At 35.1% G+C, this 115343-nt stretch carries 104 protein-coding genes, 2 tRNA genes, 11 pseudogenes and 1 riboswitch (2 of these 118 cut by a window edge); of the genes and pseudogenes, 47 read left to right on the forward strand and 70 right to left on the reverse strand.

Features of this window, described 5'->3' with window-relative positions:
* Positions 1 to 283, reverse strand: partial view of a pyruvate dehydrogenase (acetyl-transferring) E1 component subunit alpha gene (gene pdhA, locus OPR46_RS03630; RefSeq protein WP_265042770.1) — the 5' portion only. 698 nt of this gene lie to the left of the window's left edge; the window shows 283 of its 981 coding nt (coding positions 1-283); the start codon lies at positions 281 to 283; the stop codon falls past the left edge of the window.
* A gap of 55 nt (positions 284 to 338) precedes the next feature.
* Between pdhA and hemJ the strand changes: the two genes are divergently transcribed.
* Positions 339 to 767: a protoporphyrinogen oxidase HemJ gene (hemJ, locus tag OPR46_RS03635; protein ID WP_010082641.1), complete on the forward strand. Its 429-nt coding sequence runs from the start codon at positions 339 to 341 to the stop codon at positions 765 to 767.
* Between the two features lie 165 nt (positions 768 to 932).
* On the opposite strand, the pseudogene OPR46_RS07000 reads toward hemJ, so the two are convergent.
* Positions 933 to 1857 (reverse strand): annotated as a pseudogene (locus OPR46_RS07000) (IS5 family transposase).
* 74 nt (positions 1858 to 1931) lie between these two features.
* Here OPR46_RS07000 and OPR46_RS03650 point away from each other — a divergent pair.
* The 3 genes and pseudogenes from OPR46_RS03650 to OPR46_RS03660 form a co-directional block, all read left to right on the forward strand.
* Positions 1932 to 2150: a hypothetical protein gene (locus tag OPR46_RS03650; RefSeq protein ID WP_265042774.1), complete on the forward strand. Its 219-nt coding sequence runs from the start codon at positions 1932 to 1934 to the stop codon at positions 2148 to 2150.
* Between the two features lie 585 nt (positions 2151 to 2735).
* Positions 2736 to 3854 (forward strand): annotated as a pseudogene (gene miaB / locus OPR46_RS03655) (tRNA (N6-isopentenyl adenosine(37)-C2)-methylthiotransferase MiaB); the annotation flags it as partial.
* A 104-nt stretch (positions 3855 to 3958) separates the two neighbouring features.
* A pseudogene (locus tag OPR46_RS03660) lies at positions 3959 to 4159 on the forward strand (TRAM domain-containing protein); the annotation flags it as partial.
* Positions 4160 to 4298: 139 nt separating this feature from the next.
* Here the strand turns inward: OPR46_RS03660 and OPR46_RS03665 are convergent.
* Positions 4299 to 5765 (reverse strand): peptide MFS transporter, encoded by a 1467-nt coding sequence (locus OPR46_RS03665; RefSeq protein WP_265042776.1) that lies wholly within the window; start codon positions 5763 to 5765, stop codon positions 4299 to 4301.
* A gap of 176 nt (positions 5766 to 5941) precedes the next feature.
* Here OPR46_RS03665 and OPR46_RS03670 point away from each other — a divergent pair, with 176 nt between their 5' ends.
* Complete coding sequence (locus tag OPR46_RS03670; protein ID WP_265042777.1) at positions 5942 to 9283, forward strand: isoleucine--tRNA ligase; 3342 nt, start codon at positions 5942 to 5944, stop codon at positions 9281 to 9283.
* Positions 9284 to 9341: 58 nt separating this feature from the next.
* Positions 9342 to 12176, forward strand: a complete 2835-nt coding sequence (locus OPR46_RS03675; protein ID WP_265042778.1) for a coiled-coil domain-containing protein — start codon at positions 9342 to 9344, stop codon at positions 12174 to 12176.
* Here OPR46_RS03675 and pheT read toward each other — a convergent pair.
* Positions 12080 to 14419 carry a phenylalanine--tRNA ligase subunit beta gene (pheT, locus tag OPR46_RS03680; RefSeq protein WP_265042780.1) on the reverse strand — a complete coding sequence of 780 codons (2340 nt, stop codon included), beginning with the start codon at positions 14417 to 14419 and terminating at the stop codon, positions 12080 to 12082. The two genes, OPR46_RS03675 and pheT, sit on opposite strands and share 97 nt — an antisense overlap.
* Positions 14420 to 14539: 120 nt before the next feature.
* Entirely contained in the window at positions 14540 to 14827 is a 288-nt protein-coding gene (locus OPR46_RS03685; protein ID WP_265042782.1) for a hypothetical protein, read from the reverse strand.
* A 229-nt stretch (positions 14828 to 15056) separates the two neighbouring features.
* On the opposite strand from OPR46_RS03685, the gene OPR46_RS03690 reads away from it, so the two are divergent.
* From OPR46_RS03690 to OPR46_RS03715, 6 genes are read left to right on the forward strand one after another with little or no spacing between them, the layout of a single operon-like run.
* Positions 15057 to 15782: a F0F1 ATP synthase subunit A gene (locus OPR46_RS03690; RefSeq protein ID WP_265042784.1), complete on the forward strand. Its 726-nt coding sequence runs from the start codon at positions 15057 to 15059 to the stop codon at positions 15780 to 15782.
* Positions 15783 to 15841: 59 nt separating this feature from the next.
* A complete protein-coding gene (locus tag OPR46_RS03695) occupies positions 15842 to 16069 on the forward strand; it encodes a F0F1 ATP synthase subunit C (RefSeq protein WP_006014985.1) in 228 nt (75 codons plus the stop codon).
* Between the two features lie 3 nt (positions 16070 to 16072).
* Positions 16073 to 16552: a F0F1 ATP synthase subunit B family protein gene (locus tag OPR46_RS03700; protein ID WP_065094794.1), complete on the forward strand. Its 480-nt coding sequence runs from the start codon at positions 16073 to 16075 to the stop codon at positions 16550 to 16552.
* 8 nt (positions 16553 to 16560) lie between these two features.
* On the forward strand, positions 16561 to 17037 hold the full coding sequence (locus OPR46_RS03705) for a F0F1 ATP synthase subunit B family protein (RefSeq protein WP_265042786.1): 477 nt from the start codon (positions 16561 to 16563) through the stop codon (positions 17035 to 17037).
* Positions 17038 to 17051: 14 nt separating this feature from the next.
* Entirely contained in the window at positions 17052 to 18650 is a 1599-nt protein-coding gene (locus OPR46_RS03710) for a glycosyltransferase family 2 protein (protein ID WP_320109365.1), read from the forward strand.
* Entirely contained in the window at positions 18608 to 19882 is a 1275-nt protein-coding gene (locus tag OPR46_RS03715; RefSeq protein WP_265042791.1) for a COX15/CtaA family protein, read from the forward strand. Before OPR46_RS03710 ends, OPR46_RS03715 begins: the two co-directional genes overlap by 43 nt.
* Here OPR46_RS03715 and OPR46_RS03720 read toward each other — a convergent pair.
* Entirely contained in the window at positions 19831 to 21972 is a 2142-nt protein-coding gene (locus tag OPR46_RS03720; RefSeq protein ID WP_265042793.1) for an acetyl-CoA carboxylase biotin carboxylase subunit, read from the reverse strand. The genes OPR46_RS03715 and OPR46_RS03720 overlap by 52 nt on opposite strands.
* A gap of 72 nt (positions 21973 to 22044) precedes the next feature.
* On the reverse strand, positions 22045 to 22812 hold the full coding sequence (locus OPR46_RS03725) for an ankyrin repeat domain-containing protein (protein WP_265042795.1): 768 nt from the start codon (positions 22810 to 22812) through the stop codon (positions 22045 to 22047).
* 150 nt (positions 22813 to 22962) lie between these two features.
* Here OPR46_RS03725 and gltX point away from each other — a divergent pair, with 150 nt between their 5' ends.
* Both gltX and sdhA read left to right on the forward strand, forming a co-directional pair.
* The gene (gene gltX, locus OPR46_RS03730; RefSeq protein ID WP_265042797.1) at positions 22963 to 24384 is read left to right on the forward strand and encodes a glutamate--tRNA ligase; all 1422 of its coding nucleotides are present in this window, start codon (positions 22963 to 22965) and stop codon (positions 24382 to 24384) included.
* Between the two features lie 859 nt (positions 24385 to 25243).
* Positions 25244 to 27043 (forward strand): succinate dehydrogenase flavoprotein subunit, encoded by a 1800-nt coding sequence (gene sdhA, locus OPR46_RS03735; protein ID WP_044471210.1) that lies wholly within the window; start codon positions 25244 to 25246, stop codon positions 27041 to 27043.
* Here sdhA and OPR46_RS03740 read toward each other — a convergent pair whose 3' ends face one another.
* The 5 genes from OPR46_RS03740 to ychF all read right to left on the reverse strand — a co-directional run bounded on the left by OPR46_RS03740 (position 27044) and on the right by ychF (position 34458).
* The gene (locus OPR46_RS03740) at positions 27044 to 29395 is read right to left on the reverse strand and encodes an ankyrin repeat domain-containing protein (protein ID WP_265042799.1); all 2352 of its coding nucleotides are present in this window, start codon (positions 29393 to 29395) and stop codon (positions 27044 to 27046) included. It lies immediately after the preceding gene.
* 282 nt (positions 29396 to 29677) lie between these two features.
* Positions 29678 to 30286, reverse strand: a complete 609-nt coding sequence (gene gmk / locus OPR46_RS03745) for a guanylate kinase (protein ID WP_265044076.1) — start codon at positions 30284 to 30286, stop codon at positions 29678 to 29680.
* The gene (locus OPR46_RS03750) at positions 30270 to 32075 is read right to left on the reverse strand and encodes a pentapeptide repeat-containing protein (RefSeq protein ID WP_265042801.1); all 1806 of its coding nucleotides are present in this window, start codon (positions 32073 to 32075) and stop codon (positions 30270 to 30272) included. Before OPR46_RS03750 ends, gmk begins: the two co-directional genes overlap by 17 nt.
* The gene (locus OPR46_RS03755; RefSeq protein WP_265042803.1) at positions 32068 to 33261 is read right to left on the reverse strand and encodes an ankyrin repeat domain-containing protein; all 1194 of its coding nucleotides are present in this window, start codon (positions 33259 to 33261) and stop codon (positions 32068 to 32070) included. The genes OPR46_RS03750 and OPR46_RS03755 overlap by 8 nt, the downstream gene beginning before the upstream one ends.
* 102 nt (positions 33262 to 33363) lie before the next feature.
* A complete protein-coding gene (ychF, locus tag OPR46_RS03760; RefSeq protein WP_265042806.1) occupies positions 33364 to 34458 on the reverse strand; it encodes a redox-regulated ATPase YchF in 1095 nt (364 codons plus the stop codon).
* A gap of 117 nt (positions 34459 to 34575) precedes the next feature.
* On the opposite strand from ychF, the gene OPR46_RS03765 reads away from it, so the two are divergent.
* Both OPR46_RS03765 and OPR46_RS03770 read left to right on the forward strand, forming a co-directional pair.
* Positions 34576 to 35508, forward strand: a complete 933-nt coding sequence (locus tag OPR46_RS03765; RefSeq protein ID WP_265042808.1) for an OTU domain-containing protein — start codon at positions 34576 to 34578, stop codon at positions 35506 to 35508.
* 75 nt (positions 35509 to 35583) lie between these two features.
* Positions 35584 to 36756, forward strand: coding sequence for a CCA tRNA nucleotidyltransferase (locus OPR46_RS03770; protein WP_265042809.1), 1173 nt, complete (start codon positions 35584 to 35586; stop codon positions 36754 to 36756).
* 105 nt (positions 36757 to 36861) lie between these two features.
* Here OPR46_RS03770 and OPR46_RS03775 read toward each other — a convergent pair whose 3' ends face one another.
* From OPR46_RS03775 to OPR46_RS03790, 4 genes are all read right to left on the reverse strand, one after another.
* Positions 36862 to 37005 carry a hypothetical protein gene (locus OPR46_RS03775; RefSeq protein WP_265042810.1) on the reverse strand — a complete coding sequence of 48 codons (144 nt, stop codon included), beginning with the start codon at positions 37003 to 37005 and terminating at the stop codon, positions 36862 to 36864.
* A gap of 32 nt (positions 37006 to 37037) precedes the next feature.
* A complete protein-coding gene (locus OPR46_RS03780) occupies positions 37038 to 38087 on the reverse strand; it encodes a hypothetical protein (RefSeq protein WP_265042811.1) in 1050 nt (349 codons plus the stop codon).
* Positions 38088 to 38239: 152 nt separating this feature from the next.
* Positions 38240 to 38614 (reverse strand): hypothetical protein, encoded by a 375-nt coding sequence (locus tag OPR46_RS03785; protein WP_265042812.1) that lies wholly within the window; start codon positions 38612 to 38614, stop codon positions 38240 to 38242.
* Positions 38615 to 38749: 135 nt separating this feature from the next.
* Positions 38750 to 39283: an HK97 family phage prohead protease gene (locus OPR46_RS03790; RefSeq protein ID WP_265042813.1), complete on the reverse strand. Its 534-nt coding sequence runs from the start codon at positions 39281 to 39283 to the stop codon at positions 38750 to 38752.
* A 567-nt stretch (positions 39284 to 39850) separates the two neighbouring features.
* On the opposite strand from OPR46_RS03790, the pseudogene OPR46_RS07005 reads away from it, so the two are divergent.
* The 3 genes and pseudogenes from OPR46_RS07005 to tatC all read left to right on the forward strand — a co-directional run.
* Positions 39851 to 39931, forward strand: a pseudogene (locus OPR46_RS07005) (WPE palindromic element domain-containing protein); the annotation flags it as partial.
* 603 nt (positions 39932 to 40534) lie between these two features.
* Positions 40535 to 41632, forward strand: a complete 1098-nt coding sequence (locus OPR46_RS03800) for a type I glyceraldehyde-3-phosphate dehydrogenase (protein WP_265044079.1) — start codon at positions 40535 to 40537, stop codon at positions 41630 to 41632.
* A complete protein-coding gene (gene tatC, locus OPR46_RS03805) occupies positions 41629 to 42390 on the forward strand; it encodes a twin-arginine translocase subunit TatC (RefSeq protein ID WP_265042814.1) in 762 nt (253 codons plus the stop codon). The genes OPR46_RS03800 and tatC overlap by 4 nt, the downstream gene beginning before the upstream one ends.
* A gap of 53 nt (positions 42391 to 42443) precedes the next feature.
* Here tatC and OPR46_RS03810 read toward each other — a convergent pair whose 3' ends face one another.
* Positions 42444 to 42899, reverse strand: a complete 456-nt coding sequence (locus OPR46_RS03810) for an arginine repressor (protein ID WP_265042815.1) — start codon at positions 42897 to 42899, stop codon at positions 42444 to 42446.
* A gap of 125 nt (positions 42900 to 43024) precedes the next feature.
* Here OPR46_RS03810 and OPR46_RS03815 point away from each other — a divergent pair, with 125 nt between their 5' ends.
* Genes OPR46_RS03815 through OPR46_RS03825 form a run of 3 tightly spaced genes read left to right on the forward strand, consistent with a single transcriptional unit; the run spans position 43025 to position 45031 of the window.
* On the forward strand, positions 43025 to 43759 hold the full coding sequence (locus tag OPR46_RS03815) for a substrate-binding periplasmic protein (RefSeq protein ID WP_265042817.1): 735 nt from the start codon (positions 43025 to 43027) through the stop codon (positions 43757 to 43759).
* The gene (locus OPR46_RS03820; RefSeq protein ID WP_265042818.1) at positions 43759 to 44406 is read left to right on the forward strand and encodes an amino acid ABC transporter permease; all 648 of its coding nucleotides are present in this window, start codon (positions 43759 to 43761) and stop codon (positions 44404 to 44406) included. Before OPR46_RS03815 ends, OPR46_RS03820 begins: the two co-directional genes overlap by 1 nt.
* Entirely contained in the window at positions 44390 to 45031 is a 642-nt protein-coding gene (locus OPR46_RS03825; RefSeq protein WP_265042820.1) for an amino acid ABC transporter ATP-binding protein, read from the forward strand. The genes OPR46_RS03820 and OPR46_RS03825 overlap by 17 nt, the downstream gene beginning before the upstream one ends.
* Positions 45032 to 45421: 390 nt before the next feature.
* On the opposite strand, the gene OPR46_RS03830 is transcribed toward OPR46_RS03825, so the two are convergent.
* Positions 45422 to 45814: a phage major capsid protein gene (locus OPR46_RS03830; protein WP_320109351.1), complete on the reverse strand. Its 393-nt coding sequence runs from the start codon at positions 45812 to 45814 to the stop codon at positions 45422 to 45424.
* Between the two features lie 86 nt (positions 45815 to 45900).
* Between OPR46_RS03830 and OPR46_RS03835 the strand changes: the two genes are divergently transcribed.
* The gene (locus OPR46_RS03835) at positions 45901 to 46122 is read left to right on the forward strand and encodes a hypothetical protein (RefSeq protein WP_265042822.1); all 222 of its coding nucleotides are present in this window, start codon (positions 45901 to 45903) and stop codon (positions 46120 to 46122) included.
* Positions 46123 to 46352: 230 nt separating this feature from the next.
* Here OPR46_RS03835 and OPR46_RS03840 read toward each other — a convergent pair whose 3' ends face one another.
* The 8 genes and pseudogenes from OPR46_RS03840 to OPR46_RS03880 all read right to left on the reverse strand — a co-directional run bounded on the left by OPR46_RS03840 (position 46353) and on the right by OPR46_RS03880 (position 54806).
* Positions 46353 to 46523, reverse strand: a complete 171-nt coding sequence (locus OPR46_RS03840; RefSeq protein WP_265042823.1) for a hypothetical protein — start codon at positions 46521 to 46523, stop codon at positions 46353 to 46355.
* Between the two features lie 209 nt (positions 46524 to 46732).
* Positions 46733 to 46891 (reverse strand): hypothetical protein, encoded by a 159-nt coding sequence (locus tag OPR46_RS03845; RefSeq protein WP_265042825.1) that lies wholly within the window; start codon positions 46889 to 46891, stop codon positions 46733 to 46735.
* Between the two features lie 38 nt (positions 46892 to 46929).
* The gene (locus OPR46_RS03850; RefSeq protein ID WP_265042826.1) at positions 46930 to 47211 is read right to left on the reverse strand and encodes a hypothetical protein; all 282 of its coding nucleotides are present in this window, start codon (positions 47209 to 47211) and stop codon (positions 46930 to 46932) included.
* 49 nt (positions 47212 to 47260) lie between these two features.
* Positions 47261 to 47935: an orotidine-5'-phosphate decarboxylase gene (gene pyrF, locus OPR46_RS03855; protein WP_265042827.1), complete on the reverse strand. Its 675-nt coding sequence runs from the start codon at positions 47933 to 47935 to the stop codon at positions 47261 to 47263.
* A gap of 30 nt (positions 47936 to 47965) precedes the next feature.
* A pseudogene (locus OPR46_RS03860) lies at positions 47966 to 49287 on the reverse strand (hypothetical protein).
* A 159-nt stretch (positions 49288 to 49446) separates the two neighbouring features.
* The gene (locus OPR46_RS03870) at positions 49447 to 50601 is read right to left on the reverse strand and encodes a coiled-coil domain-containing protein (protein ID WP_265042834.1); all 1155 of its coding nucleotides are present in this window, start codon (positions 50599 to 50601) and stop codon (positions 49447 to 49449) included.
* 111 nt (positions 50602 to 50712) lie between these two features.
* A complete protein-coding gene (locus OPR46_RS03875) occupies positions 50713 to 52116 on the reverse strand; it encodes an AAA family ATPase (RefSeq protein ID WP_265042835.1) in 1404 nt (467 codons plus the stop codon).
* A gap of 137 nt (positions 52117 to 52253) precedes the next feature.
* Positions 52254 to 54806, reverse strand: coding sequence for a valine--tRNA ligase (locus tag OPR46_RS03880; RefSeq protein WP_265042836.1), 2553 nt, complete (start codon positions 54804 to 54806; stop codon positions 52254 to 52256).
* Between the two features lie 264 nt (positions 54807 to 55070).
* Here OPR46_RS03880 and OPR46_RS03885 point away from each other — a divergent pair, with 264 nt between their 5' ends.
* Positions 55071 to 55817, forward strand: coding sequence for a hypothetical protein (locus OPR46_RS03885; RefSeq protein WP_265042837.1), 747 nt, complete (start codon positions 55071 to 55073; stop codon positions 55815 to 55817).
* Positions 55818 to 55857: 40 nt separating this feature from the next.
* Here the strand turns inward: OPR46_RS03885 and OPR46_RS03890 are convergent, their stop codons facing one another.
* Positions 55858 to 56373, reverse strand: coding sequence for a gamma carbonic anhydrase family protein (locus tag OPR46_RS03890; protein WP_265042838.1), 516 nt, complete (start codon positions 56371 to 56373; stop codon positions 55858 to 55860).
* Positions 56374 to 56517: 144 nt separating this feature from the next.
* Between OPR46_RS03890 and secG the strand changes: the two genes are divergently transcribed.
* Genes secG through OPR46_RS03905 form a run of 3 tightly spaced genes read left to right on the forward strand, consistent with a single transcriptional unit; the run spans position 56518 to position 58875 of the window.
* Complete coding sequence (gene secG / locus OPR46_RS03895; protein ID WP_265042839.1) at positions 56518 to 56838, forward strand: preprotein translocase subunit SecG; 321 nt, start codon at positions 56518 to 56520, stop codon at positions 56836 to 56838.
* Complete coding sequence (locus OPR46_RS03900; RefSeq protein ID WP_265042840.1) at positions 56838 to 58442, forward strand: CTP synthase; 1605 nt, start codon at positions 56838 to 56840, stop codon at positions 58440 to 58442. The genes secG and OPR46_RS03900 overlap by 1 nt, the downstream gene beginning before the upstream one ends.
* A gap of 25 nt (positions 58443 to 58467) precedes the next feature.
* Complete coding sequence (locus tag OPR46_RS03905; RefSeq protein ID WP_209472967.1) at positions 58468 to 58875, forward strand: nucleoside deaminase; 408 nt, start codon at positions 58468 to 58470, stop codon at positions 58873 to 58875.
* Between the two features lie 70 nt (positions 58876 to 58945).
* Here OPR46_RS03905 and OPR46_RS03910 read toward each other — a convergent pair whose 3' ends face one another.
* The 7 genes from OPR46_RS03910 to OPR46_RS03940 all read right to left on the reverse strand — a co-directional run bounded on the left by OPR46_RS03910 (position 58946) and on the right by OPR46_RS03940 (position 63807).
* Positions 58946 to 59149 carry a hypothetical protein gene (locus tag OPR46_RS03910; RefSeq protein ID WP_265042841.1) on the reverse strand — a complete coding sequence of 68 codons (204 nt, stop codon included), beginning with the start codon at positions 59147 to 59149 and terminating at the stop codon, positions 58946 to 58948.
* Between the two features lie 32 nt (positions 59150 to 59181).
* Entirely contained in the window at positions 59182 to 59448 is a 267-nt protein-coding gene (locus OPR46_RS03915) for a hypothetical protein (RefSeq protein WP_265042842.1), read from the reverse strand.
* 51 nt (positions 59449 to 59499) lie between these two features.
* Positions 59500 to 60264 carry a hypothetical protein gene (locus OPR46_RS03920; protein ID WP_265042843.1) on the reverse strand — a complete coding sequence of 255 codons (765 nt, stop codon included), beginning with the start codon at positions 60262 to 60264 and terminating at the stop codon, positions 59500 to 59502.
* On the reverse strand, positions 60252 to 61205 hold the full coding sequence (locus OPR46_RS03925) for an ankyrin repeat domain-containing protein (RefSeq protein WP_265042844.1): 954 nt from the start codon (positions 61203 to 61205) through the stop codon (positions 60252 to 60254). Before OPR46_RS03925 ends, OPR46_RS03920 begins: the two co-directional genes overlap by 13 nt.
* Positions 61184 to 61909 carry an ankyrin repeat domain-containing protein gene (locus OPR46_RS03930; RefSeq protein WP_265042845.1) on the reverse strand — a complete coding sequence of 242 codons (726 nt, stop codon included), beginning with the start codon at positions 61907 to 61909 and terminating at the stop codon, positions 61184 to 61186. Before OPR46_RS03930 ends, OPR46_RS03925 begins: the two co-directional genes overlap by 22 nt.
* 249 nt (positions 61910 to 62158) lie before the next feature.
* Complete coding sequence (locus tag OPR46_RS03935) at positions 62159 to 63424, reverse strand: MFS transporter (protein ID WP_406833334.1); 1266 nt, start codon at positions 63422 to 63424, stop codon at positions 62159 to 62161.
* Positions 63425 to 63630: 206 nt separating this feature from the next.
* On the reverse strand, positions 63631 to 63807 hold the full coding sequence (locus OPR46_RS03940; protein WP_174930852.1) for a hypothetical protein: 177 nt from the start codon (positions 63805 to 63807) through the stop codon (positions 63631 to 63633).
* Between the two features lie 718 nt (positions 63808 to 64525).
* Here OPR46_RS03940 and OPR46_RS03945 point away from each other — a divergent pair.
* Entirely contained in the window at positions 64526 to 65626 is a 1101-nt protein-coding gene (locus tag OPR46_RS03945) for an ATP-binding protein (protein ID WP_265042849.1), read from the forward strand.
* A gap of 547 nt (positions 65627 to 66173) precedes the next feature.
* Positions 66174 to 67172 carry a pyruvate dehydrogenase complex E1 component subunit beta gene (locus tag OPR46_RS03950; protein WP_265042851.1) on the forward strand — a complete coding sequence of 333 codons (999 nt, stop codon included), beginning with the start codon at positions 66174 to 66176 and terminating at the stop codon, positions 67170 to 67172.
* On the opposite strand, the pseudogene OPR46_RS06735 reads toward OPR46_RS03950, so the two are convergent.
* The 4 genes and pseudogenes from OPR46_RS06735 to OPR46_RS03975 form a co-directional block, all read right to left on the reverse strand.
* Positions 67148 to 67626 (reverse strand): annotated as a pseudogene (locus OPR46_RS06735) (TrbC/VirB2 family protein). The gene OPR46_RS03950 and the pseudogene OPR46_RS06735 overlap by 25 nt on opposite strands.
* 149 nt (positions 67627 to 67775) lie before the next feature.
* Positions 67776 to 68030: a hypothetical protein gene (locus OPR46_RS03965; RefSeq protein WP_265042855.1), complete on the reverse strand. Its 255-nt coding sequence runs from the start codon at positions 68028 to 68030 to the stop codon at positions 67776 to 67778.
* A 401-nt stretch (positions 68031 to 68431) separates the two neighbouring features.
* Entirely contained in the window at positions 68432 to 70228 is a 1797-nt protein-coding gene (gene lepA / locus OPR46_RS03970; protein ID WP_265042857.1) for a translation elongation factor 4, read from the reverse strand.
* Positions 70229 to 70303: 75 nt separating this feature from the next.
* Positions 70304 to 71707: a malonyl-CoA decarboxylase gene (locus tag OPR46_RS03975; RefSeq protein WP_007549284.1), complete on the reverse strand. Its 1404-nt coding sequence runs from the start codon at positions 71705 to 71707 to the stop codon at positions 70304 to 70306.
* Between the two features lie 699 nt (positions 71708 to 72406).
* On the opposite strand from OPR46_RS03975, the gene OPR46_RS03980 reads away from it, so the two are divergent.
* The gene (locus OPR46_RS03980; RefSeq protein ID WP_265042860.1) at positions 72407 to 72706 is read left to right on the forward strand and encodes a hypothetical protein; all 300 of its coding nucleotides are present in this window, start codon (positions 72407 to 72409) and stop codon (positions 72704 to 72706) included.
* A 93-nt stretch (positions 72707 to 72799) separates the two neighbouring features.
* Positions 72800 to 73084 (forward strand): annotated as a pseudogene (locus OPR46_RS03985) (ABC transporter ATP-binding protein); the annotation flags it as partial.
* Positions 73085 to 73154: 70 nt separating this feature from the next.
* Here the strand turns inward: OPR46_RS03985 and OPR46_RS03990 are convergent.
* The 9 genes and pseudogenes from OPR46_RS03990 to pgsA all read right to left on the reverse strand — a co-directional run bounded on the left by OPR46_RS03990 (position 73155) and on the right by pgsA (position 79259).
* Positions 73155 to 73787, reverse strand: a complete 633-nt coding sequence (locus OPR46_RS03990) for a thiamine diphosphokinase (protein WP_265042863.1) — start codon at positions 73785 to 73787, stop codon at positions 73155 to 73157.
* The gene (locus tag OPR46_RS03995) at positions 73768 to 74043 is read right to left on the reverse strand and encodes a SemiSWEET family sugar transporter (protein ID WP_265042865.1); all 276 of its coding nucleotides are present in this window, start codon (positions 74041 to 74043) and stop codon (positions 73768 to 73770) included. The genes OPR46_RS03990 and OPR46_RS03995 overlap by 20 nt, the downstream gene beginning before the upstream one ends.
* A riboswitch (TPP riboswitch) is annotated at positions 74032 to 74134 on the reverse strand. Its footprint overlaps the gene before it by 12 nt.
* Before the next feature lie 76 nt (positions 74135 to 74210).
* Positions 74211 to 75055 (reverse strand): annotated as a pseudogene (locus OPR46_RS04000) (SPFH domain-containing protein).
* Positions 75056 to 75062: 7 nt separating this feature from the next.
* Positions 75063 to 76001 (reverse strand): M23 family metallopeptidase, encoded by a 939-nt coding sequence (locus OPR46_RS04005; protein ID WP_265042868.1) that lies wholly within the window; start codon positions 75999 to 76001, stop codon positions 75063 to 75065.
* Positions 75998 to 76732, reverse strand: coding sequence for a YebC/PmpR family DNA-binding transcriptional regulator (locus OPR46_RS04010; protein WP_265042870.1), 735 nt, complete (start codon positions 76730 to 76732; stop codon positions 75998 to 76000). Before OPR46_RS04010 ends, OPR46_RS04005 begins: the two co-directional genes overlap by 4 nt.
* 60 nt (positions 76733 to 76792) lie before the next feature.
* Positions 76793 to 77500, reverse strand: coding sequence for an outer membrane protein assembly factor BamD (locus OPR46_RS04015; protein ID WP_265042871.1), 708 nt, complete (start codon positions 77498 to 77500; stop codon positions 76793 to 76795).
* A gap of 60 nt (positions 77501 to 77560) precedes the next feature.
* Positions 77561 to 78277 carry a hypothetical protein gene (locus tag OPR46_RS04020; protein ID WP_265042874.1) on the reverse strand — a complete coding sequence of 239 codons (717 nt, stop codon included), beginning with the start codon at positions 78275 to 78277 and terminating at the stop codon, positions 77561 to 77563.
* A gap of 237 nt (positions 78278 to 78514) precedes the next feature.
* Entirely contained in the window at positions 78515 to 78646 is a 132-nt protein-coding gene (locus tag OPR46_RS04025) for a hypothetical protein (RefSeq protein ID WP_265042876.1), read from the reverse strand.
* 70 nt (positions 78647 to 78716) lie between these two features.
* The gene (gene pgsA / locus OPR46_RS04030; RefSeq protein WP_155968529.1) at positions 78717 to 79259 is read right to left on the reverse strand and encodes a CDP-diacylglycerol--glycerol-3-phosphate 3-phosphatidyltransferase; all 543 of its coding nucleotides are present in this window, start codon (positions 79257 to 79259) and stop codon (positions 78717 to 78719) included.
* Between the two features lie 134 nt (positions 79260 to 79393).
* On the opposite strand from pgsA, the gene OPR46_RS04035 reads away from it, so the two are divergent.
* Positions 79394 to 80716, forward strand: coding sequence for a malic enzyme-like NAD(P)-binding protein (locus OPR46_RS04035; protein ID WP_265042878.1), 1323 nt, complete (start codon positions 79394 to 79396; stop codon positions 80714 to 80716).
* On the opposite strand, the gene OPR46_RS04040 is transcribed toward OPR46_RS04035, so the two are convergent.
* On the reverse strand, positions 80705 to 80857 hold the full coding sequence (locus OPR46_RS04040; RefSeq protein ID WP_265042880.1) for a hypothetical protein: 153 nt from the start codon (positions 80855 to 80857) through the stop codon (positions 80705 to 80707). The genes OPR46_RS04035 and OPR46_RS04040 overlap by 12 nt on opposite strands.
* Positions 80802 to 81707, reverse strand: coding sequence for a P44/Msp2 family outer membrane protein (locus tag OPR46_RS04045; RefSeq protein WP_265042881.1), 906 nt, complete (start codon positions 81705 to 81707; stop codon positions 80802 to 80804). Before OPR46_RS04045 ends, OPR46_RS04040 begins: the two co-directional genes overlap by 56 nt.
* A gap of 164 nt (positions 81708 to 81871) precedes the next feature.
* On the opposite strand from OPR46_RS04045, the gene OPR46_RS04050 reads away from it, so the two are divergent.
* Together OPR46_RS04050 and grxD are read left to right on the forward strand one after the other, a co-directional pair.
* Entirely contained in the window at positions 81872 to 82090 is a 219-nt protein-coding gene (locus OPR46_RS04050; protein WP_006280012.1) for a BolA/IbaG family iron-sulfur metabolism protein, read from the forward strand.
* A gap of 15 nt (positions 82091 to 82105) precedes the next feature.
* A complete protein-coding gene (gene grxD, locus OPR46_RS04055; RefSeq protein WP_265042883.1) occupies positions 82106 to 82471 on the forward strand; it encodes a Grx4 family monothiol glutaredoxin in 366 nt (121 codons plus the stop codon).
* Between the two features lie 255 nt (positions 82472 to 82726).
* On the opposite strand, the gene fumC is transcribed toward grxD, so the two are convergent.
* From fumC to murC, 5 genes are all read right to left on the reverse strand, one after another.
* Positions 82727 to 84121: a class II fumarate hydratase gene (fumC, locus tag OPR46_RS04060; protein WP_265021313.1), complete on the reverse strand. Its 1395-nt coding sequence runs from the start codon at positions 84119 to 84121 to the stop codon at positions 82727 to 82729.
* Between the two features lie 71 nt (positions 84122 to 84192).
* Positions 84193 to 84384, reverse strand: coding sequence for a hypothetical protein (locus tag OPR46_RS04065; RefSeq protein WP_265042885.1), 192 nt, complete (start codon positions 84382 to 84384; stop codon positions 84193 to 84195).
* A gap of 224 nt (positions 84385 to 84608) precedes the next feature.
* Positions 84609 to 85631, reverse strand: a complete 1023-nt coding sequence (cgtA, locus tag OPR46_RS04070; protein WP_265042886.1) for an Obg family GTPase CgtA — start codon at positions 85629 to 85631, stop codon at positions 84609 to 84611.
* Positions 85619 to 86893 carry a phosphopyruvate hydratase gene (gene eno, locus OPR46_RS04075; RefSeq protein WP_265042888.1) on the reverse strand — a complete coding sequence of 425 codons (1275 nt, stop codon included), beginning with the start codon at positions 86891 to 86893 and terminating at the stop codon, positions 85619 to 85621. The genes cgtA and eno overlap by 13 nt, the downstream gene beginning before the upstream one ends.
* A 4-nt stretch (positions 86894 to 86897) precedes the next feature.
* Complete coding sequence (gene murC, locus OPR46_RS04080; RefSeq protein ID WP_265042889.1) at positions 86898 to 88313, reverse strand: UDP-N-acetylmuramate--L-alanine ligase; 1416 nt, start codon at positions 88311 to 88313, stop codon at positions 86898 to 86900.
* Between the two features lie 26 nt (positions 88314 to 88339).
* Between murC and OPR46_RS04085 the strand changes: the two genes are divergently transcribed.
* From OPR46_RS04085 to OPR46_RS04095, 3 genes are all read left to right on the forward strand, one after another.
* Positions 88340 to 89014 (forward strand): septal ring lytic transglycosylase RlpA family protein, encoded by a 675-nt coding sequence (locus OPR46_RS04085; RefSeq protein ID WP_010082236.1) that lies wholly within the window; start codon positions 88340 to 88342, stop codon positions 89012 to 89014.
* A 704-nt stretch (positions 89015 to 89718) separates the two neighbouring features.
* Positions 89719 to 91083 carry an ankyrin repeat domain-containing protein gene (locus OPR46_RS04090; protein ID WP_265042891.1) on the forward strand — a complete coding sequence of 455 codons (1365 nt, stop codon included), beginning with the start codon at positions 89719 to 89721 and terminating at the stop codon, positions 91081 to 91083.
* A 119-nt stretch (positions 91084 to 91202) separates the two neighbouring features.
* Positions 91203 to 92705 (forward strand): type II secretion system protein GspD, encoded by a 1503-nt coding sequence (locus tag OPR46_RS04095; RefSeq protein WP_458694301.1) that lies wholly within the window; start codon positions 91203 to 91205, stop codon positions 92703 to 92705.
* Positions 92706 to 92712: 7 nt separating this feature from the next.
* On the opposite strand, the gene OPR46_RS04100 is transcribed toward OPR46_RS04095, so the two are convergent.
* Complete coding sequence (locus OPR46_RS04100) at positions 92713 to 93624, reverse strand: P44/Msp2 family outer membrane protein (RefSeq protein ID WP_265044081.1); 912 nt, start codon at positions 93622 to 93624, stop codon at positions 92713 to 92715.
* A 66-nt stretch (positions 93625 to 93690) separates the two neighbouring features.
* A complete protein-coding gene (gene mtaB / locus OPR46_RS04105) occupies positions 93691 to 94917 on the reverse strand; it encodes a tRNA (N(6)-L-threonylcarbamoyladenosine(37)-C(2))-methylthiotransferase MtaB (protein ID WP_010082135.1) in 1227 nt (408 codons plus the stop codon).
* A 389-nt stretch (positions 94918 to 95306) separates the two neighbouring features.
* On the opposite strand from mtaB, the gene gatA reads away from it, so the two are divergent.
* On the forward strand, positions 95307 to 96776 hold the full coding sequence (gene gatA, locus OPR46_RS04110) for an Asp-tRNA(Asn)/Glu-tRNA(Gln) amidotransferase subunit GatA (RefSeq protein ID WP_265042893.1): 1470 nt from the start codon (positions 95307 to 95309) through the stop codon (positions 96774 to 96776).
* A 180-nt stretch (positions 96777 to 96956) separates the two neighbouring features.
* On the opposite strand, the gene OPR46_RS04115 is transcribed toward gatA, so the two are convergent.
* Positions 96957 to 97559 (reverse strand): hypothetical protein, encoded by a 603-nt coding sequence (locus OPR46_RS04115; protein ID WP_265042895.1) that lies wholly within the window; start codon positions 97557 to 97559, stop codon positions 96957 to 96959.
* A 75-nt stretch (positions 97560 to 97634) separates the two neighbouring features.
* Between OPR46_RS04115 and OPR46_RS04120 the strand changes: the two are divergent.
* A pseudogene (locus OPR46_RS04120) lies at positions 97635 to 97924 on the forward strand (transposase); the annotation flags it as partial.
* Between the two features lie 120 nt (positions 97925 to 98044).
* A pseudogene (locus OPR46_RS07010) lies at positions 98045 to 98342 on the forward strand (transposase); the annotation flags it as partial.
* A 61-nt stretch (positions 98343 to 98403) separates the two neighbouring features.
* Here OPR46_RS07010 and OPR46_RS04130 read toward each other — a convergent pair.
* The 3 genes and pseudogenes from OPR46_RS04130 to OPR46_RS04140 all read right to left on the reverse strand — a co-directional run.
* Positions 98404 to 98773 (reverse strand): annotated as a pseudogene (locus OPR46_RS04130) (IS4-like element ISWosp8 family transposase); the annotation flags it as partial.
* Between the two features lie 221 nt (positions 98774 to 98994).
* Complete coding sequence (locus OPR46_RS04135; protein ID WP_265042897.1) at positions 98995 to 99858, reverse strand: gamma-glutamyl-gamma-aminobutyrate hydrolase family protein; 864 nt, start codon at positions 99856 to 99858, stop codon at positions 98995 to 98997.
* A gap of 218 nt (positions 99859 to 100076) precedes the next feature.
* Positions 100077 to 100149: transfer RNA gene (locus OPR46_RS04140), tRNA-Phe, on the reverse strand.
* 79 nt (positions 100150 to 100228) lie between these two features.
* On the opposite strand from OPR46_RS04140, the gene coaD reads away from it, so the two are divergent.
* On the forward strand, positions 100229 to 100735 hold the full coding sequence (gene coaD / locus OPR46_RS04145; RefSeq protein WP_006279325.1) for a pantetheine-phosphate adenylyltransferase: 507 nt from the start codon (positions 100229 to 100231) through the stop codon (positions 100733 to 100735).
* Between the two features lie 68 nt (positions 100736 to 100803).
* Positions 100804 to 100995: a zinc-finger domain-containing protein gene (locus OPR46_RS04150; protein ID WP_006279326.1), complete on the forward strand. Its 192-nt coding sequence runs from the start codon at positions 100804 to 100806 to the stop codon at positions 100993 to 100995.
* Positions 100996 to 101011: 16 nt separating this feature from the next.
* Here the strand turns inward: OPR46_RS04150 and OPR46_RS04155 are convergent, their stop codons facing one another.
* The 7 genes from OPR46_RS04155 to rpsB are packed head-to-tail and all read right to left on the reverse strand — an operon-like array spanning position 101012 to position 105607.
* Positions 101012 to 101638 (reverse strand): phosphatidate cytidylyltransferase, encoded by a 627-nt coding sequence (locus tag OPR46_RS04155; RefSeq protein ID WP_209472786.1) that lies wholly within the window; start codon positions 101636 to 101638, stop codon positions 101012 to 101014.
* Positions 101628 to 102323: a polyprenyl diphosphate synthase gene (gene uppS / locus OPR46_RS04160; RefSeq protein WP_174515980.1), complete on the reverse strand. Its 696-nt coding sequence runs from the start codon at positions 102321 to 102323 to the stop codon at positions 101628 to 101630. Before uppS ends, OPR46_RS04155 begins: the two co-directional genes overlap by 11 nt.
* A 6-nt stretch (positions 102324 to 102329) precedes the next feature.
* A complete protein-coding gene (locus tag OPR46_RS06875) occupies positions 102330 to 102593 on the reverse strand; it encodes a hypothetical protein (protein ID WP_039964055.1) in 264 nt (87 codons plus the stop codon).
* Positions 102594 to 102598: 5 nt separating this feature from the next.
* Positions 102599 to 103156 carry a ribosome recycling factor gene (gene frr / locus OPR46_RS04170; RefSeq protein ID WP_265042899.1) on the reverse strand — a complete coding sequence of 186 codons (558 nt, stop codon included), beginning with the start codon at positions 103154 to 103156 and terminating at the stop codon, positions 102599 to 102601.
* Positions 103157 to 103163: 7 nt separating this feature from the next.
* Entirely contained in the window at positions 103164 to 103901 is a 738-nt protein-coding gene (gene pyrH, locus OPR46_RS04175; protein WP_406833335.1) for a UMP kinase, read from the reverse strand.
* Positions 103902 to 103917: 16 nt separating this feature from the next.
* Positions 103918 to 104778: a translation elongation factor Ts gene (gene tsf / locus OPR46_RS04180; RefSeq protein WP_070356839.1), complete on the reverse strand. Its 861-nt coding sequence runs from the start codon at positions 104776 to 104778 to the stop codon at positions 103918 to 103920.
* A complete protein-coding gene (gene rpsB, locus OPR46_RS04185) occupies positions 104759 to 105607 on the reverse strand; it encodes a 30S ribosomal protein S2 (RefSeq protein ID WP_265042903.1) in 849 nt (282 codons plus the stop codon). The genes tsf and rpsB overlap by 20 nt, the downstream gene beginning before the upstream one ends.
* A gap of 191 nt (positions 105608 to 105798) precedes the next feature.
* On the opposite strand from rpsB, the gene OPR46_RS04190 reads away from it, so the two are divergent.
* The 4 genes from OPR46_RS04190 (at position 105799) to OPR46_RS04205 (ending at position 109439) form a co-directional block, all read left to right on the forward strand.
* Positions 105799 to 105875: transfer RNA gene (locus OPR46_RS04190), tRNA-Asp, on the forward strand.
* A 137-nt stretch (positions 105876 to 106012) separates the two neighbouring features.
* Complete coding sequence (yajC, locus tag OPR46_RS04195) at positions 106013 to 106384, forward strand: preprotein translocase subunit YajC (RefSeq protein WP_265042904.1); 372 nt, start codon at positions 106013 to 106015, stop codon at positions 106382 to 106384.
* 80 nt (positions 106385 to 106464) lie between these two features.
* A complete protein-coding gene (gene glmS, locus OPR46_RS04200) occupies positions 106465 to 108276 on the forward strand; it encodes a glutamine--fructose-6-phosphate transaminase (isomerizing) (RefSeq protein ID WP_265044083.1) in 1812 nt (603 codons plus the stop codon).
* Positions 108277 to 108506: 230 nt separating this feature from the next.
* Positions 108507 to 109439, forward strand: a complete 933-nt coding sequence (locus tag OPR46_RS04205; protein ID WP_265042907.1) for an Rpn family recombination-promoting nuclease/putative transposase — start codon at positions 108507 to 108509, stop codon at positions 109437 to 109439.
* Between the two features lie 210 nt (positions 109440 to 109649).
* On the opposite strand, the gene murB is transcribed toward OPR46_RS04205, so the two are convergent.
* Positions 109650 to 110537 (reverse strand): UDP-N-acetylmuramate dehydrogenase, encoded by an 888-nt coding sequence (murB, locus tag OPR46_RS04210; RefSeq protein ID WP_265042909.1) that lies wholly within the window; start codon positions 110535 to 110537, stop codon positions 109650 to 109652.
* Positions 110528 to 111406 (reverse strand): hydroxymethylbilane synthase, encoded by an 879-nt coding sequence (hemC, locus tag OPR46_RS04215; RefSeq protein ID WP_265042911.1) that lies wholly within the window; start codon positions 111404 to 111406, stop codon positions 110528 to 110530. The genes murB and hemC overlap by 10 nt, the downstream gene beginning before the upstream one ends.
* A gap of 951 nt (positions 111407 to 112357) precedes the next feature.
* Here hemC and odhB point away from each other — a divergent pair.
* Positions 112358 to 113530, forward strand: coding sequence for a 2-oxoglutarate dehydrogenase complex dihydrolipoyllysine-residue succinyltransferase (gene odhB / locus OPR46_RS04220; protein WP_265042913.1), 1173 nt, complete (start codon positions 112358 to 112360; stop codon positions 113528 to 113530).
* A 38-nt stretch (positions 113531 to 113568) separates the two neighbouring features.
* On the opposite strand, the gene OPR46_RS04225 is transcribed toward odhB, so the two are convergent.
* A protein-coding gene (locus tag OPR46_RS04225; protein ID WP_265042915.1) for a tetratricopeptide repeat protein crosses the window boundary here: on the reverse strand, positions 113569 to 115343 show its 3' portion. Its footprint extends 694 nt past the window's final position; the window shows 1775 of its 2469 coding nt (coding positions 695-2469); its start codon lies beyond the right edge, outside the window — the gene reads right to left on this strand; its stop codon occupies positions 113569 to 113571.

Below are 115343 nucleotides of genomic sequence, written 5' to 3' on the forward strand. Positions count from 1 at the left end.
ATCCTGTTTCTTTGCCGGTAAGCTCTGCCATTACAACATTTGGATCAGAATCACATGCGAGCATTAAGCCATGGTCTCTATAACTTGTGATAAAAGCGTCACCTAATTTTGATGCAGCTTGAGTTCCAACTGCAACTGCTTCTTGTCCTATTGATAGGTGACAGAACCCGCCTATTAATCCCATCCCATATAATTGTCCTGCTTTTTCCTCAAATCTGCGTATGAGTAGCATTTTCCTGTAGAATCCAATTATCTGTTCTTTAGTGAAATTTTCTGCTTTCATATCGATTTCTTTTTCATTAAACTAACACAATACCAGGAATTTTAAATTTTTGCTAATGAACTATTACCACTGGCTTGAGGCTTTTCACGTTATCTCTGTTATCATGTGGATGGCAGGTATGCTTTATTTACCCAGGCTTTATGTCTACCATGCAACTGTAAAACCGGGATCGGAAAATGATAGCTTGCTTCAAACAATGGAAAAGAGGCTACTTAGATATATCATAAACCCTGCAATGCTTTTCTCACTTGGTCTTGGAATTACACTAATGGTTATTAGGGAAGCATATCGTGAAGGATGGTTTCATGTAAAAGCATTTGCAATACTTTTGATGTTAATTATTCATATGCTACTTGCAAAATATAGGAAAAATTTTGCAATGGGTTCGAATAAGAAGTCACATATTTATTTTCGCGTTTTAAATGAAGCAGTTACAGTATTGATAATAGTTATAGTTATTATGGTTGTTGTAAAACCTTTTTGACTGACCTTACCCAAAAAAAGCAGAAAGCTCGTATCTGTTCAGATGCATGGCTGATGTACAATACTGAAATAAAAATTCCAGTGCTCCCTTTCTTGTCATCCAAGTAGCTGACACTGGGATGGCTTTGTTGCATCACACTTTATGAGATGGTGATTTATGGTAAATTCATGTAACTGTCTCAAATTTAGCCATACCAATATCAGTGAATTTATTAAGCAAATAGCATTTGATTAGCAGTTCTTTTTCTCGATTTATCTCAGATTTATTCCTAAAACTAAATCCGAATATTTGCTTTAATCTTGAGAAAAACCCTTCAATATAAGATCTTTTCCCATAATTTACTTCTTTTTTCCATTCTTTCATGCCATCTTCACCGTATAATTTTATTAACCTAATAGCAGCATTCCTGTCAGACATATAATCTATTTCTGGATGTTCTGCCGCATTGTTTATTGGTGGAATTTTTGTCTTTATATCATATTCGTTACACAACTTATAAAACTTGTGCCTATCACATGCTCTATCTGCATATAGTGCTTTTATGGCATGCTGAAAATCAACTTCTTTTAGCAAATCACAAGCTCCATAGTGATCAGCCGTTACTGTATTTTACAGCTATGGCTTTTTTGTTGTTTATATTCAACATTACGTGCAATTTTCTCGTTTGCTCATAGCCACGATATTTTCTGTCAGTGCTATTTTCCTTACTGTGTGTTGTTGTATATACTAATTCCTGTACTGTCTATAGCAATTTCGATATCTTCCATATTATTTTCTGCAATCATTGATCTTAATATTAAGTTTTTTTTGATGCTTGTGAATAGCTGATAACTGCCAAACCTCTTCCTATTTGTTGCAAATACCCTTTTATAAACCCGACTGTTTGTCTTAAACCAATTCTAAAGAAACTGACGATTATATGCACCAAAATCACAACTTTATCACTATAAATATAGTTGCCGCCCTGCATTTTTGGACAATTCTCGTACCAATTTTCTATGGCGTCATTGATATAACAAAAAATGCTTCCTCTTTCTTGGAGAAATTTGTTATATTCATGGCAGTTACTGACTCTCATTTTTTGTGGCATATTTTTTCTTCAACAGTTAAATGGCTATTTATAATGAATTTTGTCAGTAACTGCCAGTTCTTTTCACTTGAGCGATGCAACAAAGCCCACTGGGATCCAGCTTTCTTTACAAATTCACCAAAAGTGCTTCATTCTATAACGCAAAACCCATACTCACCAAACTCAATGCATTACTTGCAATTAAGTTTCCTGGATGCCAGTGTCAAGCTACTCGGATGACACCATTCTTTTTCCTGGATCCCAGTGGGCTTTGTTGCATTGCTAGCTATGATGGATTAAAGATAAAAAGATAGGGAATATCAGTAGCTTATTATTCTGGTATTTATAACAAGAACGGTCAATGAATACCTAAATTTGAGTAAAAGAAATTTCACTACCATTTACCAATCCGGCTAAAATTCAAGAATTTCAATGCTTTAGCTATTTTCAATAGAATTAAATTTATTAATATAAATAACAAATTACTATTCTTAAATTTGATCAGATTGATTGCAAAAAAACAAGATTTTCAATAGGTTGCTTATAATCCTAACTATAGTTAGCCTTTCATAAGTAGCGATGCAACAAAGCCATCCCAGTGTCAAGCACTGGGATGACAAGAAGAGGGCACTGCCCTCTTGGATGGAAGCCAGTGTTAGCTACTTTCATGACACCCTGACAACCGTCATCCCGCTACTTGTTAGCGGGATCTAGAGATACCGTGATGGTATGACGTAGGGGTTGCCGAGAACTTGTCATCCCAGTGCTTGACACTGGGATCCAGTTTTTCGTATAATTTTGTCAAAATCTATTGTGCTAGCAAGTTCACTAGCGTCACGCGCTGGTCTGTTAGACATTTACGTGTAGGGTGAAGAAATTTTGAAAAAGACATACCAAATATGAAAGGCCTATATATTAAAACTTACGGCTGTCAGATGAACGTTTATGACTCCGTTTTAATGGAAAATGTAATTAAACCTTTGGGGTTCAACGTTGTTAGTGATGCAGGGAAAGCCGATTTAGTGATACTGAATACTTGTCACATTAGAGAGAAGGCAGCAGAAAAACTTTACTCAGAGCTTGGGAAGATTCATTCGTTACGAAAAGAAATGACTATAGTGGTGGCTGGGTGTGTAGCGCAAGCAGAGGGAGAAGAAGTGTTCAGAAGGGCTCCTTTTGTTGATATTGTTGTTGGTCCGCAGAGTATCGCTACCTTACCGGAGCTGATAGTCAAAGCAAGCAGAAGTAAAGGTCATGTAATAAACACTGATTTTCCTGAAGTTGCAAAGTTTGATAAATTGCCAGATGAATGCTATGGCAATAGCCAGGGGTCTTCTGCGTTTCTTGCCATACAATAGGGTTGTGATAAATTTTGTACGTTTTGTGTAGTGCCCTGTACTCGTGGAGCTGAGTATTCACGGCCAGTGAATGAAATATTTCGTGAAGCATTGAAATTAGTTGCAAATTGGGCAAATGAGATCAATTTGCTTGGTCAGAACGTCAATGCTTACCATGGGGAGTGCGAAGGGGAAGTGTGGGATTTAGGAAAATTAATTAGTCATATTGCTAAAATTGAAAAGCTAGAGAGGATTCGTTATACAACTTCTCATCCAAGAGATATGCATGAATCTCTCTACTTGGCACATGCGGAAGAGCCAAAGCTCATGCCGTTTGTTCACCTGCCTGTGCAGTCTGGTTCGAATAAAATATTGCACGCGATGAACAGGAAAAACACTGCAGAGGAGTATTTGGAAATAATAGACAGATTTCGCAAATTGAAACCTGAAATCGAATTTTCTTCTGATTTTATTGTTGGTTTTCCTGGAGAAACCGAAAAAGATTTTGAAGAAACTATGAAATTAGTAGAAAAAGTTAGATATGCTCAGGCTTATAGTTTTAAATACAGCCCAAGACCAGGCACACCGGGAGCGGAAAGAAAAGATCAAGTACCAGAAGAGGTTAAAATAGAGCGCCTTCTTCGTTTACAGAAATTAATTAGTAAGCAACAACTTGAGTTTATAGCTCTTTTTACAATAATCCGAACAGACCGTAATATGCTACTGGCCTGCTATAGCCATAAACACATATCTTATCGCATTCGGACTATTATAAGAAAGGCTATAACCAGAGTATGGTAGGTAAAACTATACCTGTTCTATTTAGCGATAAAAAAGGTAAACACCAAAACCAAATTATTGGTAAAAGCCCATATATGCAATCAGTGTGCATTGATGATTCTGAAGATAAATACAGGGACAAAATAGTAAATGTGAAAGTGTTGGAAGCTCGGCAGAGTAGTTTGCTGGGGTGTGCATTTCACTGATTTTAAGCAGCGTTAAATATAAATCTTAAGCAAAGAGTATTGAAAAAATGCAATCATAATCTTTTTCAAAAGTTACAAAGTTTAATTGCTACCTCTGCTGAACGGGTACCTTAAACCTACAAATTTGAGCTTACCTATATCAATTTTTTGTACAAGATGAGTTAGTAACAACTTTATGTATAAAATTGAAGAAGAATAAAAATACAATAACGAGCATTAAATTAAATATTCCCACCTTTAAAAAACCCTCTTTATATATTTCTAAAGATTCTAAATAATTTATTTTACCATTTACTGAAGGAACTGGCATAAATTTTGATATTGCAACTCCGGCTAGGTTAGAAAACGCTAATGACAGCATTACTATACCCATCACTACTCCTCTAAGGTTTTTGGGGGCTAGTGTAGTTGCTTGTTCTTGGACTAATGGAGCAATACATAATTCTCCCAGTCCCATAAAGGAGATAGCAATTATTAAATATAAGTATTCTACTTTACCTTCAATGTTAGAGTTTAAACATCCTATGTACAGTGTGAAAAAACACATAGCCATTGTCAGAAGGCCAAGGGTAAACATGGAAGTTGCATATTTTTGCTTAAACTTCATGTATGTTCCAAAAAGAAAGCCAAATATTATAATTGACAAAGGATTTATGGCTTGAGAAACTGAAGCTGGGATTGTTATACCTAATACATTGTTAATAACGTTTCTTTCGGTGAATAAGTTAACCAAAGAGCCAAGCTGCATTTCTAAAGCAAAAAAACACAAGAAAAATACCACAAGAATAGATAATGCCACTAATTTTCGTCTTTGTTCTGCTGATAATTTAGATATTATATAAATAAATATGCCCAGAGCTGTTATTCCAATAAATATGAGCATATTAGTAAAAAATTCACTATGTATAAGCATTTTAGCAATTATTGATGATGACAGAAAGCTTCCTATCAATACTATACCAAAAATTTTAATCCCTAATATGCGCTTATTCATAAGCTCTGGATAAGGAGAAAGGCCGCTATCTCCTAAAAGATTCTGAAATTTGAGAAAAAAGATTAGCCCTATAGACATCCCAATACCAGCTAAACCAAAGCCGTAGTGCCAGCCAAACAAGTGGGCTACATAACCACATGAAATAGAAGCCAATATTGCTCCAATATTCACACCTACGTAAAATAAAGTAAAGCCTCTGCTACGTTCAGGATCGTCTTTGCCATAGCATGAACTAAGTAAGTTAGTTACGTTCCCTTTAAACATGCCAGTACCTATGGCTATTAGAGATAAACCTAAATATAATAAACCTGGTTCAAACTTAACCAATGACATGCAAGCATGACCTGCTATCATCACTATCCCTCCAAGCAACACCATGTTGCGGAATCCCATCAACTTATCAGCTAAAAAACCTCCAAGTATTGGTATAGCATAACCTGTTGCAGCAAATAATGAGTAAATAGTAAAGGCCCTCTCATCAGTGAAACCTAAGTGAGAAGTCAAAAATAGGACCAAAAGTGCCCTCATTCCATAGTAAGAGAAACGTTCCCACATTTCAACAAAGCACAACATCTTTAAAAATTGTGGAAACTTATCTGTCTTCTGATCCATAAAATACCCCTAAAGCTTGGGTTAATGTTAAGTAAAACAATAAAAACTGCAAGTAAAACTTAAAAAAAGGTATTGGAAGCTTGGCAGAATAGTTTGTTGGGGTGTGAGCTACGGAAATATTTTTGAATTTGTAATTTTTCAGAAAGCCCTGTATTCTTTAGTTTTACATAGCGAACATGAAGTCAAAGCATTATCCTGATACAGTAAGTAGTCCTGATTTTTCATCGTTAGAAAAGGAAATCATAAAATTTTGGCAGGAAAACAAAGTTTTTGAGCGGTCAGTTGAAGAACGTTCCAAGGATAATTGTTTTGTCTTTTACGATGGGCCTCCGTTTGCAAATGGACTTCCGCATTATGGACATTTACTCACTGGTTTCATCAAAGACGCATTTGCAAGATATCAAACTATGCTTCAAAAAAGGGTTGAACGTAGATTTGGCTGGGATTGCCATGGATTGCCGGCTGAGATGGGTGCAGAAAAAGAACTTGGAATATCTGGTAGAACTGAGATAGAGAAGTTTGGTATAGATAAATTTAACGATCATTGCCGTACTTCTGTGATGAAATTTTCATCAGAGTGGGAGAAGTATGTAAATAGGCAAGCAAGGTGGGTAGACTTTCACAATGACTATAAGACTATGGATAAATCATTCATGGAGTCGGTCATGTGGGCATTCAAGCAGCTTTATGATAAGGGTCTGGTGTATGAATCAGTGCGCGTTGTACCATATAGCTGGGCATGCGAAACTCCATTATCTAATTTCGAAACAAGGCTTGATAACGCGTATAGAGAAAAAGTTAGCAAAGTTGTAACTGTTGCATTTGAGCTTTTAGAAAACCCACAGCAATTTAAAAGTGTTAAACGAAAGTGTAAATTACTTGCTTGGACTACAACTCCTTGGACGTTGCCGAGCAACTTGGCTTTAGCAATAGGAAAAGATATTAAGTATTGTGCAGTGTCAGTCCACCCTTTGATGTCATTCCAGCGCGTGACGCTGGAATCTATTTCTGGATCCCAGTGTCTGGGCACTGGGATGACAGGGAGTAGTGAAGGAAGTTCAATGAATGGTGAAATATACATTTTTGCTGAAAGCTACTTAGAGAAATTTATCAGCCACTCTGAACAAAACAATATTCCATATGAAAACTGCAATATAAAACTTAAAGCGAATGATCTTGCAGGTCTTTCTTACAAACCACTGTTTGACTATTTTAAAGACACAAAAAATGCATTTCGCGTTTTTATTGCTGATTATGTGACGGAAGAAGACGGTACTGGCGTTGTGCATACTGCTCCTGGATTTGGTGAGGAAGATTTTTACCTTTGCCAAAGCCATGATATTCCAGTTATTTGTCCAATTGATAACAGTGGAAAATTTACTGCTGAAATTTCAGATTTGGCAGGGGTTCATGTTTTTGATACCAATGATACAGTAATAAAAAAATTAAAAGAGCAAGGGAATTGGTTTAAAACTGAACAATATATTCACAATTATCCACACTGCTGGAGAACTGACACTCCTTTGATCTATCGCACTATGCCTTCTTGGTATGTTGCTGTTACAAAATTCAAAAGCAGAATGGTAGAGCTAAATAAGAGAGTTAATTGGATACCAAACCACATTAGAGATGGTCAATTTGGAAAATGGCTTGAAGGGGCACACGACTGGTCAATTTCACGCAATCGATTCTGGGGTACACCAATCCCTGTATGGAAATCAGACGATGCGAGATATCCAAGAGTAGATGTATATGGTTCAATAGAAGAACTGGAGAGAGATTTTAATGTTAAAATAGACGACTTGCACAGACCATTTATCGATACTTTAACAAGACCAAATCCTGATGACCCAATAGGAAAATCAGTTATGCGCCGTGTACCTGACGTGTTTGACTGCTGGTTTGAATCTGGCTCGATGCCATTTGCGCAAATCCACTATCCGTTTGAAAATAAGGAGTGGTTTGAATCTGCGGATTTTATTACCGAGTACATAGCACAAACCAGGGGGTGGTTTTATACGCTCTTTGTATTGTCTACTGCTTTGTTTGATAGGGAACCATTTAAGAACTGCATATGCCACGGTGTTGTTTTGGATGTAAGAAGGCAAAAATTGTCCAAACGTTTGAATAACTATGCAGATCCAATGGAGGTTTTTGATAGATACGGTTCTGATGCGCTGCGTTTTCTTATGCTTTCTGGATCTATTGTTTGTGGTGGTAATTTGCTACTTGATAAAGAAGGAAACTCAATACGAGATGTTCTGAAAAACGTAATAAAACCTATTTGGAACAGTTATCACTTTTTTACTATGTATGCAAATGCAGATGGAATTAAAGCTGAAGTTTGTAAGGATTATCAAAGTACTATTGATCGCTACATGATTTCCAAATGTTTTGAAACTGTAGAAAGTATCCAAGCTTCTATGAACAGCTATAACTCCCAAGAGGCTTGCAAAATTTTAATGAACTTTTTTGAAGTGCTAAATAATTGGTATATTCGTCGCAGTCGCGAGCGTTTTTGGAAAAGTGATTTGGATCAGGATAAAACTGGTGCTTATAATGTTCTATATACGGTTTTTTATTACATACTAAGAGCTGCAGCTCCTTTGTTGCCACTTATAACAGAGAATATATGGCAAGGGCTTAAGTATGAAGAAACATCTGTTCATTTGGCTAATTTTCCACAATTAGAGAAGTTTGATAGTCAGCTCATTGCCAAGATGGATCTAGTGAGAGAGGTGTGCAACTCTGCACTTTCGATCAGAAACACTTTTAATATACGTATCAGACAGCCGCTTGGCAGTATGATCATTTATCATCAGTCTTCCTGTAGTTTTCTTGAAGGTGAACCGCTTTCTGTCATCCCAGAGTTCTCTCCTGTTATCCAAGTAGCTGACACTGGGATCCAGTGTGCTGCAAATTCAAATGAGTACCAGGAGATGATAAAAGATGAGGTGAATGTAAAAAGCTTGGAATTAGTAAACAGACTTGAAGGTATTGCATCACTAGAGTTAAAGCTAAATTTCCCACTGCTTGGGAAAAGAGTTCCAGACAAAATCAAGAAGCTAGTTCAATATGTCAAGGAGGGAAAATGGAAGCAAGTTGAGGATGAGCAGATATTTCTAGGAGACGAATCAGAGAACTATATTATAGAAAAAGGCGAATATGAACTATTGTTAAAAGCAAACAGTGAATATTCCTCTGTATTTGATAACAATAAAGGGATTGTCATTCTAAATACTGAACTAAATGATGAATTAATTCTAGAAGGGCTTGCAAGAGATGTCGTGAGGCTCATTCAGGAAACCAGGAAACAAGCTGATTTTCATATGTCCGATAGAATCAGAGTAATAATCAAAACAGAAGATGAGAAAATTAAGGAAGCAATAAATACGTGGATTGAATATATAAAAGAGCAGACCCTTACCTTATCTTTGGACATTAATACAGAAATTGGAACTAACTTTTATTTTAAGGAGTACCAAAATTTGATAGTTGGTATTAGGTTAAATTATTAGTAGTTGAAAGTTGTCATTGTTTATGCTATACTTAGGTTGCTTGAGGTAAGGTTATGGTATGCATGCTGTTGTAGATTGTAAGAAAGTTGTTGACTTAAATAACAGTAGTGATGATTTAGGTAAAGTAGAATCTATTTCCAATGTTACTTTGGAAGAGGAAGAGTCTTTTGATGCTATGGAAGCTGTTTCTAATGTAGAAGAAGGGAATGATTTAGGTCTTGCTACTTCAGAAGAGGAAGAAGAATTTTTTGATGCTGTGGAAGAACAAGAGCCGTTAGCTAATTTTAACGTTCCACTCAGTATATTTCATTATAAAGATTATAACTCTGATTTTTTTACTTCTTGGTATAATATATCAAGTAGAATATTTAAAGAGGTAAATCGAGCTTTTCCGGAGAAGAAAGTATTAAATTTAGCTCTATCAGTTTTAATATTTCCTTATATAGTTTTCACTGCGTTAGGATTAGCCGTATATAATAAATTAAAAACAAATGATAAGACACAAATCAGTTCAGAGGAGAATAAAACAAAAAAAAGTGAAGTAAGTGAAAGTACAGCAAAAAGACTGGCATATGGTGTTCTTGCTGCAATAGTAATTCTTGTTAATATAGCTATGCTTGTAGCATTACTTATTCCTGCAACAATTGCTTTGGCTACTTTTTATCTTTTAAATAGAGATTTATCTCCCTCTTTAGTTACTGCTCTTAAAATAAGTATGGGGCGGTATTCTAATAAGCATCAAAATATTGAGGTGTCTTTTCATGAAAAGGAAGTTACTGGACCAAATATTGCGTGGGATATGGAAATAGAATTTCCACCGCAATTTAAACGATTGCTTAGAGATTTGTATGAAAATGAAAATAACAAGTGGTTTGATGTGACACGGGATTCAGAGCATAGCATCGTACTGAAATTGTCAACTAACATCAATTTAAAAAATGGTCTTAAGCCCTTACGCAATGAAATCAAGGATGTGCTTGCAACTTCTATTCAAGAATTTGCGAAGACTATGGAAGAACTGATAAAGCTAGAAAAGAAAGAGATTACATATGATAAATTGAAGGAATTGTTGGACGAATTCAGGTTAAAAGTGGTAAGTAGCATAGATTTTAAGTTGACAACTCACTTAATATACAACGCCTATCAAGTTGCCTTTATACAAGCAGTTAGGTTTCAGCTGGATAGACGGAAAGAAGGTTTTTCACTGGAAGATGAGATAAAAAATTCTTTAGTGAGACAGGAATTAGAGAGTCAAGGTAAGGAATTACCAGGTGAGAAAGAAGTGATAATAAGAGATCCGAAAAAAGCAGGAGCAAAAGTACCGGATGTTTTAGATGATAGTGAGCTTCCTATATTTAAAGCAGAATGGAAGCGGCTTAAAGAAGAAGGGAAGATAGCTAAGAGAACAATTATTGATGTTTATAAATATATACATAGTAGAGAAACAGAGACAGCTCTAGGTAATGCTAAAGAAGAGATTAATCTTTTAAAAAAAGAAGGACAAAAAAGATATATTAGGATACATGAAAAATTGAAAGAAATATATGGAGATGTAAAAAAGAATAATTTAGCAGGTGATGTTTTAAGAAGAAGGTTAGAAGGTCTTTTTAAGTTCGAGTATGATGATCAAGAAGTTGAGCAAAGGCTAGTAAAATCAGTAATGAAAAAAGCCAAGGGTGAGTTAGGCCTATTAGGCATGCTCAGCTTAATAGACCAGTTTCGGGATTTAGAAAAGGAGATAAAAGGTTCTTTGAGTGAGAATTTAAAAGAAGCTTCAGATAAAGTAAATGCTTTTGTAGCAAAGATATATTTAGAAATAACGAAATGCAAAAAACAAAATGTACTCAAAGGTCAAGCAAAGGGTATAGAGGATTCATGTAAGCTGTTAGAGGAAAAGGAGCCGGATTTAGTACAGAGGATTAATGCGCACCGAGCGGAAATTGCAGAATGCTTAGAGCAACCTATATCGTTAAGGAAAGTAATAGAAGAAAATGAGGATTTAAACAAATATTTAGAAGGTGAGCGAAATAGGAAAGGAGAACAGCATCCAAGTACAAAATTAATAGAGAAGCATTTGAAAAATAACCAAGAAATTCTCAAAGCATTAAAACAGTTAGAATTAGAAGAAAAAGGATTGTTGATAAATGAAGAAACAAAAAATGATTATATAGAAGAACTAGAATCTCGCGAAAAAATAAAGTTTGCAATAATAGAGGATGATTTACTGAAGGAGTTCGAGCGTGAAACTTTTAACGAAGAAGCAGTTAAGAAGTTGTTAGAGGAAGCGGAACTTGAATACTATTTGGCAGAAAAATGCATAAAAAGTCCTGTGATAAAAACAAAAAATAATATCAAGCACTTTTATCAAGGTTTACTGTCTCCTTTGATAGATAATTTGACAAAAGATATAATAAATAATATACCAGGAGATAGTGAAGGTTGTATACAGAAAGTTAAGAACTGGAGTAAAGTTATATTTGGTGCAATAAAGATTGGAGCATCAAATGCTTATAAAGAGACTACAGAGAGAAAAGCGTTAAATATGGCACATAATACTTATAAAGAAGGAGAGACATTTCTTCAATATTTTCAGTCAAATTATGAAGGTATTGGAGCCTTTTTAGGTAATTTATTTTCTGATGATGGGGTAACATTTAAAAATGATGTGTGGCCTAAAATAGAAGAGCATTTGCATGGAATGTGGGATAGATTTTTCAAGGATATTGAATTCAATATTGGAAATAAATTGGATGAAGTAAGTGTGACACAGCAACAGCAGGAAACTATGATTGTGACTCAACGACAAGTTCTCAAAGTTCCTCCGGTATTTTCACATACTAAATTAACTATAGCACTTGATTCTTTTTGGATCTCTTTTTCAGTTAAAGTGTGAGTTGGAGAGCAGAAAGTAACTGACAATGCTATAGACATCTTATTCGATTCTATATTATTTCCATGGTATACGTCAAATACTAAAACTTCTGTGATGAGCTCTGAGCTTTTTTTTACCACATTGATTATGTTACCTACTTTCACATCCTTATTTACAATAAATGCAAAATCACGTTTTACACTTTGGTATTTATAATCGATAAATTTCTTTCTACTTACAGGTAAATTTTCAATATTTTCTAATATCACCTCAAAACCTACAACTTTTTGCTTGATATCAAAAAGATCTAATATATTAGGATGCAACTCTCCAAAATAACCTGCTACTTTATTCTTAAAAGAGAGAGTGCCTGACTTTCCTGGGTGATAATGTTCTTTTTCTGCTCTCTCTATCGTTAAATTATCACAATTGACGTTAAAAAACTCCAAAGCTGCTATGCAATCAGCCTTTGCGTCAAAAACATCTACTTTTCTATCAGTATTATAATGGTTTCGCGGTAAATTATTTCCTGTTCTTATCCCACTTAAAACATGTTTAGACCGAGCTTCACCATCGTAAATCGGCCCAATTTCGAAGATTGCAAGATCAGATATTCCATGGGCAATATTATCAGCAGTAACTTGCAATAAATTTGGCATAATACTTGGTCTCATTATATTAAAGCTATTGTTAAACGGATTATCGATGATAAATAACTTATTCGAGTAACCAAATTTTTCAGCTGTTGATTCACTCATAAACGACCAGGTTAGCACTTCATGAAACCCTCTGTTTGTCATCAAAATACGCAAATTGTCGTATGTACTATCTACTTCTTCAACATTATTTGGTAGTGGTTCTTCTTTTATTTTGTCATAGCCGTATATCCTTGTTACTTCTTCGATTAGGTCAGCCGGTATTGTCACGTCCGGTCTCCAGCTTGGTACTTGTACATTCCAATTGCCTTCGGTTTTTTTATCAATACTAAACCCTAGTTTCGTTAAGATATCAAGCACCTCATCAGGCGATACAGACACACTTCCAAACTTGTTCACATCCTGATAATCAAAGCTCACCTTGGTGTCAGCACTATCTAAACTGCCAGCAGACACTACGCTTGAGGTTTCTCCACCACATAAGTCCAGAATCATTTTAGCTGCAAGGTTGAGTCCATCAAAAGTAAATCCAGGATCAACTGAACGTGCAAATCTGTAACTAGCGTCTGTGGAGATGCCGAGATGCCTTGAAGATTTAGTAATAGAGATGGGATCGAACCAAGCAGACTCTAAAAAGATATCAGTAGTTTCAAGAGTACATTCACTGCACTTACCACCTATAATTCCAGCAATTCCATGAATATTTTTATCACCTGCAATAACGCTTATGTCTTTGTTTAATAAGTATTCTTTACCGTTCAAACCAGCAAATTTTTCTCCGTCGTTTGTTTTGCGTACTGTGAGCTCTCCTTCTATTTTTTTTGCATCATACGCGTGCATTGGGCGGCTGAAAGATATCATAATATAGTTCGTGATATCAACTATTGCAGAAATGGAGCGCATTCCTATCGATTCCAGCCTATCTTTTAACCATTTTGGGCTTTCTTGATTTTTTACATTGGCGATGTATATTCCACTAATAAAACTTTCCCCGTCAGTAACTTCAACATCGATTGGTGAATTTATGGAGCTGGTAAGTTGTGGAATGCTTAAAGTCTTTAATGTCCCAATTCCAGTTGCAGCAAGGTCGCGAGCTATTCCATAAATGCCTAAGCAATCTCCACGGTTTGGAGTAACATTTATATCAATTACAGGGTCACAATTGAAAAATTTATCCCCTACTTTATAATCATCGGAAAGCTCGATTATTCCTTCACTTTCCTCTTGAACCAGCGCAAGTTCAGAAGCAGAGCAGAGCATCCCTTCACTTAGCATTCCTCGTATTTTTGTGGACTTAATTGTGAGATCACTTTCTGGCAACGTGCTACCAAGAGATGCAAGTACAGTTTTCATACCTTCTCTAACATTGTTTGCTCCACAGACTATTTGTAGAATTTTACTTCCATCATTTACTTTACATAATTTTAATTTATCAGCATTTGGATGAGGTACGACTTCTAATACCTCTGCAACAATAAACCCAGTCAATCTGGAATTATCGATCACATCTTCTACTTCTAACCCTATGTGAGTTAATTTATCGGTAATTTCTTCTAAACTAGCATTGGTTTCTAAGTGTTCTAATAACCAAGATAATGTGAATTTCATGGACCTAAAAAGAAGTGAAAAAGTTATTGTAATGTAAAATGTGGTGATTTTAAAGCTTATTGTAGTGGAATGAAAAGTGACTTCTGTATCACAAGCAATGATGCAGAAGTTTTTGTAACTTTATATCTTCTTGTAAAGAGAATTTATCTTCTTTATACCACCTTTTAAATCTATCTCCGTAAAGGATTTAAGATTCATATTGTGGGTATCTGCATGGAAGCTATGAATGTAGCCATCTATAGTTAAGTCTCCTATCATATTATGGCTTTCATCTAGTATTTCGCTTCCTATTTGATAATGGCCAGTATATTCGTTAAAGGAACCATCTGTCAATTTGATGTATCCGTTACCAAATTCCTGCTCTAAATTTAAAGGATGATTAGCGTTAATAAAATCTATTTCGTTCATTATATACCTCACTAAAAATTAAATTATAATTAAAATAAGATGTTAAGTTAAATAATTTAATAAGATTAGTAAATTTAAAAATACAGAGCTGACTGTAATTAACACTCTAATTACATATTTTGTTAATGTATCAATGTTATAATAACACAGAGCATTATCTTAACCCTTGACTTTGTCCTATAAAATTCATACTTTATTTACTGTTATAGTTCAAGTACGTAGGGTCAAAATGGCGTTAAATCCGCTAGAGCAATTTAAAGTATATACAATAATAGAGTTACCTAGGTTATTTGGGTATGACGTAAGCTTTACCAATTCATCTTTTTTCACGATGATTTCGGTGATATTGATGATACTCTTTTTGTTTTTTGGAATAAAGAAGGGGTCAGTAATACCAGGATATTTGCAAGCTGCAGTTGAGTATATATATGATTTTGTTATTTCAATAATAGAAAATAACACTGGAAGCAAAGGCTTGCAGCACATTCCATTGATATTCACAGTATTTATTTTCATTTTATCGTGTAATTTAGTTGGTGTTCTTCCTTATAGTTTCACGGTCACAAGTCATGTGATAGTCACCTTCGCTTTATCGATGGTGGTTTTTATTTATATAACGATTGTTGGATTTAAAGAAAGGGGAGTAGAATTTTTACGCATATTGCTACCAAAAGGAACTCCTTCGTGGCTTGCACCTATAATAATTATTATTAAGTTGTTTGCTTATTTAGTAAGGCCGGTTAGCCTATCAATAAGGCTTGCAGCAAATATGATTGCTGGTCATACAATCATCAAAGTGATAGCAGGGTTTATTGTAAATATGAACATATTTTTCACTCCTGCGCCGTTTTTGTTCATAATTGCATTGATAGGATTTGAAGTATTTGTTGCAATTTTACAAGCTTATATATTTACTATATTAACATGTGTATATTTGTCAGATGCAGTAAAGTAATTGACTTCCTTGTAGAATATTTTACAATTATATTATAAAGAAATAATTAAAGGTAATATATGGATTTAGTAGCTTTAAAATTTATAGCAATTGGTTTAGCTGTGTTTGGAATGCTCGGTGCTGGTTTAGGTATAGCTAATATCTTCTCTGCTATGTTAAATGGGATTGCGAGAAACCCTGAATCAGAAGGTAAAATGAAAAGTTATGTTTATATTGGTGCTGCCATGGTTGAAATCATGGGATTGCTTGCGTTTGTACTTGCAATGTTATTAATATTTGCTGCTTAACAGATGCCACAGCTTGATGTTTCAACCTTCTTTTCTCAGGTTTTTTGGTTTTTAATTTTTTTCTCTTCACTTTTTTTCGTAGTAAGTTGTTTATTTTTGCCAAAGTTAGATGAAATAATAAGCACTAGAAGTAAAGAAGTATTGGATTCTTTTAATAGTTCTGTTCATCTTTTAAGACTCACGGAAGATCAGGTTGCCAAGTATAATGCCGCTTTAAACCAAGCTAGAATACAGGCAAAAAAAATCATAGATGATGCACTTGCTCAGGTAGAAGAAATGAGAGCTAATGTTAAGAATATATTAGAAGAGGAAGATAAAAAAAAGAGCAAGCTTATTGAAAAAAAAGTGGCAGAATTTAAATCTGAATATACTGATCAGTTAAAACAAATGGCTACTAGTATTGCTTTAATTTATTATACTAAATTGACTAATTCTGAAATTGAAGAGGAATTTATTGCTGACTTGGTGTCCAAAGAATTTTAGGGGTTTTTATGTCTACATCACTGATTATCGGTCTTGCCTTCTTGGTAAGTTTTGTCCTTTCGTATAAATTGCTAAAGAAAGTGATAAAAAATGCGCTTAACAATAAGCGTAACAAAAGCAAATTTTCAAGTGAAGAAACTGAAAAATTCAGGAAAGATATGTTGGAGTATTACAAAAAATCTTCTAAAAAATACAAAGAATTAGATGCAGAAGTTAATAAAATGATGAGTGAAGCACTTGATAAAGCTAATAGTATCATTAAGCACAATAGACAGCAGCTAGATCAGACATTAGATGACAATGCCCATTCTAACTTGAAGAAAGTCACTGACCAAGTTGAAAAAGCTCTTGGAGATTTACAGGCTAACATAGCGAATATAGCTGCTGATGCTGTAAAAAAAATAATGCATGAACGTAAAGATGATAAGCGTAGTAGCGAGGTCATATCTTCATTTTCACGTGACTTAAATAAAAAATTGCATTAGGTTCAATGCAACAATTGCCTATACTTCAAGCTGATAATGTAGAAAAAATTAAGTTTGATTCTAGTTTGTGCAAAGAGCCAGAGAAGCTTTTTTACTATAAATTTAATATAATTCCTTGGCAAAAATTAAATAATACTACTTTTTTTATGGTTGAAGACACAAGCCGAGATATCAACCGTTGGGTCGAAGCTCATTACGGTATTGACTATGTATTAATAAAAGTGGATAGCGAACAGATTTTAAATCTTCTTAACTCGCACTTTGGTATTTCAGAATTTGCAAGCAACTACTTATATTACAAGAATCCTAATTTTTCAGCCAAAAGCATTAAACTAAGCTCAATATTTTTTGCTTCTTTCTTTATTGTAACTTCAATTTTAACACTAACAGAGAAATATACATATTTTGCTTTGATGTTGATATTTATAATCGGATGTTCTAGCTATTTATTCAAGTTTATAGCTACAATTTTTAACTTATGTGAAACCTCCAACCAAAAAGTGGATTATAGTAAGCTGAGTGAAGAAGATTTTCCTATATATACTATTTTATTGCCTGCTTTTAAAGAAAGTGCAGTGATAGAGCAATTGGTTGAAAGCATTGAAAGTTTGGATTATCCAAAATCAAAATTAGATGTGAAGCTTCAGGTAGAAAGTGATGACCAAGAAACGCTAGCAGCTATAGAAAAGTACACTTTACCGCAGTATTTTGAAGTAATAAAAGTGCCTTATTCTTTGCCTAGAACAAAAGCCAAGTCATGCAATTATGCTATGAGCTTTGCTAGAGGAAAGTATGCAGTAATATATGATGCGGACGATAAACCAGACCCATTGCAGTTAAAAAAAGCACTGATTGAATTTAATAAGGGCGACGATAAGTTAGCCTGTGTACAGGCGAAATTAAATTACTATAATTGTGATTGTAATTTTCTCACAAAATCCTTTTCTCTGGAGTATATGAACTGGTTTCAATACTTATTGCCTGGATTCCAAAAAATGAACATGCCAATGCCTTTGGGTGGTAGCAGTAATCATTTTTCAGTAAAAATTCTAAGAAAAATGTTTTTCTGGGATGCTTATAGTGTTACCGAAGATGCTGACCTCGGTTTGAGACTTGCGCAAATGGGATATAAAACCAGGGTGATTGACTCAGAAACATTGGAAGAGTCACCAATTGCTGTATTTGCTTGGATTAAGCAAAGAGCGCGCTGGATCAAAGGCTATATGCAAACTTATATTGTTCATTTAAAAAATATAAAGTCTCTTTATAAACACACTGGATTTAAGGGAATTTTGCTATTGAATCTTTTTGTTGGCTCTGCAGCTTTTATATTTTTTACTACTCCATTTTTACTGCTTTCATTGATATTAACTAAAGTTTTAAATGGATTATTTTTGTACTACTTTGTAGTGGTATACGTTACTAACCTGATTCTTTTGGTAATAGCTGTCAAACAGCAAAAGATGCCTTTTTATTTTTATATAGTATCGATATTTTTTCCGGTCTATAGTCTGCTATATAGTGTTGCAGCTTTTCTTGCCTTATGGGAATTTATTCTTTACCCTGAGCGATGGAACAAAACTCAGCATGGTTTATGGAAGCAAAACCTGTAGCTATTTGGCTTTTTCTCTGCTCGGTCATGGTAATTCTCATGGTAGGGATTGGTGGATTTACCAGACTTTCAAAAGCAGGATTGTCAATCACGGAGTGGAAACCAATTACTGGAACATTACCACCACTGAGTGAACAAGACTGGCTACAAGAAAAATTAAAATACGAAGCTACACCTGAATATAAAGCACTTAACTATGGTATTAGTATGGAGGAGTTTCGCGCTATATACTTAATAGAATATGTACACAGATTGGTTGCAAGACTAACAGGTTTAGTTTTTGTCCTGCCATTTATATATTTCATATTAAGAAGAAAAATATCTAAAAAGGTAGTAATAAAGCTATGTGTGGCATTATTATTTGGAGCTTTACAAGCTTTTGCTGGTTGGTATATGGTTAAAAGTGGTTTAGTAACTGAACCTCATGTTAGCCACTATAGGCTTGCACTTCACTTATTATTAGCATTAATTATCTTTGCATTATTGTCATATCAATTTTTTGATTACCAAATATGGATCCCAGTGTTACGTACACAACTATACGAACATTGCAGTATAAGAGTAATTTTCACCAAGAAAGATGTCATCCCAGTGCCCAGACACTGGGATCCAGAAAACTTAACTTTAAATAAGTGGCTGCATAGTAAAAGCTGGATTCCAGTGTCAGCTACTTTCATGACACCATTTGCTGTGCAATTTATTTTCAAAAGTAAGCGTTCGTACAGTTGTGTGTCAGCTACTCGGATGACAGGATTTCAATCTACTAACAGTAGTATATATTACACAATACTTATTCTGATTCTAATTGTAATACAAATAATTTTCGGCGCATTTGTTGCGGGATTAAATGCTGGTTTGATTTACAATACCTTTCCACTAATGGACGGACAAATCGTTCCAGAAGATTTATTTTTCTTACAGCCTATATGGCTGAATATCTTTGAGAACAGAGCGACAGTGCAATTTATACATCGAGCACTGGCATTGCTAATACTAACTTTGGTAGTAATACTCACAGTAAAAAATGCTAGCGTAAAACCGGTATATATTATGCTGCTCTCCATCATCATTCAGATAATTTTAGGAGTGGTTACTCTTTTGTTACACATACCAATAGCCATTGCCATAGCTCATCAAGTGTTTTCATTTATCTTGTTTGGGTCAAGTTTGTACTTCTTGTGTTATTTAAGAAAGCAGACTACATCACCGATCTGCACATTTTTTCCTTCTTGAACGGGAATATTTTTTATCACCATTGCTGCTTCAGCACATATGATATTTTCCATTTTCATTGCCTCCACCACAAATAAAGGTTGTCCTATTTCCACCTGATCTCCTACATTTACGTGTAATTTAACTAATAAACCAGATATTGGGGATTTTACAGCATCTGCTGAAATCCCTTCTGTTTCATTATTTAGCATTAACTTACTTAATTCAGCTACATGAGGTTTTAATATACAACACTCAGCTTTCATACCTGCATGTCTTATGAAGTACTTGCTGCCTTGTCTTTCTATTTTAAGTGCTATATTGGTATCGTCATTAATTGTGATATATAGCAATCTATAACTTGATTTCCACTTGCCTATAACGGAGTATTTATTGTGATTATATACCGTTATTAATATATTATCTTGGTATTTTGCATTTACGGAGTACTCATTGTCATTTATATTCACTATGAACAAACCTCTTGCATAACCACCTGTAATCTCATCGCTATGAGATATTGCCCCAATATCATGAGGTGTTATCCCAATACTACAAGATGTCATTCCAGTGCGTGACACTGGGATACACTCTTTTTCTTTTCTGGATTCCAGTGTCACGCACTGGAATGACACCTGAGATGTTTCATTCACTGCTTTATGATGGTACCTTTCTTCATTTTCCAAATAAACATATAACGCAGTGAAAATAAATATTTTAATATACTCCTCTGCAACAAAATCGCCGTGAAACCCACTAGGGTAATGATCTGGAATGAATCTCGTATGGAGCTTTGCTGCGATAAAATTTGGGTGATGGAAGATGGATTCTAGAAATTCTATATTATTTGTTACTCCTTCTATATAGCATTCAGACAATGCTTTTTGCATTCTGCTGATTGCTTCTACTCTATCTTTTCCATATGTTATCACTTTGGCAATCATCGAATCATAGAACATGCTAATTTCTGAACCTGCAGCAACTCCATCATCTATTCTTACATAATCATTTTTACCCGGTTTATCGTAATATTTTATTCTTCCGCTGGAAGGGAAAAATTTCTTCGATGGGTCTTCAGCGCAAATTCTACTTTCTATTGCAGAACCAGTAAGTTTAATACCATTCTGACTAAACCTTAATTTCTCTCCACAGGAAGTTCTAATCATTTCTTCTACTATGTCTATTCCAGTTATAAATTCTGTTACTGGATGCTCAACTTGCAATCTCGTATTTACCTCAAGAAAATAGAAGTTTTGGTCTTTATCTACAACAAACTCAACAGTGCCTGCTGAAAAGTAACCAACCTGCTTTGCTAGAGAAACACATTGGACATACATTTTTTGTCTTACTTCTTCACTAATGAATGGACTTGGCGTTTCTTCTATTATTTTCTGGTTATTCCTTTGTATCGAGCATTCTCTTTCTCCAAGACACACTATATTGCCATATTTATCTGCTATGATTTGTATTTCAATATGTCTTGGTAGTTCTATATATTTCTCTATAAAGATACTGCCATCCTTAAAACTTTTCTCTGCTTCATTTGTTGCTGATGTGAACGCTAGTTCAATTTCTTTTTTGGAATTTACAATTCGCATTCCTTTGCCACCACCGCCTGATGCAGCTTTAAGCATAACGGGAAAACCGATCTCTTCAGCAACTTGAGCTGCATGGGCAGCATCGCTGATCTTACCCATATATCCTGGCACTACATTCACTCCAGCTTTTTTTGCCGCTTCTTTTGCTGTTATTTTGTTGGCTGTAACTTCTATTGTTTCTGCACTGGGACCGATGAAGTCTATATTATGCTTCTGCAAAGCACGTGGAAAATCTGGATTTTCTGCTAAAAAACCATAGCCAGGATGAACCGCCTCAGCACCTGTTTCAACTGCTACTTCACATATTTTTTCAATGTTTAAATAACTGAGGCAAGAAGGCGAAGGGCCGATATATCTTAACTCATCTGCTTGCCTTACATGCACAGAATTTATATCCGCATCCGAATATACGCATACACAAGATATACCCATCCTACGAGCAGTCCTGATAATCCTGCAGGCAATTTCTCCTCTGTTTGCTATTAAAATCTTACTGTACTTCTTTTCCGTCATCGTATGAGTATACTTTCTTAAGTTAAGAAAGTAAATTTCTATATCATTGCCTGCAAGTAATTTCTAGCTTCGTTAAACAGGAACCTCTATTTCCTTGTTGCTGACGAGGCTATCAGTACTAACAACCTCCATTGGAGTGCTTACGTCATGTAAATCGCGTATCTCACTAAATGCTTTAACTGACAGACATGTGACTCCGCCAGAAGCTATTGCAACCATCGAGCTTAGTGCAAGAGATTGAGAAACTAAAAATAAAAAGTATAAAGACAAACATAAAGCAGCGATACATGCTATCGCTCCTATTATATATAAGCACAGGTGAAACTTCTGGTTACATATAAAGCTGTCTTTTATGCCTGCGATTTGCTTAATTTCTTTCTGTTGTGCAGCATTTAAGTAATAAAGAGGAGTTTCCCTCTTCTTATTAAAAGCATAGCCTTTACTGCAGAGCGCATCTTTAATATATTTTTTATTACATTTGAGTTCCTCTTTCAATCTGCTTACTTCTTTCCGATCTCCAGCTTCTTCTGCTTTCGTAATTTTGTTATCAGCTTCCGTCTCTAAGTCATTCACAATCTCTTGTACTGCAGGCAGCAAAATTCCACTTCTTGCTGCTTCATGAAATGGATTATCTCCATATTCATTATGCGCATTTACAGAAGCAATGTTCTTCTTACAAATGTCTACAAATTTACCTTTGTTTTGTATTCTTGCAGCTAAATGCAGGAGATTATCTGCCTGTACTCTTTGTTTTGTTTTATCAAAAGGGCCGGTGTAACGCCAATTGATATTAGCTTCATTACCTGAAAGCAATTTTGCTATATCTACAAGTCCACCCATAACTCACCTCGCTATATTCAACCAATACTAAATTATACAACACAATTTATGAAAAATAAATAAAATTTTATCTCTCAGAACAAATAAATTCTAAATTGTTACAAACATAAATTTTAGCTATCATCATTTACATTACTGTAACAGACAAATATGCCAGGTATAGTCACGAGATTTGCTCCATCACCAACAGGATTTTTGCACATTGGAGGAGCTCGTACTGCTTTATTCAATTGGCTCTATGCAAAGCATCATGGTGGCAGGTTTTTGCTAAGAATTGAGGACACCGACAGAAAACGTTCAACGAAAGAAGCAATTGATGCAATTATAGAAGGGCTAAGATGGCTCGGTATGAGCTATGATGGGGAAATAGTATATCAGTCAAAAAGAATAGAGCGGCATAAAGAAGTAGCAAACCTTTTAGTTGAGAAGGGTAGGGCGTATCACTGTTATTGCCCTGAGGATGAAGTTGCAGAAAAGAAAATAAAAGCAAGAGAAGAGGGCAAGATATACAAGCATAAATGTACTACAAAACCTCCTTCTTGTCATCCAAGTAGCCGACACTGGAAAAATATGTGGTCACGCGCTGGAATGACATCGGGTGTGAGGTCAGTTGTCCGCTTTAAAGTGCCAGATTCGCAAGAGATCGTTATTGATGATAAAATATACGGCCAAATCAAAGTAAATAGCAACCAGCTTGATGATATAGTGATCTTACGCTCTGACAACACTCCAACATATATTTTTGCTGTCGTAATTGACGATCATGATGCTGGAATAACTGATATAATACGCGGTTCTGACCATCTCACTAATACCTTTAAACATCTGCTAATATACCAGGCTCTTGATTTTGACATTCCACGCTTTGCACATGTGCCGCTTATCCATGGGGAAGATGGGAATAAGCTATCCAAAAGGCATGGTGCCACAAGCGTTTGCGATTATGAAAAGATGGGAATATTGCCAAAAGCGATGCGTAATTACTTGCTGAGACTTGGCTGGAGTCACGGCAACGATGAGATTATTAGCGATGAGCAAGCAATAGAGTGGTTTAATTTAGAAAGTATTGGTCGTTCACCTGCACGGCTCGATTTCAAAAAACTGGAGCATTTGAATAACCACTATATTAGTAATATGAGCAATGAAGATATTCTGACTCTAATGCTTAGAGAAAATACTCTAATTGACAAAAAAAAGGGCTATTTACTGCAGGGACTGACAGAGCTAAAAAAAAGAGCAAACTACCTGACCGAATTATTGGATTTAGCAAAATTTTATATTCAAGATCCGCCACTTGATTTAAGTGAAGAAGCTTGTCAAATTGTCAAATCTAACCTCAATATAATTAAGTTACTCGCATCATTTCTGTCAAAGATCGGTGATGAAAATTGGAATAAGGGTTTTTTATCTTCTCAGATCAAGGAATGTGCAAAATTGCACGATATGAAAATAAGCGATGTATACCACTCATTACGCGCCCCTATAACTGGAGTAATTGATGCACCTGGAATCATTGATATCATGGTGATTCTTGGTAAAGATGAGTGTATAAGAAGGTTACAAGCAATTTAAATGAAATAAGAAAATTTCTTGACAAGCTTTGCCAGCCCCTTTATCACGGCAGTGAAGCTATTGTATTTGCTTTCGCCAATCTGCAGATTAAAAGGTAAGGATTACTTAATGTATCGGCGTCTTATGTTTAATTTTTTGCAGTATATAGATACTGTATGTCTTTACAAAACTTCATCTACATCTAGATTTTTATCTAAATAAGCTGAACGCGCTTATAAAGCGTTACAAGACATCAAAAAATGCCAATACTCGACAGAGATAGTAAAAGACTAGCTAACTCGGGGATTCTTTGTCTTTTTTTCTGCTTAGTAAATTTCTTAAACATTTGCAGCGTAGGTTAGTTGCAATTAAAAGCAGCTGAATTTCCCTTGTCAAGCGTTTAAAACATAAAAAACGCCAATATTTTAAAGCAGATAATAACCCCAGGGCTTCTTTTGCCTTTTTTTTATTTAGTAAATTTCTTAATGTTTATAGCTAAAAGAGCCCAAGAGAGGTCAGTGCCTCTGTGATGTCATTCCAGTGCTTGACACTGGAATCCAGTTTTCCATATAATCTCATCGAAAACGTCGTATTTTAACATAAAACAGCTACTTTTATACTCACCAACTTAATAAAATTCCTGGATGCCAGTGTCAAGCACTGGCATGACACCCTACTAGTAGCACAATGTTCGTACAGCTGTACGTGTGACCAGAAAAAACATAGACCCCAAGTGTCAGCTACTTTCATGACACCCCGACAACCGTCATCCCGCTACTTGTTAGCGCCGCGGCGGCATGACGTCTTAACTATAGAAAACTTGTATAGATTTTTTCTACTTCTGTGATATCATAAGCCTGTAATGATAAAATAAGTAAATATGGATAAGTCAGCGTATGAGATCATAGAGCATGAGTATGACGTGGTAGTAGTAGGTGCAGGTGGAGCAGGGCTCAGAGCAACGCTTGGGATGGCTGCAACTAATTTTTCAGTTGCCTGCATTTCTAAAATTTTCCCTACACGAAGTCATACAGTTGCAGCACAAGGCGGAATTAGTGCAGCTTTAGGTAATATCGGTGAAGACGATTGGCGCTGGCATGCATATGACACAATAAAAGGTTCAGACTGGCTTGGTGATCAAGATGCAATAGAATATATGTGTAAAAACGCTGCTAAAGCTGTTATTGAACTTGAAAATTTTGGCGTACCTTTTTCTCGTACAGAAGATGGCAAAATATACCAGCGTTCCTTTGGTGGAATGACAACTCACTTTGGTAAAGGAAAATCAGCGCAGCGCACTTGTGCGGCAGCAGATAAGACTGGGCACGCAATCCTTCACACTCTATATCAGCAGTGTCTTAAGTTCAACGCTGAATTTTTTGTTGAATACTTTGTGATTGATTTAATTATGGATAGCGAAACATGCTGCGGAGTTCTTGCTTGGTCGCTATGCGACGGCACATTACATAGATTTCGTGCGCATAGAGTGGTGTTAGCAACAGGTGGATATGGACGTGTTTATTTCTCTGCAACAAGTGCGCATACCTGCACAGGTGATGGTAATGGCATGGTAGTAAGGGCTGGATTACCACTTGAAGATATGGAATTTGTACAATTTCATCCAACAGGAATATATGGCTCAGGGTGCCTGATGACAGAAGGATGCCGTGGTGAAGGGGGGTACCTCGTTAATTCTCAGGGCGAGAAGTTTATGGAACGTTACGCACCAAAAGCAAAAGATTTAGCTTCCCGTGATGTGGTAAGTCGCGCAATAACAATTGAAATTAGAGAGGGAAGGGGAGTTGGACCGAAAAAAGATTACATGTATTTAACTATAGCGCATCTTGATCCGGAAGTAATAAAACTCAGATTGCCGGGCATTAGCGAAACCGCAAGAACTTTTGCTGGAGTTGATGTCACTAAAGATCCAATACCGGTCATTCCGACTGTTCACTATAACATGGGTGGCATTCCAACCAATTATTATGGAGAAGTGATCACGCTGAAGCAAGGTAAGGAAGAGGTGGTAGATGGACTATTTGCAATTGGAGAAGCTGCGTGTGTCTCTGTGCACGGTGCAAATCGACTTGGCTCTAACTCGCTTCTTGATCTTGTGGTTTTTGGTAGAGCTGCAGCGCTCAGAGCAAAAGAGAAGCTAAAGTCCGGTACACCACATAAAAAATTGCATTCAGACTGCACAGACTGGATAGTAGATAGATTTAATAAAATGCGATTTGCCTCCGGTGGGCTAAAAGTAGCAAAAATACGCAGCGAAATGCAGAACACTATGCAAAAGTACGCATCAGTGTTCCGTGTTGCTGAAGTTTTAGAAGAAGGCAAAAAAGCTATAAAAAAGGTAGCAAAAATGATGCCTGATATTTCACTTGAGGATCGCAGTATGATGTGGAATAGTGATTTAGTTGAAGCACTGGAGCTTGCTAACATGATCCCACAAGCGGTTATTACCATGGAATGCGCAGCTAATCGCGAGGAAAGCAGAGGTGCCCATGCTCGTGAAGACTTTCCTGAACGTGATGACAAAAACTGGATGAAGCACACTATAGCGTGGCTTGAAGAAAAGAAAGGGCAAATTAATGTAAAAATTGATTATAAAAAAGTGGCTGAAAAAACTCTGAGCGGTGAGATTGATTTCATAGCGCCAGAGAAGAGGGTTTACTAGTTACACTATCCCTACACAATTTTTCAACGAGTTCATTATTGATATGGCACTCATTTTAGTGTCTGGAGGACTCTCAGTATGCTCTGATTGATTTGGTGACTCTTGTACTGCTTGATTTTTAGTCTCATTCCTTAAATTCTGTTGATCATTATTAACAAGGTTCTTCGAAGCTTGATTCTGCTCTGTTGTTGAATTAGAGCGGTTTTTGTCGTTAAATGTGTCCTGTGCTTTGTTGGTTGATTTTTCAAAAAGTTTCTTAATACCACTAAATCCTAAAGTTAAAGTAAGGCATATAACTCCAGCAGTAGCTATGATAGGAATGGCTGCTCCAATTGCCATTTGACCCTGAAAGAAAGCAAATGTTACCATTGCAATAACAGTAATCGTTATCGTGATTGCTAACAGTTCGCGGGTCCTTTTTGCTGGATCTATGAATCCTGCTACAGCAGATACTCCTTTTTTTATACCAGAACCTGCTTCTTTAATGCCAGACTTGCATTTTTTTGAAGCAGTTTTACAGTGGTATTTTTCTTCAAGCTTCTCTTTTAGTTCTTTAGCTTTCTCCTGTGCTTTCTGTGGAGTCCCTGAATAATCTTTTAGATCTCGTAAAGTTAAATAGTACTTTTTAGTATGGAATTTTGGATCTTTCAGCTCCAGAGAACAGGGATCAGCGCCTATTTCTAGCAGCATTGTACAAAATTTTGTTGTATTGTCATAAGCAGTTGCTGTATCAAAAATTGTTCCTTGCAATAGGTGTTCGATACTTCCTTTTTTTGCTTTTTTCTTTAATGCCAATTCTAGGGGTGTGCTCCCTTCTCCATTCTTAGCATTTATAGCTTTACCTAATTTATCTTTAGATATTGTTCCATTTTTTACTAAACCTAAAATCAATTCCAAACATGCAACTTTTTGTTCTCCTTTGAATGAAGCAATATAGTGCAGAGCATTTTTTTCATCTTTATCTTGCACAGTAATATCTGCACCGTTTTTTAGCAATAGTTCTAGGGTTTCATACCTTTTAGTTTTTTCAAATTTCTTAAGTGATCGGTTCTCACTCTTCTCTTGTATGCGCTGGAGTATCTGATGGAGCGGTGTTTGCCCTTCTTTTTTATCATTTACAGCTTTTATAAATTGTTCTTTTTGGCCTGTTTCTAGCAATATATTGAGAAGTTTAAGTTTTTGTTTTGTTTCAGGTTTAACAATCAAGTGTAAAGCATTGTTACCATCTGTGTCTTTAAGGCTAATATCCACACCTTTTTCCAATAGTTCTTTAAAAAGTTTTTTATCACTATTTTTAATTACTGGATGTAATAGATAATTATCATTACTATCTGGAGTATTTATGGTATGTGGTATAATTTCTTTAATTTTTGCTTCTGTATTGATTCTTATTTCTGGCTTTAATTTAGATTTCTTTCCTTGCTCTGCTAATTTTTCTAAGAAATTACGGTAGTATGTCTTTTGCTCCTCTTTTAAGTTTTGTAATTCTTCTGTAGATAATTCTAAATTATCAGAGCTGGCTCCATGCTCTAACAATTTTGTAAGAAACTTAAGTGTGTTATCGTTACTTCGAATTGTATTAGACTCATGTTTTTCTTTTGTTACCTTGTTAATTAGTGCTACCTGAAAAGGGGTCTGATTTTCACTATTAATGAGTTGTGCTAGATCTTCCTTGGTGACCGTTTTTATTAGGGTACCCAGAAACTTGCATTTCTGTTTCTTTTCCAACGACGCAATGAGGTGTAAAATATTTTTCCCTTCTTCAGCTTTTATGCTGCTAATATCCGTACAATCTTTTAGATATTTTCTAAATTTCCTGTTATTTCCATTTTTGATCGCTTTTAGTAGTAGAGCATTGTTATTTGTTATTTCGTTGCTTATTTCTACTTCATGATTATCTTCAACATCACTGCCGTAGCCACTCTCTGTTTCGCTGTCCCTACGGTTGTGGGTAAAACAATATCTGCTATTATAAGTAATTTCTGAAATTGCTTGCTTTACTCGCTCTTTTGTTTCATTTGATATTTTTTTCGATCGTTCTATTGCTTTATCTAGCACTGGAAGGAAGCATTGGACATAATACCTATAATATTTTTCTTGTTCTCTAAGTGATTCTTCTAATTGAGTTAATACTTCAGGACTAGCATCTTTCTCAAATAACCTTTTACACTTCTTGAGGGTTCCATCTTGACCTCTTGGTTTTTCACGCTTGTGTTCTTCTTTTTTTACCTTTCTCTCTATAATGCCATACAATTGCTCGTCTTTTCTATCCTGCTCTTGCTTTTTATTTTTATCTATGCATTCACCTAATTTATCTGCATTAGTAGTTAGTGCAGTTATATCTATACCCATACTAAAACCTCAATATTAAAAGCTATTTAAGTTGTCAGCACTAAACTAACAACCAAGAAGTTTGACTTTTAAATTGAGCTAAACGTTGTATATGTATAGGTGGAAAGGCAGAAAACTAGTTTCTATTAGAAAATCTGTTATCACAGTCAAATCCTCACTTGAACAGTTGCTACTATTTTAACCATTTAATCTTAAAAAATAATAAATATAGCTAAACTGTGAAATGTGCTATTGGCTAAAATAGGATAAGAAACTATAGCTGCAAATATCCAAATTGATTTTTTATAAATCTTCCAGACTTGGTTTTTCTTTTAGTTTTTTAAGTCTTTCTTTATTTAGTATGGAGCTTATCTCTTCTACACTTTTATCAATATCATCATTGATTATTACATAATCATATTTATCACGTTTGCTTATCTCTTTTTGAGCTTCGGCTAATCTGCGCTCTATTTCGCTTGCATCATCACTATTACGCTTTTGCAAACGCAACCTAAGCTCTTCCATTGAAGGGGGAAGTATAAAAACACTTACAACTTTTTTTCTCATGAGCTTGAATAAGTGAAATGCTCCTTGCCAGTCTATGCTGAGTAAAACGCTTATTCCATTGCTTAAGTTTTGCTCTATAAAATTTCTTGGTATACCATAAAAATTCTCAAAAACTTTGGCGTATTCAAGCATTTGGCCAGCTTTGCATAACTCGTGAAATTTTTCTTCGGTAACGAAAAAATAGTCTTTTCCATTTATTTCGCCGGGGCGAGGCTTGCGCGTAGTCATAGAAACAGACCTAACTAAATTAGTTGATCGCTCAAGTAATTTTGCTGATATAGTAGTTTTTCCAGCTCCAGAAGGGGAGGATAGAACCAATAATACGCCCTCACTTTTTACGGTCATTTTTCTTTGCATTTTTTAACATGGTGCTTTTTGGATCAGAGTTTAAAAAGCTAGAACCTTCTAAATTAGAATTTGATAAGTTGGTGCCAATGAGAGAAGAGTTATCAAAGACAGTATAGCGCAAATCGGTCTTTTCAAAATTTGCCTTATTCAAATTAACGTTTACAAACTTTGCTCTACTCAATGTTGAATTAGAAAAATCGGCATTTTCTAAATTCATATTCTTAAATTCAAAGTAAGAATAATTTACATTAAATTTTTCACCCTGTGATATTTTCTCTTGCAAATCTTTAATCGAAGTTATAGCATTTTCTGAACCTGCAAGTTTTTTCTGTCCTTTATTGTCAATCAAAATTGAATTATCAAATTTGCAACCTGTTAAGTGAGCATCAACAACTGAACTTTTATATATGCTTGAAGAGAGAAAAGACATATCACTAATTGTTGAATTACTCAAATTGCTAAGAAAAAAGCTAGTTTTCCTAAAGGCATTAGCGTGAAGCAAAGAAGATCTGAAATCGCTTTCAATAAAATTTGAATTAGTTACTTTTAAATTGGACCAGCTCGAATTATCAGCTAATAAATTAAAGAATGTTGAATTTTCTATTTCACTGGAATCAATATTATGGCGAGAAAGTGTACTGTTATAAACTTGAGAGTCTTGGATTTTTATCTTATACATTGAAGTTGTAGAAAGGTCTGAATCTTCTATCTTCGCAGAGGTGAATAGTGAATGGTCAAAAAATGAGCCATTCATGTTAGAATTTGCAACTTTAGTATTATGAAACTTTCCGTGACGAATGTCAGCATTAGAGACATTAACTTGATGCAGTTCACTAAAACTAAAATCAATATTGGATAAATCAGCATCATGAAGATTTGCTTCAGAAACATATGCATGTTTTATCTTGGAACCATTTAGTATAGATTGAACAAAACTTGAATTATCGTCATTCACATAGGAAATTTGTGTGTTGCTTAAATCAGTTTCGTCGAAGTTACTGTTAATTATGATAGAAGAATTAAGGCAAGCATCGGAAAGATTGCTACCTGTAAAGTCTGATTCTTTTAACTCTGCACCATATATGTTAGCATTTTTTAATGAAGAAAATTGTATCTTTAATTTATATGCATCCACTCCAAAGAAACTTGCATTATCAAGGTTGTTTTTCTGCATAACAGTATCGTTTATTTCACTATCACTAAAATTTACGTGGCTAACATTCGAGTTTGATAAGTTGGAGAAATTCATTTTCACATTCGAGAAATTAGTATGCAAACCAATTACGTTGTGCATACTTACTTTTTTGAGATCGGAACTGATAAAATCAGCATAACTAACATTAGACTGATCAAATACGATATCTGTTAAGTTTGCAGAAACAAATTTTGTAAAACTCAAATTTGTACCTTTTATTTTGATGCCATGTAAATTAGCATTGGAAAAATTAGCACCACGTAAATCAACATCAATGAAAGACACATCGGATAAATCGGTGTTAGAAAAATCGGCACCAATCAGACTTACTCCATCAAAAACAGATTTACTTAGGTACAGTTGGTTAAAATTAGCTCCATTTAAGTTAGAACCAAAACCTTTCTTAAAATCTTCTGGCACGCCCTCTTTGTGGCACTGCACCAAAAATTCAGCAAAGTCTTTTTTACTGTAAGATACGTATTTTGCATCACGCAAAGCGTTTAAAAAATCACTAATCTGATTTTTTTTATCATTTGTTTCGTTTCCATAACATAAATGACCAACTAAAATTAATATCAAAAATCTAATCATCTTGCTTATCGCACTGTATTTCTTTCGTTTTCACAGCCCAATCGTACATTGCTGAGCTTTCTTTATTGTCTATTTTTCTATCCTCCAAAAGATGTGGCATCATTTCGGCAATCGCATTTATTATATTGATCTGCTTTTTTTCGATTGCTATATCAATTGGGGATTGAAAATTATTGTTAACTACTCTAAGATCAGCACCTTGTAATAAGAGAAAGCGCACTATGTCTACCTCACCTTGTTTAACTGAATAAATGAGAGGAGTATCACCCAATTTATTTCTAAACCTTAGTATCTCTTGAATTGTTAATCCAATTTTTTCTAGCTTACTTATTACTCCTCTTAAGCAAGTTAAGTTGTTCTTCTTAATGCAGTAAAAAAATTGCTTACTGTAATCATCAATAAACACAGTTGTAGGAAGATGCTCATTAAGGCTATCATATTGTCGTTTATATATTGACTTGCTTTGTATGTCTTTATGACCCCATTCTTTTATTGGTTCTCTGTTTAGCTTTGTCCATTTTTGTAAACTTTTCTTTTCACTTTGCTCTTCTTCATCTTTTTTAGTTATAGGTTTTACTCTATTGCGGTCCTTGGAATTACTGTTTGTTTCTTTCACTTTTTTTTCTTCAGACTGATTCTCTACTTTTTCTTTTTTTCCCTCTAATAATTGACTCGCATCACTTTTTGAAAGTTCATTATCTTTTATATCAATCTTCTGATCAGCTTGTAGATTTTTTTGCGGGTTAGCTGTATTCTCATTTAAATCAGCACTTAAAGGCAAAGGCTCTGGTTTGAAATCTTTATTCACTTCTTTATTGGCCACATTTGGTAAATTTTGAGCAAATTTGTCTGTGCTTCCTTCTAGCTGGTCATTTGGCAAATCTTTATCAATCCTTTCACCTTCACTTATAGTTTTTTCAACCACGAAAGCTTTGTTCTCGTTGTGTTGCAGTTTCTCTTTATCGGTAGTGCCGTCTAATCTTTTGCTCTCAGCCTCTTGTGTTTGTTTAGCATCGACGTTGCTTTTCAACTCATCTTTTTGATTTGTGCTATCTTGCTTCCTTACACCTACATTTTCGTTTTTATGAACTGATTCAATTTTCTTTTCTTCAAGCTGCTCTACGGCAAACAGGATGGGTGATCCGAATACGACAGCTAATAATATAAAATATAAAATATTCTTCATAAATATCCCAAGCATAAGCTTAATTAAAATGATACTATAATCAAATGATTAATCTACAGTAAAAAATGCCTTAGATAAAAAACCAATAGAAAGGATAAATTACTACACATTAAACCTAAAGTGCATTATATCACCATCTTGCACGATGTAATCTCTGCCTTCAAAGCGAATTTTTCCTGCGTCTTTACAAGCCGGTTCACTTCCATACTTTATGTAGTCTGCAAAGCTTATTGTCTCTGCTTTTATAAAGCCTTTCTCAAAATCAGTGTGGATTACACCTGCTGCCTTATCGGCTGTTGACCCTATTTTTACTGGCCATGCCCGTGCTTCTTTGGGGCCCACAGTAAAGAAAGTTATCATACTCAGCACTTCATACATAATACGCGCTACTCCATCAAGGCCTGATTCTTGTAAGCCAAATTCTGATAAAAAACTCTGTTTTTCCTCTTCACTATCAAGATTTGCAATATCTGCTTCGAGTTTTGCTGAAATGCAATAAAATTTGCTTTTATTTTCCTCTGCCATTCTCTCTACCTTTTTAGATAATTCATTGCCAGTTATAACATTTGTATCTTCAACATTGCAAACGTACATAACGGGCTTTGTTGTCAGCAATTGAAGCAACTTCATCTCATCTCCATCGATATTCTCCAAACTTCTTGCAGGTCTACCTGATTTTAAAGTAGCCAGTACCTCTTGCATTAATTCAAGTTGTCTCTTTAGCTCTTTATCACCTTGCTTTGCTTTCTTTTCCAATTGAGGAAGCCTTTTTTCTATGCTATCAATATCAGCTAGGATTAATTCCATTTCTACCACTTCAGCATCTGATATTGGATCTATTTTACTGTGTACATGGCTGATATCGTCATCCGTAAAGCACCTGAGCAGATGAACGATGGCATCAACTTCTCTGATATGGCTTAAAAATTTATTGCCGAGCCCTTCACCTCTACTCGCACCCTTTACCAGACCTGCAATATCTACAACTTCTAATTGGTTGTAGATTAGCTTCTCTGAGCCTGCAATTGCTGCGATTTGTTTCAAACGTTGATCTTGTATCGAAATCTTGCCTATATTTGGCTCGATTGTGCAAAAAGGATAATTTGCAGCTTCGGCTGCACTTGACTCTGTAAGCGCATTAAATAAGGTTGATTTTCCTATGTTTGGTAACCCAACTATACCGCAGTTAAAACTCATATTTGCTATGTAAAATTATAACTATTGCATAATTTAAAAATTTCTGCTATACTTAATTAATCGCTTATTGACAATTTTGTTGGTATAGTAATATATAGCTTAAATTAAGGTAAAACTATGACTACAGCTAAGAAACGGAAACTACCAAGTGACTTTCATGATGTTGAGGTTGGAATAAAAGGGCCCAAGATCTCAGGGCAAGAAATAACTCTTTTAAATAGTAACCCTTACTCTGACAATTTCTATGTAGGACAAGCAATTGGTAATGGAAGCTGTTTTTTTGACTCGTTCAGGCAAAGTCTAGAACAACAGACAGGAGAGCAAGTTACTGCCGAAAAATTAAGAAATGATTGTAGGGAATTTGCGCAAAAGAATCCACCAAAGTGGTTTACAAATGCAATTGTCAATAGTCATGATAACAATGGCCAGCGCCGTAGTGAAACTGTAGATGATTATACAGCAGACATTATGCGTAACAGTAGGTGGGGTGATCCTGACGTTGAAGGCAGAATACTTTGTGAAAAGTATAAGGTAAAGCTACATGTTATAGAGAACCAGACTGTTGATAACCAAGATCTGTCTTTGCATGAATTAATAGGCAATTCAGGTTCAAAAAGTGCAGGTGAATACAATAAAGTTGATTATGATGATAGTAGTATTGTGCATATAATAAACAAAGGCGGATTGCATTTCGAACCATTGCTTGATAGAAATAAAAGTTTAGCAAAACAACTGCAAGAGGAAACCAAACTTAAACAAGAGCAAGAACAAGAAGATTTCCTATTAGCAAAAAAACTGCAGCTAGACGAGATCTTAGAATATTGTAACCTTTCAAAGGATATCTCTGAGAGAGCAGAGGTTGAAAAGGGATTTGATAAGTTATTGGCAGAAAATGCTGATGGAAAAATTGGTGATGTTGTATGGCAGTGCGTTAGTGATATAAAGCAGCGCATAGAGCAGCAAAACCCTTCAAGTTTACTAAGATATGGTACGGAATCGATGGCAGAACCATTTCATCAACAACGAGCACCACAACTTGTAAAATCTTAATAGCCCTGTATATTTTTATATAGGGCTTTTGCAAGCATTTCATATAATATGAACTTGCAGTACGTACTAACCTAAATGCAAGTTGACCATGAGACTAGTTTAATTATTGATGCCATAGAGGAATTTGGTGGTGAGGCTAGGCTTGTCGGCGGGTGTGTGAGAGACTCAATTTTACAGCGTGATGTCCACGACATCGATTTAGCTACTAATTTGCTTCCCAATCAAACGATTAAAGCGCTAAAACTCCGTAATATTAAAACTATTCCAACTGGCTTAAAACATGGAACTATCACTGCGGTTCTAAATCAAAGATCTTTTGAGATCACAACACTAAGGCATGATGTGAAATGTGATGGTAGGCATGCAAAAGTAGAATTTACCAATAATTGGCAAGCGGATGCTTCAAGGCGCGACTTTACATTTAATGCTCTGTATGCAGATAAGCATGGCCATATATATGACTACTTTGGTGGTATAGAGGACTTAAAAGCGCGAAGGTTAAACTTTATAGGCAACGCTGAAGATAGAATTAAAGAAGACTATCTACGTATTTTAAGAGCATTTCGTTTTCATGCAAAAATATGTGTCGGAGATTTGAGTGATGAAATACTAAACGTATGCAAAAAGCATTCGCATATGATTCAAAACCTCTCTGGAGAGAGAATAAGAGATGAAATACTTAAATTGCTAGAGTGCAATGATCCTTTTCCAACACTTAAGAGCATGCAAGAATCTGATGTTTTGCAAAAGATTATCCCAAAAGAAGTAAAATGCGAAATTCTGTCTTCGTCACTTCTTTTCGGCACTGATGCACTAGTAAAATTAGCGTTACTCCTTAGGACCACCAAAAATGACAGGCTAAGTCTTGGAGAATATGTAAGTAAGTTTCTACGTCTTTCAAACAAGCAAAAGAAAAAGCTGTTATTTTTATTATCCAACGATATCAAAACAGAACTCTCAGAAAAAGAGCAAAAAAAATACATATCTTTATTTGGTAGAGAATTATATTGTGATTTAGTGAAAATTTGTGGTGTTGAGTCTGGAGAAAATGTTGATGAATACATTTCATTTGCTAACACATTCAATATTCCAAAATTTCCTTTATCTGGCGATGATTTAATAAGTATAGGTCACCAGCCAGGAAAAAGTTTAGGTAGAAACTTGGAATTGCTAAAACAACATTGGGAAGATAGCTCCTACACTTTAACAAAAGAGGAGCTGGTGCTTTATGCTAAGAGCCTATTCTAACTGCTTTCTGACTGTTCAATGAATGTATGCTTGCAATATTAGGGGAACTCATAGAGGAATTAGGTATATGTTCTTTTTTAGCTTTTTCTGTTAATTGATATTCGTTTACCCCTCCTTGAGTTTGATTACACATTCCCTGATCTGGAGATAAAATTTATCTCTTATGCTTAATGCCAGTTGTATAGCCTTTCTTATAATAGTCCGAATGCGATAAGATATGTGTTTATGGCTATAGCAGGCCAGTAGCATATTACGGTCTGTTCGGATTATTGTAAAAAGAGCTATAACTCTTGAATCTTATTTGAAAAACATTTCATTTTAGCCTCTGTTAATTTTCCTGTAACGATTTCTTTAAGCAATTCTCCTGAGTCGTTATTATTATTCTTGCTATTAAAGCTGTGCAAGATAGAGTCTACAATCTTATTTACCCCTTCTTGTTTGTTAAATTCTAATTTTTTTACGCATTTTCTAACAGAAGGTGACAACTTGGCTTTTAACGTGTCATCTCGTAGTTCTTTACCCATATTTTTTCCAATGTTACAATGTTCGTTGACAACTTCTTTAACCTTAGCTTCTATGATCTCCCTTGCGGATTGTTTCAAATTACTTTCTAATAATTCAAGCAGCTTACTGCTTTCAAATTTGCCATCATCTTGATTTGATAGAGACTTTATAGTTTCATTAAGCACGTTATGGCAAAAGTGTTTCTCTTTAAATTCAGGAAAACCTTTTTTTAACTCCTCGTTTTTCCCAGATAAAAAGTTATTGAGACCCTTATCCCTAGAAAGCTTATTGGGCAAGTTTCGTAATTTTGAAAGAGTTGATTTTGCAGTAGATACTGTACTCACTGCACCTGCCTTTTTAGCCAATTGACCTTCTTTTGCTTCCTGTAGTTTCTTAGTGTCAGCTTTCAATTGACCTTCTAAATCAATCTCCAATTGTTGTTTAGATTCTTGAACACTTTGTAATTGCTTCCCCAAGTTCTCCATTTCACCCAATTGAGCAGTCAATGTATTCACACTTAATCGTAGAGCTTTGTTTTCATGACCTAAGTCACTGACTTTATTTTCTAATTCAGTATTTTTGTCTTTAGCCTGACACAATTTATCAGTCTGTGATTTAAGTAAAGCCACTAATTTGCTAGCTTGCCATTGTTGATTCAATTCAATTAATTTATCCTCCTTGTCCTTTAACCTACTCTTAAGTTCTATTATTTGTGCTTGCAGACTTTCATTATCTTTCCTAGTAGCTTCAATTTCTTCTCCTTGCTCTCTTATTATCATGTATTGATCAAATATAGTTTTCTGTTGTTCATCAACTTTATCCTGCATTGCTTTTTTATCTTGTTTGTATTTGGTTAGTTCCTCTTCTCGTTCGCCTGCATCTTCTGTAAGTCCCTTATAACTCTTTTCAAGTCCTTCAATTGCAGATCGTAATTCTCTATTTTCTTCTTTTAAGGAAGCATTTTGTAAACGTTCAAGTTCTAATTCCTGATTATGCCCTCCAGCTGTTCTTCTAATGCTTCATCATCTTCCTCTGTTATCAATGCTACTCCATCAGTCTGAACCCCTCCATCTTTGTTTATCACTACACTTTGGCTCTCTTTCTCTACAACTTCAGGTTTTAAGTCAACTTGAACACTTCCATCTATTGTCTTAAAAGCATCAGTTTGAACTTCATTGTTTGCAGTAGTTTTATCGTAGTACAAAATATTTTCTGCCCATCTATTCCATCTCTTGGGCAATGTTCGTCCAATCGTTTTTAGATATAACCAAGCAAATACAGTAGACCAGCTGTATTTTTTTTCCTTTCGCTTAATATTAATTTCATAATTAACCTTATTATTAATATTTAGCATAAAATTACCTTATTTTTTAACTTTAATTTACAGAAAATTTTAATAGTAATAAAGTTATATATATTAGTATAAATGTTAAACAAATACTAACACAGGTGTCAAATTATGGTAAAGTCTTTGCCCGCCTAATACACTTTAAGCAGAAATGTACATGTCTGCAAGTACAGCATTTGCTTTTTCTATCGCTCTTGCTAACACTTCCTGTTCATTGTTCTGATTTTTCACATTGATTACCTGAGCAGCCAAGTTTGCAGGAAAAGTGACCAAACTGACTTCCCATAATTCCACTTGTTTTAACACTCTAGCTCCACTTTTATGATCAACATCATACTCTATAGGTATATAGCCGATGGAAAGTCCGTTAATTGCCCCAGTTTTGAGCATCAAATACACTTCTTCTGCTTTCTGAATACCCAAAAGTAAATGTGCAATTATATATAGACCAACATCATTTTCGTAAATATCTATGATACTACCTATAGGTTCGTCAGGATTATGCTGCCAAAGGAGTTTTATTTTATTTCTGTTTAAATTTTCCTTAAATGCTCCAGGCAATATCAGATCATTTTGTTTATCAACTATATTAAAAACGCTAGCATAACCAGAAAATACACCGTTTTCTCCTATGCTTTTTATTGACAATGGTGAATAGAGAAATGTCTTATTCATAAAGCCTCCTGTAGTATTGGGAATTTTGTTTCGCAATGCACTGCGATATAATTCTATTATATGCAGTGCTCTAAAAGGGGGAAGCACTTTTCTTAGTTACTAAAAACGCTAAATTGTAATATGGTACAATGTTACAACGATGTCATGAAAGTAGCTGAAACTGGTTCCTTTATGACGGCAGCGCCCCTATGATGTCATTCCAGTGCTCCTTTCTCGTCATCCCAGTGCTTGACACTGGGATGGCTTTGTTGCATCGCTAGCTATGATGGATTAAAGATAAAAAAGATAGGGAATATCAGTAGCTTATTATTCTGGTATTTATAACAAGAACGGTCAATGAATACCTAAATTTGAGTAAAAGAAATTTCACTACCATTTACCAATCCGGCTAAAATTCAAGAATTTCAATGCTTTAGCTATTTTCAATAGAATTAAATTTATTAATATAAATAACAAATTACTATTCTTAAATTTGATCAGATTGATTGCAAAAAAACAAGATTTTCAATAGGTTGCTTATAATCCTAACTATAGTTAGCCTTTCATAAGTAGCGATGCAACAAAGCCCACTGGGATCCAGAAGACTTAATTTCAACCAAGTGGCTGCATAATAAAGGCTGGATTCCAGTGTCAAGCACTGGAATGACATCACAGAGGCACTGACCTCTCTTGGGCTCTTTTAGCTATAAACATTAAGAAATTTACTAAATAAAAAAAAGGCAAAAGAAGCCCTGGGGTTATTATCTGCTTTAAAATATTGGCGTTTTTTATGTTTTAAACGCTTGACAAGGGAAATTCAGCTGCTTTTAATTGCAACTAACCTACGCTGCAAATGTTTAAGAAATTTACTAAGCAGAAAAAAAGACAAAGAATCCCCGAGTTAGCTAGTCTTTTACTATCTCTGTCGAGTATTGGCATTTTTTGATGTCTTGTAACGCTTTATAAGCGCGTTCAGCTTATTTAGATAAAAATCTAGATGTAGATGAAGTTTTGTAAAGACATACAGTATCTATATACTGCAAAAAATTAAACATAAGACGCCGATACATTAAGTAATCCTTACCTTTTAATCTGCAGATTGGCGAAAGCAAATACAATAGCTTCACTGCCGTGATAAAGGGGCTGGCGGAGTTTGTCAAGCAAGTTTTTAGCCCTGTCTCCTTGCTATAATGTTCATATCGATAGAAAAGCAAAAGAATAGAATGAAATATCAAGTGATATCCTCTATAATTAAATTTTTTGAATGAAGAGATGACGGTTCGCGTAGGAATTAATGGTCTGGGTAGAATAGGCAGAAGTGTATTGCGTGCTATTTATGAAATAGAAAAGTATAGTGAGCAAATAGAAGTTGTAGCTATCAATGGATCGCTCGGTGCTGAGCAGCATGCACATTTGATTAAATATGATTCTGTTCATGGCAAATTCAGTGGTGATATTGATTTTAATGAGTCTCAAAATTGGATTTCTATAAATGGCAAAAAGTTTTCTTTGTATAGAGAACGGAGCCCTGAAAATATTCCTTGGAATGTTGATGTAATACTTGAATGTACTGGTGCATTCAATAAACGTGAAGAAGCAATAAGGCACAATGCAGAGAAAGTAATTGTCTCTGCTCCAGTTCCGGATGCTGATGTCACTATAGTTTATAGTGTGAATAACGATATGCTCGAAAAAGAGCATAAAGTGATATCAGCAGGTTCTTGCACTACAAATTGCCTTGCTCTGATTGTGAAAGTCCTACATTCTAGTTTAGGTATAAAAAGCGGTTTTATGACTACTATACATGCCTACACGAATGATCAAAATGTTCTTGATGGTAATCATAAAGATTTGCGTAGAGCAAGGGCTTGCGGATTATCTATGGTGCCAACTACAACCGGGGCAGCAAAAACAATCGGTTCTGTAATTCCTGAATTAAAGGGAAAGCTAGATGGCACTGCCGTCAGAGTTCCGGTTAGCAATGTTTCTATGGTTGATTTTACATTTACGACTGATAAGAAAGCGACCGTTAAAGAAATCAATGAAATGTTTAAGGATGCAGCTCTCTCCTCTACGTCATTCCAGCGCGTGACGCTGGAATCTAATTTCTGGATCCCAGTGTCAGCTACTCGGATGACATCAGAGGGTACTAGGATGACAGAGGGTTATCCAATGTCAAATGTACTTTCTATATGCGAGGAACCTTTAGTCTCAATAGATTTTGTGCATAACCCTTATAGTGCAATTGTGGATTTAACTGGTACATATGTTACAGGTGATATATGCAGGGTTGCAGCGTGGTATGACAATGAGTGGGCTTTTTCGCTGAGAATGTTAGACATAGCATTATTGAGCTATAGTAAAGTGTGAACTGGAACTCAAGCAAATACGCCTCATTTTATGAGCACTTTGCGGAACTCAGAAAAAGAGTTATCTTTTGCTTTTTATTTTTTTGCGTTGCTTTTGGTTTTTGTTATTACTTTAAGGAAAATATATACCGTTTTTTACTCGCACCTTTAATAGAAGCAACAAAAGGTAGCGAAGGTTTTTCTTTAATTTACACAGACTTAACAGAGGCATTTTTTGTGTATCTCCAAGTTGCAATAATGAGCGCACTTTTGTTTTCTTTTCCTGTGTTTGCATGGCAATTTTATATGTTCTTAGCACCTGGGTTATATAAAAGTGAAAGGGCAGTGTTGTTGCCATACTTGATTGCAACACCGGTTTTATTTGTAACGGGAGCTACTGTAGTCTATTACTATATATTTCCTTTAGCCTGGAAGTTTTTCATCACTTTTGAACATAGTGGGAAATCTTTCGGTATACCAATAGAGTTTATGCCATCAGTTAGGGAATATTTAGACCTCGTTCTCCAATTTATGTTTGCTTTTGGCACTGCATTTCAAATTCCAGTAATACTCACATTAATGGTGAGAGTAGGGTTACTCACTACACAAAGTTTGTCAAATAAACGCAGAATTGCGATAGTGGTAATTTTTATTATCGCTGCAATCTTAACTCCACCTGATGTATTAAGCCAAGTAGGGCTTGCAATACCTATGCTGATTCTATATGAATTGTCCATTCTGATATGTAGGTATATTGAAAAAAAGAAGACAAAGATTTAAACAAAGAAATCCCTCTTATCTCCTTTATATCACATTTTTAACTTACAACATTCTTATTCAGGACTTAAATATGGAAATGTTTTATAAATTGATTGTAATACTTTGTTAAGTTCAGCCTTACTTTTGATGATCAATAATACTGTATCATCACCTGCTATAGTTCCTATAATTCCTATGTTTTTGCTATTATTTAATGAATAAATAACATACTTCTGATCTAGAAAGTAAGCTAGGCTGCTAGCTTGTCCTGGTTGAGTGTGTAGTACTATTAAACCAAAATCCGAAATTTGCATATTAAGTATTAATGGTAATCGATATTGGTTGATGTCAATTACTTTATACATACCAGCAACTTTGGCAATTTTAAGTTTTTTTAATTTTCTTGATAAAGTAGCCTGAGGAATGTTGTGCCCTCTTTCTTTAAGCAAGGTCTGTAAATCGCTCTGCTCTAAAATTTCGTGATTTTGAATAATATTTAAAATATGTTCACCTAGTGTGTTGTCATGCATTATGCATTTTCCTCATATTGAATATGTAATAAGTATATTTGAAATTATATTCATTATTTCTTGACTATTCAATTTTTAACGTCTATATTCATAAGATGAATAAAATATGAATATAAATTAGTAATATGAAAAAATATATTTTAAATGCTATTATAGTGATAAGTATTCTATTAACAGGATGCAAGGAAAATAAACACGATAATATCATTAGATTTGCAATTTCTGCAGATTATCCACCTTTTGAATATTATGAAAATGGTAAATTTACTGGCTTTGACATTGAGCTTGCTCAATTAGTAGCAAAAGAGTTAGGTAAAGAAGCAATGTTTAAAGATATGCAGTTTAGTGCTATATTTGCAGCATTACAAAGTAATTCTGTAGATGCTGCTATATCTACTATTGGTAGCACAGAAGAGCGTGAAAAAAATTTTGATTTTTCAAATAGTTATTATACAGGGGAATTTGGTATTCTATATCACAAAAATAAACCCATAGCCGGTATAAACAACTTAACTCACAAGAAGATAGCCGTTCAACTAGGAACTGTCATGGAAATTTGGCTAAAAGAGCATGTTCCTACAACAGCTCAAATTATTGCTATGGACAATAATAATCAAGCTGTAGAAACATTAAAGTCTGGTCATGTTGATGGCGTCCTAATCGATGGATTCCAAGGTAAAGTATTTAGCAAAAAAAATCCTGGTCTATCATGGTCAGCCATCGCTAAGTCAGATAATGGTTATTCTATTGCTGTGAATAAAGGATCTAATTTAAAGGATAAAATAAACGAGGCGTTAAAAAGTTTAGAAAGTAAAGGTGTAATACAAAAGATAGCAGAAAAATGGCTAGGAGATAACTGATGCAAGAATTAATTTCTAATTTCTTGTTTGTTGGAACAGGCCTTGCCTTTACTTTAAAATTATTGATTGGAGGACTGCTTTTAGGTGTGAGTCTAGGGGGATTATTGTCAGTACTCAGATATAATAAGATCTGTATTCCATTAATTAATGGAATTATATCTGTAATACGTGGCACCCCCCTTATATTACAGTTAAGTGTTGTTTATTTTATGACCCCAACCATTGCAGGAATTAAATTAAACATATTTAGTGCTGGCATTATAGCATTTGGTCTAAATAGCTGTGCTTATATTGCTGAGATTTTACGAGCTGGTATTGAAACTATATCAAAAAACCAGTTTGAAGCAGCTAAAACTTTACAAATACCTAGTTTCTATATGTGGAGAGATATTATATTACCACAAGTTATTAAAAATATTCTTCCTGCAATGATAAATGAGATCATTGCACTTCTTAAAGAAACGGCATTAATCTCTACTATTGGTGGTGTTGATATTATGCGCTCTGCGCAAATGCTTGCAGCAGAACAATTTACTTATTTTATACCACTTTGTCTTGCTGGGGCTTATTATTACGCTCTTGTATTACTAATTGAATATATAGGCAAAAAGATTGAACGGAAAGGTATATATGATAAAAATGCATAATGTTTGTAAATTATTTAATAATATTCCAGTACTTAATAATATTAACCTGATTATAGAGCAATCTATAGTTGGTCTTGCTGGTCCTTCTGGTAGTGGTAAATCAACATTGTTACGTTGTATACAAAAACTCGAAGTTTTAGATTCTGGTAGCATTGAATGCAATGATAGTACTGGTTTTGTATTTCAGGATTTTCAACTTTTCTCACATATGACTGTCTGGGAAAATCTTACATATGCTCCCAAACTTAAAAACAAAACTCAGGATCAAAGTGATTCACTACTTGAGTCTTTGGGTATTGCCTCTAAAAAAAATGATTACCCTAGTAATCTATCCGGTGGGCAAAAACAGCGGGTTGCGCTTGCCAGAAGCTTAATGATGAATCCAAGGATTCTATTATGCGATGAGCCAACGTCTGGTTTAGATGTAGCAACAATAGTCGACGTTGTGGAACTATTAAAATCAGTTAGAGATATGGGTATTACTATGATTATTGCTTCTCACAATTTGGATTTTTTAACAAAAATATCAGATCGGATTATTCTGTTAAAAAACGGAAAAATAATTGTAGATATCAATCCTAAAGAAATTGATGAACCAACAAACTATTTAAAAAATAATTATTAAAAGAGAATCACTCATATCATACTGAGAGCTATAACAGATTTTAGCATCGAAAATTACATAATGTATATTATGTAAAACAAAATTACATAATGTAAGAAGCAATGCTAAAAATAAAATCACATAATATAGCAAACTATAGCTAACCCAAGAAAGGTTTTCCTACGTCATACCGCCGCGATATCTCAGCATAGATTCCGCTAACAAGTAGCGGAATGACGAATTTTTGTTTTTCAAACTGTCGGTAAATCTAAGTCAGTTTAGCTATATGTGTCAAGCACTGGGATGACACCCTCCTGATGGGCCAAAATCACAATGTTCGTACAGTTATGGAATGAATCGCGGTATGACGTGTTGCTTTGATCAGCTATAAAGATGATGCTGCGGAAGTTTTTAGTACTTGCTCGCAACTTTCAACAATTTAATAGCACTGGTGTTTACAACCTCTCCGCCGACACGCTTAGTGACAAAAAACCTCACATAAGGTTTATTCGTATAAGGGTCTCTTAATATTCTCATTCCTCTGTTATCTACAATCTTATAAGCTTGTTTGAAATCTGCCATCGCAATTACTGGTAGCTGATTGTTTGGCGCTGGTGGCATATCGGCAGATTGATATACTGGTATTCCCATTAAAGTATCTGGAGCTTCAAGCGACAGACTTGGTTGCCAGAGATACTGACCTGTTTGAGATTTTAGCAGCCTGATATCCTTCAACGTACTCCTGTTCATCAAAAATGACGCATTTTTGGAATAATATTCGTCCAGAGAGTAATACAACATCATTATTGAATCACTATCTAATTTTTCAGTTTTAACTTGCTCTATTTTATTATATAGCTCTTTTTACAATAATCCGAACAGACCGTAATATGCTACTGGCCTGCTATAGCCATAAACACATATCTTATCGCATTCGGACTATTATAAGAAAGGCTATACCTTTAGCTCATCAGCTCAGTGATAAGCAAAATTTCTGGATTCCAGTGTCAAGCACTGGAATGACATCATCTGTTGTGCAATTTACCTTTAAAAATGAATATCCGTACAGTTATATGCTTGGCACTGAAATGGCATCATTTTTTATCTGTTGAAAATGTAAACCGAAAAATAGCGTGGCACTTTGTGCCACGCTTAGTACTGTAAGCTTAATCCAGTAATTAAATTAAGCGAGGTAGAATAAAAGATAATGACACTATATAATGTTCGTTCTTTTATGTCAAGCACTTTTTTGAATTTTTTTGGTGATAATTTTTATCCAGTTATTTTATTATTGTAGTATAATTTCAATGCCAGATACTATCATTATGATCACTATCTAAATTTAAATCGTAATTATCATCTTATATATCCCCTCCATCTCTTCTCTATGCAATTCATGTGAATCACCTAAAGCTTTTTGATTAGAAACGTCAACACAATACTGTAACAGTGCTCTTAATGCTCCAGCACTATCTTGATCTAAATTAAAATTGCTAAAATCAAATTTCTGCATATTCTCCACATGTCCTTCTCTACATAACCTACATATCTTAGCAAAAGCCCTTTCACTTTCTCGACTCCAAGCATTAAGAAAGTAAGGATCTACTACTTTGCTAAATTGTTTCTCTATCTCTTCAAGAGAGCTCTCTGGATTAAGTTCTAATATTACTTTGAAAATCCCACTGCCATGGAATCTATAAAATTTACTAGATAAGCTATCTTTTACAAAATTATAGCCTTTCTTATAATAGTCCGAATGCGATAAGATATGTGTTTATGGCTATAGCAGGCCAGTAGCATATTACGGTCTGTTCGGATTATTGTAAAAAGAGCTATAACTGCATCATCTATTGTAACACCAGAGCGAGATTCAAATATCATCTCAAATGCTCCATAACAACTATCAATACCAAAATTAATTATTTTTCCATAAAATCAATTACCTCTTCTAAGGAAATTTGTGGCTTATTCCTCAAGATAACTTCTAAACTCTTGACAAAATTATGCCCATGCTGACCCATAGCATGGGTTTTCCCATTTATTGTATAATGATATAGCTTCTTATTTTCTATTATATGCTTATTGCACTGGTAGATATGTAGCTTATTCAATTTGCCAGAATATTTCTCTATTTCCTTATCTGGTAATTTTGAGCGGAATTCCTTGATTACTTCGCGTATTATTCTATTGATATTACTCATGCTTATTCCTAATTAATATGTTAGTATTTTTATAAATTAAGTTATTATATTAAAATTCTTTCATGGATTTCAATATTAGCTCCGCACTACTTGTAGTTTTTGTAATGGGTCTGCCAATGACGATATAATCAGCTCCTGAATTTATTGCTTCTTTTGGTGTTGCTGTTCTTTTTTGGTCGTCATGACCTGGATCTATACGAATTCCTGGAGTAATAATTTTAAAGTCTTCACCGCATTCTCGGCGCACTTCTTGAGCTTCTAGTGCAGAACAGACTATTCCATGGAGTCCAATCTTTTTTGCAAGCTTTGCAAGCAAAATTACCTGTGATTTTGCCTCTCTTGCTACTCCAAGCTCGTTTAAATCCTCATTGTTCATACTAGTTAGCACTGTCACTCCAATCAGCTTTATTTTTGTGCCTTGCACTACACTTAGCGCTTCTTCAAGCATTTTTGTTCCACCGCTGATGTGCAGAGTTAACATTTCAATGTTCAGAACTTTTATTACTTCAACTGTTTTGGCTACAGTGTTTGGAATGTCATGCAATTTCAGATCTAAAAAAATTGGTACATTGCATTTTGCAACTTCTTGCACTCCAGAAAGACCTTGAGCAGCAAAAAATTCTAATCCCAGCTTTACCATGCCAACTTTACCACGCAGAGCATTAGCTAGAGAAATAGCCTTATTTAAGTCTTGTGTATCCAGTGCGCATATTATTGGGTTCATTATCTTGCATGATTTATCTTATAATAAGACTCATTGTTGTGTTTTGCAAATACTTTCACTCTGATTGAACTGACTGCGTTCATAAGATTCTGTCAATAGTGAATTTGGCAACTTGGTCGGGGTGGATGAGCGACTGACAAATAATGATTCATATCCAAGATCTTCCAGCGAAGAAGAAGGCGTTTCGTCTGGCAAAAGCCGTGCAATTTCTCCTTGTAACGCAGACTTTAATATTTGAATCGTATCTAATATTGCTTTTCCATCATTATTTCTTATTGGTTCTTCTATATTGTCTGTTACGCATCTTATCAACAGTTGCGCAAAATTCACTTGTTTTTCTTTCTCTTTCAAAAAATCTTCTATTTGACTGTCTCGTTCTAAAAGTAAATTTCTTAAACTTTTTACTTCATTATTACAATCTTTTCTTATCCCATCTAACTCAAAAGATTGATTTTTAATTAAACCATTTGCTTCATCTAACTCTTCAAATTTCTCTTTTAATTCTTTAGATAAATTTTTCTTTTCTTTGTTGACCTCTTTAATTTTACATTGTAGCTTACCTAAGTTTGCATGCAGCCTTTCTTGTTCTTCACGTAATTCCTCTACTTCTTTAGAAAGTTTATTTTTTTCCTTATTCAATGCCTCTACTTTTTCACTAAGTTCATGTTTTTCCTCACGTAGTGCCTTTTGTACTTCACGTAACGTTTCTATTCTATCATTTAACCCCTTATTCTCTAGCTCTAAATGTTTATTATCATCCACTTCCATCTTCAGCTTTGCAATAAATCTACTTCTTTCTTCCAACTGTTTCTTCAAACATGAGATTTCAAGTTTTAATTTCTCTTCCTGCTCATTAAGCTTACCTATTTCCTTTCTTGTTTTGTCCAATTCATTGTCTATTTCAAACGTACGATTCTTTGCTGTTTCTAATTTTTTCTCTAAAGATTCTTTTTCTTTAAGAAAAGATTTTCTCTCAGCTTCTGACTCATTTACTTTCTGATTCAATTTTTTTGCTCTCTTGTCTAAATTTTGCTTCTCTCTAGTTAATTCATGTAATTGATCTTCACTTCTTTGTTTGCAGCTTCTTCAGCTTCCTTTCCTAGAGTTATTTTATTTTCCAACTCTTGCTCTTTCTGAGCGAATTTATTTCTCTCAACCTCTATTTTTTTATTATTACTAATTATTTTATACGAAAGTGCAAGCACCAAAACAGATAATGTAGCTAAAGCAAGAATTAGAGGAAGAGGCACATTAGAAGTTACAATAAGCGCTAAAGATGTAAGTAACGTAAGAGTAGCTAAGGAACTAGCTATAAAATAAAATGTGTTAGCCTCACTAAGCAAATTGCTCATTACTCCCCTCCTCCCCCCACGTTCAGCAGTCTTGTATATATTTATTAAAATTCTCTTATCTGTGGAGGAATTATAGTGCTGCACCTACAACAAACTTCCCATCTTCAGTCTGCTAGCTAAAAATGGCTAAGGTTTTATGTATCCAGTGTACAACTGTACTCAAAATGTGTGGCAGCTGTTGGTCGGGGTAGAACATACACTGGTATATCCAGGATCTTCCACAAATGAAGGAACAGACGTTTCGCCTGGCAAATATTTTGCAGCTTCTTCTACTAACATAGAATTTGTTGCTTGAATCACTTGTAATATTACTTTTTTATCATCATCTCTGATCACTTCACTTTCCCTTACTAATTTTTCTACCCCATCTGTTACATATTCTATCATCCGTTGCAAAAAAAGCACTTCTTCTTTTTTCTTTTCCAATAAAACTTTTTGAAGTTGTTCTATTTGAGAGGATTGCTTCAAAAGTGAACTGTTTAATTCTTTCACCTTATTATCGCGATCATCATTCACTGTTGTTAATGTGTTATCAGATTCTTTCTCTTCTTTTTGTAAAGATAATGACTCCTTTTCCAGCTCCTTAATTTTAGATAAGTACTCTTTCTCCTTTGTACACAATTTATCAACTTTACTTTCAAGATCAGTGCGCTTTTGACGTTCATCACTAACTTTACCTTCTAATTCTTTCTTTTCCTTTTCCGACTGGCATAACTTCTTCTCTAATTCTTTTATGTCGCTTTCTGAGCTCTCATGTTGTTCTTCCGATTCTAAAGTTTTTAATTGTTTTACTTCTTCTACTTCTACTTTTTTTCTTAACATAGTTAATTGAGTATGCAGAGAAGAAGCTTCCCTACTTTTATGTTCTAATTCCAATTCTAATTCATCTTCATATTCCAATCTTAAGCGTAACTCATCTTCATATTCTGACTTTAAACATAACTTATTCTTTTCACTTTCTAATTTGCATTGATACAATTCCTCCACTAAAGAATCTACTCTTTCATTCAATCTTGTATTTTCATCACGTAACTCTTGGTGTTCAAGAGAAAGCATCTCCTCCTTATGTTCTAACTGACCTTTTACTTTTGCTTCCAATTCTACATTTTTATCACGTAAATCTTTGTTCTTATTATTACGAATTATTTTATATAAAAGTGCAAGCACCAAAACAGATAATGTAGCTAAAGCAAGAATTAGAGGAAGAGGCACATTAGAAGTTACAATAAGCGCTAAAGATGTAAGTAACGTAAGAGTAGCTAAGGAACTAGCTATAAAATAAAATGTGTTAGCCTCACTAAGCAAATTGCTCATTACTCCCCTCCTCCCCCACGTTCAGCAGTCTTGTATATATTTATTAAAATTCTCTTATCTGTGGAGGAATTATAGTGCTGCACCTACAACAAACTTCCCATCTTCAGTCTGCTAGCTAAAAATGGCTAAGGTTTTATGTATCCAGTGTACAACTGTACTCAAAATGTGTGGCAGCTGTTGGTCGGGGTGGAACATACTGGTATATCCAGAATCACATAAAGCGTCATTCAGCTTATGTGATGGTCTGGATATGTATTGCTGTGATTCTCCTATAGAATTTTCAATTTTCCCGTTAGTCTGCTTATTCGACACCTTTTTAATATTATGAGTCTTCTTAAAACTTCGACAAATAACCGCAATCTTAGTATTGTTAAGTACTTTACTTCCACAATCTTCTATTTCCTTTAATAAACTAATCAGATTTGCTGGTGAAAAATACTCATTTATTATTTTTTTACGTGTGTCTGTGTCTAATGTAGGAATCTTAATGTGTATGGACAAACTACCTCCCCTAATAAGTGCCCTATCTAAAACACCTAAGTGATTAGTTGCAGCAATCACCGTCACACCTTTTCTAGATTCAAATCCATCCAATTCAGCTAATAAATTATTTAAAGATTCTACATTATTATCACTGCGTATTTTGCCAATGCTATCAATTTCATCTATAAAAACTATACAAGGAGTGTTTTTTTTTGCTTTCTCAAAAACCTTATTTATATTTGACACATTAAGCAAATCAGATCCAGAAACACTTATAAATGCAGATTTGAATCTAGTTTCACTTGCAATCGCCTTAGCAGTCATAGTCTTACCAGTTCCTGGTGGACCATACAAAATGTATCCTTCTCCATTTTCTAGAGCATCTGGTTCATAAATCATCATCAACTTTTGTTTTATATTGTTTGGAAGTATAACATCATCAAATGTTATCTTTCCTCTTTCTTCATCTTTTTCATAAAACTTCATCCGCAGCTCTTCTTTTACTTCAACTTTCTTTATGAGACTACTAAGCCTTTCTTCTAATTCCTCTTTTGTTATGAGACTACCAATTAGCTTTTCCATTTCATTGCTAAGCCTCTTATTTAGCTCTTCCATTTCACCTTTTGTTGTAGCATTATTAGCTTGCTTTGAAATTTCATCTAATCTTGCCGTGAAACTACTAATTAGCTCTTCCACTTCATCTTTTTTTGCAGCACTACCAATTAGCTTTACAATTTCATTGTATTGACTACTAAGCCTCTTATTTAGCTCTTTTAGCTTTTTGATTTGAGGCTCTAAGCTTTGTATTATATTTTCTTGCTCTTTAGCTAATCCATTTTTTTCATTAGGTTCTGCTTTTTGTGCATCAAGCTTTTTATTCTGGCTGATCATTTTACATGAAAGTGCAAGCACCAAAATAGAAAGTATAGATAAACTCAAAGCAACAGGAAGAGCTACATTAAAGGCTGCAATTGGAGATAAGAATGCAACATAAGGAGCAACAGCGAGTGTCCCAGATGCAAGCAATGCCAAAGTAGCAAAAGCACCAGCTATAAGATATGGTGCATTATTTTTATTATATAGATTTCCTACTATCGTTCCCTCATAAGTAAAGCTATCGTTATGGTAATACTCAAATTAAAGGAAGTCAAACTAATTTCACATAAAAATCAATATAAATCTATATTCACTATGTATTTCTCGTCTTCAGTTTCAAGCTCAGACTGCATCCACTCTATCGTTTCCGCATTGCAAACTGCCTGCAAATCATCCTGTGCGGATTGATTCAATTTGTCCTCTCGTAGATCTGCTTTTATCATCAACTTTTTTATCAGATGCTTAACTGATACATTATTATCTGCCTTTATCTTTCTGATAATGTTTAATATCTGAATAACATTATCTCCCATTTCCTCTGAATATTTATCGTAGATAAGTTCTTCTTTGCTCGGCCAATTACTTTGATTGTGTACAGAATTATAACTATACAATTGGTGGTATATCTCTTCTGTAATGTAAGGCAAGAAAGGTGCAAATAACCGCAAAATAATATTCAGTACATACGCCAAGCTTTGTTTTGCACTTAAACTGCTTCCGTACGCACGTTTTTTTACTAACTCCAAGTAACTATCACAAAAATCCTTCCAAAAAAATTCCTCTATTACGCCCAAAGCTTCGCAGTATTCAAATTGTAATAGGTTGTTCGTTGCTCTTTCTATAACTTTGTATAACTTAGACAATATCCACTTATCCATTGTCTCGTGAGCAGAATTTATGCTCATCACTTGATGCTTTTCCATGAACATGGAAACGAACTTGCTAGCGTTCCAAAGTTTTGTAACGAGGCGCTTGCCAATTTTGAATGTATTTTCAGAGTAGACTGTATCAACTCCAAGCCTTGAGTTCGCTGCCCAATAGCGCACTACATCAGCTCCATAAGTTTTAAGTATTACATGAGGAGTAATGATGTTACCCTTTGATTTACTCATCTTTTTCTTATCATCTGCTAAACACCAACCGCTGATCATAATGTTTTTCCAAGGTAAAGAATTTGCATGATAATGTGCCTTTAAAATAGTATAAAAAGCCCAAGTTCTTATTATCTCATGGCTCTGGCTGCGCAGATCTGCAGGAAATATCGTATCATAGCGATGATTTGGTAAGCTAAACTCACTGTTTACTGCTAGTGCACTTAGTTGAGGAGTAATTGAACTTGTGGCCCAGGTATCCATTACATCTTGATCTGGGATAATCTCTTCTTTGCTATACCCTTTTGGCAAATCTTTGAGTGGATCAATAGGTAGGGCCTTTATTTCAGCTAGAATAATTTTACCTTCTTCTCCCTTACGTTTAGAATACCACGCTGGAAATGGCACACCAAAATAGCGCTGCCTTGAGATGCACCAGTCCCAATTTAGCCCTTCTATCCACACTTCCATACGTTTACGCATATTGCTTGGGTGCCAATTGCATTCTTTTACTTTATCTAATACTTGAGCTTTTTGCTCTAAGATCTTGATAAACCATTGATAAGTAGGTAATATCTCAAGTGGTGCACCAGATCTTTCTGCGCACTTAACAGAATGAGAAATGCTAGTGCTTTCTATCAAAAGTCCTTTTTTAGTTAGGATTTCGATCATCCTCTTTCTTGCTGCTGTAACTTTCAATCCATTTATTTCATTTAGTATATCGTCTGTCATCCGAGTAGCTGACACTGGGATCCATTCTTCTTTTTTCTGACCATACGCTGACATGATATCTTCCTCTGTCATCGCTGGCATTGGCTCTTTTTCCTGGATTCCAGTGTCAAGCACTGGAATGACATCATCTAGGTCCATCCTTCCATCCTGATCGATGATAATTTTCATCGGTAGATTATGCTTTTGCTGCCAATATATGTCGAGTTCATCACCGAATGTACAACACATAACAAGCCCGGTGCCTTTATCTATTTTAACCTTATCATCTGCTATTATTGGAACTTTCTCCTCTGTTATTGGCACTACCGCTGTTTTTCCGATCAGATGAGTGTAGCGCGTATCCTCTGGATGACAAAAAACTGCAACGCATGCTGGAAGTAGTTCAGGTCGCGTAGTTGCAATATTGATCTGCTCATTTTCTTGAGTAGAGAAAACTATCGTGTTTAAGGATGACTCAAAAACTTTATCTTCTATTTCTGCTTGCGCAATTGCTGTTTTATCAACCGGGTCCCAAAGGATGGGCTGCATTTTTCTATATGCATACCCTTTATTATATAGATCAATAAACGACATCTGTGAAAGCGTCACAGTTTCCTTGCTGATCGTGTGATATTCCAAATCCCAGTCATAACTAATGCCGACCGATTTAAATAGTTCCTTGAATTCTTGCTTTGATTTTTCAATAACCTCATGGCACATCTCTATAAATTTTTCTCTGCCAACTTCTTTTGCACGGGTTTTATAGGTTTGTTCAACCAATCTTTCGGTGGGAAGCCCGTTATCATCAAACCCAATCGGATAGAAAACATCTTTTCCCAGCATGCGTTGAAACCTTGCAATAAAGTCCGTGTGGCAATAGCTAAATATATGGCCAATATGGAGTTTTCCTGATATTGTTGGTGGAGGTGTGTCTATAGTGAAAGTGTTATCCTTTTCACCATTCCATTTATAAACTTTACTACCTTCCCATAATATGTTGCATTTGTCTTCAACTTCTTTAAAGCCGTATTTTTCTTTTAACATAAATATTTCTCAATTTTAAACCTTAAGCTAGCAACGTTATACCTCCGCGGTATCTCTAGATCCCGCTAACAAGCAGCGGAATGACGATGGTCGGTAAACCTAAATTACTTTAGCTATAGCACAATTAAGTAAATACGGCAATTTTACGCCAAAATTTTTTGTTTGCGAACATAAATTTTCTATGCTATGATAAAAATATTACTTGACCTTGGGTTCTAAGGGTATTGTGTAATGTTAATTTAATTATATATATTGAGGTTTAATATGTTGGACTCGAATAAAAATCAAAATTCTTCACCTGAAGTACTTGCTGAACAAACTGAAGGTACGGCAACTGAGGCAACCAAAGCAGTGTTGGATGGTAGAGCAGCAGAAGAAACATCAGAAAATGAAGATGATCGAAGACTTGATTTTAATAGTAGCACGTCATCAAGTAAAGGTCTTATTAGTGAGCAAGAAGGTGTTACTACGTCAAAAAAAGGAAAACAAAAAAAATCAGCAGGTGAAAAACTACAACTGAGTAAGCAGAAGTTAAAAGAGAAAGACGAGGAAACAAAAGCATTAAAAGCTCAACAAAATACACAAGAAGTTACAGACTTAGATCAACAATTAGCAGATCGAGAGAAAGAAATAGCACAACTAAAACAACAACAGCCAAATGCTGAAGTTGACAAGCTGAGGGCAGACTTAACAGCTAAAGAGAAAGAAGTTCACAAGCCAAAGAAGGAAAATAAAGAATTAGAAGCTGAAAACAAAAAAATTCAACAACTAAAACAAGGCAATGCAGCACGGTACACCACTGCTGTTGGTATGGGTCTTGCTGTTGGATTGGTAGCATTTACTGCACTTGAACGTACAGTTAAGTTAGAGATGTTAGTAATGATTGGTATAGCAGTAGCATCTGCACTCGTAGCCGGTGGTATTACATATGCAGTATTACCTAGTACTCAAGTAGATGGGGCAAAAGCACAAGAAGTAAATGAGATGGGAAAAAGAAGTAACAAGGGTTAAGCCGAAATGTACGTGTCAAGTGTTTTACTTGACACGAACTTCAGTTTTTATATTCCTTCATTAGCATAATATAGTTTTGTGCTGATTGTGTAATATGTTTAATTTCTTCATTCGACATCTTTTTGAAGAACTTTGCTGGCCTGCCAGCCCATATTTCCCCACTTTTTATTACTTTTCCATGTGTCACTAGCGAGCCAGCAGCTACCATAGCTTCAGACTCCACAACTGCATGGTCCATCACGGTAGAGCCCATACCAATAAACGCTTTATCATGCACCGTGCATGCGTGCAACACACAAAAATGTCCCTCTGTTACCATGCTGCCAATAATTGTGTCACCACCTGGGTTTCTATCCACATGAATTACCGTTCCATCTTGAATATTTGTTCCATTACCTATTTTTATTGATCCAACGTCCCCTCTGATTACACAATTAAACCAGATGCTTGCATCTCTTCCTATTTCAACCTTGCCTATGATATGCGAACCACCTGCGATGAAAGCACTTTCGTCTATTTTTGGTTCATAATCTTTGTATTTTAAAATGTGATACATATTAAACCCAAAGTCTTATGCATATGTTAATCAAAATAAGGTAAGCAGTAAATACATACTTAGATTTCAAACTACTTGGGTGACAGATGTTCTTGACTTACGTGCTTTGTACTGCTAAGATTTTTATTTTCAGCCCTATCTATAATGTCAGTAGCGGTATTAAGTATATTGCAAATAATATTGGTTGTTGTGTTAGTAATTTTAGTGCTCTTGCAGCCGCCTGGAAGTAGTTCGTTAAGTGGTTTTAGTAATACACAACAGGGGGTCAATTCGATGATTCCGGTGAAATCTTCTGAAAACCCGCTCAGCAGAATAACGGCTATTGTTGCTGGATTGTTTATTATAAACACATTGCTATTGTCAGGATTATATTCAAAAGACGTACATAAAAAATCGATTGCAGAGAAAATTATATTAGAAAAAAAGCAAGAAAGTGAACCTACTTCTGTTCCATTTGAAAATTAATGAAGGAAGCTAAATTTATCTTTGTTACAGGTGGAGTTGTATCGTCGCTTGGTAAAGGCTTAGTCGCTTCAAGCGTTGGTGCTCTTCTTCAAGCTCATGGTTTTAAGATCCGTATCAGAAAACTTGACCCGTATCTCAACATTGATCCTGGGACAATGAACCCAACTCAGCACGGAGAAGTATTTGTTACCGAAGATGGTGCTGAAACTGATTTGGATCTTGGGCATTATGAGCGTTTTACTGGAATTAAAGCAACAAAAGATGACAATATAACAACTGGTAAGATATATCATGAGTTATTGAAGAAAGAGAGGCGTGGTGATTATCTGGGCAAAACTGTGCAAGTCATTCCTCATGTAACAGATTTGATCAAATCGTTCATTTTTAATGGTACGGAAGGTTTAGATTTTGTAATATGTGAAATAGGTGGAACTGTAGGTGACATTGAAAGCCAACCATTTTTGGAGGCTATACGCCAAGTTAACTACACATTAGGAAAACAAAGAGTTATCCTTATTCACTTAACTTTAATACCATATCTTACCGCAGCGCAAGAATTAAAGACAAAGCCAACTCAGCATTCAGTTCGAGAGTTAAATTCCGCGGGGTTACAACCAGATATTATATTATGCCGCAGTGAGAAAGAAATTTTCGATAATCAAAGAGAGAAAATAGCTAAGCTTTGCAATGTTTCTTTATCCAATGTGATACCTGCCCCTGATGTGAGTCATATATATGAGTTACCGGTGTTGTATAGCCAATGTGGGCTTGATACGCAAATTTTGGAGCACTTTCATTTAAGTAAGCCAAAACCAAGCTTGACTGAATGGGATCAAATAGTGCATTCCATAAGGCACCCAACACAGGAAGTTACTGTATCTATAGTGGGAAAATACACCGAATTCCCTGATGCGTATAAATCACTAGTTGAAGCATTAAATCATGGTGCGATTAGTAATAAAGTCAAAGTAAGGATAAATTGGGTTAACTCAAGAGAGAAGGAAGAAAAACCTATAAATGAAAAACTTATAGGAGAGAAATTACAGAATTCTCATGCAATCCTTGTTCCAGGGGGGTTTGGTGATGACGGAGTAGAGGGTAAAATATTAGCAATAAATTATGCCCGTACAAATAATATCCCATTTTTCGGAATTTGCCTTGGTATGCAGCTTGCAATTATTGAATTTGCTCGTAATGTTGTTAAGCTTGAAGATGTACACTCTGAAGAATTTCGTAACTGTAAACATCCAATCGTTAAGTTAGCTGGCGATCAAGATGACGATCTTGGTGGAACCATGAGACTTGGGGCATACAAATGTAATATAAATGCAAACTCTAAAATGATGGATGCATATAGTAACACTACTATTTCAGAAAGACACAGACATAGATACATAATCAATTCAGATTATAAAGATGATTTGGAAAAAAATTGGCTGCTATGCAGTGGCATATCAGAAGATGGAACGTGCATAGAGGCAGTGGAGTTAGAGAGTCATTCGTGGTTTATTGGTGTGCAGTTTCATCCAGAGTTTCAATCAAAGCCGTTTTCTCCTCATCCTCTTTTCGTGTCGTTCGTTAAAGCAGCAATTGATAAGAAATAAGTGCCTAGTGTTTAAGTATCAATATATGGAGCTTGCCATAGAGCAAGCCAAACTCGCTCAAAAAAATGATGAGGTGCCCATAGGTGCTGTAATAGTGAGTGGAGACAATATCATTTCTTCTGCACACAATATATCCAGCGATCCAACTGCACATGCAGAGATGTTAGCGATCAGACAAGCATTTTCAACTCCCACGCTTTGTGATGCTGATATGTACGTAACATTAGAACCATGTCCGATGTGTGCTCAAGCCATTTCCTTTGCCAGAATTAAACGATTGTACTTTGGAGCTTATAATCCAAAAGGTGGAGGAATTGAAAATGGTGCTAAGATATTTCAATTTTGCAGCCATATACCTGAAGTTTATGGTGGGATATTAGAAACAGAATGCTCTTTTTTGTTAAAGGATTTTTTTGAGAAATTGAGAACATAGTTTAAGTCTATCAATTGTCATTTGCTTGCTTATCTCTGAAACTATCTTCACTTTTTTCCATATAGCCACTCTAGTCTAACTGTGCAGATCGATTTGCTGCCACGTGCGTAATAAGTACAACATTAGAGTTGCTAGATAAATTATTATTAGTACCAGCTTCAGCGGCCAAATAACGACCATCTTCAGTACATGTGAGTATATAATTTATAGCCTTTCTTATAATAGTCCGAATGCGATAAGATATGTGTTTATGGCTATAGCAGGCCAGTAGCATATTACGGTCTGTTCGGATTATTGTAAAAAGAGCTATAATAGTGTTGCGGCTGCTTCCCTATCATTCAGTTTTGGGTCCAAACAATAATCTATCAATTTACTAATTGACTGTTTATTTGTAACTCGACCCTCAAACTCCCTGAGAGATCCTACTCTCTCTTCTCCTAAGTTTATAACGAATTGCTGCGTTTCTTCAGGTGTAAGTTTACCTACTCTGTAATCTAACTCATTTGCGGTTCTTGCACGTTCTACTTCTTCGTGTCCATAGCAGCCTAATAGGTTACTTATTGCCTGTACCATACCATTTAGACTATTTGCAAGTTCTACTCCTAATATCCTATACAATGACTCTTATACCGATGTCGTATAAACTTCATCAATCACTTCTTTCAGGCAGACCAGAGTATAGATTATAAATTTTCTTTCTTCTCTTGATTCTGATAGGCTCTTTAAAATATCAGTAAGAGTTGGTACTATAACATTCCGCACAACTTCTTGATTTCTTATTAAGTTTGGTACTGTATTTTTTAATACCTTAGCCCACTGCTTATCTTCAGGCAATTTTCTTTCACTTATGGCAGTTAAAATTGTACTTCTAAGAGTTGGATCAGTTATTGCCTGAAAAATAGCATATGATACTTCCAATGATAAATGGTAAACAAGCGATAATAGATGTAAATTGGAAATAGGAATGCTGGAGCGTATCTTTAGAACATCTTTAACAGCAGCATAGAATTTCTTTAAAGTACTAGAATCTCTAGCACCTTGAAGTTCTTCAAAATTACTTGACTTATTAATGAAATTTTCTTGTATATTTTGAAATCTTGCTTCAATTAATTCCTTTTTGGATGTCATTTTTTTAGCTACACTTTCAGTCTTTTCCTTTACTTCCAGGTATAGTGCACCTGCTTCTGCTCCTCTTTCTGCTATAGTTGATAACCCGCTAAACAAATCATTAGCTGCTTCTTCTAGACTTATATTAAATACAGCATTATTAACAATTACCTCGTGTTTGCGTTCCCCTTTTACTTTTTTATATAATACAAACAGAGACATAGATGCTATTGCAGTCAAAAAGAAGGTCACAGCTACTATTACTAACACTAGCGGAGACATTTTATAGCCTTTCTTATAATAGTCCGAATGCGATAAGATATGTGTTTATGGCTATAGCAGGCCAGTAGCATATTACGGTCTGTTCGGATTATTGTAAAAAGAGCTATAATTAGAGTAAACGTGGCTGCAGCTCCCATACCAAGCAAAAACATCGCTACACATCCAACCGCTACTTGGAAATACAACTTACAGTTTTTCTTATTATTTGAAATGTTTGCGTTATTTGGAATGTCTGCTCTGTTTCGTAAAAGAAACCCGATACCTTCTATATCTCGATTCTGAAGAGCTTGTATCAGTAAAGATGACCCATTATGCGAAACATTTGCTCCTAGATCTATACAAGATTGAGCACTATCAAATAATTTATTGTTGAAAAAATACTCCAATAGTGTTTCACCAGAAGGCAATTTGAAATTTTTTACTAACTGCATGTTTTCACTCTGATCACCTCTTTCTATATATAGCTTGAATAAATAAACAGCTTCCCTAGGAGCTATTCTTGCGTGAAAAGCATATTCAAATGCTGTAAGGTTATCATGATTTTTGATATAGAGATCTGCACCATTCTTAAGAAAATCATAAAAAGTAGCGTTATCTGTATAGGTTTCATCACATTCAATTAAGCGCTGCTTAATAAAATTGACAACAGCGTAGTGTAGTGAGCTATTTCCATTATTATCTGGTATATTAACGTTAACTCTTTGTTTTATGAGATATTTTGCATGGCCCAACTTATCTTGAATAATTGCATTTAGTAATAACGTTCTTCCTTCAGCATCTTGAGAATTTACTCCTTCATGTGCTCCCCTTTCAAGCAATAGCACAGCATTTTCAACATCACCTTTTTCAGCTGCAACACTCAGTAGGGCTTGATCACCTTTATTAACATTAATGTTAGCACCATTTTTTAGCAACCAATCTATAACCTCTTCTTTTCGCATCTGTCCTCAATCTCTAATGCTTTTGTAAGCACATCAAAGCAGTAGTTATGGTCAGAAACAAGTTTATTTAAATCTAATTCCCCTATATTAAGGTTGCGTGAGTATAAAAACCTTTCACTATGTTGTGCTCCATATTTTTGCAGCAAGCTATACATTTCACTGCCATATTGAGCATAATCCAAAGCAGTACAACCATCATTATCCTTAGCATTTACTTCTATTTTTTGATATAACATAGACAATGGCAAAAACCTTGCTACCAGGTACTGAGACACTTCTTTTTCATTAGCTTCTAAAAACAACTCAACAACTTTTCCATTTTCATTCCTAACAGATCTATGCAGTACAGTACGATCGCTAGCATCTATAGTATCAATCCTACTGCCATTGCTTATTAATGAACTTATAACTTTTGATGAGCATTTTTTTTCTATAGCAACGTCTAGAATAGTTTTGCCATTTTTTGTAGCATTTATATCTAAATCTTCCTTGATAAGCTGCTTAATTCTGTTTTCCCTATCGGTGCTGTTTTTTATTCTCAACACATCTTCAAAGTACTCAAAATCAGACCACGCATCACACAATGCTTCATTTTCTACTGATTTTTGTATTCTTTCTGAGTAAGCAATATCTGAATGAACAGCATTTCCTGCTTGTTCACATACTATATTAATTCTATTATTATTTTCTGTATTTGTTGCCATATACCCTCCATAAAGCCTAACTTACGTCATACTATATTTGTGACGCTTGTAAAGACTTAAATTTACAGTTGGAAATACTGTTTTTTTAGACGAATAGAATAAGAAATTAGTGTTACGCATAAAAAAGTTTATCATGGCATGTGTTTTTGATCGTTCTAATTTTTCCGCAATAAAATTTTCTCATTTAGCGAGATTAGCGCATTTTTCACACCTTTTTTCAACTTAGGAGAATACACACTTAAGAGAAAACTAAGACCAATCAAATTTCTTATCTTGCGGTTTTATTTGCAATATTGCTACCACACTGATCAACAAGCAGAAGACTATATAAAGCCCAGCAGCAAGGTTTGTTTGAGGAAATGTTACAGTCAACCAAATACAAACCATAGGAGTAAATCCTCCATGTAACGCATAAGAGATATTGCGTGATAAGCTCACACCACTAAATCTAACATTGGTAGGAAAGAGTTCAGATGCAACTATTCCTATGGGAACTATACCCCTTTCTATTATAGAGAGAACCATTACGCTCAACGCAATCACAAGATAATTTTTATAGTAATATGCAATAGATAACGCAGGACAACAAAGTGCCATTGTAATTGCTATAAATAAGATTGCAGTGCGCTCTTTTCCAACTTTATCAGCCAACATTCCAAACGCTATTGAAGATATCGGCATTAATACACTGGTTATAATCAATACAATTTCGTTGATATATGTTGTTACATAAACATCTACTGATGCTATTTCCTTTGCGAGAGTTCGAAGAAATATGGTAAATCCAACAGCAACATTAACAGGTACAGATATTAAAATAGCAAGTATAAGAGCTCTCTTGTGGCGTTTTATAAGCTCTATTATTGGCAAATCAGGTAAATTTCTTTGTTTTCGATTTTTTTCATATGCTGGAGTTTCTCCCAATGTGTATATGCTATACGCGCTAATTAATCCTAAAATAGCTGAGAAAATAAATGGCAATCTCCAACCCCAGGTACAAAAATCAGTAGTTTTTTTGCAGATAATTACTATCACCGCAGAAAGCAAGACGCCAATGGAGCGACCAAAACCCATCATTCCAAAATACATCCCTAAGTTCTCTTTCCTACTGGATAAATGCTCTATAAGATAAACAGAACTTCCTTGTTCACCACCAAGTGCAATTCCTTGTGTTATATGGATTGCAAGAAGCAATATAGTAGAAATTATACCTACTTGATTGTGACTTGGAATAAATGCAATGAGACTTGATGGTATCGATATTAGCAAGATAGTAATTATTAATGCTATCTTCCTTCCATACCTGTCACCAACGTGACCAAATATGAATGCACCAAGTGGCCTTACAATTGCACCTAGCCCTACAATTCCAAATAATTGCAGTATGTTACTGTAGACATCTTTTGCAAAACAAAACTCTCTGCTGATTATGTTAATCAAATCAATAAAAAGCATGTAGTCATACCATATTGCGATTCTGCAGAGTATGGTTGATATCAACACCCTTGTTTGCACTAAATTCAATTCGTAAATGTTTGCTTATTCTATTCTGGCTGCTTTTTGGGATTTTACAACCTAAACATATGGAGTTGACTTTTTTATTATGGTGTGTGATAATTGCAATGAATATAGCTTATTTAGCAGCACTTATAGCAGCAGCTATAATAAAAATAGCAGCAGTAATACTTTGTGCTATAATGTGTATAAGCATTTTCTTTATATTATTTAAGGGAAAAAGAACACTTAGATTCAAAAGGATTTCTATCTCTTCTGAAAACAGTAGGTGTAATTTCTATAATACTATCAATTATATCTCTCCCACTTATTATATTAAGCCTTACTACTCCGTCACCTCTGGTAGTAGGTATAGTAGGTGGTATCGTTGGTGCTATTTCCATAATACCATTAATAGTAGCTTACATTTTGCTTGTGGCTATATCGAATATCTTTATTACCAAGTCTTTATAAATTTGAGCTAATGTTACTGTCTTCATTTCTTCTTGGTTGTAATATTGCTGAAAGTTATCTATTTCCATAGGTATAACATATAATCTGATTTTATAAGATATTCTACCGGGATTAAAATATCGTAAATCTTAGGCGTTATAAACAGAATTTACAGGAAAAATAAGATGATACTACTCAAAAAGGCAAACAAGACGGTATCTTTCTGGCATAAGTTAGCATTCAGCTTTACCTTTCCTTGCAAGACATTTTAGAGCTATTATGTCTTACTTCTTGAAGATACAAGTTAGCGTTTTTAACCCGAATTCTGGATTGGAGATTAAAAAAAGAAGAATATCAATAGCTTATTGTTTTAGCATTTACGATAAAGTAGTAAGTATTTTAAGATTAGTTATTAATTTAGTAAAATTCAAGACTTTCAATAATTTACCTAAAATCTAATCCAGAATTCGGGTTAATAATAAAATCTTGTTTTTTGAAAATGAATTTGGTAAACTTTAAAGATGTATGTGACAATATGGGGATATATTGTTTTTAGTATTTAATAAGTTAAAGTACGTACTTGATAATTTTTCTGGACGCTTTAATCAAGCTAAAATAGGTAAGCTAGATAAAGTTATTCTTAGTTTGAAGTTGGTATAGGGTATTAAGATGAAAAAAATTGAAATTTCAGAATTACTAAAAAGAATTGCAATCTGTTTACTATGCGTGGCAACTATTGTCTCTATCGCTTTTTTGTTTGCCTATATGCATACAATGTTGCTCAGTCAAGGGTATGAGTTAGCTGCACATTATGTTAGTGAAGCTATGCCTTGTGTGTTACTTGTCGTTTTCTTTTTTATTGCTTGGTTTATATATGATCAAATATTCAGCAAACTAAAGGAAGTAGAGCTGCCTATATCAATAGAATTAGCTAATTCAGATGATAAAAGAACAACATTTGCTGATGCTATAATTCATGACCCCTTAAAACAAAGGTTGCAGATGATTTGCCGTGACCAAATGACGGAAGAAATGCACAAGATGTTTGGAAATAAAAGTATTAATTCACTAAGAGGTTACATATTACATGGCTCTCCTGGAAATGGTAAAACACTTATCGCTCGTGCAATTGCAGGTGAATCAAATATGAATTTCATAAGCATCTCAGGCCCTGATCTTATTGGAGTATATGTTGGTCATGGTGCATATGCTGTACGCGAGCTTTTTAAAGTAGCAAAAAAACATGCTCCTTGTATAGTCTTTATAGATGAAATAGATGTAGTTGCTCAAAAAAGAAGTACCGCTAATACCTCAGCTGACCATTTTCGAGAGAGTTTAACACAGTTATTAACTGAAATAGATGGATTTAAGAGCAGAAGAGATATAATAGTAATTGGTGCAACTAACCGTATCGATGATATAGATCCAGCACTTATTAGATCTGGACGTTTAGGTCAGAAGGTTCTTATCCCTAATCCAAGCATGGAAGCGAGACAAAAGATATTGGAACTTTATATGCGAGGTACAAAAGCCGATAAAGAGTTAAACCTTAGAAACATTGCAGAAAAGACTGAAGACTATTCTGGGGCTAAGTTAGAGCAATTAGTAAATGAGGCAAAAATGTGTGCTGTTGAGGAAAGACGGTCTAAGATTAGTGAGAAAGATTTTGATCACGCGCTTCGCGGGTTAAGTTCAGAACAAGAAAGAGAGAGAATAAGGTTGGTTTCAAACAGGGAGACACAGACAGAAGAAACTTCTTTTATACGGTAAACATAAAAATTGAAATTATAGAAGTGTAGCTGAGCCAACCTTCGTTATTCTTATTATTACCCACAAATAAAGACATGGTATTGCATTTACTCAAATAATTTAATTTTATTAACCTGAAAGCTTATTGGATTAAAATTATTAAATTAAGAGTTATAATTTTAGCAACTAAAAGCTGTAAATTGCACCATATAAACAGTTATTTCAAGCAAAAGTTATACTGACCTTAGCCAGAAAAAGTGGTGGAAAAGTTAGGAATGTTTTTTACAAAAAAAGACAGTATCAATAAAAAGGATTTTATTCTATTTGAAATATCAAATTATCATGTATTTTTCTGTTATTCCCAAGTGAATTATTATTAACTTAGCAGTATATATTATTAAAAACACAAGCAATACAATCATTTTTAGCAACCAAAACCAGCAAGCGTGAGAAGATTTTTTTTTGGAATGAGTTGGTCATGATGTTTGTAAAACTTAATTTGTACACTTTACTTACCCCCAGTAATTCTGATATAGTTACTTTAGTTAAAGTCTATAAAAGTTTATAAATGGCAACCTTAAGTGTAAGAGAAGCTTTATGCACAGCAATTAGAGAAGAAATGCAAAACGACTCTGATGTGCTTATCATGGGTGAAGAAGTTGCAGAGTATGATGGTGCTTATAAAGTAACGAAAGGATTACTGAAAGAGTTTGGAGAAAACAGAGTAGTTGATACGCCTATTAGCGAACATGGATTTGCTGGCCTTGCTGTTGGAGCGGCATTTGCTGGATTAAAGCCAATAGTCGAGTTTATGACTTTTAATTTTTCTATGCAAGCTATTGACCAAATTGTGAATTCCGCAGCAAAAACAAATTATATGTCAGGCGGACAACTTGGATGCCCTATAGTATTTCGTGGACCAAATGGCGCTGCAGCAAGAGTTGCTGCACAACATTCTCAATGCTTTGCAGCTTGGTATTCGCATATACCGGGGTTAAAAGTAATAGCACCCTATTTTGCCTCCGATTGCAGAGGTCTGCTTAAAGCTGCAATTCGTGGCCCTAATCCGGTAATATTTCTAGAAAACGAAATAGCTTATGGACATGAGCATGAAGTTTCTGACTCTGAGCTATCAAACAAAGATTATCTACTTGAGATAGGCAAAGCTGCTGTTATACGGGAAGGAAAGGATGTAACTATCACTGCTTTTTCATTAAAATTAATGGATGCCTTAAATGCAGCAGATTTACTTTCGAGTAAAGGTATAGAAGCTGAAGTTATTGACCTCAGAACCTTAAGACCACTTGACACTCAAACTGTTATTAACTCTATTCAGAAGACTAATAGGTTAGTTAGTGTAGAAGAAGGATGGCCATTTGCAGGAATAGGAGCAGAGCTGTCAGCCGTTGTTATGGAACAAGGATTTGACTACCTTGATGCTCCAGTTGTACGTGTAACTGGCAAGGACATCCCCTTACCTTACGCTGCAAATCTAGAAAAAAAAGCATTACCGCAAGTGGAAGATATAGTTGAAGCCGTGCATCAGGTCTGTTTTAGAAAAAAATAGTTCTTTTTTGTGTCTCCTGTTCCGCATTGGTCCATCAAAGAAGTATTTCCAGTGCCGCCTATACCACCCATTACTTTTATGACGATAGTTTTAGCACCGAAAAATACAGCACAAAATATACCGAGTGCAAAAAGAGCTGGCCATGGCATTCTACCAAATATCGCAAGCAAAGCTGCACCTATTATCACTACGGTCATAAGCGGTCCGCCTATTCCCCAAACGTAGCCAATAATGTTACATATTATAGCTCTTTTTACAATAATCCGAACAGACCGTAATATGCTACTGGCCTGCTATAGCCATAAACACATATCTTATCGCATTCGGACTATTATAAGAAAGGCTATACTTGAGCAGTTGTATCAGTATTAGTGTCAGCGGCAGCACTCCCAACATGAGAAAAAGAAATAAATAATACTATAAAAAGAATATTAAAAACTTTCCTAGGGTTCATCTCTATACCTTAAATTTAGATATTGCAACTATACCTAAAATACTATAATTTTTAGTAAAACTAGCATAAAGATTGAATAACAAACGGTGCCACAAAAGTAGTTGACACACAACTGCACAAATATTGTAATATAGACATAGTAAACGATATTATTCCAGTGCTTGACGCTGGAATCCAGACTTTATAGCCCTTCTTATAATAGTCCGAATGCGATAAGATATGTGTTTATGGCTATAGCAGGCCAGTAGCATATTACGGTCTGTTCGGATTATTGTAAAAAGAGCTATAATTGTTATATTTATAAATAAGTCTGGAACGTTCATCTCAAATGCAGTATTTTTGTTGAAATAGCTCAACTGGATCCCAGTGTCAAGCACTGGGATGACAGCAGTTCTACGCGTCATACCGCCGCGGTATCTCAGCCGCTAACAAGTAGCGGGATGACGGTTGTCGTTTAGCCATAAACATTAAGAAATTTACCAAATGAAAAAAAAGGCAAAAGAAACCCTAGGGTAGCTAGTTATTCACTATCCATTTTTTAAGTTGGCGTTTTTTTATGTTTTAAACGCTTTATAAGCGCGTTTCAGCTTATGTAGGTAGAAGTTTGATAAAGACATAAGGTGGACATAGTGCAAAAAATTAAACATGAGACGCCAGACACGTGAGTTTTTTTGTCATTTAATCTGTACAGAGAAGATAAATAAATAGCTTCACTTTCATGATAAGGGGGCTGGCAGAGTTTGTCAAGTAAGTTTTTTCGTTTCTAACGGTTGTTGCCAAAAACTATACAAGAAGTCTTTTAAGATCAATCACTTATCTTCAAGGCTTGAATAAAAGCATTCTGTGGAATATTTACGTTCCCTATAGAATGTAACCTTTTTTTACCCTTCTTTTGCTTTTCAAGTAGTTTCATTCTTCGCGTTACATCTCCGCCATAGAGTTTAGCTGTTACATCTTTTCTGTATGGGTTAATCGTTTCTCTGGCAATAATTTTTCCGCCCACTGCCGCTTGAATCGCGATTTTATATTGCTGACGTGGTATTAAATCCTTCAAGCGTGCACATATTTCACGCCCCCTTTTTTCTGCCCTACTTTTGTGAACGATACAAGCCAGTGCATCTACGGGCTCTCCATTAATTAAAAAGCTTAATTTATCTATTTGGCTTACCAGATAGCTGGAAATTTCCCAATCCAAACTTGCATATCCTTTGGAAATTGATTTTAATCGATCATAAAAGTCAAAAACAACTTCAGACAGTGGTAATTTATATCTTAACAATGCTGTTGTTGTGTTACCAATGTAAGATAAATCCTCCTGTTCTCCCCTCCTTTCTTCACATAGAGATAGAATCTCTCCCAAGTATTGGTCAGGGACCATTATGGTTGCGGTAATCCATGGTTCTTCCACAATTTCAATTTTCGTTGGATCTGGCATATCACTTGGGTTATGAATATTCAAAACTTCACCACTTCGTGTTGTAACCCTATATATAACACTCGGTGCAGTTGCTGTTAGGTCTAAATCAAATTCTCTCTCGAGCCTTTCTTGAATAACTTCAAGATGCAACATTCCCAAAAAACCACAACGAAATCCATAGCCTAGTGCATTTGAAGTTTCAGCTTCGAAGGTAAAACTTGCATCATTTAAATGTAACTTTTCTAGAGCTTCTCTTAGATATTTAAAATCATCCGTTTTATGAGGAAAAATGCTACAAAATACCACAGGATGCACTTCTTTAAATCCAGGAAGTGCTTCACTACAAGGTCTCTTTTCCTCAGTGATAGTGTCTCCTACCTTGCAGTCTGCTACTTCCTTCATTGAAGCAGTTATAAAACCAACTTCACCCGCTGAAAGCTCACTCGTCATAACTTTTTTAGGGGTGAAAATACCAATATTGTCCACTTGATATGTAGCATTATTAGACATCATAACAATTCTCATGCCTTTTTTTAGCACTCCATTTTTAACTCGCACTAAAATTACTACTCCTAAGTAAGTGTCATACCAACTATCAACCAAAATTGCTTGCAATGGAGCATTTACATCACCTTGAGGAGCTGGAAGTTTTGCTACTATTGCTTCCAGTACATCTTTTATTCCAAGTCCAGTTTTTGCTGATATTAAAAATGACTCACTTGCATCAATACCGATTATTTCCTCAACCTGGAGTTTTACCCCTTCTGGATCTGCAGCAGGAAGATCAACTTTATTGAGCACAACTATTATTTCATGGTTGTTGTCAATAGCTTTATATACATTTGCAAGGGTTTGTGCTTCAACGCCCTGGCTACTATCTACCACTAAAAGTGAACCTTCACATGCGGCTAAGCTTCGACTTACCTCGTAAGAAAAGTCAACGTGACCTGGGGTGTCCATGAGATTTAGGCAATATTGATTACCGTCGTTTGCCGTATAATTGAGTTTTACCGTCTGTGCCTTAATTGTAATCCCACGTTCGCGTTCTATATCCATTGAATCGAGTATTTGATTGGTCATTTCTCTTGCTTCAAGGCCGTTACATTCCTCTATTAAACGGTCAGCAAGCGTTGACTTACCGTGGTCTATATGCGCTATTATTGCAAAATTTCTTATGTTGTTCATTTATGGCTATTTTACTTAAGTAGAACCATTTTACATTTTAAGTGTTGTGAGGGCAATCCTTTATTAAGAGACTATTTACTCCTTCAACATAGACGACACTTTTTTCGAGCAGGAAATCACTTTATTAACCATATAGTTTTCATGATTATTATCTATTTTAGGCAACTCATATAGATAATTTACCATCATCCCGGCTGACTGACTAATACCCTTTTCAGAAGTATCCGCCATCCAGTTTAATTGTTTTATTGATGCGCCATTGCTTAAATGAAAATGCGCCACCGGGTCATAAGTATTTCCATTACTATTATTCACTTTTAGTAAATAATATGCACATAGTTTAAGCATGTATTGTTTAGTTTCATTTGTACATTCAACATTAGTTTTTAATTGCTCTGCACTTTCTAAAATTTCTGCACTAGATTGTTTTATATTTAGTTTGCCCAATAAAGTGACATCTTGGTTTAGATTGTTTTTTAGCCATTTCGTAAAGCCAGGTATTGGAGAAAGAGTTGCATATGTTTTTATACTTTTAAACTCCTGTGATAGCTTTTCTACAACCCTTTTGATCAAAAAATTACCAAGGCTGATTCCAGATAACCCTGCTTGAGTGTTTGATATTGAATAGAATATAGCAGTGCTTGCATTACTCGGATCATTTGAAGGTACTGACTCATCTAAAAGGTGTTGAATGCTATCTGCAATCTTATCCACCAATGCAACCTCTACAAAAATTAGAGGTTCGTTTGGTATCTTGTAATGAAAAAAAGCAAAACAGAGACGATCAGAATCTAGTCTGTTTTTTAGGTCGCCCCAAGAGGAAATTTTATGCACAGCTTCATATTTTATAAGTTTTTCTAGCAATGATGCAGGTGAATCCCAAGTGATTTGACGAAGATCGAGTAGATCAACATCAACCCAAGTATAGAGTATATTTTTTAATTCGTTCTCTAGTGGATTCAAGCTTCTATGTTGGTTTTTTAGCTTAAGCACATCAGAACGCATATCAACAATAAACTTAAGGCCTTCTGGTAAAGAAATAAATTGCTTCAATATTTTAGAACGTGGTGATTCAAGAATTTTTATTAAATCCTGCTCAAATTTATAGTTTAACTCGGGATCTTGGTTTTTCTTATACTCTTTAATTTTCTCATCTATTTCCGCTTTATTCGGATTAAATTTTTCTGCCAGGGTTTGTAGAAATTTTATTTTACCTTTCTCTGATAAGCTTAAGTACAAGTTACCAAGAGATACAGCGTTTTTACGTGCTGAAACCTCCCCTCCCTTTGGATTTAAGCACTCGTTCATCTTCAAGACTAAACTATCGATATCGCGACTGTTGCTTAAATCAGGACTGATGTTACCAATCCACGATCTTACAGCATCTGCCACTCCACCTAGTATTTTAAAAAAGCTTCTTACCGCCTTTTTGTCTTCAACTTTCACTATATCAGTTTTTACCAATGATTCTTTTGTCATAGATTCCCTTTATTATACATAGCTAATGCAAGTCAGGGTCATACCGCTGCGATATCTCTAGATCCCGCTAACAAGTAGCGGGATGACGAATTTGTCGTTTGTCAAATCGTCGGTAAACCCAAGTTATTTTAGCTACATATAGCTTAAGTTAAAGGAAAATTTTAGCTACATAGCAGGCACTATTACTGAATTATTAATAATTCAGTAATACAATAGACTTCTTGCACTACCTCCCAAGCCACAACTGTCATTCAGTAGAAACAAAAACTTTCTTGACAAACTCCGCCAGCCCCCTTATCATGAAACTGAGGCTGTTGTATTTGCTTTCGCCAATCTGCAGATTAAAAGGTAAGGATTACTTAATGTATCGGCGTCTTATGTTCAATTTTTTGCAGTATATAGATACTGTATGTCTTTACAAAACTTCATCTACATCTAGATTTTTATCTAAATAAGCTGAACGCGCTTATAAAGCGTTACAAGACATCAAAAAATGCCAATACTCGACAGAGATAGTAAAAGACTAGCTAACTCGGGGATTCTTTGTCTTTTTTTCTGCTTAGTATAGCCTTTCTTATAATAGTCCGAATGCGATAAGATATGTGTTTATGGCTATAGCAGGCCAGTAGCATATTACGGTCTGTTCGGATTATTGTAAAAAGAGCTATAACAGAATCTGTACTGAGAGAATGCTTGTCATTGTTTGGCTACCAGGAAAGTGTAAAAGCAAAAAACATGGAAGAACTTATCAAGAGCTGGTTAGCCTTTATTACAGACACAACTACAAATATTTCTGAGATCGACACTACTGAGGCTAAGCGAGATTTATATAAGCTACTTATTCTGAATCGAGCATCAGCACTACATGATGCTGGAGACATCTCAGGAAAAATATACAAAAATTTATGGTTTTCACTACTTGTATTTCTCAATAAAAAAGTCAACGTAGTGGAGCTAGCATTATATAGCCCTTTTTACAATAATCCGAACAGACCGTAATATGCTACTGGCCTGCTATAGCCATAAACACATATCTTATCGCATTCGGACTATTATAAGAAAGGCTATAAATTCAAACTTAATGTACTTATAATGTCTTTAGTTGCCCTGGTGGTAGCTGTTGATTTGTCTTTTAGAAAGTATTTAGTAAAAAATATTCTAGATACAGCTGTAAAATATCAGGAAGGTAATGTAATTGAGAATCTTTTATTACCTGTAAGCGCTTATCTTGGTATGGCATTACTTATCACTACTGCTTTTAGATTCTATGGCTATTTTGTTGACATTCGAATGTTTACCTTAATGCGTCAAAAGATAGCTGATATATCTTTTTGTAGACTACTCCAACAAGACCATTCCTATTATCAGAACAATTTATAGCTCTTTTTACAATAATCCGAACAGACCGTAATATGCTACTGGCCTGCTATAGCCATAAACACATATCTTATCGCATTCGGACTATTATAAGAAAGGCTATATATGCCTCATTGCTCAGGCTTCGATTAAAGCAAGAATTCTTTCCTGGAAAGGCAAGGTTGCTAAGATGCAGTTCCCATTTTAATCCTTTAGTTGATATTTGAGCTTTGGGTATACCAAGCAAAGATATTTTAGTATTTTTTGGCAAAGAAAAAAAATGGGTAATACCTTTTTGTAAAGTGTAACCTACCATGGGAGGTGAAGGTGTGTAAAAGATACTATCTGTACTTAGAAAAACGTTAATATTTTGTAGTATATGATCAATTGCTCCTCCAGTAATACCTGTTATTATCGATGGCAGTAACTTCATTGTCTTTAAATGGGCTATGGCTTTAGAAAAGTCACAATAATCTTGATCAGGTAGATATATCGTATTCAAATTAGCACATAAATCCAGATTTACGCTATCCAAATCTCCTACTACAAGATCAGGTTTTACGCCAATTGATAGAAGCTTGTTTGCTCCTCCATCTACAGCAATAATAGGTATATCTCGTTTAAAAAACGATGAGCTCGGTATTTTTCCATTTAGCACTACAATAGAACGATATTGTTGTTGTGTACTGCAGTGCAGCACATGATCATGGTGCAGGTTTTGCATCGTAGTAACATTTTTGAATAATTGATATTATGCTAATCACTAATCCAGCAATATTGCTAAGCACCACAAAAATTGAGCTCTGGTAAAGACCATAGCCAATCCAAGACAATGAACAAATAAGATAGTTTACTAACATTAACATCAATACATCACGAGTAACTTTAGTGATATATGCTTTATATACTTGAGGTGATAATCCAATTAGAGATGCAATTAACGCAATGAAGCCGAAGCATTCTTCAATATTTATATACATACATTTTCCTACGCTTGCTTTAACAATATCAGGTTCAAAGGGTTGTACTTTATGTACTCTCAGCTTTTCTAGAGCACCCCTAATGCGTGTAATTTATAACATCATTTAGTCTATTAATCAAGAAATTAATAGTGACTTGCATTTATGAAACCCAATCGGCTTCTATGCTAATTATTATCTAAACTAATCGTCGGTTGTGCATCTTGCTCAGAGATTAGGGCAACCAACAAATTATTTATCAATTGAACCTTTTGCTTGCCATCTAATTGTAAGCTTTTGTTTTTTTCAAAATGAGCTATTACTTCCTCGACAATTCCTATTGCATTTTGCACTATATGCCTTCTTGCCGAAGTGATAGCATGTGCTTGTTGACGCCTTAACATTGCTTGTGCAATCTCGGACGAATACGCCAAATGCGATATTCTTGCTTCTGTAATCTCAATTCCTGCAATATCTAATCTTTGTTGTAACATTGACCGCAATTCATCTGAAATTTTATCAGAATTTTTACGTAAAGATTCCTCATCGCTTTCGCTATCATACGGATAATTGCTTGCTAATTCTCTTATTACTGAGTCACTTTGTACAAAAACAAATTCGTGATAGTTGTTAACATTATAATACGCCTTTGCAGGACTGCTCACTCTCCAAACAATTACTGCAGAAATCTCTATTGGACTTCCATTTGCATCATTAACTTTTATTTTTTCTGTGTTAATATTCTGAAATTTTAGGGAAACTATATATTTGCTTGAAAAGGGAAGCGTTACACATATTCCAGACTTAAAATAAGTTCCAATATAATGACCAAAAAATTCTATCACTCTTGCTTCATTAGGGTCATTAATAAAAAATCCTTGAAGAAAAGTCAAAATTGAAACGGCAGCAACTCCAAGTGCAATTGTGCTGTCATATGCCAAAAAAAGCAGCGATAAAATTAATCCTAGCGCTATTAGTACAGGAAAAGCCCGAATTTGACTCAAATTCTATCGTTTATCGTATTCTTATCCATATTGTCTTTAAACTTCTTTTTCACTTGAACCCTCTCTGTTGATCGTTTTATTTATCTTATTTACAAATAGTTTAAACTCTCTTAATTCATGATCAGGCAATTTTACTTCAGTTTTATGCGCTATCGTAAGCGGATCGATGTGTTTGCCGTTATATATAACTTCGTAATGTAAATGAGGTCCTGTTGCAACACCAGTGCTACCAACGTAGGCGATGACCTGCCCCTGCTTTACTTTAGAGCCTAACTTTATATCGCCACTAAATCTACTTATATGCGCGTAACAGGTTGAATACTCATTTTTGTGTTTTATTTTGATGTAATTTCCATAGCCACCATTCTTTCCTATATATTCTATCACACCCTCTGCAGCAGCGTATATGGGAGTGCCAAGTTTAGCTGCATAATCCACTCCTTTGTGAAAAGCAATTTTACCGCGAACAGGATGCTTTCTATTGCCAAATTTTGAGGATATGCGATAATCTCCATTTAAAGGATTTGCAAAAATTTCGCCATTTTTTAAGCTTATTCCTTCTTTATTAAAATACCTTTCTTTGCCGTCTTGCGATTTATAATGATATAAACTAATAGCTTTCTTGTTTATTGTCAGTGAAGCATATAAAATTTTTTCTTCAGTCTTCTGATTATTAGGCAATCTCTCAAAAAGAACCTCCAATTTACTCTTCGGCACAATGTCTTTTTTAAAATCAACACCGAAATCTTTATATATGTTGATCAATTTCACCACTGTATTTGGCGCCAACCCTTCCGTGGCAAAAAAGGAAGATTTTATGGTACTGGATATGAATAACAACTTTCTATCACTTTCTGTCGTCAAAGTAGCTTTTTTTTTTCTGATTCCATGCTGGAATGGCTGTGCAAGACCTGTTGATGTTTCAGTAGCATATGCTGGTAAAATACAAAGCAATACAAATATTACCAGCCTCATAGCTTATCAACAAAAGTAAAATTACCTTCCACATACTGTACATCGTCGTTATCTTCTAGCTCTTCAACCAATGCAGATAATTTATCAATCAACTCTTTATCGCTAATTTCAATCAGATCTTTTGGCTGCCATGAAAGACGAGCAAGTTCTGGTTCTCCGAATTTTGCATAAAAGGCATCGCGTACTTTACCAAAATCTTTTATTTCACAAGTTATAACGTGTAATCCTTCTTTGTCATTTTCCTCAACATTCAATACTTCTAATTCGATTCCATGACTGAATAAATCATCAAAATTCACACCCTCTGCTTTATAGACGATTAAGCCTACATGATCGAAAAGGTAACTAACACTTCCTGTTTCTCCTAAATTTCCACCTTTACGAGAAAAGATGTAACGTACCTCAGAAGCAGTACGGTTGCGGTTATTAGTCAAGGCATGGACAATGAGTGCAGTGCCAGAAGGCCCATGACCTTCATATTGTATTTCCTCGTAATTTTCTCCAGCAACGTTACCAGTTGCATTTTTTATTGCTGTTTCTATTTTATCTTTTGGTAGATTTTCCTTGCGTGCAGCAAATATAGCAGAGCGAAGGCGCGGGTTGAGTTCGGGTAGCCCTTGCTTTGCAGCAACTGCTATTTCTCTAATCAGCTTCGTAAATTTTTGAGAGCGCTTTGCATCCTGAGCACCTTTCCGGTGTTTTATATTTGAAAATTGTGAATGACCAGCCATATTCAAATAGTTAAAAATCTAAATTATATATAAAAGCATAGAAAAAGCTAAAGCAAATTTTCAAGCCTCCAGCTTGGCATCTTGCAGGTTTTCTGCTAATAACATACTTTCATACTGCTCAGCTTCTAAGTCAAGGCCAAGAGCTGAATGGGCTGCTACTAAATAGTTAATAGACTTAGAAAAATATTTAGAATCCTTATAGCTTGCCATATTCTGGAAACGCTTAATTGCTGCTAAATATTCACCACGCCTCAGGTAAAATTTACCGATAGAATACTCTTTTGTTGATATATGTTCTGTGATTAATTTTGCTCTTTCCTTTATCTCGTCTACATATTCGCTGCCTGGAAAGAGATTAATGTACTCAGTGGCTAGCTCTAAAGTTTTATATGCAGTTTGCTGTCCAAGTTGCACTTTATTAATTTGCATGTAATAAGATAATACTCTTAAGTAGTATACATATGGTAAATCTTTACCATTTGAATAAACATATATATAATCATCCATATCACTTGCAGCACTGCTATAGTTACCCATATTATAGTGAGAAACTCCAGATAATAATTTCGCTTTCATTGCCCAATAAGACAAAGGATACAAATCCTCTATCTTATGAAATGGCCTAATAGCTTGTTTATATTTTTTCTGGTCAAAAAGTTCAACTGCTTCTTCATATAGTTCAGTTTCAGTTTTTTCAAGATCATCCGCATACGATTGTGTAAAGGAGCAAATTAGAAAAATAAAGCACGTGATTAAAGTCTTATACATAAGATTTTTTTCGATCAAAATAAAGTATAGACCTAAATATTACTTAAATAAATAAATTTCTTAGTCAATAGCCGGCCCTTCTTCTTTATAACTACGGTCAGAACTACCTGCATTTCTTGATTCACCTCGTCCTTCCACTTTTGGATCTTTCAGCGTCTTACTGTAGGAATGTATAGTTAAGACCTGTACAGCCATAAAAATTGCAATACCTATCATGCCTAAAGTAGGTCCAACAGCAGGATTTAAGGACGATGCTAATGCTATTAACATTATCCTTCTTATTAAAAATACAGAAGAACCAGCAAGCGCCAATCCGGCTACAGATATATTGCTAGTTTTCTTGCTAGATTTCTCATCAAGATCAGACTTTTCTGTTTCCTTTTTCTTATTTTTTTCATGCTTATCAATATAAGAAACAAGAGTTACAAGAAAAGCAATTGCATTGGCAAGAAATAAAATTGCATCCTCTGCTGCTTCAAGTGAAGATGTTTCACCCATTATCATACCTACAATAACCAGTGCAGTTGTTATAGCCTCAATATAGATCAAACACTGACCTATATCAGAAATATTGTGCTCTTTTTCCTTTACTTCCTTTCCATTTTCAATATTCTCCAACTCTCGTTCTTTTTGTGCTATCTTCCTATTATTGTAAATTAAATATAGCGTACAAATAAGAGATAAGACTGTAAAAGGTAATATAGTGTGGCTTAGCGCGCCACTTATCACGCCAAGTAATACCTGATCGCTATATGTTTTTTCCAGTTCAATCGCCATCAGCAATGTAAATGGGACCATTGTTGCCAATGATGCACATTTTCTATATAGCTCTCTTTTTTTTAGTGCTAATAGTTCTTGTTCTAGCCTTTCTCTTTTGACTTCTTTATCAACTGTTGGCCAAAAATCCCAAAAAAACTCTTCTAATGGTTCAAAATCTCTTTTTTCTTATTCTTTCCTGGAACCTTTTTAGTAGAAGAAAATTTGCCACTAGGTATTTTCATAATATTAACCTAATTAGTTGTAAGTTATAGCCTTTCTTATAATAGTCCGAATGCGATAAGATATGTGTTTATGGCTATAGCAGGCCAGTAGCATATTACGGTCTGTTCGGATTATTGTAAAAAGAGCTATAATACAATTATACACCTTTTTGCTTTCTGAGTCAATATCACTAAGATATTAACTACTCTTGTCTATTAACTATTTCCTAGGAGATTTAACCAATCTGTTTGATGCCGGCTAGGATATAATTATAGCCTGACCACACAGTTACAATAGCTGCAACCCATAAACAAATCGCACCTGTATATTGAATCATATAATAATCGTTCATTATTAGCGCTACTACAGCAACCATCTGCAAAAATGTTTTAATTTTGCCAGCTTTGCTTACAGGTAGACTAACATTTGTAGCTATCAAAAACTCCCGCAAACCCGAGACTAATATCTCCCTACAGATGATGATAATCGATGGTACTATTGTAAAATCATTTATCTTCTGCTTATAAACTAGCATAATTATCGTTGAAACCACTATTAATTTATCAGCAATTGGATCAAATAGCTTGCCAAATTTTGATTGGACTTTCCACGCACGCGCCAAGTAACCATCAAAAAAATCCGTAATGCACGCAAACACAAAGATTGATATTGTTATCAGGCCTGCATATTTATTTTCTATATAAAAACTTAATATTATTGCTGGTACTGCAAGCGCACGAGAAATTGTAAGCAAATTAGGCACGTTTTTCTTAAGCATGTAATACCATTCTACGTAGTAGGTAAACTTATACAGAAGTACACCAGAGTTCACAAGCTAATAGTTTACAATTGAACATTTATAAAAACTCCATATACTTAAAAAATACAATCTTAAAATATAAGGATGTAATGATGAACGATGATTTAGATAGTACCACAAAACAAGAGGCACTTAATTATCACAGTAGAGGTGGTAAACCTGGTAAAATTTCAATCATGCCAACAAAACCTTTATCTACCCAGTATGATTTGTCACTTGCTTATTCCCCTGGCGTTGCAGCTCCGTGCCTTGAAATAGCTAAAAATCCTGAGGTTGTTTATGATTATACGGCAAAAAGCAACTGTGTTGCTGTCATTTCAAATGGCACTGCAGTGCTTGGACTTGGTAATATCGGTCCTCTTGCTGCAAAACCTGTCATGGAAGGCAAAGCTGTTTTATTTAAGCGTTTTGCTGATATTGATGCAGTTGATATAGAAGTTGGTACAGAAAATATAGAAGATTTTATCAATGCAGTAAGGTACCTTGGGCCAAGTTGGGGGGGGATAAATTTAGAGGATATAAGATCTCCCGATTGTTTTATAATAGAGAAACGTCTGAATGAACTGATGGATATTCCAGTGTTCCATGATGACCAGCATGGAACTGCAGTGGTTGTTGCAGCTAGTATAGAAAATGCTCTTGATATTGTCGGAAAGAAATTAGAGGACGTTAAGATCATTATGAATGGTGCTGGAGCAGCCGGTATTGCATGTTTAGAAATACTAAAGTCCATGGGCGCTAAAAATATAGTGCTGTGTGATAAGCAAGGAGTAATATACAAAGGTAGAAACGAGGACATGAATGAGTGGAAGGAAAAATATGCAATTGATACTTCCGAACGTTCTCTACTTGATACAATAAAAGGCGCTGATGTATTCATCGGACTATCTGCAAAAGATGTGTTAAATGAAGAGATGTTAAAGAGTATGGGCAAAGACCCGATTATTTTTGCTCTTGCCAATCCCGATCCAGAAGTAAGGCCTGAGTTTGCAAAATCTGTGAGGCCAGATGCAATAATTGCAACTGGTAGGTCAGATTACAACAACCAAGTCAACAACGTAATGGGTTTTCCTTATATATTTAGAGGGGCACTTGATGTACATGCAACAACAATAAATGATGAAATGAAAATTGCAGCTGCAGATGCAATAGCAAAGCTTGCCCGTGAGCCAGTACCAGGTGAGATATCTGCAGTCTATGGCGGTCATAAAATGGGCTATGGACGTGAATATATAATACCTACTCCATTTGACCCAAGATTAATTTCTATAGTAGCTCCTGCTGTTGCAAAAGCCGCAGTTGATTCAGGTGTTGCAAGAAAGGCAATACAAGATTGGAGTAAATATGAAAATCAATTAAAATCTCGTCTTTCTAATGTTCTCAGTACGCTGAATTTACTATCTTCACATATGTAATTTATTGGATAAAGTTATAGCCTTTCTTATAATAGTCCGAATGCGATAAGATATGTGTTTATGGCTATAGCAGGCCAGTAGCATATTACGGTCTGTTCGGATTATTGTAAAAAGAGCTATAAAAGTGATAAACCAACCCAAACTCTAAGCCATATATGCCAAACCTATTGGTAATGGTTGCAGTTGTTGATTCAACACGTGCAGTTTCATCAACTTTACTTCCTCCACCGGCAGGAATATATCCTTCACCAGCTAGTATCTTTATTCCTGGTACAATATCTTTAAATTGGTTATCAAGGATACCAAAATAGCGTAAACCAGCAAATGCTTGAGTTTGTGCTGTAAGTTGGTGATTGATACCAAGTTTTGCTTGGTAAGCCAAGGCATATCTGGTTTTTCCTAGAAATTTAACCCTAGTTACACCTGCACCAATACCAACATATGGGGTGAATGGTATTTTTACTATATTAAAATCACGATATACATTGACCATTCCAGCTAAGTTATTAAAACCTTCATTTTTCATCTTAAATGCAGCTCTGAACTCTGCTTCAACACTACAATTTTCTTGAATGTGAATATCAACCTTTCCACTTCTCCAAGGTGAATTGCATTCCGCTCCAGTAGACGCATCATTGTGACGACGAAGTTCAATATATCTTGCTTTTTTCTTATCTGAATAATCTTCATCATATAAGTTAGTCTGAGAATATAAGCCTTCAAACTCAACTCTCATATTTTTGAATAAATACCCTATTGCAGCACTACCGGCAAACCCTGGAACATATTTAGGACTGTATCCAGCTTCAATTCGCTCCTTCTTATTAAAACTAAAAACCCCCTCTGTTATATTGTCACCTGCATCTTCTTTTCCTTCTAGAGAACCTATTGCATTGAAGAATGCTCCAAAATAGTTAGCTTTGATGTAAACATTCTCTAAGTTATTTATTTTATCATCGTAAGATAAGCACCTAAATGAAAAAGTTAGCAAAACCAAAGATATGTGAATTTAAATCTTTCGCCCACCACAAAGCCTCCCTGCATAACTTGTCATTCCATTATTATAGTATGCTTCTATTTTTTATGATAGCAACTTTTTATTGCGCTCAATCGTTTTAGATTTATAATGAAAGTATTGTAATTTAAAGCAAATCAATGACTATTGCAATTCACGAATTAGAGAGGATCATCAAACAATCGTTCCCCGACGCTGATATAAAGATTCATGATCTTGCTGGAGATGATGACCATTATCATTTAAAAATAAACTCCAAGTGTTTTCTTGGAAAGACAAAAATAGAACAGCATAAAATGGTATATAAAGCTCTGGAAGGTCAGTCTATACACGCCTTGCAACTGGAAACTAATACTTAAAAATAAGGTGAATTTATGAGCAATTTTGAACAAATAAAAAAAGATATAACAGAAAATGATGTGGTATTGTATATGAAAGGCACTTCTGATTTTCCTCAATGCGGATTCTCTGGACTCGTCGTGTCAATCCTAAAAAAATTGAACGTGAAGTTTAAGTATATTAACGTGTTGGAGAATGATGAAATACGTGAATCTATAAAAAAGTTTTCTGATTGGCCAACAATTCCACAATTATATATAAAGGAAGAGTTTATTGGTGGTTGCGACATCACTCGCGAGATGTACGAAAAAGGCGAACTGCAAAGTTTATTGAAGGAAAAAAAATTATTGCGGAATAAGTACCAAGAAACCAGTGCCCAGACGCTGGATAACGTAGTATAGCTATGAAAAAGGATCTTATGTCTTAAATCGTATCCGTTCAGGGGAGCGGCAAAATAAGGTAGACAAAGCAAGATATAGCCTTTCTTATAATAGTCCGAATGCGATAAGATATGTGTTTATGGCTATAGCAGGCCAGTAGCATATTACGGTCTGTTCGGATTATTGTAAAAAGAGCTATAATAATGTTGATGTTAACACTATTGTCAAGTTTACTGGCCTTTCTATTAGTGAGATTGAAGAATTAAGTGTGAGCGGTTACAAATAATTTACCATTTCTTCTGGTTTCACTATCCTTTCAAACTCTTCCTCAGTGAGCAGTTGAAGTTTTGCTGCTGCTTCTTTTAGAGTGATATTTTCTTTATAAGCAAGCTTCGCTATTTTTGCTGCATTGTCGTACCCTATATGCGTATTTAATATAGTGACCAACATCAACGACTGATTCAGTAAATCTTTTATCCTCTCTTCATTTGCTTTAATACCAACTACACATTTTTCTGTAAAATTTAAACTTGCGTCAGCTAAAAGTCTTATAGACTGCAAAACATTGTAAATTATCACTGGCTTAAACACATTCAATTCAAAATGACCGTTTGAACCACTAATGGTTACAGCAACATGATTTCCCATAACTTGAGTGCATACCATAGTCACCGCTTCACACTGAGTTGGATTCACTTTACCTGGCATAATTGAAGAACCAGGCTCATTTTCCGGTAACATTATTTCCCCAATTCCGCATCTTGGACCAGAACCAAGCAACCTTATATCATTTGCAATTTTCATTAAACTGACTGCTACTGTATTGAGTGTTCCACTGAGCTCAACTAAAGCATCATTTGCTGCTAGCGCTTCAAATTTATTGCCTGCTGAAGTAAATGGAAGGTTAGTAATTTCTGCAACTTGGCTTGAAAAATCTTCAGCAAAACCCTTTTTAGTATTGAGTCCCGTGCCAACTGCAGTGCCACCTTGTGCAAGCTCATATATATCACTTAAAGTTGATTTTACTCTCTCTATCCCCTTTTTAATCTGGACTGCATAGCCAGAGAACTCCTGTCCTAGTGTTAGGGGCGTTGCATCTTGCAGATGAGTACGTCCTACTTTTATTATATCTTTAAATTCCTGAACCTTATTATCCAGCACCTTATGCAATTTTTCAAGATTTGGAATAAGCAAGCAGTTTATTTGCTCTGCTGCTGCTATATGCATTGCTGTTGGAAAGGTGTCATTTGACGACTGACCATAATTCACATGATCATTTGGATGTATTGGAGATTTACTACCCAAATTACCACCTAAAATCTCTATTGCACGATTGCTGATCACTTCATTCATATTCATATTAGTCTGCGTTCCGGATCCGGTTTGCCAAACAACAAGCGGAAATTCATTATTAAATTTGCCATCTATTACTTCCCTCGCGGCTGTGCAAATTGCGTCCCCTACCCTATCATCTATAACACCATGTTTCATATTAACACGCGCTGCTGCAAGTTTTACTATTGCTAATGCTTTAATCAGAGGCTCTGGCATTTTTTCTGTGCCAATCTTAAAATTTTCTAAAGAACGCTGAGTCTGCGCTCCCCAGTAATGTTCACTTGGTACTTTTACTTCCCCTAAGCTGTCTGATTCTATTCTCGTCTTTCTATCCATATTTTCCTCCTGGTGTTATGCAAACTGGTTTACTACATAATTTTTTCATGCCTACTTCTTGGTTAATTAAATCATACTAGATCCAAGTAGTCAAGTGTACGAACATTGCAATTTTCAGGTATAGCCTTTCTTATAATAGTCCGAATGCGATAAGATATGTGTTTATGGCTATAGCAGGCCAGTAGCATATTACGGTCTGTTCGGATTATTGTAAAAAGAGCTATAACTTGCATGGTAGATGCAAGTAGCTGACACTGATTCACTTTATGATGGTGTCATTCCAGTCTGGAATCCAGCCTTTTCATAATCATCAAAACGTTGTATTTTAACATAAAACGGCTACTTTTATGCTTACCAACTTAATAAAATTCCTGGATCCCAGACTGGGATGACACCCTTCTGGTGGACTCAAATCACGATGTTTGCACAGCTGTACGATTAGTTCTGGTTGCACGCTACCATTCTTGTACATCCATAAATAGAAAATTTACGCTTTAAAAGGATCATATACATCGATTTCCTTAGAATTACTCTTTTTCAATTTTTCACTTAATAATCTTAAAATAGGCTGTAAATCACCATTAATTGATAAGCACAGCACTTCTTTATTGAGATAATTAGCTAGGTGATTCTTCTTTTCCAGAATTTCTGCTTCCCTCAATAAGTCGCATTTGTTCAGTACTACAATCTCTTCTTTTTCAACAAGATCACTATTGTAAAGTTCCAATTCATTATGGATACAACTATAAGCCGAAACAACGTCACCATGAGTTACATCGATTAAATGAAGTAAAATTTTACACCTTTCTATGTGCTTTAAAAATTTATGCCCGAGCCCAACTCCAAGGTGAGCATCAGTAATTATTCCAGGAATATCTGCTATTACAACTTCGCTATCATCCACTTTTGTCACACCTAAGTGGGGTCTTACGGTGGTAAATGGATAATCGCCTACTTTTGTATCGGAATTTGAGCAGCGAGTCAAAAATTTTGATTTACCTGCGTTTGGCATGCCAATAATTCCAACATCTGATAAAACTTTTAGTTTTAATAATACATGTTTTTCTTCGCCAGGCTGACCGTAAGTAAAATGTCTTGGTGCCTTATTAGTAGAAGATTTAAAATTAGTATTTCCAAGTCCACCTTTTCCACCCTGTGCTACTTGAAATTCCATACCAGGCTTGTCAAGGTCTACTATTATCTCTTCACTTTCTTCATCAATTATTTGTGCACCGACTGGAACTTTAAGTATAACGTCTTTCCCTGCTGTGCCAGATCTATCCCTGCCTGCACCATTTTTTCCACTATCTGCTTTAATGTGTCTTCTATAACGAAAATGAAGCAAAGTGTTGAGATTAGCGTCGCTGATGAAAACTATGTTTCCACCCTTTCCTCCATTACCACCATTTGGACCACCAAATTCAACGAACTTTTCTCGACGAAAACTTGCACAGCCATCACCACCGTCACCGGCTTTTAAACACAATTTTACTTCGTCTATAAAACCCATGCTAACCCACGATAATATTTAGCATCCTTTCCTAATGTGCTTTCTATTCTGATTAGCTCGTTATACTTCGCAAGCCTATCAGAACGCGATAGCGATCCGGTTTTTATTTGCCCGCAATTTGATGCAACTGCTATATGAGATATTGTTGTGTCTTCTGTTTCACCTGAGCGGTGAGAAATCACAGCTTTGTAGCCATTTGATTTTGCCATTTCAATTGCAGCAAAAGTTTCTGTTAACGTCCCTATTTGATTTGGCTTGATCAGTACAGCATTTGCCATTTTTTCTTCTATTCCTTTGCCTATTAGTTCACAATTTGTAACAAATAAATCATCCCCAACCAATTGAATTTTACTCCCCAATTTTGCAGTAAGTAATTTCCAACCTTCATAGTCGTCTTCACTCATTGCATCTTCTATAGAAATTATTGGATATTTTTCCACAAGGTCACAATAGTATTCAGTCAATTCTTTTGAAGTAAGTCCCTTACTTTCAAATTCGTAAATTCCATCTTCATAAAAAGTAGATGAAGCAACATCAAGGCCTAGTGCAAAATCACTTTGCGCTGAATAACCTGCTGATTCTATAGCGTATATGATCAAATCAAGTGCTTCTTCAGTGCTTTCAATATTTGGTGCAAAACCACCTTCATCTCCTACGTTTGTGCTATAACCTTTTTTCTTAAGAATGCTACGTAAGTTGTGGAACACCTCCGCAGATATTCTAATCGCTTCGCTGAAAGTCTCAGCACCGACCGGAAGAATCATGAATTCTTGGAAATCGAGCTTATTGTCTGCATGTACTCCACCATTAATTATGTTAATGAGTGGAACCGGCATAACACTCGTCTGCTTTCCTCCCAAATATCTATATAGCGGCATTTTGAAACTGTTTGCTGCTGCTTTTGCAACTGCAAGAGACACACCCAAAGTTGCATTTGCTCCAAGTTTTGATTTGTTTTTTGTTCCATCCAGTTCAATTAATGCTTTATCAATTGCATTTTGGTCCGCTGCATTCATTCCAATGATTTTATCTGTTATCACTCCATTTACAGCTTGAACAGCTTTCAGCACTCCCTTACCACAATACCTTTTCTCATATTGGTCTCTGAGTTCCAAGGCTTCCAGTTTACCGGTTGAAGCTCCAGAAGGTACAGATGCCCTGCCTATTGCTCCATCACAGAGTTCAATTTCCACCTCAACAGTGGGATAACCTCTGCTATCTAAAATTTCTCTTGCAAATACGTTGTTGATTATCTTATTCATCGCATTAAACCTTAACTTCTGCAATAAGTGCTGCAGTTTCTTTTGCCAATTTAGCTATATTACTACCAGCACCAATAAATAATACTATATCACCTGGACTTGTCGAATCACTAATAAAATGTGAAATGAGCAAAGCATCATTCATAATTTTTGTGTTATTACTGACTAGAGCTTTCTGTATATCATCAATTCCACAACCAGGAATGGGCTTATCTTCTGGAGGATGAACAGGAGTGAGGATGACATAATCAAACATCATGAAAATTCGTATGAATTCATCAAAAAAATTACGAATGCGAGCAAAACGAAGTGGTTCGATAATTCCTATTACTTTTCCTTTAGTAATCGAACGTGCAGCCGTTAAAGTTGCATATATTTCATTTGGATGATGGGCATAATCCTCAATTAACTTAACGCCTTTAATATTGGCAATCAAAGAGAATCTTCTTGCTACTCCTTGGAATTCCAAAAGGCCTTTTTTAATCTCTGCATTGCTAATCCCGAGCTTTATCGCAACTGATATTGCAGCCAAGGCGTTGCTGACCTTATGCATTCCTATTGCTTTTGATAGTACTATGTTTTTTATTCTGTGGTTATTGTCAATCAACACATCAAATTCCATGCTGTTATTATGTTGTTCGATGTTGCTGGCTCTAATGTTACCACTCTCAAACCCAAACATCATAGAGTTACTTGCATCATAATTAATGCCTACAGAATCAGGCAAAACTGCAAAATCTGCTTTGCTTATAAACTGAGAAAACGCATTTTTAATATCGTCGAATGTACCATAATGATCCATATGATCGTCGTTAATACTCGTTATGACAGCAATATTTGCAGGAATTTTTAGCATGGTTCCATCAGACTCATCAGCTTCGATTAAAAAAATGTCACTCTTTCCAAGTCTTGAATTACTCTGATACGAATTTAGTATTCCTCCCACAATTACAGTTGCATCGATATTAGAATGATCAAAAATGGAAGCAATCATTGCTGTTGTCGTTGTCTTACCGCTCGAACCTGAAACCGCTATCACATATTTATCTCTTAAAAGTTCAGCAAGTATGTCTGATCTATGCAAAATGGTTTTATTGTTATTTTTTGCCGCAATTAACTCCACATTATCAGATTCTATCGCAGAAGAATGTACAACTATTTGAGCTTGGCTTATATTATCAGCATTGTGACCAATATAAACCTCTATACCCAGCTTTTGTAACCTATTTATATTGTCGTTTGATTGTGCATCACTACCTTGAACTTTGTAATTGGAATTGTGAAGAATTTCAGCAATGGCACTCATTCCGATTCCACCTATACCAATAATATGTATTATTCCTTTTTGAGTTTTGTTAATATTTAGCAGTAGATGTTTACTCATTACTAAATTTATTATAGTATAATTTAAAATCCTCATAGTATCGAACCCTCTTACCGAATACAATGATAAAAAACCTAACCTTTCTATGTCTAATATTTGTTTTGATAAGTAGCTGCAGTTTTAGCAACAGGTTTAACTGTACTGCAGGTCATTATAAAATTGGCAGCAGCTACACAATAAATGGTATAACTTATTATCCAAAAAACTGTAAACACTATGAAGAGATAGGGATAGCATCGTGGTATGGAATAGAAGATCATGGCACACTTACAGCAAATGGTGAAGCGTTTAACCGTCACTTGATCTCTGCAGCGCATAAGACTTTGCCCTTACCCTGCTTTGTTCTTGTCACTAATTTAGAAAATGGAAGAAAGCTTGTTACAAGGGTTAACGATAGAGGGCCTTTTATTGAAGGCAGAATAATAGACTTATCAGAAAAAGCAGCTCAAGTCTTAGGATTTCATAAATCTGGGCTTGCAAAAGTAAAAGTTCAATACCTAAGAAAGATGTCAGAACAATTGATACAAAATACTCCTCATTACAGAAAGCAATATGAAAAAGAAATGCAGAAACGTCATCCGAAACAAGACAGTGCAGAAAGTAAGGGATATGTTGCATTTTTTAAAAGTGCTCAGGCTGCTAAATCAGCTGCATCAAAGCTTCGCAATCAAGGAATAAAAAATGTTAGATTGCTTTTTAAGAACGATCAATATTGCGTGAAAGTGAGTTATAGGTAGTGGTGAGTGCAGAATTTGAAAGATTTGGTTAATGTAAGGAACGCTGGCTAACTATTGTAAGTTAAAAATGTGATATAAAAAAGATATCAACAATTTATAGCTATACCACCGCGATATCTCTTAGCCGCTAACACGTAGCGGAATGACGAGCTTATCGTCACGCCACCGCTAACCGTCATACCGCGATTTATTCGCGGTATCTCAGCCGCTAACAAGTAGCGGGATACTTGACCTTTACAGGAATGACAGTTGTCGTTTAGCTATAAATATTAAGAAATTTACCAAATAAAAAAAAAGCAAAGAAACCCTAGGGTAGCTAGTATTCAAATTCTCCCTTGTCTATTTGACGTCTTTTACTGTCTTAAACACTTTATAAGCGCGTTTCGGCTTGTATAGGTAGAAACCTAAAAGTTTTATAAAGACATGAGGTGCACATAGCGCAAAAAATTAAGCATGATTTACGCCAAATACATTAAGTTTTTTGTCATTAATCCACTGCAGAGATTGCGAAGATAAATAAATAGCTTCAGTTTCATGATAAGAGGGCTGGCGGAGTTTGTCAAGTAAGTTTTTCGTTTCATCCAATGCGCTGCCAAAAGTTTGTTATGCAAGAATGCACTAGCCATTTCTCACAGATTCATTTAAACTTAATCAAGTAGGAGTATTATTAACGCGAAAAGAGTTTAATTAGAGATTTAAGTGATATGGCGCGTGAGGAAGATATAAACCAATTAGTAGAAAATGGATTTGATATTAACTCAAAAGATGCAAGTGGAATCACTCTCTTGCATAAGTTCACAAAAGAAGGCGATTTAGTTGGAGTAAAGTCATTACTAGAGCACGAAGCTGATTTCAATGTCGTAGACAACGAAAATAGAAACCCTCTGCATTACGCCATTATGCATGGACACAAGAAAGTTGCTAAACTTTTTGTTAACCAACTGACAATTAATTCCAAGGATAAAAATGGATTCACTCCACTGCACCTTGCTGCACTACAAGATGACACGGAATTAATAGATTTTTTGATAACAAAAGGCGCAAAAATTAATGAAAAAGATGTCAAAGAGGGCTATACTCCTCTTCATATAGCTTCACTATACGGTTCTAAAAAAAGTGTTCAAATTTTAATTGATAGCGGAGCAAATCTCGAATGTGAAGATAACAATTTTCGTACTCCTTTGTTTTTAACCATTTATCAATGCACCGCACATTATGACAGCAGAGCAGAAATTATAGAATATCTGATAAAGAAAGGTGCAAATATAGAAGCCAAAGATGCAGAAAATAACACTACGCTTTTCCTAGCAGCGTATAACAACAAAATGCAAATAGTAAAACTTATTGCAAAAAAACAGCAAGCAAGTAACAATAAAATTAAACTTAAAGAGTTTTTTTGCACAAAAAACAACCATGGTTTTGATGCGTTAGATTGCGCTATTGAGCATAATAATAGAAAAATGGTAACATTTCTTGTTTCAAAGGGAATAGAAGCAAACGATCAAGATTTTAATGGTAACGCTAGGCTGCATAAAGCTAGCCATAATGGTAACACTAAAACAGTTAAGCTCTTATTGAAGCTTAAGGTAAACGTTAATGCTGTTACTAAATGTAACAGAACTCCCTTGCTACTCGCAGTTAAAAAAGGCCATACACAAATTGTGAAAATGTTATTGGAAGTTAGAGCCAATATGAACATTTGTGAGCAACAAGGTTTTGCACCTCTACATCTTGCTGTTCAAAAGGATTATTTTGATATAGCTCAGTTGTTAACAGAAAAAGGTGCAGACCTTAACATTAAGTGCAATAACGGTCATACCGCAATAGATATGTTCATTAGCAAGGCTCATAGCAAAAAAAACATCGAAGAAAATTACAAAAAATTTTGTAGATTTTTGATGCTTTACCTGAAAGAGCTACATAGTAAACACAAAGCCTGTTGTATACTTTCAACCCTAGCTCTAAGCTTAACAATTATAGGCTTACCATTTATTTTCAAGCCTATTATTAAATACAGAGAAAGAAGTAAAATATATAAAAAAATTAGGGCTATGCTGGTCTACATTTAAGTACAAGAAGAGTATACAAAAAATACATAGCCAAAGCTAATACACGACAATTATCTGCTCGATGAAAATGAGATTAAATACATTTTTAATATTTTTATAGAAATCTATTAGTATAGATTTTGTATGCTGTTCTAATGGCTATTTTTAAATGCTTAATACTCCTCTTCATTATTTCTTGCACACATCTACCTACCAAGCAATATCCTATTAACATAGACAATTATAAGCACGATTATCCGTTGCAACAATATAACACCTCTTTGGAGATTAATGAACCGGCAATACCAGAAATTATGCCTTTACCAATAGAGTTTCCCGATCCCACAATCAGTAATCAGCTTATTTCTATTAATGTTAGTGAAGAAGTATCAGTAAAGGATTTGCTGATTGAGATAGGAAAACTTTCTGACGTTAACTTGGATATGGACCCAAAAATATCAGGTAATATTATTTTAAAGCTAAAAGATAAGGATATAAACGAAGTAATTCAGAGTATAGCAAATAGCGCCAAACTGCGTTACTCAACAAGTAATGGTGTAATTAGAATTGAGCAGGACTTGCCATACGCACAAAATTATTACGTAGACTTCATCAATATTCAACATTCTGCTCAAAGCAGTTTCGTCATTAATAACAATATTACTAACAGTGATGGAAGTAACGTTGATAGGGACTATAACAATGTTATGAAGTCTCAATACAGTAGTGACTTATGGAATTCATTAGAAAAAGGCTTGAATGCAATAATGGATGTTAACGGGGTGGATGATGGCGAATTCCTTTCATCCAACAGAGAAGCTGGTGTTATTATTTTGAATGCTAGAAAAGATATCCACAAAGCTGTTGAAGAATATATTAATAAGGTTAAGAAGTTAGCGTCTTCTCAAGTAATGATAGAGGCAAAAATAGTTGAAGTTGTGCTAGATGACAAATACCTTTCTGGTATGAACTTAAATGACTTACAAGATGGAACTAAGTCTATAATAAATCAAGATAACTCCATTATTAACCTAGCAATGAACTTTGGTGCAAATGATCTAGGAGATTTAGTAAAAAATTTAGACAAATTTGGCACTTCAACTGTAATTTCAAGCCCCAGAGTACATGCTATAAATAATCAGCAAGCGATGATTTCATTTACTAAAAACCATATTTATTTTACCTCCGATATACAAAAAGATACTAGAAACTCTAATCAGACCTTAATTACCAAGATGAATAGCGTCCCAATAGGTGTTGTGCTAATAATCCACCCAAGCATTAACATTGATACTAGTGAAATATTCATGGATATACATCCAACTTTATCAAGAATTAACGGCTACACTAAAGATCCAGATATAGAGTACGTCGCACAGCAGAGTAAAATGAAATTAAATAGCGACATTCCAATTGTTGAAATCAGAGAAATGAACTCTATGTTAAAAATTAAGAGCGGTGAAATTATGGTAATCGGCGGGCTTATAGAACATAGAGAAGATAAGCAAAGCTTATTGCATCAGAAATCAAAAAGGCTAGCGAATAATATTAGAACAGTAGAAACTGTCATTTTTTTAAAAGCAACAATCGTACCAACATTTGGTTTGTTAGATAGAAAAGATAAGAATTTATATATATATTAAATTATCACTAAAAATTAAATATCAAACCAACTTCAATATTGTGAGTAGATATGTCATCTGCAACAGGTATCGGAACGCTAAAGTAACGATAGCCGAGAAAGGTTTTGATTTCTGGGATTATTGAATAATCAACACCAAGTTTTATTTGATAAGCAAACCAAGGAACATTCAGTGGCATTGAATTTTGGGGTGACCCATTAATCCTTTTTAATCTAAAAACTGTTGGTCCTATACCAAGACCGATGTACGGAGCAAATTGTGTATCCTGAACGCTGGGATTATAATAGAAGTTTAACAAAAACGCAAATATACTTGCTGATTTATCAAATACCGGAGGAGAATTACTATCTTCAATATTGGCTATAGAATACGCGGCTTCAAAATCAATTTTACCATTTTCTCCAGCGTAGTAACCTAAAGACATGCTGCTAAACCACTGGAAATCAATTTTACCATCAAATTGCTGTATACTTTTAATTTCATCTGCCAATATATTTTTTATTATAAAACCATAATGACTTTCAACTAAAGTTAGGACTCTTTTTCCTATTTCTTGTATACCCTTTACAAATATTTCTGAATTATCATGGTATACCTTACCACCGTTAGCGCTAACATAAAAATCAAGTTTTTTTGATTTTTCTTTTGTAGGCTCAGCTTGATCTGCAATACGTGACCACATATTTTTCTGATCAGCTACTTGGAAAACAGAAGGTGGACTACTTTCAAGTTCTTGATATTTCATTGGTATTTCTTTTGCAGTAACCTCCTCAGAACGTATCACACTTTTATTATTGTCTGTTTCTAATTTTAAGGGTTGTACTTGCTCAATGTGTGTATTATTACTAATATAAGTAATAAAAAAATAGACACATGAAATGAAAATCAAAAATAAAGTAATAGATATTCTAGTTATCATAAACGAATTCACAATTATCATTTACAGTATAATTACTGTATCGTATATTTCTTCAATGTACAAAAATTAAGAAAAAATATTTCCAATTAGATAATTATTTTCCACTCCTTTAACATTAACTTTCACAATACTCTTGGCTTGAGCTTTTGATTCAAGCTTTATTAATGCAAAATTTTCTGCTCTACCGACATTATTTTGCTCAACCAGAACACTTTGCTTAGTGTTGATCAAGGATTGACAAAAACTGCTCATAATTTCTTTATTTACTTCTCTTAAATTTTTTACTCGTTCTTTACGCACATTCTCTGGTACTTGTGGCATTCGTGCAGCAGGTGTATTTTTCCGCTCTGAATATGGAAAAGCATGTAGGTAAACTATATTTGTTTTTTTCAGTAAATCAACTGTATCCTGAAACATTTCATCAGTTTCTGTTGGAAATCCAGCAATAATATCAGCGCCAAATGCTATATTAGGCCTCAAGCTCTTCATTTTATGACAAAATTCTATCACTTGTTCTCTGTTGTGACGACGCTTCATTCTCTTTAGTATTAAATTATTACCAGATTGTAGACTCAAATGTAAATGAGGCATAAGTCTTGACTCATTAGCTATTAAATCCATTAATTCGTCGTCAACTTCAGCAACATCGATAGAGGAAAGTCTTAGCCTCTTCAACTCTGGTATATCCTTTAAAACTCTCCTAATCATTGAACCAAGTGATGGCTTACCCAACAAATCTGTACCAAAGTCAGTAATATCAACCCCTGTAAACACTACTTCTTGATATCCATTTTCTACAAAGATCCTGATTTGCTCTATAATACTGTTTATTGGCACAGATCGATTATTCCCTCTTGCCTCAGTAATTGAACAAAATGTGCAGCTATGATTACAACCATTTTGAATTTCAATAAATGCCCTTGACTTATCTTCAAATCCATTAATTAGAACAGGTTCTACTTGGTTATCACTGACCAAGATTTTATCGTCATTTAGTAAGTAATTTTCAGCTTTTAGCTTATCTTGATTACCGAGCACTTTACTTACACCAGGAATGCTACTGTAAACTTCTGGATCCAACTGAACAGCACAACCAACTACGATAATTTCTTTATTTGGATCATTTTTGTAAATCTTACGTATCTTTTGCTTTACCTGACGTTCTGCTTCGTTTGTTACTGCACAGCTATGCACCACAACAACATTTTCTCTCTTTGCTTTTTTTAATGCTTCTTTGATTAACTCGCTCTCGTAAAAATTTAGACGACAACCAAATGTTATCACTTCATTCATGTTAGTATTTTTTGCTTTAATAGACCTAAATTATATCAAATATCCAAGCAAAGTCTCTTGCATGACTATTTTTTTGTAAATAAATGCTATGCAAGCAGCAGACACTGGGATCTCAACGATTTTCACTCAGACACAGTATCACTCCTTTGCTTATTATAGTCTTTTGACCTTTTTAAGATACAATCCGGATTGGATACTGAGTTGGTGAGTATAAAAGTATAGCTTCTACGTCATACCGCTGCGGTATCTCTTAGCCGCTAACAAGTAGCGGGATGACGATTGTCGGTGAATCTAAGTTACCTTAGCTACATTTCTAGCTGTAACTATAAATGTATGGATTTTTTATCGTGCCATGTTATAATTAATGTCTTGCTAAAAATTAAATATTGATGAATGAACTAAGAAAGTTAAGTATTACACAAATGCATGACGGGCTCAAAAAAAAGAGTTTTTCTGCCGTTGAACTCGTAGAGGCGCACATCAGTGCGGTTGAAAATGAGAAATTAAATGCATTTATAACAAAAACCCCAGAGATAGCAATGAAAGCTGCTAAAGCTGCAGATGAACATTTCTCTAGGCAAAAGGATGATTTAATCTCGCCGCTCATGGGTGTACCAGTTGGCATCAAAGATCTATTCTGTACAAAAGGAATAAAAACAACAGCATGCTCAAAAATGCTGGAAAATTTCGTTCCGACTTACGAATCTACGGTGTCTGACTTGCTTTTAAAAAGTGGAGCAGCCATGCTCGGTAAGCTTAATATGGATGAATTTGCTATGGGTTCTGCGAACACAAACAGCTATTTTGGCCCTGTCGAAAATGTGTGGATTAGAAAAAGTGATGGGGAAAAAGTTGTTCCTGGTGGATCATCTGGTGGATCTGCAGCATCGGTGGCTGGATTTTTATGCGCTGGAGCACTAGGGAGTGACACCGGTGGATCTGTGCGCCAACCAGCAGCTTATTGTGGAGTGGTTGGAATAAAGCCAACTTATGGAAGATGCTCGCGTTTTGGTATGATTGCATTTGCGAGTTCTCTAGATCAAGCAGGAGTCATTACTCGTTCTGTCTCTGATTCAGCATTAATGCTGGAAGCAATCTGTGGCTATGATACAAAAGATTCAATATCAAGCGAAAAGCCAGTGCCTAAATTTTCTAGCTTTATAAATGGTGATGTCAAGGGTAAGCGTATTGGTATACCAAAAGAATATAGGATGGATGGAATTTCAGAGGAAATAGTCCATAATTGGGAGAAAGTTGCTTCCTATTTAAAAGAAAATGGCGCTGAAGTTGTTGACGTTACTCTGCCACATACTAAATATGCAATACCAGTCTATTATTTAATTTGTTCTGCTGAAACTTCATCCAATCTTGCTCGTTATGACGGTGTGCGTTATGGGTTCAGGGTTGATGCTGATACCGTTGAAGAAATGTATTCACTAACAAGAGCAGAAGGTTTCGGTAAAGAGGTGAAAAGAAGAATTTTAATTGGCGCTTATGCGCTTTCCTCAGGTCATTACAATGAATATTACGGAAAAGCACAGTGTATCAGGGCATTAATCAGAAATGATTTTATAAAAGCGTTTGAAAAAATAGATTACATACTTGTGCCATCTGCTCCAACAGAAGCTTTTGGCTTAAGTGAAAAGCCAGATCCGCTAATTATGTGCATCAATGATGTGTTTACTGTGCCGGCAAGTCTGGCAGGATTGCCTGCTATTTCTGTTCCTGTTGGGCTCTCCAATGAGGGTTTACCACTTGCCTTGCAAGTGATTGGAAATTATTATGATGAAGCTGGAATATTAAATGTGGCAAGTGTGATAGAGCAAAATTGCGGCAGAATAATTAGACCTCTTGCATAATCTATTTTTTGATAGTAATTTTTGCATTAAAATTTGCTTACGCTCCTCAACGTACTCTATGGTTCCATTTTTAGATGAATAGCAAAAACAGGGTATATTAATCTGTTTACAAAATTTTCGTGTAACAGTTCACACTTAATTAAACAGACTGAATTCTGTAATTTTGGGATGTTGAAAAATTTACCTCACGTTGTCATTCCAGCGCATAACGCTGAAATCCAGATTTATAGAAACGAAAAAACTTGCTTGACACATTTTGCCAACCCCCTTATTATGATGTGTAGTACAATGATGCAAATTAAGAATTCCCCCATCCTGTGCTGGTTCTTCGATCTGAAATCCTACTTCTACCTGATCACAACCAATGTTAATTTGTCCTATTAATGCTTTAATAATGCCGCGCTTAGTTTGCCAATCTAGCTGTTCCAGGTTCGATTTTACACTAGAATAAAAATTCTTTATGCTATTTATAATAAGACTTATTCCTTTTTCTACTGCCTTCTGATCAACTACCTTTTTTTTCTCTTCTTCTATCCCTTGTAAGCGTTCTTTCATTTTTCTCATTGTCTGTTTAAATTCTTCCTCGCTTATATATCCTTTCTCTCCTGCATTTTCTTGACTATAATAATCTTCCATTAATTTTTCGATACCTTCTTTTATTTGATTTTCTCTTCTTGCAAACTTTTTCTCTGATGATTCATCATTTTTATTTTCTAGTACTCTACGTTGGTATTCCTTTTTTATCATCTCTGGGTTTTTAGTACATCTTTCACCTTTTCCCATACTGACCTTACCCAGAAAAAGTGGAGAGAAAGAAAAGAGTTTTTTTTGGTAAAATAAAATTTTGGAGGATTAGAAATGGCAAGAGAATATACGGCAGAATTCAAATTGGAAGCTGTTAAACTGGCAAATGAACAAAGAAAGGTAGGTCAACCAGTTGCAAAAGTAGCAAGAGATCTAGGAATAAGGGATAGTGTATTAGGAAAATGGATGAAGAAATATAACGAAAAAAAGTCAGCGGCAAATGCATTTCCAGATGTAGCACCTTATGACAAAGAGAGATTTGATTTACAGAAAGAGTTAGCAAAAGTAACAAGAGAAAGAGACATTTTAAAAAAAGCCCTGGCCAGTCAAAAAGAGTAAAATATTTTTTTTTAAAAGAGCATAGTATAGCTCTTTTTACAATAATCCGAACAGACCGTAATATGCTACTGGCCTGCTATAGCCATAAACACATATCTTATCGCATTCGGACTATTATAAGAAAGGCTATAACAAGCGTAAAACTGCCAAAAATCTACTATTACATAGTGATCAAGGTTCACAATATACTTCGCAAGGTTATCAATATCTCTTATCCATAAAAAACATAGATGAGTCATAAAGGTTGTTGTTACGACAATTCTGTTGTGGAAAGCTTCTTTAGCTCATTGAAAAGAGAAATACTTATTGATACTTCACAACACTCTGCTCAACAAACTAGAACTGCAATATTTGAATACATAGAAATTTTTTATAACAAACAACGTCACTATTAACTATTGCATTCCTGAGCATTTTGATTGATCATTCTCTTTGTGAAAAACATTCCAAACTTTCTCTCCACTTTTTCTGGGTAAGGTCAGTTTCCATTTGGTTCAAACTCGGATACAATTTCCCCAGAGCTGGGTAATCTCATACCAGAACCATCTGCTGCAATAAGTCTATAGCCTCTCCAACTCAGGTTCATCCTGATAGGCTGTTTGGATGCTTAAATTCTTGAAAGCCTGTATGGCAAATCTTATACCTTGCTTTAGAAAAAGCTTGCTTTGAGGGTACATGTCAATGGCTCCATAAGTTCACATTCTATTCCCAAACTTTTTTTAACTAACTTAAAATCATAGAAAATACTGTCGAAAAAGCTTGTTCGTGTAAAACTCAACACAATGGATTTTCTGAAAAGTTTTCGAGTATATTGCATTTTTAATTTGTAAGATAAGATCTTTTCCTTTTTGCATGCCTCACCTAAAAAAGACACATTTTAAACTTTTTTGTTGCAATAAAATAGAAACAAAAGTGCTGTCCCTTGCACTCTTTGGATAATTTAATGATAAAAAATTTAGAGAGAAATTTTATACACTATCGCTGATATTTTTCCTTAAGTTGACGCCATTGCCTGAACGGATACATGACAAATCTATCGTTTATCAAATCGTCGGTAAGCCTAAAGCTATAGCCATTAAGCACGATAAAGAAAATCATTCATAATCGCTATAGCAACTAGTGTAGACACTTGACGTTCCTTGTGATTTGATAAATAGAGGTTTTTATCTGACTTCACAACAAGGGCTTCTGGATGACTTTGAAAGTGAACATTACCATGCTTATCTTCAATAGCCTCTATTACCCCCTCACTGGAAAATGCTGCAACTTTATATCCAAGTGACTCCAATTTTCTTCTATTTTCTGGTGTATTACTTACTGCTCCTGAATGAGCATCTGGAAAATATGTTGAAAACCAGCCATTTTCATTAGGTATTAGGAATTTGGCTACTACTTCTGCTAAACGACTATTTGGAACGATCTTTATCTGCTGGAGAGGTACATCCTCTTTCTGTGGATTAGGTGCTGATTTTAAATGAGATCTCCGTTTCTCTTCATCACTCACAACACTCACTACTTCAATTCCCTTTGCATTCATTATGCCTTCACATATGCCAAGCAAATGAATTACAGGGTTATCATCCACTATTTTTACAATTGCTTCAGTAACAAGCTGGCGACAAGGAGTGGGTGCTGAGTGTAAATTATCCGGAATAAATATTCTATTTATTTTGTGCTCTTTAACAAACTTTGCAACTTCAACTTTTATTCGGTCTAATGTTAGCTTCTTTGCCAATGTTTCATCTTGTTTTGCAAAGATAAGCGACTTTTCTTGGATTTCTTTTAAGTTAATTATTTTATTGTAGTCAATGAGTACGGTTTTAACTCCAAAGTTATTAAACATCTCGTAGATATTTTGAGATAGCCCAAGCTCATGTGCTTCTTCCGTTTTCAACAAACCAACAACTATGTCATTATTTACTGTATTTTCTGCCTTCAAGACAGTTGACGCTGGTTCTTCTTTTCTGGTTACATGTTGAGATGCCGGTTTTTCACTAACGCCAGCATAAGTAATATTGCTTAATAATAGAACTATAATTAATAAGATATTAAATAGTTTATTATAATATTTATATACTATGACTTGCCTCCCTAATATTTATATTACGATATAGAGTATTTTATAACAAAAAGGCAAGTTTGCCAAGAAAGAGAAGGTGGCCTGAGCAGGAATCGAACCAGCGACACAAGGATTTTCAGTCCTTTGCTCTACCAACTGAGCTATCAGGCCAACTGTATACTTTTATTTTTAGATAAAAAATGTTATTATGTCTATCAAAAGTTTTTAAAGTAGTTTATAAAAATAAAGGATGAACATTAATGACAAAATAGGAATCTACCCTGGCACATTTGACCCTATAACTTTTGGGCATCTTGACATAATCAAAAGAGCGTGTAAACTAGTCGATAAATTAATAATAGGAGTTGCAGAAAACGTTAATAAGCATACTGCCTTTGACACAAAGCTACGCACAAGCATGGCTGAAAATGAAATCAAAGGGCTAGGAATTGATGCAGATGTTATATCTTTTAATGGGTTGCTAGTGAAGTTTGCCAAAGAGCAGAATGCTTCTGTTATTATTAGGGGATTAAGAGCAGTATCGGATTTTGATTACGAGTTTCAAATGAGCTGGGTAAATTATAAACTTCTTCCTGAAATCGAAACCATATTTCTTCCTGCTTCTGAAGATACTCAATTTATCTCATCAAGCTTTGTAAAGGAAATAGCAAGATTAGGAGAAGATGTTAGCAAATTTGTATCAAAAGGTGTTCAAAACGAATTGATTAACCTGAATAGGATAAAAAATGGAGAATAGTGCTTGTTGTTTTTTATTTCTGAATGGGTATATTCAATATATAAAATGTTATAAGCTAAAGGAGCAGCATGTCAAAAGTGAGGGTTAATAATAGAAAAGTTTGTTGTCATGGTGACGAGAATGATGAGGGTTCCGGCCATCCATTAATATATTTAGATATGGGAGAAGAAGAGGAAATAGCCTGCCCTTATTGTGAAAAGACGTTTGTCCATGACTGCACTGTAGAAGCGGTTGGGGAGCTGACTAGGGATGAGCTCTAATGGCACTTCTGCAGACTTAGCTTATGTAAATAGCAATAAGAGGGGCAGTAAAAATGAAACTGTCCATACGGTCGAGCACTCCCCCATGGCCAGGTATCATATTTCCACTATCTTTAACACCGTAAGCTCTTTTAACAAGCGACTCAGTGAAATCGCCAAGTTGCGCTAGAATAGCAATTGCAAGGCCAATGATTGGAGAATAAAAAATTGAAAATAGACCAAAAAATATTGATCCAAAAATTGTGCACACTACTCCAGCTAAAATCGCACCAAGAAGTCCTGCCCAAGTTTTTCCAGGGCTAATAATTGGGCAAATTTTAGCTCCACCAAAATTCTTGCCAAACAGGTAGGCAGTAACGTCAATTCCCCAAATGGTTAAGACGAACCATACTAATGCGTATTTTCCCTGTGGTAGATTATATAAATATATTAATGAGGCGCTTGGTAGTGCAATCAATAATAATGCAAAAACGTATAAAATTTTGTTTCCCTGGGTTAGATTATACCATTCAAAAGAAGATAAAACTGCTATCGAAAAAATCAATAGGTAAAACGATAAATCACTGAAATATGTAGCAAAAGAAAATATGAATAATATTACTATTGAGGACAATATTCTAACTATAAAATTATTATCTACCATATTTCTTCTCTCTTTTTGTATAATCTTCTAATGCTTTGCTCAAATCTTGACAAGAAAAATCAGGCCACAAAGTATCACAAAAATACAATTCAGCATAAGCTGCTTGCCATAATAAAAAGTTGCTTAACCTTTTTTCGCCACCAGTGCGAATTAATAAATCCAATTTTGGCAAATCTTTAGTATATAGAAACTTTTCAAATTCCTCTTCTGATACATAAGCAATATTTTCTTTTATAATATTGCTTATAGCTTGTGTAATTTCTTGCTTTGCTCCGTAACTGACTGCCACAGTGAGTAATAAACCATCGTTCTTATGTGTCATTTCTTCTGCTTTTTTAATTTGATCCAATATTTTACTGGATAACAGACTTAAATTGCCAATAAAATTCAACTTAATGTTACAGTTGCAAATGAAATTGACTTTATCTTCATTAGTTAAAACGGAGTAAAATAAATCAAATAGACAGTCAGTTTCGTTTTTGGGTCTAAGCCAATTCTCCATAGAGAATGCATACAAAGTTAAGTAGGGTATGGTTAGGTCCGTACAATACTTGGCAATATCGTATGCAACTTCACTGCCCTTTTTATAACCATCAATTTTTACTCTTCCTTGATTGTTTGCCCATCTACCATTACCATCCATAATAATTGCTAAATGTTTCGGTAAAGATTCTTGATTCAACATTTAAATTTAACCTAATTTTGACTTGAGTGAAATTTTTTGGATTTCAATGGACACCTGGAAGGTGTCAGCTACTTGCATGACAGGAAGAGAGTTACTGTAGTGACACCAATAGTTGATACTTGAATGCAAAATTGGTGTCATCCCAGTGCTCCGACACTGGGATCCAGGAAATTTGATTTCAAACAAGTGCATCAGATAGTTGTATAGTAAAGACTGGATTCCAGTGTCAAGCACTGGAATGACATCATTTGCTATGTAAGCTTTCTCCATATCATTTAGTGATTCAGTATATCCTTTTCTTTGATGGACAATTCACCATCAATTTTTTTTATATTATTATCAGTAATATTTTGTATTTCCTTTTTAGCACCATGAAAATCATCTTCTGAGATTTCTTTATTTTCCTTCATTTTTTCTGTTTCTTCCATAATATCTCTACGTATATTTCTAATGGCAATCCGTGCATTTTCAGCAAACTGATGCAATAATTTCACTAATTTTTCACGGGTTTCTTGTGTCAAGTCCGGAAGAGCTATACGTATGGTGCTACCCTCGACAACAGGATTTAAATTCAGGTTAGCATTTAATATAGCGTTTTTCACTTCACCTACAACACTAATGTCCCAAACTTTAATTGATAGGGTTTTGTTATCTATAACCGAAACGCCTGCAACTTGATTTAACTTTTGATGCCCACCATAGATGTTTACAACTATACCATCAAGCAAAGATGCACTAGCTCTACCAGTGCGTACGCCTTTAATATCATCATGAAAGGACTGAATAGTTTTTAGCATTCTTTCTTTTGTTTTAGCTTTTATTTTATTTAACATAAATTACCTACTGTTTACAATCTGAAACTATAGTATAAGTACCTTGACCCTTAATAACATTGACTATTTTTTCTCCCTTCAAAGAAAAAACTATAATTGGAATAGAATTATCACGAGCGAGTGAAATTGCTGATGCATCCATAACTTTTAAATCACGAGTCAATAAATCCGTGTAAGAAAGCCTATCATACATTACAGCATCCTCATTTTTTTTCGGATCAGCGGAGTATACACCATTTACTTGCGTACCCTTTAGAATAACATCACAATTCATTTCAACAGCACGTAAGGCTGCAGCTGTATCTGTAGTAAAAAATGGGTTGCCTGTGCCTGCTGCAAAAATTACCACTCTACCTTTTTCTAAATGACGAATAGCTTTCCTTCTGATGTAAGGTTCGCATACAGTGGCCATGGGTATTGCAGATAATACCCTAGAAGCTACTAAATTTTTTTCTAAAAAGTTTTGTAAAATTAAAGCATTGATTATAGTTGCAAGCATTCCAATATAATCACTGCTTGCTCTTTCACAACCACTTAAAGACGCAGATGTGCCACGAAAGATATTACCACCACCAACAACAATACATACCTGAACTCCAAGATTACAAACTTCAACTATGCCTTTAGATAACTCACCTATAGTCTCCATATCGTGACCAAATTGCTTTGATCCCATCAAAGCCTCACCAGAGATTTTAAATAACACCCTGGAATATTTTATTTCGCTTTTTTCATTTGTTGAAATAAACATTTTTTGCTATTTAATCTGCATCACCCAAAACAAGTAACTTGTAATTAGAGAGTTTAACAGCACTCAACTCGCTTGATTTTATAAAATCAGAAATCTTCATCTTATCATCCTTTATAAATTTTTGCTCCAGTAAAACAACTTCTTCATAGTACTTAGCCATTCGTCCATCTACTATTTTTTTTGCTACTTCTTCAGGTTTATTTAAGCTCCTCACTTGCTCTTCAATTATAGAACGTTCGTTGTTCAACTTCATTTGATCTAAATCATCTATAGACAAAGCTTCAGGCTTCATAGCAACTACATGCATAGCTATTTGTTTCCCAATCTCTTGTAGCTTCGCCTTATCACCAGATGATTGCAATGCAATTAAAGCACCAATCTTACCTAAGCCACACACATCACCATGTACGTAGCCAGCAATAACTCCATCCTTAGCTTCTAAGTAACAAAGCTTGCTTAACTCTAGCTTCTCACCAAGAACTGACGTACCATTCATAATAGCTTCCTGCACTGTGCCAATGCTTTCATACTTGGCATTTTTTAACTCATCAACGCTAGTACAGCGTTCTTGATGAGCAATTGATGCTAAATTTAAAACTAACTCTATAAATTTCTCATTCCTTGCGACAAAATCGGTTTCGCAATTGAGTTCAATCAATACACCACAATTTTCAGTCAAACACATAGCAACGAGCCCATCTGAAGCTACTCTATCAGATTTTTTGTCAGCTTTAGCAAGACCTATTGTACGTAACTTATCAACGGCTTTCTTAATGTCACCATCACATTCTTCTAATGCTTTTTTACAGTCACTTAAGCCAAGCCCTGTTCTATCACGTAATTCTCTTATATCATCTGGATTCATCTTCATTTGTTACTACCTCCCTTTCTTCTTCTTTGTAAATTTTACTACGTCTCCTTTTAGTTTGCACAATACCATCTTCTTTTTCTTGAATAAACTCATCACCCCTTATATCATCAATCTTAACTCCAGATTTTGCTAGACTAGACTCTATTCCAGCTAATATAGAGTCGGTAGCTAATTTACAATAGAGCTCTATTGATTTTCTTGAGTCATCATTTCCAGGTATTAGATAAGTAATACCATCTGGATCAGAATTAGTATCAAGTATTGCAACTATTGGAATTCCTAACTTCTTAGCCTCCTTAACCGCTATATGCTCTTTATTAGTATCAATGATGAATAAGATATCAGGAATTGCTCCCATTTCTCTAATACCGCCAAGCGCCTTATCAAGCTTTTGCTTTTTCTTTTCAATGTTTCCCAATTCTTTCTTTGTTAAAATGCTATCCTCGTCATTTAATATTTTCTCATATTGCATCAAGGTTTTTATCGAAGAAGAAACAGTGCCCCAATTAGTAAGCATACCACCAAGCCAACGATGATTCACATAATATTGACCACAACGAATCGCTTCACTTGCAATAATATCAAAAGCTTGAAACTTTGTACCAACAAATAGAATGCGACCACCTTGAAATGCAACGTCATATAAAGCCTTCATGGCCACCTGTAGCAATGGTAGTGTTTTTCGCAAATCAATTATATGTATACGATTTTCTTGATGCACTCCATATATGTATGGAGCCATTTTTGCGTTCCAGCGACTAATTTTGTGACCAAAATGTACACCAGATTCAGCTAAATCACGCACAGTGACTTTAGGCAAATTTGTCATATATCATTCCTCCAAATAGTTTATCCCCCATGGCATAACCCTAATGGGACTACTTGTACAAGCCATGTGTGAAGTTAAATTATTTACATAGTAATAGAAAAGACAGCAAAGCGCAAACAAAAAATATTGACAAAGGGCAACATGTTTATTAGCTTTAAAGTTGAAGCTCGAAAACGCTAAAAAGAAATTAGGGGGGTGTAGCTCAGTTGGTTAGAGCGCATGCCTGTCACGCATGAGGTCGTGAGTTCAAGTCTCATCACTCCCGCCATATTAGTTTTAGCATAACTTAGAATTCGCAGTATTATTGCCGGTATTGAGAAACGCCTTCACCAAACTTGACATGGCATGGTATTGTAATTAATACTTAAATAGGTTTGTTTTTATCATTAACAATTAGGATTAAATATGATCATTTCTGAAGTTTTTGCAGCAGATGCAACTAGCAATACATCAAGTATCGGCGCATCTTTTGCTAGTTTTACTCCATTGATTTTAATATTTGTGGTATTTTATTTTCTCATTATTCGCCCGCAACAAAAAAAACTAAAAGAACATAGAGAGATGATAGATCAAATAAAACGTGGTGATACAGTCATTACTTCTGGTGGAATAATAGGTGAAGTTAATAAAGTTGATGAGGCAAATGCACAATTTATAATAGAAATAGCACCAAAAGTTGAGATAAAAGTTCTAAAGTCCGCTATATCTGAGGTTTTAAGCAGAGAAACTCAAAAAGTAGCAGCTAAACCAATTAAAAAGGTAAAATCGAAAGAATGATAAAAAGAATATAAATCAACCAGTAATAAAGGCAAAAATGCTTAACATGTTTAGAAAAAAGTTTGTTTGGTGATCCATTTGTGTGCGGAATATTTGGTGTAGTAAGTAGCGGTGATTCAGTAATACCAACCTTACTAACTGGGTTACAAAAATTGGAATATAGGGGATATGATTCCTCAGGTATAGCAATCATAAATAACGAAGGTAAGATAGAAGTCAAAAAATCAGAAGGTAAAGTCGAAAGGTTATGTGAAGTTGTTGATGACAGCAAGATGTCTCACAGTACAGTTGGTATAGCACATACTCGCTGGGCTACACATGGAGTCCCAGGCCTTAAAAATGCTCACCCCATTCGTACAAATAATGTTGTTGTTGCTCATAACGGCATAATTGAGAATTACAATCTGCTAAAAAAGGGTCTAGAAGAAAGGGGCATGTCATTCCATACTGACACTGACACAGAGATCATACCAAACATGCTAACCTTATATCTTGATGAAGGATTGTCGCCAATTGATTCTCTATTTAAGTGTTTAAACAACTTACATGGCTCATTTGCCTTGGTCTTATTATTTGCAGAATATCCAGACGCCTTATTTGTTGCGAAGAGAAATTTGCCTTTAGCAATAGGCTATAACTGTAACACAGTGTTTGCTGCATCTGACTCTAATGCTTTAAGTGCATTTGTGGAAAGAATATCGCATTTGGAAGATGATGACATTGCAGTGATAAAATCTAGTGGAGTTAGTATATACAACAATGGTACACAAGTTAAACGCAGTATAGAAAATAGTAGTCCAAGTGATTTTCTAATTAGCAAAAATGGTTACCCTAGCTTCATGTTAAAAGAGATTTTTGAGCAACCTTGTGCATTAAACAAAACAATAAACCAATTTTACAAGCAATATAAAGAGGTCAACAAAAAATTATTCTCTGAACTGAATCACATTACTATAGTTGGATGCGGGTCATCTTATTTTGCTGGACTAATAGCAAAGTATTGGCTGGAAAGTATTGCTCAAGTTCGAGTATATCTAGAAATCTCATCAGAATTTAGGTATAGCAACGTCAAGCTGGAAGAAGACAGTATTGGGTTATTCATCTCTCAATCTGGTGAAACTGCAGATACCATAGAAGCGCTGCGTTATGCAAAATCACAGAAGCAAACAATCATTAGTATAACTAATACATTTAGCAGCAGCATTGAAAAGATCTCAGATATTGTGTTACATACTCTTGCTGGGCCAGAAATTGGTATTGCTTCAACAAAAACCTTTTCTGCGCAACTTGCAACTTTAGCATGCTTTGCCGTGGAGCTTGGAAAAATAAAAGGTGTACTGGGTGGAGAGGGAATAAAACAGCTAAGCAACGCTATTAACTCTATTCCCGAGTATGTTGAGCACGTTTTGAATGTGATGAAAATACAACATATATCGGGCAGTATATTAGAACACAATAACGTTATTTTAATCGGCAGAGGAAGTTCATACGGAGTTGCAATGGAAGGCGCATTGAAAATAAAAGAGCTTTCATATATCAATACAACTGGTATTGCAGCGGGAGAAATGAAGCATGGTTCTATTGCTTTAATAGACTCTACTGTGCTTGTTATAGCAATTATCCCTTATGATGATTTATTCTTTAAAACGCTATCTAATATACAAGAGATTATTGCAAGAAAAGGCAAAGTAATTGCCTTCAGTGATAAACAAGGAGCGCCATTCCTAAGGGGAGTTTGCGCAGATGTGGTGCAACTTCCAGACACTGATAATTTTATCTCTCCAATCATCTACAGTGTTGCTATGCAATTCCTTGCTTACTTTACTGCAGCAAAAAAAGGGTTAGATGCAGATTGTCCAAGAAATTTAGCTAAGTCTGTCACGGTTGAGTAGTCCATTTAAAGTTAAAGCTAAATTTCTAATTAAGGTAACCAGACTGCATTCTGTGATTTTTTTTTAGCAAAGCACGATACACAATCGTCATTCCGCTACTTGTTAGCGGAATCTATGCCGAGATACCGCGGCGGTATGACGGTTCGCGGCGGCATAGCTATCTTCAAAAATATGGTTGAATAATTGTTAATAATAGTGTATAATTATTAATATTTTTAAGCACTTTGGCTATGGCTTTATCTAAGTTTCTCGACCCTAAGCTGGATTTAACCTTTAAAAGAATCTTTGGCACTGAAAAAAATAAGAATATTCTCATACATTTTTTGAATGATATTTTAGGGTTTACCGAGATAAATACTATACAAGAAGTGGAATTCCTCAGTACTATAATGGATCCTGAAATTGCCTCTGATAAGCAAAGTATAGTTGATGTTCTTTGCAGGGATTCCAGTGGGGCCAGGTATGTGATTGAAATGCAGCTCACTCGCGATAAAGGCTTCGAAAAACGAGCTCAACTATATGCTGCTAAGGCTTACTCAAGGCAAGCTGATAAATCTGGTAAGTACATTGATTTAAAGAAGGTTTTCTTTATTGCTATCTCTAATTGTAATTTATTTCCTGATAAGCTTGATTATATATCCAGCCACACTATAAGAGATGAGAAAACCAATGAGCATGACTTAAAAGATTTTCAATTTGTATTTATTGAACTACCTAAATTTCCTAAGAATAAGGAAGAACAGCTAGAAAGTATAGTGGATCGTTGGTTATTTTTCTTCAAATATGCAGATGAAACTACGGAAGAAGAATTAAGGAAAATAGCAGAAAAAGCACCAATAATAAAGTTAGCCTACGATGAATTAGACAGGTTTAGCTGGAATGAAAAAGATTTAGTAGCTTACGAAGAAAGAATAATGGATCTACGGAAAGAAGAAGCCATTCTTGAATACAGACTTGATCTTGCTACTGAAAAAGGCATCCAAATTGGCGAAGAAAGAGGCATCAAAATCGGTAAAGAGGAAGGGAAAATTGAAGGGAAAATTGAAGGGAAAATTGAAGTCGCAAAAGCAATGCTGGCTAACAATGTTGATGTCAACACTATTGTCAAATTTACTGGCCTTTCTATTAGTGAGATTGAAGAATTAAGTGTGAACGGTTACTAATTAAGAACTTTATAGCTCTACAATATCGCTTATTTGATTCACTAATAATGAGAATTGGTATAACTTTGCTATTTTTCTCTCTAGATTCTTGCAAAGTTCTACAAGATTAACCACATTACCTCACGGTTTCTCTATGATTATTTTTTTAGATTACTTGTTTACCTTATTTGCCGTTCTCCTGAACGAATATACATAAGCTATAAAAACTATCTAATAGCTACCCAAAACCCTTATTTCCCACTCAAGTTCAACATTAAATTTATCCTTTACTGCATCTTTTACTTTGTTGCCAAGGTTTTCCAAGTCAGATGCAGTTGCATTATCGTAATTGAGCAAGAAGTTACAATGTTTCTTAGAGATTCTAGCTCCACCAATATTTAACCCTAGGCAGCCAGATTTATCAATTAACTCCCATGCTCGGTAGTTTTTTGGATTTTTGAATATGCACCCAGCAGTTTTTCCTCTTATTGGCTGGCTTTTATTTTTCCTCTCAATAACTTCCTTTAACCTTTGCAGTATAAGCTCATACTCTGAGTTTACTCCTTTAAACTCAGCTTCAACAAAAATCCAATTTCCTTTTAGGCTATGTCCACGGTAAAAATACCCCATTTCTTCGCTGGAGAACTCATATAGGTTTCCATCCTCTAGATTCACTGCTTTTATGGATTGTACAACACTTGCGATATCACTACCATATGCACCTGCATTCATTTCTATTCCGCCACCAACTGTTCCTGGAATTCCAACTAGAAACTCAAGTCCACTAATTTGTTGCTCTCCTGCAAAGTAAGCAAGGTTACTAAGCAGCGCAGCACCGCCTGCAACAATAGAGTTGTTACCCTTACTTTTAATATATGCAAACTCCTTACCTAATTTTACTGTTATTCCTCGAATGCCGCTATCTCGCACTATTATGTTGGATGTTGCACCAATAACACTAACTGGCAACTCAGTGTTTTTAATCAAGCATGTTAAATCTTCAATATCACGTGGTTTAAATAATATATCAGCTCGTCCACCGACATTTAACCACGTTGCTTTAGACATTAAGATGTCATAACGATAGATTCCACGTACTTTAGGTAAGCTTATAAGCATTTTGATTTCAACTCTAATCCTGCATCCATACCCATTTTCTCCGCATCTTCTATAAATGAAGTGCGCTCAGTGAAGTATATATTTTTTCCACTTGCTAACATACAACGAAGGTGTAGCATATTTTCGCTCACATATTCAGCCAAAGCTGCAAGTGGTGTAAAACATGAACCATTCACTGTCTTCATAAAACTGCGCTCTGATTTCACTCCTACAAAAGACATATTATTATTAATTTTCTCTAAAAGATCGATAATTTTTACATCATTCCTTCTACATTGAATACAAACCGCCCCCTGCCCCACTGCACTTAACATAACTTTTGGTAGCAATACCTCTGTAATCAAGTGATGTTTTTCTAATCTTATGAGTCCTGCTTCAGCTAGAATTATTCCATCAAAACTTTGATTTTGCAATCTGGTTGTTACATTTCCACGTAGCGATATTATATTTAGATCTGGTCTAACATTTAACAACTGAACTTTTCTTCTTATTGAAGAAGTGGCAATAGTAGCCTGCTGTGGCAAAGACTCAAGGCTATTGTGTTTATGAGAAATAAACGCATCGCATGAACTTAGCCTTTCTAAAACACAAGGAATTGTTAAACCCCCTGAGAAAAACGCAGGCATATCTTTTAGCGAATGAACTGCCATGTCTATATTATTTTCGAGCAATTCAGTCTCAATTTCTTTAATGAATAATCCTTTGCCTCCTATTTCAGCAAGATTTGCGTTTGCATACTTATCTCCAGAAGTTTTTATTTTAACAACTTCAATAGATAAGTTAGGAAAAGAGTCCAGCAACTTTTGTTTTGCTTCCAAAGCCTGGGCAACTGCAAGCTTGCTTCCTCTGGTACCTATTTTGACTAGCATGTGTACAACTGTTTGAATACCAAACCTTAACCTAATTAATTATTTAAACACTTTGGTAGCGTGTATCGCATGAACCTCGGTTACCCTCTCTCTGATGTCATTCAAGTACTTGGATCCAGTTTATATGAGCCTTTGCATTTATTGTACTTTAACTTAAAACCAAAAGCAACTTTGACTTTACAAAATAATAACCTTTTATATGCATAAATAAGCTTACTGGATTCTAGTACTTGCATGACAAGGTATAAACCTTATCGTCATACCACCGCGAACCGTCATACCGTCACGGTATCTCTAGATCCCGCTAACAAGCAGCGGGATGACGGTTGTCGTTTAGCTATAAATATTAAAAGATTTACCAAATGAAAAAAAAGGCAAAAGAAGCCCCATGGTGGTTGGCTATTTACTATGTACTAAAATATCGGCGTTTTTTTTATTCTAAAACGCTTGATTAAGAGCGATTTAGCTGCTTTTAACTTGCAACTAACCTACACCGCAAGTGTTTAAGAAATTTACCAAGCAGGAAAAAAGGCAAAGAAACCCTAGGGTAGCTAGTATTCAAATTCTCCCTTGTCAATTTGACGTTTTTTGCTGTCTTAAACGCTTTGTAAGCGCGTTTCAGCTTATATAGGTAAAAACCTAGAAATTTTTAAAGACATGCGATGCACGTAGTGCGAAAAATTAAACATGAGACGCCAAATACCCTAAGTTTTTTGTCATTAACCTGCACAGATTGCGAAGATAAATAAATAGCTTCGGCACCATGATAGGGGGGATGACAAAGCTTGTCAAGGAATTTTTATGGCCTAGCGTCACGTGCTGGAATGACATTTGGGAATATGTTATCCGTTTGTCACTTCTAAATGATAAGAGCCTCAATGAATTTATTAGTTTATTACATGTCTCTTTTCATGTATAAATCTATAGAAAGTTTTATACGGAAGTTGTTTTATGAGCAAAATTATAGAAATCAGAGCACCAAAAACTCTTGGTGGTGAATCAGTTACAGAAGGTATAGTAAAAATAAAGAAGGGTATTGGAGAAGCAGTAAAAGTAGATGACTTGATCTTTGAAATTGAAACTGACAAAACAGCACTCGAATTAACTGCAGAAGCTTCAGGGCAAATAACTGAATTTCTTATAAAAGAAGATGATGTAATAAGTCCTGATCAATTGTTAGCGAAGCTTTCCATGGGAGAAGTAAAAGAGGAAGCGAGAAAAGAAGATAAAAGCGAAAGTGCTGCTAAAAAAGATGCTCCATCAGCTCGTAAAATTATGGAAGAAAATGCAATCAGTGCAGAAAGCGTCAAAGGAACTGGCATGGGAGGCAGAATAACAAAAGCAGATGTGATAGGTCATATGAACAAAGCTGAACAACCTGCAATAAAACAATATGAATTGCCAAAAAGTGTAGTAAATGGAGAGCAAAGAGAGGAACGAGTAAAAATGAGCAAAATAAGGCAAGTAATTGCCGCTCGTTTGAAAGCATCGCAAAATACTGCTGCAATACTGACCACGTTCAATGAAATTGACATGAAGAATGTCATGGATCTAAGAGCAAAATATAAGGACGCCTTTGAAAAAAAATATGGAATAAAACTTGGTTTTATGTCGTTTTTTATAAAGGCAGCGGTGCAAGCATTGAAAGAAATTGCTGAAATTAACGCTGAAATCTCAGGCGATGAAATCATATATAAACATTACTATGACGTAGGTGTTGCTGTTGGCACCGATAAAGGTCTTGTTGTACCAGTTATTCGGGGTGCCGATCAGATGTCATCTGCAGAAATTGAGTTGACTTTAGTTGCTCTTGGCAAAAAAGCTCGTGAGGGTAAATTACAAGTATCAGAAATGGAAGGTGCAACATTTACCATCTCAAACGGTGGAGTATACGGTTCACTTCTTTCCACTCCGATAATAAACCCTCCGCAATCTGGAATACTTGGAATGCATTCAATACAAAACAGGCCAGTTGCTGTTGGTAATGCAGTAGAAATCAGACCTATGATGTACATTGCCCTCTCTTACGACCACAGAATAGTTGATGGCAAAGGAGCAGTAACTTTCCTCATTAAAATAAAAAATTATATAGAAGATCCAAACAGGTTAGTTTTGGAAGTGTAGCTCAAATGAGTTGTTGTTAGTCTAGTATTGCTAAAAACCTAAATATCATCTAGTTCTGCCAATAGTTTCACAACTTCCGGATGATCAGGGCCATAATGTTTCTTAAAGATGGATGAAGCCCGTTCAAACAATTCCTTTTGTTTCTTGTGGTCACCTAGAGCACCATAAACGTCACATAAGTCTGCCAGTAGTTTGGCAACTTCAGGGTGATCAGGGCCGTAATGTTTCTCAAAAATAGGTAAAGCCCGCTCAAGCAACTCCTTTTGTCTTCTGGGATTACCCAAGTCATGGTATCCATCATCCATACATATTAACAAATCTTCAAGATAATACTTCTCTATTGTTTGCTTTTCTAAAGGATTTTTTTCTAGCCAATCATCTATATGTGATAAGAACGTTTCTAAATGTGGTAACAACTGTCGTTTCTTAGCATAATCTTCTAATTTGTCACTACCATAAGGGAAGCTTTCTTCCAGTAACTCAAAAGTCTTTTTCACAACTTTGTCTTTGCCTTGTTTTTCTAACTCTATTCTTGTTACTTGCTGCACTAACCTGTGAACGTTGACTGAACTTTGCTCTTCTCCTGAGTTGATCATTGAATATTGCTTAAGTAGTTGGATAGCATCACCTAACTTTTCTCTATTGCGTTCTAATCCTAAAAACATTTCTACAGGAATATTGTCAGAGGCAATATAGGCGATAATATCTAAAATTTCTTTGGCTTGCTGGCCATACTCTGCGTTGTCTTTGATTTTATTAATAGTAATTTTCCAGGTTATAAAAGTTGTCTTGGTGTAGCTATTGTCGCTGTCTTTAGGAAACTTAAAATCAAGTAATTTTTCTGCTTCCTTTTTATATCTCTTTAAATAATCACTAATTTCAAACTTCAAGCCTACATTCTTTAATGCTATATCCCTTTCTTTTATGTATACAACTGCCTGCTGCAGAGCTAAAGGAAAATGCTGTAATGTTTCTGCTAAATTCTTTATTTCATTTTCTTGTGATTCATCTTTTATACCTAGTGCTTTTCTAATGAAGTCCATTGATTCTGGTTCAGTAAATGCACCCAATGTTAATGATTTTATATCTCCCCATTTCTGATTACGAGAGGTAATCAAAACACTAGGTTTATTATCATCAGATGATAAAAAGTGGGACGGTAAGAATTGACTAATACCAGCATCTTGACCTTCACTTCTATATTCTTCTGCATTATCGAAAACAAAGAGACTTTTTCTCTTGGCAAAAAAAGCGTATATATCTCTTACAATAGATTCAATATCCCTATCTTCTGTAGGAATGCCTAAAAGTTCATTAGCCAACTTCAGAAAAGACCGCACCATGGTTTCATAGGTTGCAGCATTTACCCATATAATGTTGTGATCGTAATCTTTATTGTGTTCTTCAATATATTTTCTGACTAACTCAGTCTTACCTATTCCTCCCAACCCACTGATAGAAACCAGTTGCGATATTACTGTGGCTACACCTTGACTCTCTTGTATTGACTCATGCAGTTTTTCTAGCTCTGTTTTTCTTCCAGTAAACGATCCTACTGGATTTCTCACCTCAAATCGAAAGCCTCCTAAGATTTCTTCTTTCATCTTGCGAAAGAATTCTCTTCCATCTTCATGTGTAAGAAAACGTCTCCCTTTTTCTTTCAGCCAATCTAGCATTTTTTCTTGGAAGCGAGCGTAAACATTTTTTCTGTCAATATCATTAAATTGCTCGCCCAGCTCATTCTTAATGATTTCCGCTAGTTTCATCTCATTCGGCTGATTTACTGCAAATACTAATTTATCAAAAAATTCTT

The organism is Wolbachia endosymbiont (group A) of Scambus nigricans (assembly GCF_947251485.1).
In the GTDB taxonomy this organism is placed as follows: domain Bacteria; phylum Pseudomonadota; class Alphaproteobacteria; order Rickettsiales; family Anaplasmataceae; genus Wolbachia; species Wolbachia pipientis.

Coding starts and splice junctions, on each gene's coding strand:
- OPR46_RS03815 (WP_265042817.1), top strand. CDS start 43,025: ATGAAAAAATATATTTTAAATGCTATTATAGTGATAAGTATTCTATTA.
- OPR46_RS04090 (WP_265042891.1), top strand. CDS start 89,719: ATGGCGCGTGAGGAAGATATAAACCAATTAGTAGAAAATGGATTTGAT.
- OPR46_RS03650 (WP_265042774.1), top strand. CDS start 1,932: ATGCAACAAAGCCCACTGGGATCCAGCTTTCTTTACAAATTCACCAAA.
- pheT (WP_265042780.1), bottom strand. CDS start 14,419: ATGAAATTCACATTATCTTGGTTATTAGAACACTTAGAAACCAATGCT.
- OPR46_RS03770 (WP_265042809.1), top strand. CDS start 35,584: ATGCAAGTTGACCATGAGACTAGTTTAATTATTGATGCCATAGAGGAA.
- OPR46_RS04085 (WP_010082236.1), top strand. CDS start 88,340: ATGATAAAAAACCTAACCTTTCTATGTCTAATATTTGTTTTGATAAGT.
- OPR46_RS06875 (WP_039964055.1), bottom strand. CDS start 102,593: ATGGAGAAAGCTTACATAGCAAATGATGTCATTCCAGTGCTTGACACT.
- OPR46_RS03995 (WP_265042865.1), bottom strand. CDS start 74,043: ATGTATATAAATATTGAAGAATGCTTCGGCTTCATTGCGTTAATTGCA.
- OPR46_RS03915 (WP_265042842.1), bottom strand. CDS start 59,448: ATGGTACAGGCAATAAGTAACCTATTAGGCTGCTATGGACACGAAGAA.
- OPR46_RS03800 (WP_265044079.1), top strand. CDS start 40,535: ATGACGGTTCGCGTAGGAATTAATGGTCTGGGTAGAATAGGCAGAAGT.
- murB (WP_265042909.1), bottom strand. CDS start 110,537: ATGCTTATAAGCTTACCTAAAGTACGTGGAATCTATCGTTATGACATC.
- OPR46_RS03810 (WP_265042815.1), bottom strand. CDS start 42,899: ATGCATGACAACACACTAGGTGAACATATTTTAAATATTATTCAAAAT.
- OPR46_RS03695 (WP_006014985.1), top strand. CDS start 15,842: ATGGATTTAGTAGCTTTAAAATTTATAGCAATTGGTTTAGCTGTGTTT.
- coaD (WP_006279325.1), top strand. CDS start 100,229: ATGAACATTAATGACAAAATAGGAATCTACCCTGGCACATTTGACCCT.
- OPR46_RS03775 (WP_265042810.1), bottom strand. CDS start 37,005: ATGCTACTGGCCTGCTATAGCCATAAACACATATCTTATCGCATTCGG.
- grxD (WP_265042883.1), top strand. CDS start 82,106: ATGAGCAATTTTGAACAAATAAAAAAAGATATAACAGAAAATGATGTG.
- tsf (WP_070356839.1), bottom strand. CDS start 104,778: ATGAAGATGAATCCAGATGATATAAGAGAATTACGTGATAGAACAGGG.
- OPR46_RS03975 (WP_007549284.1), bottom strand. CDS start 71,707: ATGACAAAAGAATCATTGGTAAAAACTGATATAGTGAAAGTTGAAGAC.
- sdhA (WP_044471210.1), top strand. CDS start 25,244: ATGGATAAGTCAGCGTATGAGATCATAGAGCATGAGTATGACGTGGTA.
- OPR46_RS03750 (WP_265042801.1), bottom strand. CDS start 32,075: ATGATTAGATTTTTGATATTAATTTTAGTTGGTCATTTATGTTATGGA.
- OPR46_RS03740 (WP_265042799.1), bottom strand. CDS start 29,395: ATGGGTATAGATATAACTGCACTAACTACTAATGCAGATAAATTAGGT.
- uppS (WP_174515980.1), bottom strand. CDS start 102,323: ATGTTGAATCAAGAATCTTTACCGAAACATTTAGCAATTATTATGGAT.
- OPR46_RS04015 (WP_265042871.1), bottom strand. CDS start 77,500: ATGTATAAGACTTTAATCACGTGCTTTATTTTTCTAATTTGCTCCTTT.
- OPR46_RS03715 (WP_265042791.1), top strand. CDS start 18,608: ATGGAACAAAACTCAGCATGGTTTATGGAAGCAAAACCTGTAGCTATT.
- OPR46_RS03945 (WP_265042849.1), top strand. CDS start 64,526: ATGAAAAAAATTGAAATTTCAGAATTACTAAAAAGAATTGCAATCTGT.
- OPR46_RS03705 (WP_265042786.1), top strand. CDS start 16,561: ATGTCTACATCACTGATTATCGGTCTTGCCTTCTTGGTAAGTTTTGTC.
- OPR46_RS03840 (WP_265042823.1), bottom strand. CDS start 46,523: ATGCAGAAATTTGATTTTAGCAATTTTAATTTAGATCAAGATAGTGCT.
- OPR46_RS03780 (WP_265042811.1), bottom strand. CDS start 38,087: ATGCAGGATAAAGTTGATGAACAACAGAAAACTATATTTGATCAATAC.
- OPR46_RS03940 (WP_174930852.1), bottom strand. CDS start 63,807: ATGGAAATAGCACCAACGATACCACCTACTATACCTACTACCAGAGGT.
- OPR46_RS04115 (WP_265042895.1), bottom strand. CDS start 97,559: ATGGGAAAAGGTGAAAGATGTACTAAAAACCCAGAGATGATAAAAAAG.
- gatA (WP_265042893.1), top strand. CDS start 95,307: ATGAATGAACTAAGAAAGTTAAGTATTACACAAATGCATGACGGGCTC.
- OPR46_RS04050 (WP_006280012.1), top strand. CDS start 81,872: ATGACTATTGCAATTCACGAATTAGAGAGGATCATCAAACAATCGTTC.
- frr (WP_265042899.1), bottom strand. CDS start 103,156: ATGTTAAATAAAATAAAAGCTAAAACAAAAGAAAGAATGCTAAAAACT.
- OPR46_RS03905 (WP_209472967.1), top strand. CDS start 58,468: ATGGAGCTTGCCATAGAGCAAGCCAAACTCGCTCAAAAAAATGATGAG.
- OPR46_RS03665 (WP_265042776.1), bottom strand. CDS start 5,765: ATGGATCAGAAGACAGATAAGTTTCCACAATTTTTAAAGATGTTGTGC.
- OPR46_RS03725 (WP_265042795.1), bottom strand. CDS start 22,812: ATGGGTGGACTTGTAGATATAGCAAAATTGCTTTCAGGTAATGAAGCT.
- OPR46_RS03835 (WP_265042822.1), top strand. CDS start 45,901: ATGCTACTGGCCTGCTATAGCCATAAACACATATCTTATCGCATTCGG.
- odhB (WP_265042913.1), top strand. CDS start 112,358: ATGAGCAAAATTATAGAAATCAGAGCACCAAAAACTCTTGGTGGTGAA.
- OPR46_RS03690 (WP_265042784.1), top strand. CDS start 15,057: ATGGCGTTAAATCCGCTAGAGCAATTTAAAGTATATACAATAATAGAG.
- secG (WP_265042839.1), top strand. CDS start 56,518: ATGTCAGTAGCGGTATTAAGTATATTGCAAATAATATTGGTTGTTGTG.
- fumC (WP_265021313.1), bottom strand. CDS start 84,121: ATGGATAGAAAGACGAGAATAGAATCAGACAGCTTAGGGGAAGTAAAA.
- OPR46_RS03925 (WP_265042844.1), bottom strand. CDS start 61,205: ATGCGAAAAGAAGAGGTTATAGATTGGTTGCTAAAAAATGGTGCTAAC.
- OPR46_RS03685 (WP_265042782.1), bottom strand. CDS start 14,827: ATGAACGAAATAGATTTTATTAACGCTAATCATCCTTTAAATTTAGAG.
- lepA (WP_265042857.1), bottom strand. CDS start 70,228: ATGAACAACATAAGAAATTTTGCAATAATAGCGCATATAGACCACGGT.
- OPR46_RS03755 (WP_265042803.1), bottom strand. CDS start 33,261: ATGAAGAATATTTTATATTTTATATTATTAGCTGTCGTATTCGGATCA.
- eno (WP_265042888.1), bottom strand. CDS start 86,893: ATGAATAAGATAATCAACAACGTATTTGCAAGAGAAATTTTAGATAGC.
- OPR46_RS03920 (WP_265042843.1), bottom strand. CDS start 60,264: ATGTCTCCGCTAGTGTTAGTAATAGTAGCTGTGACCTTCTTTTTGACT.
- OPR46_RS03820 (WP_265042818.1), top strand. CDS start 43,759: ATGCAAGAATTAATTTCTAATTTCTTGTTTGTTGGAACAGGCCTTGCC.
- OPR46_RS03825 (WP_265042820.1), top strand. CDS start 44,390: ATGATAAAAATGCATAATGTTTGTAAATTATTTAATAATATTCCAGTA.
- OPR46_RS03785 (WP_265042812.1), bottom strand. CDS start 38,614: ATGCTAAATATTAATAATAAGGTTAATTATGAAATTAATATTAAGCGA.
- OPR46_RS04005 (WP_265042868.1), bottom strand. CDS start 76,001: ATGAGGCTGGTAATATTTGTATTGCTTTGTATTTTACCAGCATATGCT.
- OPR46_RS03720 (WP_265042793.1), bottom strand. CDS start 21,972: ATGACGGAAAAGAAGTACAGTAAGATTTTAATAGCAAACAGAGGAGAA.
- OPR46_RS04100 (WP_265044081.1), bottom strand. CDS start 93,624: ATGATAACTAGAATATCTATTACTTTATTTTTGATTTTCATTTCATGT.
- OPR46_RS04155 (WP_209472786.1), bottom strand. CDS start 101,638: ATGGTAGATAATAATTTTATAGTTAGAATATTGTCCTCAATAGTAATA.
- OPR46_RS04035 (WP_265042878.1), top strand. CDS start 79,394: ATGAACGATGATTTAGATAGTACCACAAAACAAGAGGCACTTAATTAT.
- mtaB (WP_010082135.1), bottom strand. CDS start 94,917: ATGAATGAAGTGATAACATTTGGTTGTCGTCTAAATTTTTACGAGAGC.
- OPR46_RS03845 (WP_265042825.1), bottom strand. CDS start 46,891: ATGATATTTGAATCTCGCTCTGGTGTTACAATAGATGATGCAGTTATA.
- OPR46_RS03880 (WP_265042836.1), bottom strand. CDS start 54,806: ATGTTAAAAGAAAAATACGGCTTTAAAGAAGTTGAAGACAAATGCAAC.
- gltX (WP_265042797.1), top strand. CDS start 22,963: ATGCCAGGTATAGTCACGAGATTTGCTCCATCACCAACAGGATTTTTG.
- OPR46_RS03930 (WP_265042845.1), bottom strand. CDS start 61,909: ATGGCAACAAATACAGAAAATAATAATAGAATTAATATAGTATGTGAA.
- rpsB (WP_265042903.1), bottom strand. CDS start 105,607: ATGACAAATTTGCCTAAAGTCACTGTGCGTGATTTAGCTGAATCTGGT.
- ychF (WP_265042806.1), bottom strand. CDS start 34,458: ATGAGTTTTAACTGCGGTATAGTTGGGTTACCAAACATAGGAAAATCA.
- OPR46_RS03900 (WP_265042840.1), top strand. CDS start 56,838: ATGAAGGAAGCTAAATTTATCTTTGTTACAGGTGGAGTTGTATCGTCG.
- hemC (WP_265042911.1), bottom strand. CDS start 111,406: ATGCTAGTCAAAATAGGTACCAGAGGAAGCAAGCTTGCAGTTGCCCAG.
- OPR46_RS03990 (WP_265042863.1), bottom strand. CDS start 73,787: ATGCAAAACCTGCACCATGATCATGTGCTGCACTGCAGTACACAACAA.
- OPR46_RS03965 (WP_265042855.1), bottom strand. CDS start 68,030: ATGACGCGTAGAACTGCTGTCATCCCAGTGCTTGACACTGGGATCCAG.
- OPR46_RS03870 (WP_265042834.1), bottom strand. CDS start 50,601: ATGAGCAATTTGCTTAGTGAGGCTAACACATTTTATTTTATAGCTAGT.
- pgsA (WP_155968529.1), bottom strand. CDS start 79,259: ATGCTTAAGAAAAACGTGCCTAATTTGCTTACAATTTCTCGTGCGCTT.
- OPR46_RS03885 (WP_265042837.1), top strand. CDS start 55,071: ATGTTGGACTCGAATAAAAATCAAAATTCTTCACCTGAAGTACTTGCT.
- OPR46_RS03910 (WP_265042841.1), bottom strand. CDS start 59,149: ATGCTACTGGCCTGCTATAGCCATAAACACATATCTTATCGCATTCGG.
- OPR46_RS03675 (WP_265042778.1), top strand. CDS start 9,342: ATGCATGCTGTTGTAGATTGTAAGAAAGTTGTTGACTTAAATAACAGT.
- gmk (WP_265044076.1), bottom strand. CDS start 30,286: ATGACCGTAAAAAGTGAGGGCGTATTATTGGTTCTATCCTCCCCTTCT.
- OPR46_RS04010 (WP_265042870.1), bottom strand. CDS start 76,732: ATGGCTGGTCATTCACAATTTTCAAATATAAAACACCGGAAAGGTGCT.
- OPR46_RS04020 (WP_265042874.1), bottom strand. CDS start 78,277: ATGGCGATTGAACTGGAAAAAACATATAGCGATCAGGTATTACTTGGC.
- hemJ (WP_010082641.1), top strand. CDS start 339: ATGAACTATTACCACTGGCTTGAGGCTTTTCACGTTATCTCTGTTATC.
- OPR46_RS03790 (WP_265042813.1), bottom strand. CDS start 39,283: ATGAATAAGACATTTCTCTATTCACCATTGTCAATAAAAAGCATAGGA.
- yajC (WP_265042904.1), top strand. CDS start 106,013: ATGATCATTTCTGAAGTTTTTGCAGCAGATGCAACTAGCAATACATCA.
- OPR46_RS03950 (WP_265042851.1), top strand. CDS start 66,174: ATGGCAACCTTAAGTGTAAGAGAAGCTTTATGCACAGCAATTAGAGAA.
- OPR46_RS04150 (WP_006279326.1), top strand. CDS start 100,804: ATGTCAAAAGTGAGGGTTAATAATAGAAAAGTTTGTTGTCATGGTGAC.
- OPR46_RS04205 (WP_265042907.1), top strand. CDS start 108,507: ATGGCTTTATCTAAGTTTCTCGACCCTAAGCTGGATTTAACCTTTAAA.
- cgtA (WP_265042886.1), bottom strand. CDS start 85,631: ATGGGTTTTATAGACGAAGTAAAATTGTGTTTAAAAGCCGGTGACGGT.
- OPR46_RS03890 (WP_265042838.1), bottom strand. CDS start 56,373: ATGTATCACATTTTAAAATACAAAGATTATGAACCAAAAATAGACGAA.
- OPR46_RS03850 (WP_265042826.1), bottom strand. CDS start 47,211: ATGAGTAATATCAATAGAATAATACGCGAAGTAATCAAGGAATTCCGC.
- murC (WP_265042889.1), bottom strand. CDS start 88,313: ATGAGGATTTTAAATTATACTATAATAAATTTAGTAATGAGTAAACAT.
- pyrF (WP_265042827.1), bottom strand. CDS start 47,935: ATGAACCCAATAATATGCGCACTGGATACACAAGACTTAAATAAGGCT.
- OPR46_RS03670 (WP_265042777.1), top strand. CDS start 5,942: ATGAAGTCAAAGCATTATCCTGATACAGTAAGTAGTCCTGATTTTTCA.
- OPR46_RS03765 (WP_265042808.1), top strand. CDS start 34,576: ATGACTACAGCTAAGAAACGGAAACTACCAAGTGACTTTCATGATGTT.
- OPR46_RS03700 (WP_065094794.1), top strand. CDS start 16,073: ATGCCACAGCTTGATGTTTCAACCTTCTTTTCTCAGGTTTTTTGGTTT.
- OPR46_RS03830 (WP_320109351.1), bottom strand. CDS start 45,814: ATGATGTTGTATTACTCTCTGGACGAATATTATTCCAAAAATGCGTCA.